The sequence below is a fragment of the Marseilla massiliensis genome, assembly GCF_016899955.1.
GTDB classification, from domain to species: Bacteria; Bacteroidota; Bacteroidia; order Bacteroidales; family Bacteroidaceae; genus Prevotella; species Prevotella intestinigallinarum.
In genome coordinates, this window is sequence record NZ_JACJJL010000005.1 from 115,344 (window position 1) to 197,029 (window position 81,686).

General features: G+C 57.9%; 60 protein-coding genes and 2 pseudogenes. 43 read left to right on the top strand and 19 right to left on the bottom strand.

The window, feature by feature from the left end; genetic code table 11:
* Positions 1-189 precede the first annotated feature (189 nt).
* Entirely contained in the window at positions 190-2,433 is a 2,244-nt protein-coding gene (locus H6B30_RS04410; RefSeq protein ID WP_205108315.1) for an inorganic phosphate transporter, read from the bottom strand.
* Positions 2,434-2,920: 487 nt separating this feature from the next.
* Between H6B30_RS04410 and H6B30_RS04415 the strand changes: the two genes are divergently transcribed.
* The 15 genes from H6B30_RS04415 to H6B30_RS04485 all read left to right on the top strand — a co-directional run bounded on the left by H6B30_RS04415 (position 2,921) and on the right by H6B30_RS04485 (position 25,327).
* Positions 2,921-6,928 carry a two-component regulator propeller domain-containing protein gene (locus H6B30_RS04415; RefSeq protein ID WP_205108317.1) on the top strand — a complete coding sequence of 1,336 codons (4,008 nt, stop codon included), beginning with the start codon at positions 2,921-2,923 and terminating at the stop codon, positions 6,926-6,928.
* Between the two features lie 249 nt (positions 6,929-7,177).
* The gene (locus H6B30_RS04420) at positions 7,178-8,068 is read left to right on the top strand and encodes a serine O-acetyltransferase (protein WP_205108319.1); all 891 of its coding nucleotides are present in this window, start codon (positions 7,178-7,180) and stop codon (positions 8,066-8,068) included.
* 123 nt (positions 8,069-8,191) lie between these two features.
* Entirely contained in the window at positions 8,192-9,730 is a 1,539-nt protein-coding gene (locus H6B30_RS04425) for a THUMP domain-containing class I SAM-dependent RNA methyltransferase (RefSeq protein ID WP_205108321.1), read from the top strand.
* Position 9,731: 1 nt separating this feature from the next.
* Positions 9,732-11,897: a S9 family peptidase gene (locus tag H6B30_RS04430; RefSeq protein ID WP_205108422.1), complete on the top strand. Its 2,166-nt coding sequence runs from the start codon at positions 9,732-9,734 to the stop codon at positions 11,895-11,897.
* 839 nt (positions 11,898-12,736) lie between these two features.
* Entirely contained in the window at positions 12,737-13,777 is a 1,041-nt protein-coding gene (locus H6B30_RS04435; RefSeq protein ID WP_205108323.1) for an HNH endonuclease signature motif containing protein, read from the top strand.
* Positions 13,778-13,849: 72 nt separating this feature from the next.
* Complete coding sequence (purD, locus tag H6B30_RS04440; RefSeq protein WP_205108325.1) at positions 13,850-15,118, top strand: phosphoribosylamine--glycine ligase; 1,269 nt, start codon at positions 13,850-13,852, stop codon at positions 15,116-15,118.
* 23 nt (positions 15,119-15,141) lie between these two features.
* Positions 15,142-16,080, top strand: a complete 939-nt coding sequence (locus H6B30_RS04445; RefSeq protein ID WP_205108327.1) for a hypothetical protein — start codon at positions 15,142-15,144, stop codon at positions 16,078-16,080.
* Positions 16,056-16,511 (top strand): YqaA family protein, encoded by a 456-nt coding sequence (locus tag H6B30_RS04450; protein ID WP_205108329.1) that lies wholly within the window; start codon positions 16,056-16,058, stop codon positions 16,509-16,511. The genes H6B30_RS04445 and H6B30_RS04450 overlap by 25 nt, the downstream gene beginning before the upstream one ends.
* A 7-nt stretch (positions 16,512-16,518) precedes the next feature.
* The gene (locus tag H6B30_RS04455) at positions 16,519-17,352 is read left to right on the top strand and encodes a metal ABC transporter solute-binding protein, Zn/Mn family (protein ID WP_205108331.1); all 834 of its coding nucleotides are present in this window, start codon (positions 16,519-16,521) and stop codon (positions 17,350-17,352) included.
* The gene (locus H6B30_RS04460) at positions 17,340-17,975 is read left to right on the top strand and encodes a metal ABC transporter ATP-binding protein (RefSeq protein ID WP_205108333.1); all 636 of its coding nucleotides are present in this window, start codon (positions 17,340-17,342) and stop codon (positions 17,973-17,975) included. Before H6B30_RS04455 ends, H6B30_RS04460 begins: the two co-directional genes overlap by 13 nt.
* A 105-nt stretch (positions 17,976-18,080) precedes the next feature.
* Complete coding sequence (locus H6B30_RS04465; protein WP_205108335.1) at positions 18,081-18,275, top strand: hypothetical protein; 195 nt, start codon at positions 18,081-18,083, stop codon at positions 18,273-18,275.
* The gene (locus tag H6B30_RS04470) at positions 18,272-21,646 is read left to right on the top strand and encodes a glycosyltransferase family 117 protein (RefSeq protein WP_205108337.1); all 3,375 of its coding nucleotides are present in this window, start codon (positions 18,272-18,274) and stop codon (positions 21,644-21,646) included. Before H6B30_RS04465 ends, H6B30_RS04470 begins: the two co-directional genes overlap by 4 nt.
* A gap of 5 nt (positions 21,647-21,651) precedes the next feature.
* A complete protein-coding gene (locus H6B30_RS04475) occupies positions 21,652-22,263 on the top strand; it encodes a polysaccharide deacetylase family protein (protein ID WP_205108339.1) in 612 nt (203 codons plus the stop codon).
* On the top strand, positions 22,241-23,287 hold the full coding sequence (gene queG / locus H6B30_RS04480) for a tRNA epoxyqueuosine(34) reductase QueG (RefSeq protein ID WP_205108341.1): 1,047 nt from the start codon (positions 22,241-22,243) through the stop codon (positions 23,285-23,287). Before H6B30_RS04475 ends, queG begins: the two co-directional genes overlap by 23 nt.
* 726 nt (positions 23,288-24,013) lie before the next feature.
* Complete coding sequence (locus tag H6B30_RS04485; protein ID WP_239483582.1) at positions 24,014-25,327, top strand: pectinesterase family protein; 1,314 nt, start codon at positions 24,014-24,016, stop codon at positions 25,325-25,327.
* Positions 25,328-25,430: 103 nt separating this feature from the next.
* Here H6B30_RS04485 and H6B30_RS04490 read toward each other — a convergent pair whose 3' ends face one another.
* Both H6B30_RS04490 and H6B30_RS04495 read right to left on the bottom strand, forming a co-directional pair.
* Entirely contained in the window at positions 25,431-25,856 is a 426-nt protein-coding gene (locus H6B30_RS04490; protein ID WP_205108343.1) for a Fur family transcriptional regulator, read from the bottom strand.
* A gap of 28 nt (positions 25,857-25,884) precedes the next feature.
* Positions 25,885-26,235 (bottom strand): hypothetical protein, encoded by a 351-nt coding sequence (locus H6B30_RS04495; RefSeq protein ID WP_205108345.1) that lies wholly within the window; start codon positions 26,233-26,235, stop codon positions 25,885-25,887.
* Positions 26,236-26,346: 111 nt separating this feature from the next.
* On the opposite strand from H6B30_RS04495, the gene H6B30_RS04500 reads away from it, so the two are divergent.
* The 10 genes from H6B30_RS04500 (at position 26,347) to H6B30_RS04545 (ending at position 40,474) form a co-directional block, all read left to right on the top strand.
* Complete coding sequence (locus tag H6B30_RS04500; protein ID WP_205108347.1) at positions 26,347-27,090, top strand: hypothetical protein; 744 nt, start codon at positions 26,347-26,349, stop codon at positions 27,088-27,090.
* 110 nt (positions 27,091-27,200) lie between these two features.
* A complete protein-coding gene (locus tag H6B30_RS04505) occupies positions 27,201-28,538 on the top strand; it encodes an acetylxylan esterase (RefSeq protein ID WP_205108349.1) in 1,338 nt (445 codons plus the stop codon).
* Between the two features lie 305 nt (positions 28,539-28,843).
* Positions 28,844-29,776: a fimbrillin family protein gene (locus tag H6B30_RS04510; RefSeq protein WP_205108351.1), complete on the top strand. Its 933-nt coding sequence runs from the start codon at positions 28,844-28,846 to the stop codon at positions 29,774-29,776.
* Between the two features lie 121 nt (positions 29,777-29,897).
* Positions 29,898-33,479 (top strand): leucine-rich repeat protein, encoded by a 3,582-nt coding sequence (locus H6B30_RS04515; RefSeq protein ID WP_205108353.1) that lies wholly within the window; start codon positions 29,898-29,900, stop codon positions 33,477-33,479.
* A 108-nt stretch (positions 33,480-33,587) separates the two neighbouring features.
* Positions 33,588-34,490, top strand: coding sequence for a fimbrillin family protein (locus tag H6B30_RS04520; RefSeq protein WP_205108355.1), 903 nt, complete (start codon positions 33,588-33,590; stop codon positions 34,488-34,490).
* Positions 34,491-34,599: 109 nt separating this feature from the next.
* Entirely contained in the window at positions 34,600-35,631 is a 1,032-nt protein-coding gene (locus H6B30_RS04525) for a hypothetical protein (RefSeq protein WP_205108357.1), read from the top strand.
* Positions 35,631-36,614 (top strand): hypothetical protein, encoded by a 984-nt coding sequence (locus H6B30_RS04530; RefSeq protein ID WP_205108359.1) that lies wholly within the window; start codon positions 35,631-35,633, stop codon positions 36,612-36,614. The genes H6B30_RS04525 and H6B30_RS04530 overlap by 1 nt, the downstream gene beginning before the upstream one ends.
* A 290-nt stretch (positions 36,615-36,904) precedes the next feature.
* Positions 36,905-38,815, top strand: a complete 1,911-nt coding sequence (locus H6B30_RS04535; protein ID WP_205108361.1) for a leucine-rich repeat protein — start codon at positions 36,905-36,907, stop codon at positions 38,813-38,815.
* Between the two features lie 91 nt (positions 38,816-38,906).
* The gene (locus H6B30_RS04540) at positions 38,907-39,470 is read left to right on the top strand and encodes a hypothetical protein (RefSeq protein WP_205108363.1); all 564 of its coding nucleotides are present in this window, start codon (positions 38,907-38,909) and stop codon (positions 39,468-39,470) included.
* Positions 39,471-39,487: 17 nt separating this feature from the next.
* On the top strand, positions 39,488-40,474 hold the full coding sequence (locus H6B30_RS04545; RefSeq protein WP_205108364.1) for a protein kinase family protein: 987 nt from the start codon (positions 39,488-39,490) through the stop codon (positions 40,472-40,474).
* A gap of 48 nt (positions 40,475-40,522) precedes the next feature.
* Here the strand turns inward: H6B30_RS04545 and H6B30_RS04550 are convergent, their stop codons facing one another.
* Complete coding sequence (locus tag H6B30_RS04550; protein ID WP_439116957.1) at positions 40,523-42,568, bottom strand: beta-galactosidase; 2,046 nt, start codon at positions 42,566-42,568, stop codon at positions 40,523-40,525.
* A gap of 218 nt (positions 42,569-42,786) precedes the next feature.
* Between H6B30_RS04550 and H6B30_RS04555 the strand changes: the two genes are divergently transcribed.
* The gene (locus tag H6B30_RS04555; RefSeq protein WP_205108366.1) at positions 42,787-43,428 is read left to right on the top strand and encodes a DUF4450 domain-containing protein; all 642 of its coding nucleotides are present in this window, start codon (positions 42,787-42,789) and stop codon (positions 43,426-43,428) included.
* Between the two features lie 23 nt (positions 43,429-43,451).
* A complete protein-coding gene (locus tag H6B30_RS04560) occupies positions 43,452-44,879 on the top strand; it encodes a rhamnogalacturonidase (RefSeq protein WP_239483594.1) in 1,428 nt (475 codons plus the stop codon).
* A gap of 153 nt (positions 44,880-45,032) precedes the next feature.
* On the opposite strand, the gene H6B30_RS04565 is transcribed toward H6B30_RS04560, so the two are convergent.
* The 3 genes from H6B30_RS04565 to mnmA form a co-directional block, all read right to left on the bottom strand.
* Positions 45,033-45,350 carry a heavy metal-binding domain-containing protein gene (locus H6B30_RS04565; protein WP_205108370.1) on the bottom strand — a complete coding sequence of 106 codons (318 nt, stop codon included), beginning with the start codon at positions 45,348-45,350 and terminating at the stop codon, positions 45,033-45,035.
* Between the two features lie 149 nt (positions 45,351-45,499).
* The gene (locus tag H6B30_RS04570; protein ID WP_239483584.1) at positions 45,500-47,776 is read right to left on the bottom strand and encodes an alpha-L-rhamnosidase-related protein; all 2,277 of its coding nucleotides are present in this window, start codon (positions 47,774-47,776) and stop codon (positions 45,500-45,502) included.
* A 26-nt stretch (positions 47,777-47,802) separates the two neighbouring features.
* On the bottom strand, positions 47,803-48,876 hold the full coding sequence (mnmA, locus tag H6B30_RS04575) for a tRNA 2-thiouridine(34) synthase MnmA (protein WP_205108372.1): 1,074 nt from the start codon (positions 48,874-48,876) through the stop codon (positions 47,803-47,805).
* An 836-nt stretch (positions 48,877-49,712) separates the two neighbouring features.
* Here mnmA and H6B30_RS04580 point away from each other — a divergent pair.
* The 3 genes from H6B30_RS04580 (at position 49,713) to H6B30_RS04590 (ending at position 52,394) form a co-directional block, all read left to right on the top strand.
* Positions 49,713-51,083 (top strand): MATE family efflux transporter, encoded by a 1,371-nt coding sequence (locus H6B30_RS04580; protein ID WP_205108374.1) that lies wholly within the window; start codon positions 49,713-49,715, stop codon positions 51,081-51,083.
* A gap of 139 nt (positions 51,084-51,222) precedes the next feature.
* On the top strand, positions 51,223-52,185 hold the full coding sequence (locus H6B30_RS04585) for an SPFH domain-containing protein (protein ID WP_239483586.1): 963 nt from the start codon (positions 51,223-51,225) through the stop codon (positions 52,183-52,185).
* Positions 52,186-52,196: 11 nt separating this feature from the next.
* Positions 52,197-52,394: a type II toxin-antitoxin system antitoxin gene (locus tag H6B30_RS04590; RefSeq protein WP_205108376.1), complete on the top strand. Its 198-nt coding sequence runs from the start codon at positions 52,197-52,199 to the stop codon at positions 52,392-52,394.
* A gap of 106 nt (positions 52,395-52,500) precedes the next feature.
* On the opposite strand, the gene rsgA is transcribed toward H6B30_RS04590, so the two are convergent.
* From rsgA to H6B30_RS04610, 4 genes are all read right to left on the bottom strand, one after another.
* Positions 52,501-53,433, bottom strand: a complete 933-nt coding sequence (gene rsgA, locus H6B30_RS04595; protein WP_205108378.1) for a ribosome small subunit-dependent GTPase A — start codon at positions 53,431-53,433, stop codon at positions 52,501-52,503.
* Positions 53,434-53,631: 198 nt separating this feature from the next.
* Complete coding sequence (frr, locus tag H6B30_RS04600) at positions 53,632-54,192, bottom strand: ribosome recycling factor (RefSeq protein WP_205108380.1); 561 nt, start codon at positions 54,190-54,192, stop codon at positions 53,632-53,634.
* A 161-nt stretch (positions 54,193-54,353) separates the two neighbouring features.
* Complete coding sequence (locus H6B30_RS04605; RefSeq protein WP_205108382.1) at positions 54,354-54,605, bottom strand: hypothetical protein; 252 nt, start codon at positions 54,603-54,605, stop codon at positions 54,354-54,356.
* 139 nt (positions 54,606-54,744) lie between these two features.
* The gene (locus tag H6B30_RS04610) at positions 54,745-54,888 is read right to left on the bottom strand and encodes a hypothetical protein (protein ID WP_205108384.1); all 144 of its coding nucleotides are present in this window, start codon (positions 54,886-54,888) and stop codon (positions 54,745-54,747) included.
* A gap of 106 nt (positions 54,889-54,994) precedes the next feature.
* Here H6B30_RS04610 and cysK point away from each other — a divergent pair, with 106 nt between their 5' ends.
* The 4 genes from cysK to H6B30_RS04630 all read left to right on the top strand — a co-directional run bounded on the left by cysK (position 54,995) and on the right by H6B30_RS04630 (position 59,277).
* Positions 54,995-55,942, top strand: coding sequence for a cysteine synthase A (cysK, locus tag H6B30_RS04615; RefSeq protein ID WP_205108386.1), 948 nt, complete (start codon positions 54,995-54,997; stop codon positions 55,940-55,942).
* A 128-nt stretch (positions 55,943-56,070) separates the two neighbouring features.
* A complete protein-coding gene (gene phoB / locus H6B30_RS04620; protein ID WP_205108431.1) occupies positions 56,071-56,763 on the top strand; it encodes a two-component system response regulator PhoB in 693 nt (230 codons plus the stop codon).
* A gap of 43 nt (positions 56,764-56,806) precedes the next feature.
* Positions 56,807-58,231: a sensor histidine kinase gene (locus H6B30_RS04625; protein WP_338088941.1), complete on the top strand. Its 1,425-nt coding sequence runs from the start codon at positions 56,807-56,809 to the stop codon at positions 58,229-58,231.
* A 173-nt stretch (positions 58,232-58,404) separates the two neighbouring features.
* Positions 58,405-59,277 (top strand): AraC family transcriptional regulator, encoded by an 873-nt coding sequence (locus tag H6B30_RS04630; protein WP_205108388.1) that lies wholly within the window; start codon positions 58,405-58,407, stop codon positions 59,275-59,277.
* Positions 59,278-59,843: 566 nt separating this feature from the next.
* Here the strand turns inward: H6B30_RS04630 and nhaD are convergent.
* Complete coding sequence (nhaD, locus tag H6B30_RS04635; RefSeq protein WP_205108390.1) at positions 59,844-61,184, bottom strand: sodium:proton antiporter NhaD; 1,341 nt, start codon at positions 61,182-61,184, stop codon at positions 59,844-59,846.
* A 556-nt stretch (positions 61,185-61,740) separates the two neighbouring features.
* On the opposite strand from nhaD, the gene H6B30_RS04640 reads away from it, so the two are divergent.
* The 3 genes from H6B30_RS04640 to rhaT all read left to right on the top strand — a co-directional run bounded on the left by H6B30_RS04640 (position 61,741) and on the right by rhaT (position 65,699).
* Positions 61,741-63,225 carry a rhamnulokinase gene (locus H6B30_RS04640; RefSeq protein ID WP_205108392.1) on the top strand — a complete coding sequence of 495 codons (1,485 nt, stop codon included), beginning with the start codon at positions 61,741-61,743 and terminating at the stop codon, positions 63,223-63,225.
* Positions 63,226-63,269: 44 nt separating this feature from the next.
* Positions 63,270-64,526 (top strand): L-rhamnose isomerase, encoded by a 1,257-nt coding sequence (locus H6B30_RS04645; protein WP_205108394.1) that lies wholly within the window; start codon positions 63,270-63,272, stop codon positions 64,524-64,526.
* 138 nt (positions 64,527-64,664) lie between these two features.
* Positions 64,665-65,699, top strand: a complete 1,035-nt coding sequence (gene rhaT, locus H6B30_RS04650; RefSeq protein WP_205108396.1) for an L-rhamnose/proton symporter RhaT — start codon at positions 64,665-64,667, stop codon at positions 65,697-65,699.
* 165 nt (positions 65,700-65,864) lie between these two features.
* Here rhaT and H6B30_RS04655 read toward each other — a convergent pair whose 3' ends face one another.
* A complete protein-coding gene (locus H6B30_RS04655) occupies positions 65,865-66,326 on the bottom strand; it encodes an Lrp/AsnC family transcriptional regulator (RefSeq protein ID WP_205108398.1) in 462 nt (153 codons plus the stop codon).
* 168 nt (positions 66,327-66,494) lie between these two features.
* Between H6B30_RS04655 and H6B30_RS04660 the strand changes: the two genes are divergently transcribed.
* Positions 66,495-67,784, top strand: coding sequence for an O-acetylhomoserine aminocarboxypropyltransferase/cysteine synthase family protein (locus H6B30_RS04660; protein ID WP_205108400.1), 1,290 nt, complete (start codon positions 66,495-66,497; stop codon positions 67,782-67,784).
* 142 nt (positions 67,785-67,926) lie between these two features.
* On the opposite strand, the gene rhaD is transcribed toward H6B30_RS04660, so the two are convergent.
* On the bottom strand, positions 67,927-68,736 hold the full coding sequence (rhaD, locus tag H6B30_RS04665) for a rhamnulose-1-phosphate aldolase (protein WP_205108402.1): 810 nt from the start codon (positions 68,734-68,736) through the stop codon (positions 67,927-67,929).
* 829 nt (positions 68,737-69,565) lie between these two features.
* Positions 69,566-71,356 (bottom strand): efflux RND transporter periplasmic adaptor subunit, encoded by a 1,791-nt coding sequence (locus H6B30_RS04670; protein WP_205108404.1) that lies wholly within the window; start codon positions 71,354-71,356, stop codon positions 69,566-69,568.
* 234 nt (positions 71,357-71,590) lie between these two features.
* On the opposite strand from H6B30_RS04670, the gene H6B30_RS04675 reads away from it, so the two are divergent.
* The 5 genes from H6B30_RS04675 (at position 71,591) to recA (ending at position 75,741) form a co-directional block, all read left to right on the top strand.
* Complete coding sequence (locus H6B30_RS04675; RefSeq protein ID WP_205108406.1) at positions 71,591-72,277, top strand: hypothetical protein; 687 nt, start codon at positions 71,591-71,593, stop codon at positions 72,275-72,277.
* Positions 72,265-72,465 carry a helix-turn-helix domain-containing protein gene (locus H6B30_RS04680; protein ID WP_205108408.1) on the top strand — a complete coding sequence of 67 codons (201 nt, stop codon included), beginning with the start codon at positions 72,265-72,267 and terminating at the stop codon, positions 72,463-72,465. The genes H6B30_RS04675 and H6B30_RS04680 overlap by 13 nt, the downstream gene beginning before the upstream one ends.
* 209 nt (positions 72,466-72,674) lie before the next feature.
* Positions 72,675-73,271 (top strand): DUF6621 family protein, encoded by a 597-nt coding sequence (locus H6B30_RS04685; protein ID WP_205108410.1) that lies wholly within the window; start codon positions 72,675-72,677, stop codon positions 73,269-73,271.
* A 42-nt stretch (positions 73,272-73,313) separates the two neighbouring features.
* Positions 73,314-74,540 (top strand): saccharopine dehydrogenase family protein, encoded by a 1,227-nt coding sequence (locus H6B30_RS04690; protein WP_205108412.1) that lies wholly within the window; start codon positions 73,314-73,316, stop codon positions 74,538-74,540.
* A gap of 172 nt (positions 74,541-74,712) precedes the next feature.
* Positions 74,713-75,741: a recombinase RecA gene (gene recA / locus H6B30_RS04695; protein ID WP_205108414.1), complete on the top strand. Its 1,029-nt coding sequence runs from the start codon at positions 74,713-74,715 to the stop codon at positions 75,739-75,741.
* A gap of 87 nt (positions 75,742-75,828) precedes the next feature.
* Here the strand turns inward: recA and H6B30_RS04700 are convergent.
* The 4 genes and pseudogenes from H6B30_RS04700 to H6B30_RS04715 form a co-directional block, all read right to left on the bottom strand.
* Positions 75,829-77,022, bottom strand: a pseudogene (locus tag H6B30_RS04700) (DUF418 domain-containing protein).
* Positions 77,023-78,305: 1,283 nt separating this feature from the next.
* Entirely contained in the window at positions 78,306-79,910 is a 1,605-nt protein-coding gene (locus H6B30_RS04705; protein WP_205108435.1) for a glycoside hydrolase family 43 protein, read from the bottom strand.
* 310 nt (positions 79,911-80,220) lie between these two features.
* Positions 80,221-80,376: pseudogene (locus H6B30_RS04710) on the bottom strand (alpha-N-arabinofuranosidase); the annotation flags it as partial.
* 92 nt (positions 80,377-80,468) lie between these two features.
* Positions 80,469-81,578, bottom strand: coding sequence for an endo-1,4-beta-xylanase (locus tag H6B30_RS04715; protein WP_205108415.1), 1,110 nt, complete (start codon positions 81,576-81,578; stop codon positions 80,469-80,471).
* Positions 81,579-81,686 lie beyond the last annotated feature (108 nt).

Here is an 81,686-nt window from a genome sequence, read left to right on the forward strand (position 1 = left end):
GCACGTCTTGCAACACCGCCAGGCCCGTGGCGGAATGAGCCGCTTGGCGCCCCGCCACCCAGACATGGGCATAGCCAGCCGGCATGTCCCGCGGCAGGCGCCTGTCGTTGGCACCAAACAGAATCCGCCGCGCCGGGGCCTGCTTCAGACCCTTGCGCGGCGGACTCACGGCCAAGCCACGGAGAGGCATCAGTTGCCGTAGAACCGGTTGGCAGCCCTAAGCTGATGGCGCATGATGCTCAGGAACTCCTGGCTCTCCTGCAGTATGTTGAGATATACAAGCGAAATCTTGAGGTTGCTCACATCGTGGTCGCTTTGCATGCGGTCGTAATGGTGCTTGCGTATTACCGAGAGCTCGTCCTTGAGCTTGTCGGCCTCCGACAGCACGTCGTCATACTCGTTGAACCTTGTGGTGGAGAGCATGGCCTCGGTTCGCTCCATCAGTTCGGATATCTTATCCCTGACAGGTCGGTACTCGTCGACATAAACCTGTGGCATCGGGTTGAAGTTGTTGTCTACATGCTCCTTTATCGGTTCGAGCATGCGCTTGAGGCAATAGATGAACTGAGAGTCGCTGTTGACGCCCAGGTGGTACCACGTGTTGCGCTCGGCGGCTATCTCCATGGGCACCCTGCGCAGCGCCAGCAGTTCCTTGCGCCTGAATTTCTTGAGCTGCTCCTGCTCGCTCTTGAGCTCGCGCTGGCTCTTCGAGAGCACGTGGTGGTTTTCGTTTGCCAAGCCGTCTATTATCTTGTTGAACTGCTCGAGGGCGAAACGGTTGACAAAACTCTGCGTGCGCGACACGTGCTTTGTCAGCAAGTCCCAAACAATTTCGGGGTCGCGGGTGCGCATCATCAGCCTGAACACGTCGTCCTTGCCCTCTTCCTTGGCCTTCTTGCCATACTGTATGTTGCTGCGCACAAGCAGGAACACCACCAGGGCCATGAAGAGGAACATGGCCACGAAGCCGCCGTAATACATCACCAGGCACACCAGCGCACAGGCACCGAAGGCCACGCCGGCCGTGATGAACCATCCGCCGATGACCGATATCACGCCAGTGACGCGGAACACGGCGCTCTCGCGCGTCCATGCGCGGTCGGCAAGGCTCGAGCCCATGGCCACCATAAACGTGACGTAGGTGGTTGACAGCGGCAGCTTGTAATTGGTGCCGAAGGTGATGAGCATCGAGGCGAGCACCAGGTTTACGGCCGCACGCACCATGTCGAACGCAGCGCCGTCGGCCAGTATGGCGTCTTCCTTGCGGAAGCGCGAGTCAATCCAGTTGGAAACAGACTTCGGCACGTACTTGCCGAGGAATCCACCGGCGTCCTGGGTGGCGCGCACAATGCTGCGGGCTGCCTTCGACGACCCGAACATCTCGTCGCCCTCGTCCTGGCGCGACAGGTCGACGCTGGTCTTTATCACGTTTTGCGCCTTCTTCGACGTGGTCATGGCAACAATCATCACCAGGCCGGCAATAAGCAGATAGAGCAACGGTGTCTTGGCCGACGACATGAGCGAGGTCATGAAGAATGCGCTGTCGTCGCCGTTGCCGTTGGCCACAAAGTCTTGGTAAGAGTCGAGGCCGGCAAGCGGGACGCCTATGAAGTTGACGAGGTCGTTGCCCGCAAAGGCCATGGCCAGGGCAAAAGTGCCCATGAGCACAACAAACTTGAACACATTGATGCGCAGCAGGTGGAACACCTCCATGACGATGGTCGAACCGACAAACGTCCAGAGCAGCAGCATGTTGGTGTTGTCAACAATCCATGCCTTGGCGTCGTCGGCCATCAGAGGCGACTTGGCCAGGCCCTGTATGAATATGAAATAAGCCAGGCAAGTGAACGCTATGCCGCCGAAGATGGCCACCGTGTAACGCAGGTGCTTGGTATAGTTGAACGTGAAAATGACGCGCGAAATCCACTGTACGATGATTCCGAACACGAAAGCAATGGCCACGCTTACGAAAATGGCTATGATGACGCTCAGTGCCTTGTTGCTGTTCAGCAAATCGTCGAAGCCCAACGAGGGGTCGGCGTGCATCTTCAAGATGGCCAGCACAAACGTTCCGCCCAACAGCTCGAACACAAGCGACACCGTTGTCGAGGTGGGCAGGCCCAACGTGTTGAACATGTCGAGCACAATGACATCCGTCACCATCACGGCGAGGAATATCGTCATAACCTCATGAAAATTGTAATTTACAGGGTGCATGATGCCATGCCTTGCCACGTCCATCATCCCCGCACTCATCACCGCGCCCACAAGCACGCCCATAGAGGCTATGAATATGACGGTCTTAAACTTTGCCACCTTGGCTCCGATGGCAGAATTGAGGAAGTTGACAGCATCGTTGCTGACTCCCACAAACAGGTCAAACACCGCCAGAATAAGCAGGAAGACCACGATAACCAAATAAATTGCTTCCATAAAACTTTATGTTTCGTTCAGAAAATCGCGGCAAAATTAAGTAATTTATTTTGCATTTTAGCTAAATGTATGTTTCATTTGTATTACAATATCCGTAATGCAGGCCATAAGGGCCGGCCCTGACGGCTACTCCGCCACTGCCGACCCCGCGCCTGCGGCCATGGCCCCCACGCAGTGGCGGCAGGAGCCACAGAGGTGGCTTTATGCGTGACATGGTGGTGGTACGCATGGCTAGGCAATGCCGATATGTGGATTACACATTATTATATATAGTGAAACGCCCTGCCACATCCAGCCCACAGACTTGGCGCCACGGCCTATGCGCCGAGCCTCAGGGGCGATGGCATGGCGCCACTGGAGGCTCGGCAGGCTTCAGCCAAACCAAGGCAATGCCTGCAAATGGATTATTTCAGGATGATGCCGACATCGATTTGCATCTTTTTTTGTACATTTGTAACGTAAAACAAACAAACGACAACAACCTGCCATGACGACAGACACCATGAGAAGAGCATTGCTCGCCCTTGCACTGGCAGCAACGGCAAACATGGCCATGGGCGCCGACCTGCAGCTGGCAAGCCGCAGCATATCGACCGCCGACGGGCTGCCGAGCAACAACATCAACTGCATAGCCCAAGACCCCGACGGCTATGTATGGCTGGGCACGTCGAACGGGCTGAGCCGTTTCGACGGCTACTCGGCTGTGAATTTCACGGGTCTGAGCCCCGTGCCGGGCGAACCCACCGACAGGCACATCGGCAGCATAACCGTAGATGGCCACAACCTGTGCGTGACCACGGCAAACTCGGCATGCGCCACATACAACCTTGAGGAGGCGCGATTCACGGCCTACACCATGGCAACGGGCAGGCGCTGGCGGCTCGGAACCCTGAAAGGCATGCCGATACTGGCAAAAAGCTGTTACGAAGGCGACTCGCTCATGGTCACCGAGGGGATGGTGACGCGCCTCGACGCCAACGGCAAAGTGGCATGCGCCTACCGGATGCCGCCGGCCCTGGGGCCGATGGGCCGCGTGGTGTTCTGTTTCGTGTGGGGAAAGCGCTTTGTCATAATGGCCGACAAATCGACATTCGCCCTCGACATGACGACGGGCAGGTTTGCCAAGCCCGACGAATTGCAGGTGGAGTCGCCCGTATACCAATGCAGCACACCCGGGTGCATATACGTGTCGAACGGCTCCGGCGACCTGTGGATGTTTGCCGAAGGCAAGCCCGTGCGCCGTTTCAGCCTGCTGAGCAACGCCCCTTTCGCCCAGGCAAGGCGCCACAGGTATTACGCTGCCGACGACGGCAAAGGCCATGTGTTCATCGCCACGTATGGCAACGGGCTCTTCGTGTTCGACAAGGCCACCGAGAACATGGGGCACTACAGCGCATCCGACAGGCACCCGGTGATATACTCCGACTTCCTGACATGCGCCACCACCGACCGCGACGGCAACATCTGGATAGGAAGCGAGGCCGCCGGGGCGGTGTGCTTGTCGGTAATGGAAGACGTGGCCGCAAGGTACATTTACCCGGAACCCGGCAACAACGACGAGACGGCAAACCACATATACGCCCTGCTATACGAAACCGACGGACGGCTGACGGCCTGCACCCGCAAGAATGAGCTGGTGAGCGTCGACTGCGACGGCGGCACCCCCGCGCTGAAGGCCGGCCGGCTGCCGGCGCCGGCGTTCGCCATGATGACCGACAGCCACGGCCGTCCATGGACAGGCACACGCGGGGCGGGCCTGTTCATAGGGCGGCGCCACTACCACACGGGCAGCAAAGACAGCCGCCTGCCTTGCGACGACATTTACGACTTGGCCGAGGCGCCTCGCAACCAATTCTGGATTGCCACCTGGAACGGCGGACTGCTGAGGGCAACCCTCGACGGGCAAGGAACCCTGAGATGGCAGGCCATGCTCGACGGCTCGCCCAACGAGAGACGGGTTAGATGCCTTGCTGACGACGGCCGCGGCACGATGTGGGCCGGCACCGACAACGGACTGTACGCAATCAGCTACGGTGGCCAAGGCAAAAAGCCCGTGACGGCCCATAGCTACAACCTGCAGAACCGCCGGCTGCGCGGCAACGAGGTCATAACCATGCTATACTCAAAGCACAGCGGGCTGTGGATAGGGGTTCACGGACACGGACTGGCACATTGCAGCGTGAAGAACGGCAGGCTGACGGCAACAAAATACTTTGACGCCGCCCACGGGCTGGCCGGCAACATAGTAAACTCTATAGCCGAAGACGCCCACGGCAACATCTGGGCAGCAACAGAAGAGGGCATCTCGTGTGTCAACCCTGCCACGCTGGCAGTGGCATCCTACAATTTTGCACCGACACTGATGGGCAACGTGTTCATCGAAAACAGTGCGGCCACCGACGGCAACGGACGGCTGTTCTTTGGCTCACGCCAGGGCATACTGGCCATAACGCCGCATAAAGACCCCACAAGGCAGACTTCTGCACGGTGCGCCCTGACCGACATCCGGATTAACGGTGTGTCGGCGCTGACCATGGACGGCAACGACAGGCCGCTCACCTCGGCCCTGACGCGCACACGTCACATCAGCCTCGGACACACGGAGAACTCGCTGACGCTGCTGTTCTCCGACTTTGAATACTCGAAACCGCATTCCACCCTTTACCAATACATGCTCGAAGGCATCGACGCCAACTGGAACGAACCGACAAGCCTGAACCGCGCCGACTACGGCAACCTGACGCCGGGGAGATACACTTTCAGGCTACGCAAATTCACCCCCGACGGCCACTCGCCCGAAACGTCACTGCTGATAACCATCCGCCAGCCATGGTACAACACATGGTGGGCCTGGCTGGCCTATGCCATGGCGGCCTCGGCTGTTGCCCTGGCACTGATTAGAGGGTGGCGGGCAAAGTCCAGGCTACGCCGCAAAATGGAAATAGAACGCAGCCTCAGCGAGTTCAGGCTTAACTTCTTCACCCACATAGCCCACGAGTTCCGCACGCCACTGGCCATCATCCAGGGGGCCATCGACAAGATACGCGACGCTGGCGACAACCATCCGCCACGCTCGGCCGTGGCTACTGCCATGCGCGGCACACGCAGGCTGTCGCGGCTTGTTGACCGCCTGATGGAGTTCCGAAAGATAAACGCCAACAGCCTGAGGCTGAGAGTGGAGACGGGCGACGTGATTGGGTTTGTGCGCGACGTGCTCAACGACTTCCTGCCCATGGCCCGCCAGAAAGGCATATCGCTCACCTTCACACCGTTTGCCCGCTCTTTCGAAATGCCTTTCGACCGCCACATGGTGGAGACAATAACCTACAACCTGCTCAGCAACGCCATAAAATACACCCCGCAAAAGGGCTCCGTCGAACTGACCGTGAAGCTGGGCGAGAACGAAAACAACATTACTATAGCCGTGGCCGACACCGGGCCGGGCATAGCAGCCGAGCAGCAGGAACACCTGTTCGAACCTTTCATGCACGGATATGTGTCGCAAGGAGGCATGGGCATAGGTCTTTTCCTTGCCAAAAACATGGCCCGTCTGCACCACGGAAGCCTCGACTACAGACGCGGCCCCAACGGACAAGGCTCTGTCTTCACCGTCGTCCTGCCAACAAGCCTTGATGCCTACACCCCCGACGAGGTGCGCCCGAAAGCCATCGACAATGAATATGGCCGTGAGTCGCGCCCAACCGGCACGCCCGTCGAGACGGTCTTTGCAATGAACGACGTACGGGTGGCAATTGTAGAAGACGACCCCGACATGATGGAACAGTTGCGCAACGAACTCGGCAACTATTTCAAGACAGACACATACATGGACGGGGCCGAGGCCGCCAAGGGCATAACGGCACAGCCTCCGGCACTGGTAGTATGCGACGTGATGCTGCCCGGCATGAGCGGATACGACGTTGTGAAGCACTTAAAAAGCCACCCCGCCACCCGCAGCCTGCCTGTGATCATGCTCACGGCGCTCGACGACGAGGAGCACCAGATAAAAGGCTACAAGGCGGGGGCCGACGACTACATGGTCAAACCGTGCAACCTGCGCGTGCTGCTGGCCAGGGCTGCACAATTGATAAGATGGCAGTCGGCAACCGTAGCGCAACAACAAGACGGTGGCACGGCAGCGCACAAGGGGCAGGGAGCCCTGCTCACGTCGCAGTCGGACAAGGTGTTCCGCGACCGCATCGACACAATCATCAGATGCCACCTCAAAGACCAGGCCTTCAACACCGACACCCTGGCCGAGATGATGCACGTTGGGCGGACCAAACTATATGGCAAGACAAAAGAGACTACGGGCATGTCGCCCGGCAAGTACATAATGAAGATACGCATGGAAACGGCAGCCACGCTGCTCGCCGATGGCAAGATGAACGTTAGCGAGGTGGGCATGGCGGTGGGAATAAGCGAGCCCTCTTACTTCTACCGATGCTTCAAGGGCTACCACGGGGTCGCCCCAAGCAAATACACAAAACGCTGAAAAGACCCCATGGCGCACATCCCAAAAGCCACAACGGCCAAGGCAGCCAAGGCCAGCCTGGCCGCCAAAAGCGCGGACGGGCGGCGGCCATGGCCTGCAAACCATCATGCCATCCGCCCATCAAACAACCGCAACGGGAGCAACATTGGCCGACAGCTGAAAAAAAGCAAAAAAACACGGTGCAATCCTTTGCTGTTTCCTCCCTTTAATGTATCTTTGCAAACCAATACGTATTGACACAACAAGAAGATGAGTAACACCGATTTCGCTCACATCCTTACACGGACGGTTGACGAATTGTCTGACCCCGCATCGCTAAAGGGCCTGTTCCACCAGCATCGCGAGGGCAACCCGTTGCCGTCGGGCAAGGTTCTCGAAGAGATAATAGACTTGTCACGTTCCATCATTTTCCCAGGATACTTCGGCAAGTCCTCCGTCAATACCCGCACAATACGCTATCATATAGGCGTCAACATAGAGCGTTTGCACAAGCTCCTCACCGACCAGATAATGGCCGGGCTGTGCTTCACATGCCCCAAGACGGGCGAACCATGCACCGGGGCTTGCGCCAACAAGGCCGAAACGATATCGCTGCAACTCGTGGGGAGGCTGCCGCAGATACGAAGCACGCTGGCCACCGACGTCGAGGCGGCCTACAACGGCGACCCGGCCGCCCAAAGCTACGGCGAGATCATATCGTGCTACCCTGTGATAAAGGCCCTTGTCAACTACCGCATAGCCCACGAGCTACACACCCTGGGGGTGCCGCTGATACCGAGGATAATATCGGAGATGGCACATTCAGAGACGGGCATCGACATACATCCGGCCGCACAGATAGGCCACCACTTCACCATCGACCACGGCACAGGCGTGGTCATAGGCGCAACGTGCATCATCGGCAACAACGTGAAGCTATACCAGGGCGTCACCCTCGGTGCAAAAAGCTTCCCGCTCGACGAAAACGGCAACCCGATAAAGGGGATTGCACGCCACCCAATACTCGAAGACGACGTGATAGTCTACTCTAACGCCACCGTGCTGGGCCGCATCACCATTGGGCGCGGATGCATCATAGGGGCCAACATTTGGGTAACCGAAGACATGAAACCTAACACCAAGAAATATAAAAAGGAATAACTTCACACAGGAGAACTACCATACCAACGGTATATGACAGCAGAACGACGGCAAGGTTTTTGCCCTCCGCCAACACGAACCGAGGCAACTGGTTCTCCGGCCAAAATCCAAACAAGACAACAAATGGAACAAGAATTCGAATTGATCGCCAAGACGTTCATGGGTCTGGAACCTGTTTTGGCGAAAGAACTGACAGAGCTCGGCGCTAACGATGTGCAGATAGGCAGGCGAATGGTGTCGTTCAAAGGCAACAAGGAACTCATGTACCGCGCCAACTTCCAGCTGCACACTGCCATAAGAATACTTAAGCCAATACGCCACTTCAAGGCAACGACGGCCGACGAGGTGTATGAAGAGACCAAGAAAATAGACTGGTCGCAATACCTTACACTCGAACAGACATTCTCGGTCGACTCGGTTGTGTTCTCAGAAGAGTTCCGCCACTCCAAGTTTGTGTCATATAAGGTGAAAGACGCCATAGTGGATCAGTTCCGCGAAAAGACCGGGAAGCGGCCCAACATCAGCGTGGCCAACCCCGACATACGCCTGAACATGCACATTGCCGAAGACAGGTGCACCCTCTCTCTCGACTCCAGCGGCGAGAGCCTGCACCGCCGCGGCTACCGGCAGGAGAACGTTGAGGCCCCGCTCAACGAGGTGTTGGCGGCGGGAATGATTCTCATGACCGGCTGGCACGGCGAGACCGACTTCATCGACCCCATGTGCGGCTCGGGCACACTGCTCATCGAGGCTGCCCTCATAGCCCGCAACATGGCCCCGGGTGTGTTCCGCAAGGAGTACGCCTTTGAGAAATGGGCAGACTTCGACCAAGACTTGTTTGACGAGATTTACAACGATGATTCTCAAGAACGCGAGTTCAAGCATCACATCTACGGCTACGACTCAGACATAAAAGCCGTCAACACGGCCCGCATGAACGTCAAGGCAGCGGGCCTGACAAGCGACATCACGGTTGAGGAGGCCGACTTCAAGGACTTCACCCAGCCTAAGGAAAAGAGCATCATAGTGACCAACCCGCCTTACGGCGAGCGTATATCAACGCCCGACCTGCTCGGCACGTACAAGATGATAGGCGAACGCCTGAAGCACCAGTTCGTTGACAACGACGCATGGATACTGAGCTACCGCGAAGAGTGCTTCGAGCAGATAGGCCTGAGGCCATCAATCAAGATACCGCTATACAACGGCTCGCTCGAATGCGAGTTCAGGAAGTACCAGACTTTCGAGGGCCGCATGAAGGAGTTCCGCACAGAAGGCGGAGCCGTACAGAGCGACGAGGAGCGCAAGCAGATGGCCGAGAAGGGCCGATTCAAGAAGAACAGGGAGTTCAAGAAGCGTTTCGACGAAGCCGAAGAGAACGAAGAGGGCGACATACGCTCATTCAAGTTCCACCGCATTGACTTCGACCGGTTTGACAAGCGCGACCGACGTGACGACCGACGTGACGACAGGCGCGACCGCGACGGGTGGAACCGTGACCGGCGCGACGACCGCCGTGGCTCCGACTGGGGCGGACGCAACCGCGACCGAGACTCGTGGGGCCGCGACGACCGCTTCAGGCAGGGACGCAACGACAGGAAACAAAATAAAGGAGGACGTGACTATGACCGAAAACGCAACCGCTACGACAACGATAGGTAAGATGGTGCGCCGCACCATACCGCTCGTTTTGGCACTGTTTTTAACACAAAACATGGCAGCTCAACTGAAGCAATTCACACTCGAAGACCTGAACTTCGGCGGCAACAACTACCACAACATGCGTCCAAAGAACATGTATCTGAGATGGTGGGGCGACAAGTTGATGTACCAAGACGCCGAGGAATGGGGCACGGTAGACATGAAGACGGGCAGCAAGACTGCCGTCGCCACGCTCGACAAGGTCGACGCGGCCATGGGCAACGGCAAGGTGGCCTCGGCCATGAACGTGGCATTCCCCTACCCCGACAGCCCTCTGGCACTGCTGAAAAACAGCAAGGAACGCGTGCTCTACGACTGGAAGGCCGGCAAGGTGGTGTGGAGGCAACCGTGCGAGGGCGAGCAATACAGCGACTGGACAGCCGAAACGCGCGCCGTGGCCTTCGTCAGGGACAACCAGCTATGCGTGACCGACGCCGAGGGCGCCACCCGCACGCTGACCACCGACGGCAGCCGCGACATCGTTTACGGCCAGGCCGTACACCGCAACGAGTTCGGCATCATGAAGGGCACGTTCTGGAGCCCCGACGGCAAGCGCCTCGCCTTCTACAGGATGGACCAGAGCATGGTGACCGACTACCCGCAGGTGAACACGTTTACGCGCATAGCCACCGAAGAGCCCGACAAGTATCCCATGGCCGGCATGACCAGCCACAAGGTCACGGTGGGCGTATACGACTTGTCGACGGGCAAGACCGTATACCTTGACGCAGGCGACCCGACCGACCGCTACTTCACTAACATAGCATGGAGCCCCGACTCAAAGACCGTATATATGATTGAGCTGAACCGCGACCAGACCGACATGGCGCTGCGGAGCTATGACGCCGCCAGCGGGAAAAGGAAGGCCACGCTCTACACCGAGCACGACGACAAGTACGTGCAGCCCATGACGCCTATAGCGTTCCTGCCGTGGGACGACACCAAGTTCCTGCTGCAGAGCCAGCGCGACGGCTACAACCACCTCTACCTGTTCGACACCGAGGGCCGCGAATTGCGCCAGGTGACGAGCGGCAAGTGGGTTGTGATAGACCTTGTAGGGTTCAACAAGGCCAAGAAAAGCGCCATCATACTCTCCAACGAAGCCTCGCCGATACAGAACAACCTGTATGCCGTAGACCTGAAGAGCGGCCGGCGCACCCTGCTCGACAACGGGCGGGGCATGCACGCGGCTTACTTCGGGCGCGGAGACAAGGGCGGAATACTGTCGGCATCGGGCAAATGGCTCTTCGACCACTACACAGAGCCCGACGTGCCGCGCGACATCTGTGTGACCAACACGGCAACGGCAGCAAGCAACCGCATATTCAGCGCCCCCGACCCATGGGCGGGTTATGCCGTGCCCGAATACTCGTGCGGCACGATAAAGGCTGCCGACGACTCTACCGACCTTTATTTCCGAATGGTGAAACCCATCGGCTTCGACCCCGCAAAGAAGTATCCTACCGTGGTCTACGTATATGGCGGGCCAAACGTACGCAATGTCGAGGCCGGATGGCACTACGCCAGCCGCTCCTGGGAGACGTACATGGCGCAGAAGGGATACCTGCTTTTCATACTCGACAACCGAGGCTCGTCTGACCGCGGGCGCGACTTCGAGCAGGCAACATTCCGCCACCTGGGGCAAGAAGAGATGAAAGACCAGATGCGGGGGGTGGCTTACCTCAAGTCGCTGGCCTACGTCGACACCACACGAATGGGCGTGCACGGATGGAGCTACGGCGGATTCATGACCACGTCGCTCATGACCACATATCCTGATGTGTTCAAGGTGGGCGTGGCCGGAGGCCCGGTCATCGACTGGAAATGGTATGAGGTGATGTACGGCGAGCGCTACATGGACACCCCGGAGGCCAATCCCGAGGGCTACGCCCAGACGAGCCTGCTCGCGAAGGCCAAGAACCTGAAAGGCAAGCTGCAGATAATCATAGGCATGAACGACCCCACCGTAGTTCCGCAGCACGCCCTGCAGTTCCTCAATGCCTGCGAGGAGGCCGGCACCCAGCCCGACTTCTTCGTCTATCCCGGCGAGGGCCACAACATGAGGGGGCACAAAAGCGTGCACCTGCACGAGCGCATAACGCAGTATTTCGAAGACTACCTGAAGTAAAGCATCGCAATACACATACAAAACAACCGGCCGAGGCCTGCAACAGAAACGCCACCTGTTGCAGGCCTCGGCCGCTTTTATGACTGAAAAAGCGAAGCCACGCCTGGGCCGGAGAGCTGTCAGTGGGAAACAGGCATAGTGGCATGTGGATGGCAAACATCATGCAACAATCCCGAATCGTCATTCAGAGGCCAAAGCAAATGGGGCATGCCGCGGTGCTGATTGGCATTCACTCTTGCCAGAGGCGTAACGGGCCACGCCGAGGCAAAGCACCCGCAAGATGCCTACAAGAGCACCAACGCGCTCGGAAAGCCGGGAATAAGCAACAAAAACACGCCAGGGTTGACTTACAACCGGCTTGGGATAATCAATGGAAACCTGCTTGCCAAAACAGCATCGAAGCGTGGCTCTGCATATAGAACAACGATACCAACCTTTTCAGGAACACTTTCCACTGATTGTGAAGCCGTGCAGCAGGGTATGTTAAATGAAGTAAACCATTTCAGCAAAACTGCATCGAGAGCGCGAAACAAGCCTATTGATGTTTCCCACTGATAATCAACACATTGCAAAACAATCTTATTGTAATTCCCAAACGTGCCGTTTGGGCCGGCAAAACGTGCCGTATTGCAACACAGAACAGGCCGTTTGATGCCGCAAAACGGCACATTCTGAAAAGCCGCCGGCCGGGAAACGCTTGTTGCGGCATATCAGCAAGCACTCAGGCATGGGCATTTTCAGTCAATAAGAACCACGCCACAGCACTTTTCACATATAACTTTTGGCTAATTGGGAACAAAGGACTAACTTTGCATGGAATAATCAAAAGACAACAATACATGACACCCAACTCCACTGTACGCCACCGCAGACTGGCCTCACTGGCGGCCATGATGCTCGGAGCGTGCGTAGCCCTCGCCCAAGGGCCCAACAACAGCGGCACTTATTACAAGCCGGCCGACGGCAAATCAGGCAAAAGCCTGAAGACGGCCATGGCCGAAGTGATTGTCGACCACAGCGCAATATCGTATTCGGGCCTGTGGAAATGCTTCTACACAACCGACCGGCGCAGCGACGGCAAGGTGTGGGACATGTACTCAAGCGCCACCAACTACACCATGGGCGGCCCGCAGCAGGGGGCAAACTACAAGAAAGAGGGCGACTCGTACAACCGCGAGCACTCTATGCCAAAGAGCTGGTTCAACGACGCCAGGCCCATGTACACCGACCTGGTGCACATCGTTCCCACCGACGGATACGTCAACAACCGCCGCGGCAACTACCCCTTCGGCGAGACCAACGGCGAGCAATATCAGTCGGCCGGAGGCTTCAGCAAGCTCGGACGCTCAACCACAAGCGGATATTCGGGCACGGTGTTTGAGCCGGCCGACGAGTATAAGGGCGACTTCGCGCGCATCTATTTCTACATGGTGACGTGCTACGAGAAGCGGGTAGCCACCTGGCAGAGCGACATGCTCGACGGAACAGCCTACCCGGCCCTCAGCCGCTGGGCACTCGACCTGCTGCTGCGATGGGCCAAGGAAGACCCCGTGAGCCAGAAAGAGACCGAGCGCAACGAGGCCGTATGGGAGTTGCAGGGCAACCGCAACCCCTTCGTAGACTACCCGGGGCTTGAGCAATACGTGTGGGGAGACAAGACCGCCGTGGCCTTCAGCTACGACCACTACGACAGCGACGGCCCGTCGGCCATCACCGAGGCCACCGGCGGCCGGCCGGCTACGGTGTGCGTCTATACCATCGGGGGCACAATGGTGCGCCGCGACGTCGACAAGGCCGGCGCCCTGCAGGGCCTTCCAAAGGGCATATACATAATAAGCAGCGGCAACAGGGGCGGCATGGTGAAATCAATAGTCAGGTAAGGCCGCACGAAGCCCCACCAACAACAGGTTCAAACACAAGACAACAATAATCCCAAAACAAGGACTGACACTATGAACATACTACTGTTAGGAAGCGGCGGGCGCGAGCACGCCCTCGCATGGAAGATAGCCCAAAGCCCCAAGGTCGACAAACTGTACATCGCCCCGGGCAATGCCGGAACCACGGGTTGCGGCGAGAACGTGGCCATAGGTGTGAACGAATTTGACAAGCTGAAAGACTTTGCCGTGGCAAATGCCGTCGACATGGTCGTTGTAGGGCCGGAAGACCCGCTCGTAAAGGGCATATACGATGACTTCAAGGCCGACCCCCGCACGGCGGCCATCCCCGTGATAGGCCCGTCGAAGGCCGGTGCCGTGCTCGAAGGCTCAAAGGATTTCGCCAAGGCTTTCATGCAGCGGCACAACATACCGACGGCCCGCTACCGCACGTTCGACGGCACCTCGCTCGACGAAGGGCTGGCCTTCCTTGAGAGCCTCAAGGCTCCCTACGTGCTTAAGGCCGACGGCCTTTGCGCCGGCAAGGGCGTGCTGATACTCCCCACGCTCGAAGAGGCCAGGCGCGAGCTTCGCGAGATGCTCGGCGGGATGTTCGGCGTGGCGTCTGCCCGCGTTGTCATCGAGGAGTTCCTCAGCGGCATCGAGTGTTCGGTGTTCGTGCTCACCGACGGCCGCCACTACAAGATACTGCCCGAGGCCAAGGACTACAAGCGCATTGGCGAGCACGACACGGGCCTGAACACCGGCGGAATGGGCAGCGTGAGCCCCGTGCCGTTTGCCACGAAAGAGTGGATGCAGAAGGTGGAAGACCGCATCATACGCCCCACTGTCGACGGGCTGGCCGCCGAGGGCATAGACTACAAAGGCTTCATATTCTTCGGGCTGATCAACGTCGACGGCGACCCGATGGTCATAGAATACAACTGCCGCATGGGCGACCCGGAGACAGAGACCGTCATGCTGCGCCTTAAGAGCGACATAGTAGACCTGTTTGAGGGCGTGGCAGCCGGCGACCTCGACAAGCGTGGCATCGAGTTTGACGGGCGTTCGGCCGTATGCGTGATGATGGTCAGCGGCGGTTACCCGCAGGAATACAAGAAAGGCTATCCCATAACCGGCATCGACCAGGTGGAAGGCAGCATTGTGTTCCACGCCGGCACAGCCATCAAAGACGGCTGTGTGGTGACAGCCGGCGGCCGCGTCATAGCCGTAAGCTCATACGGCGCCGACAAGGGCGAGGCCCTTCGCAAGTCGTTCACAGAGGCCGAAAAGATACACTTCACCGACAAGTACTTCCGCCGCGACATTGGCCAAGACCTGTAACAAAACACAGAAGGCAACAACCAATGGCAAGACGACTGCAGAATAACGTGTCGGAGAGCCGCATGACTCTGCCCGCCGCAGCCATCTACGCCACACTCGTGTGGATGGCCGGCGGGCTTGTTTCAGACGGGCTGTGGATGCAGTTCGGCTGTTTCGCCGCGTCGACCTACCTCATGGTAGAGCTTAACAACGCCAACGCACTCATCAGGGTGTACAGCCGCATGGTGTCATGCGCATTCATCGCCCTGTCGTGCGCCGCCGCCTTCCTGTTCACTTCGGCAGGCGGGGCGGCCATGGAACTGTTTGCCATCGCCGCATACGCAGCGCTGTTCCGCAGCTACCAGGACAGGCAGGCGGCCGGACTCACGTTCTATGCCTTCATGAGCATAAGCACCGGAAGCCTTTTCTACGCCGAGATGCTGTATTTCGCGCCGGTGCTCTGGCTGCTGATGGCGGCCTTTGTGCGCTCCGCCAGCCTGCGCACAGTGGCAGCATCGGTGCTGGGCCTGTGCCTGCCCTACTGGCTGGCAGCTGCCATTGCGCTCTATACAGGCCATCTGCCCATGCTTGCCGACCACCTCGGCCAACTGGCGGCCACAGGCCCGCTGTGCGATTTCAGCCTGCTATCCGCTAACCAAGTGGCCACAATGGCCTTCGTCATGGCAATGGCCGCAACCGGGATAATACACTACCGGCGGCAGAGCATCAACGACAAGATACGCACCAGGATGTTCTACAGCTGCTTCATCACAATGGACATAGCCTCGGCCGCACTTGCCATACTGCAGCCACAACACTACGAACTGGCCCTGCGCATGATGATAATAAACACAAGTCCGCTGATAGCACATTTCATAACGCTCACCAACACCAAGGTGACCAACGTGGCCTTCTGCGCCATCGTGGTCGCCATATTGGCCCTTACAGCCTTCAACCTATGGATGCCCTCAACGAACTTCTGATAAACTACGGCTATATAGGCATACTCATAGCCTCGTTCCTCGCCGCAAGCATACTGCCGTTCAGCAGCGAGGTGGTGATGGTGGGGTTGCTTGCCGCCGGGCTCGACCCCGCCGGGCTCATAGCCTATGGCACGGTGGGCAACGTGGCCGGCAGCATGTTCAACTACGGCCTGGGCCGACTGGGCAAGCCGGAATGGATAGAGCGATTCCTGCGGATAAAGAAAAGCGACCTCGAACGGGCCGAACGGTTCATGGCCGGGCGCGGCGCACTGATGGGATTCTTTGCTTTCGTGCCCGTCATAGGCGACGCCATAACCGTCATGCTGGGCCTGCTGAGGGCCAATGTCGGCGTGACGCTGCTGGCCGTGACGCTGGGCAAGCTGCTCAGATATGTGGCACTGGTATACGGTTCCGATTTCTTTATACACTGAACACAAGATGAAGAGAGTAATATACCTACTGCTTGGCTTGGCAATGCTTGCCGCATGCACAGATGGCACGCCGGAAAAGCCAACGATAACCGTGACTATCGAACCCCTGAGATACTTCGCCGAACAGATTGGCGGCGACAGGTTTGACGTCGTGACAATGGTGCCCAACGGCGCCAGCCCCGAGACTTACGAACCCACGGCACAGCAAATGGCCGCGCTGGCCAAAAGCGAGCTGTACATAAAAGCCGGCAACCTTGGCTTCGAGCGCACATGGATGAAACGCCTCGGAGCCAATGCACAGCACCTTATTGTGGTCGACTCGTCGGAAGGCATCGAACCGCTGCAAGTATCTAAAGGCAGCGCAGCCGACCCGCACACATGGACGTCGCCGGCCAACGCCCTGCGCATTGCCCACAACATCTGCAAGGCCATGAGCCGCATCGACTCGAAAGACTCAGCCTATTTCAGGGCCAACCTCGACTCGTTGACATGGAAAATCATCGACCTTGACGCCAAGATAAGCGCCAAGACCGACGAATGCACCAACCGCTCGTTCATAATCTACCATCCGGCACTCACCTATTTCGCCCGCGACTACCGTCTCGAGCAAATGGCAATCGAGGCCAACGGCCACGAGCCATCGGCAGCCTCGCTGGCAAAGCTTATCGACTCGGCCAGGAAAAAAGGCACCAGGATAATGTTCGTGCAAAAGGAGTTTGCCAACCGAAACACAGGTGTCGTGGCCAAGGAAACCAACGTCAAGACAATTGAGATAAACCCTCTGAGCTACGACTGGGAGGCCGAGCTACTGAAGATTGCCGACGCCCTATGCACGAAATAATATGCCTCAACGGCGTAACCGCAGGATATGAAGGCCGCGCACAGATAACAGGCATGTCCATGAGCGTTGCCGAGCGCGACTTTGTAGGCATCACCGGCCCCAACGGCAGCGGCAAGACAACGCTGCTGAGGGTCATCCTGGGCTTGCTGAAACCTATGTCCGGCAGCGTGGAATACTACAGAGGCGGCCACAAGGTGGCACACCTGAGGATGGGATACCTGCCGCAATACAACGCCATCGACCACGATTTCCCAATCTCCGTCTACGACACGGTGCTCTCGGGCCTGTGCGGCACCAAGCCCCTGTGGGGCCGATTCAAGCGCGAGCACCGCGACATGGCAGACAGGGCCATAAGCGCCATGGGCATAGACGACATAAGCCAACGGCCCATAAAGGCGCTCAGCGGAGGCCAACTGCAACGGGTGCTGCTGGCAAGGGCTATTGTGGCCAAACCCGAAGTGCTCGTGCTCGACGAACCCGACACCTACATCGACAGGCAGTTCAAAGACCAGATGCACAGCCTTCTGGCCGGAATCAACAGCGACTGCGCCATTGTCATGGTAAGCCACGACCGCGAATACATAACCTCGGCAGCCAGGCATGTAATCACTATGAACCGATAGCCGATGCTACGCTGCCCGAAGGCCGACACACCGGCACACAAGCAGCATGCCGAAAAAGTTTTCTTTACATGGCAGCCACGTCCCCACTGCCCAACAATGCCACCATTGACAAGCGACAAACAGGCCACAATTGCCGTTATGGCCCTTAGTCGCAAGCATGCCAACCACAATGTGCAACAAGCCAATAGGAAGAAAACCCATGAGTTAAAAAAGACAAAACACACACTATCTACTCATTTTTGTGCTAACTTTGCAGCTGTTAAAAACATGAACTTAGAACAACAACACATCAACCAATGAAACAATTCAGGCTTGTGGACAACATCCTCGGATGGCTGGCGTTTGCCATTGCCGCCGTAGTCTATTGCTCCACCATCGAACCGACAGCCAGTTTTTGGGACTGTCCTGAGTTTATAACAACAGGCTACAAACTTGAAATAGGACACCCGCCCGGAGCCCCGTTCTTCATGCTGACGGCCAATCTTTTTTCTCAGTTCGCCAGCGACCCGTCGCAAGTTGCACGCATGGTCAACATAATGAGCGCATTGCTGTCAGCCACAACAATCATGTTCCTGTTCTGGAGCATATCACACCTGACACGCAGGCTGCTCGTTGGCGGCAGCAACGAACTCACCACGGGCAAGCTGATTGCCATCGAAGCGTCTGCAATGGTTGGCGCCCTGATATACACTTTCAGCGACACTTTCTGGTTCAGCGCCGTCGAAGGCGAAGTTTACGCTTACTCTTCGGCATTCACCGCAGTTGTGTTCTGGCTCATACTCAAGTGGGATGAGCACGCCGACGAGCCCCACAGCGACCGCTGGCTGGTGCTCATTGCATACATGACAGGCCTGTCCATCGGTGTCCACCTGCTCAACCTGCTCTGCGTCCCGGCCATAGTGCTCGTATACTATTACCGCCGCTTCCCCAACCGCACGGGCAAAGCCGACCTGCGCGGCTCACTGGCTGCATTGGCAGTGTCCATAGTCATCCTCGCCGCAGTGCTCTACGGAGTGGTTCCCGGCATCGTCCAAGTGGGCGGATGGTTCGAGCTTTTCTTTGTCAACGTGCTTGGATGCCCGTTCAACACCGGAGAGATCATCTACATCTTCCTGCTCATAGCATGCATCATCTGGGCCATCTATGAGACTTACAGCGACCACAACGAGAAGCGAAGCAACATTGCCTTCCTGCTCGCAATTGCCATGCTCGGCATCCCGTTCTACGGCCACGGCATCAGCTCTGTGGTGATTGGCGTGATAATACTTGTTGTGCTGTGGTTCATCATACAGCGGAAGCGCAAAGGACAGCCGCTGGTTTCGTCGCGCATAAAGAACACTTCACTGCTCTGCATGCTCATGCTCATGATAGGCTATTCATCATACGCCGTGATTGTGATACGCTCTTCGGCCAACCCCCCGATGGACCAGAACTCGCCAGAAGACATATTCACGCTTGGCGAATACCTCGGACGCGAGCAGTACGGCGACCGTCCTCTGTTCTACGGGCGCGCCTACACATCGCAAGTGGCCCTCGAGCGCGACGGCAACTACTGCCGCCCGGTGATGAAGACAGGCGACCCTGTATACCAGCGGAAGGAGAAAGCCTCGAAGGACGAGAAAGACTCATACTTCGTGGTGCGCACCAAGGACTCTTACGAATACGCCCAGAACATGCTGTTCCCAAGGATGTACAGCGACGCCCACGCCGGTGCCTACGAGAGCTGGATGGGTGGTGTCGACGGCACCAACGTGCCCTACGACCGCTGCGGAGAAGAGATCATGGTCAAAGTGCCCACACAAATGGAGAACATACGCTTCTTCCTGTCTTACCAATGCAACTTCATGTACTGGCGTTACTTCATGTGGAACTTCGCCGGAAGGCAGAACGACCTGCAGGGCAACGGCGAACTGGAGCATGGCAACTGGATTACCGGCTTCTCGTGGTTTGACAACTGGCGCCTGGGCGACCAGAGCAAGCTGCCCGACGAGCTAAAGAACAACAAGGGGCACAACGTGTTCTACTGCCTGCCGTTGCTGCTGGGCATCATCGGTCTGTTCTGGCAGTCACTGCGCCGCGGGCACAAAGGCATCCGCCAATTCTGGGTTGTGTTCTTCCTCTTCTTCATGACGGGCCTCGCAATCGTGATATACCTCAACCAGACGCCGATGCAACCGCGTGAGCGCGACTATGCCTACGCTGGCTCGTTCTATGCGTTTGCAATATGGTGCGGCATGGGCGTAGCAGCCATAATAGACGAAATCAACCGCAGGCTCAAGGGCCACGAGACCGTGCTGGCAGCCATTGTGAGCGTTGTTTGCCTGCTTGTGCCTATACAAATGGCATCGCAGACATGGGACGACCACGACCGCAGCGGCCGATACACCTGCCGCGACTTCGGCCAGAACTACCTAATGTCGCTTCAGGAAAGCGGCAACCCGATAGTGTTCACCAACGGCGACAACGACACCTTCCCGCTGTGGTACAACCAAGACACCGAAGGAGTGCGCACAGATGCACGCGTATGCAACCTGAGCTACCTGCAGACAGACTGGTATATAGACCAGATGCGCCGCCCGGCCTACGACTCCCCATCGGTGCCGATAAGCTGGAGCCGACTCGAATATTGCAGCGGCACCAACGAGTATGTGCAGGTTGACCCGAGCCTGAAGGCTTCCATCAGGGAGCTTTACAAGACATATCCCGACGAAGCAAAGAAAATGTTCGGCGACAATCCGTTCGAACTGCGCAACATACTTACCTACTGGGTTCGCAACAAGATGAGCAACGAGCAGCGCGAAGTGGTGAAGCTGCTCACCGGAAGCGACAATGTGCACGTCATTCCCACCGATACCGTCTACATGACAATCGACAAGGAGGCGGTGAAGAAGAGCGGCATGATGATGGCAGCCGACAGCATACCCGACCGCATGGTCATCTCGCTCAAGGGGAAGAACGCCCTCTACAAGGGCAACCTGATGATGCTCGAGATGATTGACCGCTGCAACTGGACACGCCCCGTGTATGTTGCCACCACCGTGGGCCAGGAAAACTACATGAACCTCGGCGACAACTTTGTGCAGGAAGGCCTTGCCAACCGCATCACACCGTTCACCACCAACGCTCCCGGAGCCAAGAACTTCGACACGAAGCGCACGTATGACAACATGATGCACAAGTTCAAGTACGGCGGGCTGGACAAGCCGGGCCTCTATCTCGACGAGACCGTGATGCGCATGTGCTACACCCACCGCCGCCTCTTTGTCCAGCTGGCGATGAACCTTATGGGCGAGGGCGACAAGACCAAGGCTGCCGAGGTGCTGGCCTATGCCGACAAGATGATACCCGAGTACAATGTGCCAGTAGACTTCAACTCCGGCTCGCTCGACCAGGCACGCCTGTACATCGAGCTCGGGCAGAAAGCCAAGGGCATGGACATACTCAAGAAACTGTGGACGAAGTCTGAACAGTACCTCAAGTGGTATTGCAGCCTCGGCGGAATGAGGTTTGCCAGCGCCCAGCGCGACTGCATGCTCCACATATTCATATTGCAGCAGGCAGCCATGGACGGCGCTTCGGCCGACCGCGAATGGAGCGAGAAGAAGCTCAAGGAACTCGACGGATTAGTAAATATGTACCGCAGCAAGGGCGGAACATTCCAAGGCCAATAATCGAGATGTTCATAGAGCAACCTTCAATATGGCTCCGCTGGCTGTACCCAAGGGCTACATGGAGAATGGACCGTCATGAGAAGTCGGTTTACCTGACTTTCGACGACGGCCCCATTCCCGAAGCCACACCGTTCATACTCGACACTCTGGCAAACTTCGGAGTGCACGCCACGTTCTTCATGGTGGGCGACAACGTGCGCAAGCACCCCGACCTTTACCGCAAGGTGGTGGCTGCCGGCCACAGGATTGGCAACCACACGTTCAACCACATGGGTGGATTCCGCCACACGGTGGCCACATACAACGCCAACGCACAGAAGGCCGACGAGCTCCTGCACACCAATCTATTCCGCCCGCCGCACGGCTGGATGCGCCCCGACCAGTATTTCTGGCTTGGCCGCCGCTACCGCATCGTGATGTGGGACTTGGTCACCCGCGACTACTCAAAGTGGATGACGGCAGAAGAAGTGCTCAACAATGTGAAGCGTTACACACGCAACGGGTCAATCATAACGTTCCACGACTCGCTACGAAGCATCGACAAGCTGCACTACGCACTGCCTGAAGCCATAAAGTGGCTCAAAGAACAAGGATATGAATTCAAGACTTTCGACTGAACAACAGCTCAGCAGCAGCATCAAAGCCGAGGCGCTAAGCCTCGGCTTTTTTGCTTGCGGCATAGCCAGGGCTACGCCTGTCGACGCCGAAACCGCCTCGGCCTTCCGCTCATGGATTGGCAACGGGTGCCATGCCGGCATGGAATATATGGCCCGCCACACCGACATAAGGCTCAACCCCGACCTGTTGTTGCCCGGGGCAAAAAGCGTGGTGTGCGTTGCCATGGCCTATGCCCCACAGCGCACCATGCCCGCCGACGAATACCAGATAGCCGCCTACGCCTATGGCAAAGACTACCACGACGCTGTGAAAGCAAGGCTCAGGGCGCTTGCCGCCCACATGGAACAGGCCGCGGCCATGGCCGAGCCACAACCGGGCGGCGCAACCGGCGGTGGCGTGGCTGTGACAAGGGTGTGCTGCGACACGGCCCCCGTGCTCGAACGCTACTGGGCCATGCAGGCCGGACTGGGCTGGACGGGGCGCAACCACCAGCTCATCATACCCGGGGCGGGCAGCATGTTCTTCCTCGGCGAGGTGTTCACCACCTTGGCCCTGCAGCCCGATGCCCCCATAGCCGGACATTGCGGCTCGTGCCACGCATGCACCAAGGCATGCCCCACCCACGCCCTGCGACCCGACGGCACGCTCGACGCCCGCCGGTGCCTGTCGTACCAGACCATTGAAAACCGGGGCCCAATACCGCCCGGCATAGCTTCCGCCATGGGCAACAGCATATACGGCTGCGACAGGTGCCAGGCCGCATGCCCCCACAACGCAAGTGCGCCAAAGGCAACTGCCGCCGAACTGCAGCCTGACGACGAGCTGATGGCAATGCGCAAAGCCGACTGGCACGCGCTGACGCCCGACAGATACCGGCGCCTGTTCAAAGGAAGCGCCGTGAAACGCTGCAAATACGAGGGGCTGATGCGCAACATCAAGGCTGCAGCTGGCGGGGACGATGCCAGCGGCCAAGGCGAATCCAAAGCCCACGGCGCCAACGAACAAGGCCCGACGGGCACGTGACAAAACATGGTGACATGCAGAAAATATCTTTACGCCACCGATGACTCGGCGCCAAACGTGCCGTTCTGCCGTGCGGAACGGCACGTTTGGCCAATCAATACGGCCCGTTTCAGACTGCAAAACGGCACATAGCCCAAACCACCGCTGCCCGGGCCGAGAGCCAAGGCCAATGACGGCATTGACAAAAACCATACATTTTCATCAACAGAAGCCACATCCACGGCAAGCCTGACCATACATGGCGTGGTGCAGGCGAACACCCGCCAAAGCCCAAACTGCCGCCAGGTGGCAAAACAAATAGGCGCCATTGGCAGACAGATTGACCTGAGCCATTGTCAAAGGCCAACAGGGCCAAGCCGAAACAAGGCAGCCGGCACGAGGAATGATAGTCGATCAGGGTGCCTGAAAAGCATTATACAAATATAAGGGATGGCATTCGCCGGGCAAAAGGCTGACTGTGGTGCAAGCCCCCTCGCGGCGGCAACGTAAGCACCGCGCCGGGCCGGCATGACGGCAAGCGGCCCAAAGCCATGAGCAAAAAAAACGCCACAGCCAGCCTGGCTTTGGCAAATAAGCCCACCGGGGACGCAGTTATTCCGGCAATATTTGGTAACTTTGCAATCGCAAACCAACTGGCGGCCCACACGCCAACCGGCCGATGGCGCCCCGAAAGCCATGGACAGCCATAACCACAGACACATTACCATTAACTAAAATTATATATCAATGAAGACAACACCATCAACACGAAGGGCAGCCATGGCAGCCGTGGCAGCCCTGATCAACACCGCCACGCTGGCCGCAGCCAGCGCCAACGGGGTGTTCAACGCCGTTGTGGCAACCGACGGAACGGGCCAGTATGCCACCATACAGCAGGCCATCGACGACGCCCCTGCCGGACGCACGTCGCCATGGCTCATATTCGTGAAAGCCGGGTCGTATGAAGGCTCGATGAAAATACCTGCGAACAAGCCGTTCATCCACCTGATAGGCCAGGGAAAAGAGCTCACCACAATACACCGTAGCCTCAACGTGGGCGGGCGCCCGGAAGACGGCAAGACGGCCGGCGAAACAGCCTACTGGGCCAGTTCGGTGCGCAACCCGCAGGCAAGCGTATACAAGGCTGAAGGCAGCGTGGTGACAGTAGAGGCTTCCGACTTCTACACCACAGGCATATCCTACGTAAACGACTACGGCGTAGAAGCCCAGAAAGGGCCGCAGGCACTGGCCATGAAGTCGCGCGGCGACCGCGCCGCTTTCTTCGACTGCGCCTTCCGCTCATTCCAAGACACATGGATGACAACACAAGAGGACGCCTACCGCCACTATGTGAAGGACTGCTACATTGAGGGCGCCGTAGACTATTTCTATGGAGGAGGCAACGTGCTGCTCGAAAACTGCACCCTATACAACGTCAGGCGCGGCTCGGTGATAGTGGCGCCAAGCCACGACAAGGCACCGTGGGGATATGTATTCCGAAACTGCACCGTGGACGGCAACGCCGAGGCACGCCGCGACGCCAAGACCAAGCTGGGGCGGCCGTGGCACAACTCGCCCAAGGCTGTGTTCATACACACCACCATGAACATTCCCATAGCCCCCGAAGGATGGACAGACATGGGGGCCATACCTGCTCTGTTTGCCGAATACGACAGCCGCGACGCGCAGGGCAACCCCGTCGACCTGAGCCGGCGCAAGAGCACATACAAGGGGCGTGGCGACAACCCGCCTACGGGCAGTTGTCCTACAACGGTGACAAAAGCCGAGGCCGACCGCATGACCTACGACAACATAATACCCGGAAAAGACAACTGGAACCCAAAGGCCATGATGGAGCGCCTGCCCGAACCGGAAGGAGCTAAAGCCGACGGGGGCACCATAACGTGGCAGCCTGTAGACGGGGCCATAGGCTATCTGGTGATGTCGGGCGACAGGGTGATAGGCATCACTGCCGACACTAAGCTGCAAACCGGCAAGACAGACGGAGCTGCCAACCTGCGCATACGCGCCGTCAACAAGTATGGCACGCCGGGCAAATGACCAGCCTTGCCTGACGATGCGCGCCGAACGGGCAGTGCCGTGCGGCGCGCAACCGTTTCGCCTGCGGCTCGCCATGCCGGCACGGAAGCCTGGCAGCGGCCTGTCAGCGGTGCTTGCGGGCACACTCGGGGCAGATGCCCTTGATCATGTAGTTGACCGAAACGGCCTCATATCCACCCGGCAGCTCCACCTGCGGCACGGCAATGTCTTCCAGGCAGAACGTCTGCCTGCACCGTTCGCAATAGAAGTGAGCGTGCAAATCGTCGTCGGCATCGTCGCTGTGGCTCCGGCAGAACTCGTAGCGCACGCCGTCGCCGCCATCCTCGAGCACGTGCACGAGATGGTGCTCCTTGAAAACAGACAGTGCCCTGAATATTCCCGACTTGTCGATAGACAGTATCTTGTACTCAAGCTCAGTCAACGACATTGGCCTCTCGGCGCTTGTCAGCTCGCGGAGCACTACAATGCGGTTTGACGTGGGCTTTATGCCGTGGCCCTGCAATATCTCTTCTATCTTACTTACATCCATACTCTCTGGTAATGCTTTACGCCGTGGCTCACAGCCTGCCCGTCTCGCGGAAGCGCTCGTAACACTTGTCCTTGATGCGCTTCTCTACCTCGGCAGACGACTTGGCGCCCGCTGTGACCGACTTTATCCATACGCACAACACAAACACCGCCACCACCACGGCCGCGCAAGCCAGCCATCGCAGCAGCTCGTGCTCTATCGGCGCCATGTCCATGAACACCACACCGACCAGCAGCGGAATGCCAAACAGCAGGAAATCGGCACCGGTAGTCATCTTGTAACTATCGGACAGCTGCCTGTATTCCTCATCCTCGCGCAACAGGCGGTAGCTTTGCTCGCGCCAAAGCGCCTCGAAACGCTCACGGCTTCTGTCTTCCATAATTTAATGTACTAATATGTTGCAAAATTAACCACGATGCCGCAAACATCAAAATAAAACGGCTTCCGATCGGCTTTGTTTACATATTTTTTGCTATTTTTGTAACCGAATATGGACAAAATAGACAAATACAAAGTGGTGGCAGCCTTGGTGCGCAGCTTCTTCGAAGCGTTCTCGTCGGGCATCGTCGACTGCCACATAAAGACAGAAGCCGACAGGTTCCGCCCGCTATCGGTGAAAAAAGCCATGCTCAACCACTATGAGGCTGTGGGCGAGGTGTTCAACGACACCCTGTTTTACCCCCTCTCTTGCATCAACTACACCATGGACGAGATTGAGGGCGAGCTCCGCAAGGCCGACATGCGCCACGCCACAATGACCGACCTGGTGAAGCTGGCCTGCCGCTCAGACGCCGTCTACGCCGCCATGGTGGCCGAATACAAGCGCAACTTCATGGCCCTGCTGGGCGGACGGGTGCCGGCCATTGCCGACCACCTGCGACTGTACACACGCGGCGAGGGCGCCGGCAGCGTAGACACCGACACGGCCATCTCGCTGACGGTGCGCACGGTGATGCTCGCCTACGCCAGGGGCATACGCCAAGCCGGCACGGGCAAGGCATCGCTACACCAGGCCACGGTGTTCAGGCTGTTGCTCGAGGCAATGACGGTGCTGCTGCACGACAGGCAGATGTCGCTCACAGGAATCGACGAGACAGACGGCCTCGACGCAATATTCGTAAAGGCGTGCCGCTCTGAACACAACTTCCACGTACTTACCCGCGAAATGGACCGCACATACGGAGAGCTGGTTGAAAGCGAAGGCATCATATCGCAAGACGACAAGGCCAACTGAAGGCCACTCACCAAACCACAACAGCAGGGAGGGAACTCCATGCGGCAATATGTGACAAGTAGTTGCATGGCTACTAAAAACTTACTGACAGACCAGAAAAAATTAAGACTATGACTACCATAAACAACTATCGCAAACAGCCAACCCACCACCGGGGAGGGTTGGGGATGGGCCTTATGCTCGTCTTTTTCTTCATCTTTTCGCTTGCTGCCTCTGCCCAGTTCTCAAAGCCCAGGCGCCAATACGTGGAATACTTGGTAACGGCCAGCCATCCCGACCGAAACTACAAGACCGGCGAGCACGCCTCGCTAACCATCGAAGCCTACAAAGGCGGCAATGCGCTCGAAGGCGTAACGGTATACTACCGATGCGGCGACGAGATGTTTCTGCCCTCTGCCGAAGACTCGGTGACGTTCAGCAAGGGCAAGGCCGTAATACACGTCGGCACACGCCGCCAACCGGGTTTCATGGCCTGCAGCCTCAGGTTCTCGGTTTACGGCAGTGAATACAAAGACTTGGTCAAGGTGGCGTTCAGCCCCGAGAGCATAGAGCCGTTCACTGTAATGCCCAAAGACTTCGACAGTTTCTGGCAGAAGACGCTTGAAAATGCAAAGTCTGCTGACCTGCAACCGGTGATAACGCCGCTGCCCGGGCGCTCGACCGACCGCGTGGAGGTGGCTTTGGTAAAACTGACCGTAGGGCCCGACGGCCGCAACATGTACGGATACCTTACCAAACCCAAAGACGGCAAGAAGCACCCGGTATTGTTCTGCCCGCCGGGCGCAGGCGCCAAGAAGATAGAACCGACCACTTACTATAGCGAACAGGGCTACATCTACCTAAACATCTGCATCCACAGCGGGTGCAACCCCGAACTGAGCGACGACCTGTATGCCACCGCACGCAAGGTGGCCGACAAGTATGAACGCAACGGCATTGCCGACAAAGAGTCGTTCTATTACCGCAGTGTGTACGCCGGATGCTCGCGGTGCATCGACTTCCTTTGCTCGCTGCCCGAGTGGGACGGCAAGAACGTCGGCGTCACCGGAGGCAGCCAGGGAGGTGCCCTCACCATCGTAACGGCAGCGCTCAACCCAAAGGTTACTTTCTGCGCCCCGTTCTACCCCGCCCTGTGCGACCTGACCGGATTCTGCCACGGGCGGGCCGGAGGCTGGCCCAAGTATTTCCAGAAAGGCAAAGAAGCCGATGGGGCCGAAAAAACACTACAGTATTATGATGTGGTAAACTTCGCACGAAAACTCAAATGCCCGGTTTTTTTCTCCTTCGGGTACAACGATGACACATGCTCACCAACATCGACATACGGCACTTTCAACGAAATAAAGGCGCCAAAAAAACTTGCCGTCACACCGACAAGCGGCCACTGGAGGTTTCCCGAAACCAACGACGAGGCCATGGAATGGATGGGGCAACAGGCCAAACAGTAAACATTTTCATACCTAAAACAGCATGACAAAGCCGAACATGACCAGCAACGCATTGGCAAAAACCAACGACAATGGTCATTTCGGCTTTTTTATAATCCCAGCCATCAGCCATTTCTCGTCACAAGCGTCATTATCTTAAAAAGTTTTCATTATGAACCATTATGGACTTGACAATCATTGCAATTTACATTATCTTTGCACTTGACAAGCAATAGTTAGCGGATCAATGGCCATAATACTCCAAACAAATACCTTGTCTGAAGCGAATGTATTCTATCAATAACAAATTAAAGCATGGTATAATTATGAAAACGAAAGATATTATTAAGCTATTGTTAGCTTCTTCCATTGCATGTGCATGCTCATCAGGAGGCGACGACAATGTGTCCGATGGCCAGGAGCCTACCCCTCCGACCACTCACACGAAGCTACCGATAAACATCAGCACCGAACTCATGGAGCCCAACGGCACCCGTGTGACCGACTACAGCTTTGAATCAGGAGACAAGATAGGCCTCTTCGTGGTAAACCGGACGTCTGACGGTTCTGCCGCGCAACTGAAACCTACCGGCAACCATGTCGACAACATGCCGTTCACTTACAACGGGACGTGGACTCCGGCAACCCCCATCTACTGGCTTGACGACAAGACCCACGCCGATTTCTACCTTTACTATCCCTACACACCAAGCCTGCCTAACGTAGAGAACATGCCGTTCAAGGTGAATTCAGACCAAAGCACAGAGGGCGCATACAAGGCAAGCGACCTGCTTGCCGGCTCATCAAAGGACATTGCCCCGACAGACAAAGCCATCACCATATTGGCAAAGCACCTGCTTAGCCAGATGATAGTGAAGATTGTGCCGGGCAACGGGTTCACCGCCGAGTCGCTGGCGGCAGCAAACGTAAGCGTAAGGATAAACAATGTGAAGACCAACGCCACCGTCAACATAGCCAAGGCCACCGTGAGTGCAAGCGGGGCCACGTCGAACATCACACCGCTCAAGACCGCCCAATTCACTTACAAGGCGCTCATCGTTCCGCAAAGCGTGCCCGACGGCAACCTCATATCGGTGACCGTAGACGGAAGGGAGTTCAACCTGCCAAAGGCTTTCACGTTCATCAGCGGCAAACTACACCGGTTCACCGTCACCCTGAGCAAGACCAGCAACGGCATCAACGTAAGCATCGGCCAATGGGAAGACGACGGCACTGACAACGGAGGTACTGCAGAATAGGCCCGAAGCCGCCACCGGCGTACACCGCAGGCGCGGCAACAAGGCATACGCAGGCAGGCATTGCTTTGCCGGCCCTGCCATTCGAAATATCATTTCTGGTAACAACTAAATGAACATCATCATGAACAGTACTAACAAAACATACGACATAAGGCATTCAGCCAGTGCCCTTCCGCCACGGAAGGGCACCGGTGCCGGCCTGACAGCATGCCTGTTGCGCCAAGGCCTGATTGGGACAGGCTTCTTGCTCGCACTGTTGCTTACGTCATGCTCCGACGACTTGTTCACCGGAACGGCTGCCGACGAGGCGGCAGGACGCATAAACCTCTCGGGCGAGATAGACCAACTGGCCGTCACCCGGGTAAACGACAACGGCTTCTGCGACGGCGACGTGATGGGCGTATATATCGTTGACTACGACGGAAACACCCCCGGCACACTGCAGGTGAGCGGCAACCGAGGCGACAACGTGCGCCACACGTTCGACGAGGCCGCCTATAAGTGGTCGTCGGCCTACGACCTTTACTGGAAAGACAAGCACACCCACATTGATGTCTACGGCTATTATCCGTTCGGTTCTCCCGAAAGCATCGATGCCTATCCGTTCATAGTGCAGCGCGACCAGAGCACCACGACCGACGAGAATGGCATGGGAGGCTATGAGGCCAGCGACTTCCTTTGGGGCAAGGCAGCCGATGTGGCACCGACAAACAGCGTAATCCGCCTGCCCATGCAGCACCGCATGGCCAACGCCCGCGTCACCCTCGTTGAGGGTAGCGGCTTCGCATCGGGCGAATGGGGGCAGACCGAGAAGATTGTCTTGGCCACCAACCTCATCCGCGAGGCTGCAATCAACCTCTCGACAGGCGAGGTCACACCCACAGGCAAGGTTGAACAGACCGCAACCATGCCCAGCCGCAGGGGCGACGAATGGCGCGCCATAGTGGTGCCACAGACCGTGCAAGGCGGCCAGACGCTATTCAGCATCACCATAGGGGGCGTGCCCTACAAGTTCAAGAAAGACGAGGCGTTCACCTATGTGGCCGGAAAGATGAACAACTTTGCCATCCGCGTAGACAAGAAATCCGCGTCGGGGCAGTATGCCCTCACCCTTATCAGCGAGAGCATCACACCATGGGAGAACGACTTAGTGAGCCATGATGCCAACGCCCGCGAGTATATCGTCATCAACTCCACGGCAGGCCATCTCAAAGACTCAATCGTTGCTGCCAACAAAGACTACACCCAGGTGAAGAACTTGAAGCTGACCGGCCGCATCAACACGAAGGATTTTGAGTTTATGCGCGACTCAATGGACAACCTGCAGTCGCTGAACATGAAGGAGGTTCGTGTGAGTGGACTTATGGGGCGCAAGCCTTGGGAAAAAGGAGATGCAGCTAATGACTTCGACGAAAAAGACGATATAATAACAGGAAGCGCTTTCAACGAAAAGAAATCGCTTCTCCGAGTCGTGCTCCCCGATACCCTGAAAGGAATAGGCGAATGCGCTTTCAGAAACTGCGTCAACCTTACTGGGTCAATCATCATACCAGAAGGAGTGACCGAGATTGGCCCGAGCGCTTTCCTTTGGTGCAATTCTCTGACCGGCACTCTGTCCTTGCCAAGCACACTCGAATATATAGGAGGAGGTGGCGCGGTTGACATTGGAGGCGCATTCAACGGATGCAACTTCACGTGTGAACTAAAACTGCCCAATAAACTGAAGTATATCGGACATCAGGTCTTTACCGGCAATACCGGTTATTACGGCAACCTCATACTTCCGGAAAACCTTGAATTCATAGGCGATGCCGCTTTTGCAGGGTGCAAGAACCTGACGGGCGACTTGAAAATACCACAGGGTGTGACTTTCATATCACAGGGAGCGTTTGAAAATACCGGGCTGAACGGCACCCTGCAGCTACATGATGGAATAACGGGAATACTAACAAATGCCTTTGCCTACACGCAACTGAAAGGTGAGTTGATACTCCCCAAGAATCTGACGACACTGGGTGAAGGGGCATTTAACGGGTGTGATTTCTCTGGCGAACTAAAGCTCCCGAAAGACATTGCGTCCATAGGCAACAACGCATTTGCAGGCAACTGGCGAATGATGGGAATAATAGAATTCCCCGAAGGGCTGCAAACCATTGGCGCAGGAGCCTTTGCCAACTGCCGAAGCATTGAAGGGCTGGTATTCCCCGAAAGCCTCGAAAACATACGCTATGAAGCTACCTGGGGCGACAACGGTGGGGCTTTTGCCAATTGTTTCGGCATAGGCAGCATCGTATGCAAAGGCTCTGTGCCCGCAAATGTACAGGAAGGCGCATTCAACGGCGTGGCCAAGGACAACTTCACGCTCGAAGTGCCTGAATCGTCCATTGCCCAATACCAAGTAGCAACGGGCTGGAAAGACTTCAAGCGCATTGCCGCCCACCACGAACTGGTGTGCCGCCCGTCGGTGGCCTGTGCCCTTAACACAGAGCATAAGCAGACGCTTGTGGTGGATGCCGAGGGAGAATGGGAGGTAGCGAGCAAGCCCGACTGGTGCGAACTGTCGCAGACAAGCGGCGGAAACAAGGCCGAGGTGACGCTGACCATAAAGGCCATGGCCAAGGGTTCGGCCGACCGCACAGGCGAGATTGTGTTCCGTCTGAAGGGCAAAGACTACACCCACAAGTGCACCGTGACGCAGTATGACTACCAGTATGGCGAAGACGAGTGGCTCACGCTGCAGAAAGCCAAGCGCGGCAACAACGGCGGCATAAACATAGTGATACTCGGCGACGGCTACGACGGCAAGAACATATCCGACGGCGACTACCTTGCCAACATCAAGCAAGAGGTGGAATACTTCTTCGGCATAGAGCCTTACACCACCTACCGCGACTATTTCAACGTCTACACCGCATTCCCGCTCTCCACGGAAACGGGCGTAGGAACAATCAACACCATACGCTACAACCGCTTCAACACCACCTTCACGGGCGGAGTGGGCCTCAGGGCCGACTACGACGAGATATTCAAGTATGCGCTCAACGCCCCCACGGTGACAAAGGAGAACCTCAACCAGACGCTCATAATCATAGTGCCAAACAGCACCGACTACGGCGGCATCTGCCAGATGTGGGAAGACGGCTCGGCCATAGCCTTCTGTCCGCAGAGCACCTACGGCTATCCGCTCGACTCGCGCGGCGTGATACAGCATGAGGCCGGCGGCCACGGCTTCGCCAAGCTGGGCGACGAGTACATCTACCACAACGAGTTCATCGACTTCTGCCAATGCACCTGCTGCGGCCACGTTAGCGAGTTCAACTGGGCCAAGGGCCTCGGCTGGTACGACAACCTGTCGCTCACGGGCAAGATGCACGAGGTGCCATGGAGCCACCTCATCTTCGACGACCGCTACAGCGACATTGTCGACATCTTCGAGGGCGGCTTCATGCACAACCGCGGAGTGTTCCGCTCGGAGCAAAACTCATGCATGAACAACGACATACCGTACTACAGCACCATCAGCCGCGAGAGCATAGTGAAGCGCATCAAGCGTTATGCCGGCGAGACTTACTCGTTTGAGGAGTTTGTGGCCAACGACAAGCGCGACGCAGGCAACGTGACCCGCAGTGCCGACGTGCCCTCGAGCACTGTACGCAGCTTCCAGATGCCGCCCAGGATACACAAAGGCAGCCCGCTGAAGTGACACCCCAAGCGACATGAAACGAAATAAAGACAACAACCAACCGCCCCGCCCAACGTGCAGCGCCCCGTCAGGGGGCACTGCCGCAGGGGCACTAAAACCGATAGGAAGATGAAACGACATACATTTATCTGCGCAAGCCTGGCACTGGCAATGGCCGTGCCAATGGCTTGCTCACAAGACGACAACGCCGGAACAGGGCCCGCCAGCCCTGCCGACGCCAAGCACACCCCGATGACGTTCAGCGTGGCCCATCCGGCTGACAAGACGCGGGCCACCGACGCGGGGTTTGAGACGGGCGACACCATAGGGCTGTTTGTGGCTGCTGCCGACGCCCCGCTGGAGATAGGCGGCAACCTCGTGAACAACGAACCGCTGACGCTCGCCGCCGGCACATGGACGCCACGGCGCTCTCTCTACTGGGATGACGGCACCTACAACGCCTACGCCTACTATCCGTACACCACGCCGGTGAGCTCCATCGACAACATGCCCTTCAGCGTGAGCCGCAACCAGGGCGCCATGGAAACCGACGGGATGGACGGCTACGAGGCCAGCGACCTGCTCTATGCACGCACTTCTGGCGTGAGCGCATCGGCCTCGCCGATAAGGCTCACGTTCCGCCACATCATGAGCAAGATAACCGTCAGGCTCATAAAAGGCGAAGACTTTGAGGGCGAGATGCCCACCGATGCCAAGGTATACGTGCACAACACCGTGCCAACGGCCACCATCGACCTGGGCGTGGGGGTGGCCACCCGCGATGTATACGGCAAGCGCGCCACCATCACCGCCAAGCAACAGGGTGCCTACACCTATTCGGCCATCATCGTGCCACAGCGCATCGACAACCGCACTCCGCTCATAGAGGTGATAATGAAAGGCGTGTCTTACATCTTCGAGAGCAAGTTCCAGTTCAAGCCCGGCACCGAGCACCTTGTCAACCTGGTCATATCCGACAACCCGGACAAGGTGAAGATAGAGGTTGGAGGCGAGATACAAGATTGGCAATGACTATTAACCGATGAATAATGACAGATTACGAATCTGAGTAAATGACATGAGTGATGGCAGGCCGCGTGTGAGCGGCCTGCCATGGTCGCACCGAAGAATCCAGGCAACAATGACAAAAGCACTGATCATATTATCGACATTGACTCTCATACTCGGGGGCGTGGCGTTGGCTTTGAGGCTGACACCCGCCCCCGTTCTGTCTGGCGGCCACGGCATGGCGGGCTACGGCGTGCATGAAGGGCGCCAGCTGGTGGTCATGGCCGACGGCAGCGGCAACAGCCATTTCGCCGTATGCGACGCCGCCGGCAACCACCTGTTCAACATACCGCTGCGCGACTGCACGCTCGACGTGAGGTTCAGGGGCGGCCGGCTGCGCTTCCGCGAGAACGCCACCGGGCGCGAGGGCTACATAGACAGGCTGGGACAGGTGTGTTTTGAAGCCGGCGGCAAGGCCGAGCCGACGCCCGACGAACGCGCGGGCAGGACTGCCGAACCAACAGAGACGGCTCAAGGCCAACAGGCAACAGCCGGCGACGGCCCCACCAACAGCAGCCAAGAACAAAGCGACCAGGCCTCCGACCTCAGGCGCATGGCCCGCAGCAACCCGTTTTACGCCGAGGCCGCCAAGGTGCTGTCGGGCAAGTTCACCGAAGAAGACGCAGGCCGCAGGAGCATGATATTGAGATACTGCGAGCACCTGCGCACGGCATACACCACCAAAGACATCGACTTCATCAAACAAGTGTTCAGCGACCGGGCGCTCATCATCGTGGGCAACGTGGTCAGGACGGGGCCCGACGACACCAAGGCCGCCCTGCCGCGGCAACGCACCGAATACTTCATACGCACAAAAAAAGAATATATCAGCAGGCTGAAGCGAGCTTTCGATGCCTCGCGGACCATCGACGTGCGCTTTTCGGCCTTCAGGATAATGCGCCACCCCACCGTCGACGGAATATACGGCGTGAGCCTCAGGCAGGGCTACCGCAGCGACCACTATTCCGACGACGGCTACCTCTTCTTGCTTTGGGACTTCAGAAACCCGTCGATGCCGCTCATCCACGTGCGCACATGGCAGCCGGCGGCATCGGTTGAAGCCCCCGACGACGTAATGGACATAACCGACTTCAACCTCAACTAATGGCAAACAGAACCCTCAAGATGCGCATTGCAGCCTTGGCGCTGCTATTCATCGCGGCACAGGCGGCACGGCTGTCTGTGGCCGAAGCACAAGACTTCGCGGTCAAACAGTTCCGACAGCTGCCCAACGACGTGAGCGCTTTCATCGACCCCGTGCGCGACCTCAACGACGAGCCATGCGCCCTCATCAAGGTGGCTGCACCCGAGGAGTTTGCCTTCTCGTCGCCGCTGGGCATAGTGGTGCGCCGCGACGAGGTGGGCGAGATATGGCTCTACATGCCGCGCGGGTCGAAAATGCTCACCATAAAGCACCCGCGATGGGGCGTGCTGCGCGACTACAGGTTTCCCCAACCTCTCGAAAGCCACGTCACCTACGAGCTGACGCTCGACCTTCCGCGCCAAGACGACACGCTGCGGACAGACACCATAATACTCACCCAGACCATAGTAGACACCGTGACCATTGGCCGCCGCAAGCCCAGGCTGCCCCTGGCGGCAAGCGCCCTGCTCACGGCGTCATTCCACGACAACGGCCCCTCGTGGGGCATCATGGCCGTGGCAATGCGACGCCACGGTGCGTTTGTGCATGCGCAGACCGACTTTCGGCACACAGGCCCCACCAACGCCGAATGCAACGAGGAGGGCCTGATAGGCAACAGCGGCGTCATGCCCTATTACACCGGGGCCACGCGCCACTCGAGCTATGCCGTCACGGCAGGGCCCATCCACCGCCTGTGGCCGGGCATCAACCTGTTTTACGGCGCCGGCTACGGCCGCACGGCCACGGCATGGCAACTGGCCGAGAGCGAGGGCGGCGGGTATGCCCTCAATAGCGGACTGACCCACAGCGGCGTGGCTGCCGAGGCGGGTGTCATGGTGAGCCTTGGGCGCATCTGCCTTTCGGCTTCTGCCATTACCATTGCCGGCAAAGCATGGCAGGGTAGCGTAGGCATAGGCATACGTCTGTATAAAAGCCACAAATGAGCCGCCACGCCGCCGACGGGGCGCAAGCGCCGCGTTGCGGCACACCGGGTGTAAAGAAAAAACGGCCAACGGCGCCCGGCGTGCAACAGCCTCTGGCCCAGCCGATTGCACAACGGGCCGGATGGCACTGCAAAAAGAGCCGTTTCGCAGCCCCGAAAGGGCCGTTTGGCCATGCAACGGGGGCCGTTTGGCAGGACAATGGCCACACAGGGCCGCAACGGCAACGGCCGTGTAAGAATATTTCACGGCAACGGCAGCATTCTGCCACAAATATTTAACAACAACCGAATATGGACAAAAAGACAATGACCATGCTGATGATGGCTGCCGCTACGGCTTGCGCCTGCACCAGCGACGACATGCCGGGCAGCTTCGAACCGAGCCTGAGCGTGGGCGAAGCCACCGGCGTGATGCACACTGAAGCCACGCTGCACGGCGCGGTGGGGCTGAGGGGCAACACCGCCATGCCCAGGCTGAACTTCGCACTGGCCACTGGCGGCGGTGCCGACAGCATAATAAGCGACATCACTCTCGACGGCAACGAGGCCAGCCGGAGAATAACCGGACTGACACCCGGCACGACATACCGCTACAGGCTGCAAGCCACCAACGGCAGGGTGACGCTGACAAGCAGCACCATGAGCTTCACCACCGTTCCCAGCAGCGTGCCGGCCGTGGGCGAGGCCACCGACATCACGCGCACCGAAGCCACCCTGCACGGCCAGGCATCACCCCTCGACAACGGCAGCCTGCCCGAGCTGGAATTCCTCATTGGCACGGGAGGCAAGATGGCGGCGGCAAGGCAGCCTTTGACCCTGGGGGCCGACAACGTGACGACAAGGCTCGACAGCCTGACGCCGGGCACGGCCTACAGCTACTGCCTCAAAGCCTTCGACGGCCACAACAACACCTACAGCGACACCATGACATTTGTCACCCTGCCAAACAACAAGCCGTCAGTGACGCAACCCAAGCTGTACAGCCAAGGGCCGACAAGCATGATTGCCAGCTACAGCGTCACCGACAATGGCGGCGAACCGCTCACGGCCACGGGCTTCTGCGTGACCAACACCGCAACGGGAGGCCAAAGGCGCATCGAGGCCGACGGCGACATCAACGCCGACACCACATTCACCCTGCACATCAGCGGACTGCAACAGAACACCGAATATGAAATCAGGGCCTACGCGGCCAACACCGTGGGCGAAAGCCAAGGCCCGGAGTTAGAGATAACCACCGGCAACGCCGTCACGCTGACCGTAGCGGGCTCGCTTGAATACACCCTGGGCGAAGACATTTACTCATTTACCACCCTGTCGATAAAGGGGCCGCTCAACGGCGACGACCTGAAATGCCTGCGCAAAATGCTGGGCATAGGCGCCGACGGCAAACCCACCCGGGGGCAACTGGCACGGCTCAACATGGCCGAGGCGCACATAGTGGAAGGCGGAGGGGCCTACGACAACTCTCACTTCACCCGCAACGGTGTTGTGGGCCAGGGGCTTTTCGCCCTCTGCACCGGGCTGGTTGAACTGAAACTGCCCGACGATGCCACTGTCATCGAGAAGGATGCGCTGAAGGGATGCACCGGACTGAAGCAACTGCAAATACCGTCGGCCACGACAGACGTCACCCCGTCTGACGGATGCACCGCGCTGTCGGCCATCAGTGTGCCGCCGAACAACAGTGCCTACACTGCCGACAACGGAGTGCTGCTGTCTGCCGACGGCAGTCAGATAGTATGGTTCCCGATGGGCAAGACAGGCGACTACGCCCTGCCGGCCACCGTAACGTCGATAGGCGACTATGCCTTCCAGGGATGCTCCATAACCCGCTTCACACTGCCCGACGGGCTCAAGGAAATCGGACAGGCGGCATTTTTCGGCAGCATGGTCGAAGAAGTGACCATGCCCGACAAGCTGAGGCTCATACCCACGGCCACCTTCCAGCAGTGCAGCCGCCTGCGCATACTGCGACTGGGAAGCATGACCGAACTGATATCCGACTATGCCTTCGACGGCTGCCCGCTGCAGCACATTTACTTGGACGCCCAATACCCGCCAGTGTGCAACGACAAGGCGTTTGCCACATCATACGCCGAACTGCTGCAGTCGTGCACGCTACACGTGCCGGCGGGGCGCTCAGGCTTCTACAAGGCCGACAGGAACTGGGGCAAATTCAAGCACATCACCGAGAAATAACAACCAGAATAAAAACATAACAGACAACAGCCAAGGCGGCCGCCAACCAACAGTCATGAAGCGGCCACAGGCAAAACAAGACACAACGACTATGACAACTCCTGAAATAGAAGAACTGAAAATCCTGCTCGAACAAGACTTCGGCAAGACACTGAGTACAACAACCGACTTCGAGGTGTTCTCCTTGTACATACAGAAGAAGACCAACGAAAGGGTGTCGCCATCAACGCTCAAACGCCTTTGGGGCTACGTAAGCGACAAGCACAAGCCCCGCATAGAGACATTAGACCACCTGTCGATGTGCCTGGGCCACAAGAACTATGCAAAGTTCATACAGTGGCTCAAGACAAGCACGCGCTACAACTCGTCGTTCTTTGCCGCCGAGCAACTGGCAAGCAACGAAATCCAGAAGGGGTGCACGGTGGAAATAGGGTGGTCGCCCAACCGCATTGTCACGCTGAGCTATCTCGGCGAGAGCCAATACGAAGTGGTCAGCTCGGCAAACAGCAAGATGCAGAAGGGCGACAGGTTCACTACCGGGTGCTTCATCAAGCAGCAACCGCTCTACCTGCCGTTCATAGAGCGCAATGGCAAACGCACGGCGCCATTCGTGGCCGGGCGCAACGGCGGACTGACCATCATCAACATGAAATAGGAAAGCAGCTACATGACATGAACCAACGGCCGACAACAAACACTGAACACGAAGCCGCCGACGCCTCGTCGGGATATACCGAGGACATAAACGACGAGATGGCCGCGGCTAACACCGGCAGCATGGACAAAAGCTTCAGCAACATACGCGAGCGCTATGTGTCGGCGTCGGGCCACACGCGGCTGCTCACCGCCACACGCTATGGCAAGGTTTACATGCTGAAGTGCCTGAAGCCCGACTACCTGTACACGCCGGTCTACCGCCAGGCGCTGGCCAAGGAGTTTGAGATAGGGCTGCTGCTCGACCACCCGAACATCTGCCGCACCATCGACATGGAGTATATCGAGGGGCTGGGACAGACCATAGTGATGGACTACATCGACGGCGACACGCTGCAGCAGCTCATCAACAACGGCACGCTCACTGCCGAAATGGCCCACAAGGCCATACGCCAACTGGCTTCGGCGCTCGACTATATGCACAGCAAACAGATTGTGCACCGCGACCTTAAGCCGGCCAACATCATGGTGACCCACCATGGCAGCAACATAAAGCTGATTGATTTCGGGCTGGCCGACAGCGACTCGTTCAACGTGCTCAAGCTGCCCGCCGGCACGTCGGGCTACATAGCGCCCGAGCTTCTCTTGCCGGGCGCAACGGCAGACGAGCGCGCCGACATTTACTCGCTGGGCATGGTGATGCGCGACATGACCGAGGCCACCGGTGACAAGCAGCTGATGCGCATGGCCAACGCTTGCACCCGGCACAACGCCGACGAACGCCCCACGCAGCTGTCAAGCCTGCTCGGCAAGCAGAAGCCACGGCCATGGCAGCATGTGGCCTTAGTGGTGATGGCCCTGACGGCGCTGGCCCTGGCGGCATACATAGCCAAAGAACTGGCCGTACGCTACGGCGCTGAAAGCGGCAACAGCATACAGGCGCCTGCGCAAGGCACCGCCGGAGACGGCAACAGGGCCATCGACTACAGCCAATGGCCCCGCTGACGGGCGCCGGCGGCATGGCCGCCGGCGCCGAAAAGTGACACCCCTGTCCTACTGCCCAAGCTTGAACACAAGCACACCGGCCGTGGGCAGGTCTTCGCTGCCTATCAGTATGCGGCTCCCCCGGGGCACCGTGAAATGGTAAACGCTGTCTGAGTAGTTTAACACTATGCCGAACCCGTTGCGGTATTCGAGCGTGATGCCGTAAGGCAATGACATCACCCCTATGCCAAGGCGGGCGTAGAGTTTGTCGAGAACACGCCGCTCCAGCAGCCCGTCTTCAGTGTCCACGCCCACGTAAGTGACCGTTCCATTGCCCAGGCGCCTGAAAGTCACGGCCGGTTTCCCCGCATAAAACTCGTCTTTATAAGTAGCCCAGACCTCGCTGTCGGCCCCCGGCGACAGCACATCGCCCCACGTGCACCACCTGTAGTCGGCGCCGTCCATGGCCACTATGCCGGGTTCTGCCGGCAACAGCAGGTCGTAGAACTCGAGCTTGTTGCCCGTCAACGGCTCTATCATCGAACCGAAAGGCAGCTCAGGAAACCTTCCGTTGCGGTCTTTGTTGCCCGTGCGGCAGGTCAGCACCAGGTTGCCGCCGTTCTCAACGTATTCCTTCCAGCGCCCCACGAGCACGCTGTCAACAAGCTCATAGGCCGGGGCTATCACCACCGGGTAGCTGCCGAGGTCCTTGTCTTCGCCAATGAAGTCGACCGGAGCGCCGTAGGCCTTGAGCGAACGGTAGTAATGGCCGAGGTGGCGGAACGTATCCCACGCCCGGTTTTGCTTCTGGCGGTCAATGCTCCAGTAGTTTTCTGGGTTCCACATTATTGCCGTCGTGCGCTTTAGATATTCGTCAGGCTTGCTGTCGAAGGGGCGGGCTTCCTTCCGTAGCATCCTTATCTCACCCATGAATTGCTCATATTCACGGCCTCTGGGGGTAAGCGTCACACCGTCTGTGCCCACTATGCCATAGTGATACTGCTCCATTCCAAACAAGGGCTGGCGGTAACGGTAGGTGCAAATGAAGTCGGCACCGCCCGCAAACACGCTCCACAGCCACAGGCGTACGGCCCCGGGCATCGACTGCGGGTTTACCGCGCCCCAGTTGACCTGACCGGGTTGCAGCTCCATCACGCCGTAGGTGTCGCCCAGCGGCCTGAAATAGTCGTTTGCCATGGCTATCCTCAACGGATTGCCCACGCGGTATCCGCGGCGCCCTATGCCCTCGTTGTCGCCATAAACCATATACCTTGTGTAGCTCACAAAGTCAAGTTCCTTGCTGCCACCTATTATGCCACGGTCGTAATCAGGTATGTAATTGGTGGTAATCCACTGGTTGCGCGCATGCTTTCTTATCAACCGGCACTGCTCATCCATAAAATCGTTGGTCACCTTTGCGGCATAACGCCTGTAATCGAGTATCTGGTGAGGGTTCATAAACTGCTGCCTTGTCTTCGGGAGCGTTATCTCTTCGAATGAGGAATACACCTCGCTCCAAAACGAAGTGCCCCATGCCCTGTTCAAGGCAGCTATGTCTCCGCCGTACTTGTCGCGCAGATAGTCGCGGAAGCCGGCCTCGGCGGCATCGCCATAATCATACTGCACGTTGGGCTCATTGTCGAGTTGCCACCCCACTATGCGCGAGTCTGCACCATAGTGGCTGGCCAACGCCTCTATCATCCTGGCCGCAAGCCTGCGGTATACGGGCGAAGCAAACGAGGCATGTTGCCGCGCCCCATGGTCGAGCACGGTGCCATCCTCTTCCCGAACGAGTATTTCGGGGTACTTGCGGCTCAGCCACACGGGCGGGGTGGCGGTCGATGTGCACATGACAACCTTCATTCCGTACTTCGCCGCAAGCGCCACGGCACGGTCGAGCCATGCAAAGTCGTAGACACCCTCGCGCGGTTCTATCTGCGCCCAGGCAAATTCGCCGAAGTGAGTAAACTCAAAGCCCAGCTCGTGCATGCGCTTGAGGTCGCGCTCCCACTGACTCTCATCCCAGTGCTCCGGGTAATAGTAGGCGCCGGTCAGCGTCAGGTCTTTATCCTGGAACCACTGCGATTTGGCCTCGGCTGAGCCCAACGAGAGCATAAAACTCAACAGTCCGGCAATCAATCGTTTATTCATCATAATCAGTCGTTAATGGTTTTGCATCGATGCAAAGCTAAAAATAAAATCCGCAAAAGCGCGTCATGCCCCGTCAAGTTAACATTATTTTCATGACAAAACTCAAATATTACATGCTGCATACGCCATAAAACCATTACTTTTGCATCACGACAGCCATAATGAACAACTTTAACAACAACATGAAAGGAATGACAATAGCCGTAGCCTGTGCAGCGCTCAGCATCTCGATGCACGCCTACGGGCAGCCACCGAGGGTCTTTGCGCCGGCCGAGGGGGCCGGTGGCGTGCTCATTGGTGTGGCCGGAGGCGGCACAGACCAATGGGTGTGCCCCGACGGCGACAATGCTTTTGACGGACAAATAGCCGTAAGGCACATGCAGACGGATGACAAACGGAGCCTTGCTATAGAGGTTACAAACCTCTCGCTCCCCGACAGCACGCGCCTCATCTGGGTGATTGGAGGGTTCGACGCCCCCGCCCCGGCCGCGCACATCGAGCCTGAACACTGCGCCGACAACGTGTTCAGCGTGGAAGGAAACCAAGTGGCCATATACCACGGAGAGGTGATGCACCTTCGATTCTCGAAGGCATTGGTACCCCCCGGCTCCGACGTGAGACTGTGTGACGGCAGGAAACAGGACAGCCCCACGGCCACATTCAACTCCGGGAAGAAAACCGACGCACCCGTACTGGGCGGTTCTGTGACCATGGAACGCGGCAAGCCGGTATACATAAGCATCGGGCGACCACGCCAAAAGGAAAGTTACACATACTCGGAACTGCCAAGACTGTTTGGCCGGAAAAACAACACTGCACGATGAAAAAGCTCGCAACAATCATCTTAATGGCCATCGCCGCACTGGCAACGACGCCATCGCTGGCCGACACTTACAACGTCAGGGACTTCGGCGCCACTGGCGACGGGGTGCACATCGACTCTGAAGCCATCAACAAAGCCATAAGGGCAGCCGCCGGGAAAGGCGGAGGCACGGTCTATGTGCCCGCCGGTCGCTACGCATGCTACTCAATCAGGATGGCAAGCCACGTTGAACTGCACCTCGAACAGGGTGCTGCCATCATTGCGGAGTTTCCCACCGACTCTGCCGGATACGACCCGCCAGAGCCCAATCCGCACAGCAAATACCAGGACTTCGGCCACAGCCACTGGCAGAACTCATTGATATGGGGCATAGGACTCAACGACATCACCATCAGCGGGCCGGGCTACATCATAGGCAAAGGGCTGACCCGAGAAGGCGACCGGCGCCCGGGCATAGGCAACAAAGCCATCGCCCTGAAGGAGTGCAGCAACGTTGTGCTCCGCGACCTGGGCATGGTTCAATGCGGACACTTTGCGTTGCTGGCCACTGGGGTGGACAACCTGACCATCAGCAACGTTAAAGTAGACACCAACCGCGACGGCTTCGACATTGACTGCTGCAAGAATGTGCGCATCAACTCGTGCAGCGTCAACTCGCCATGGGACGATGCCATCGTGCTGAAAGCATCGTTTGCGCTGGGCTACTTCAAGGACACTGAGAACGTGACCATATCCGACTGCTTCGTTAGCGGGTACGACCGGTACACCATGGCAGACGCCTCGTGGCAGCTCGACGAGCCCCAAGCACCCGACCACGGAGGGCGGACAGGGCGCATAAAGATTGGAACAGAATCGAGCGGTGGCTTCAAGAACATTGCCATAACCAACTGCCTGTTCGAACACTGCCGCGGCCTGGCCATCGAAAGTGTTGACGGCGGTGATGTAGAAGACGTGGTGATAAGCAACATAACCATGCGCGACATTGTGAACGCGGGCATATTCTTGAGGCTGGGGGCGCGGATGCGGAGCCCCGAAGGCACACCGGTAGGAAGCATGAAGCGCATACACATAAGCCACGTCAATGCCTTTGGGGTTGACTCGCGCTACTCTTCCATCATCAGCGGCGTGCCGGGCCACAAGATTGAAGACGTGAGCCTGAGCGACATCTCGCTGCATTACAAAGGGGGATTCAAGCCTGAAGACGCCTCAAACCCGGTGCCGGAACAGGAAAAAGCCTACCCCGAACCATGGATGTTCGGCACTGTTCCGGCCAAGGGATTCTATGTGCGACATGCAGAAGGGATAAGGTTTGACAACATAAGTTTCCATTTCGAGAAACCCGACTCACGCCCGCTGTTCGTCACCGACGACGCCGACGGACTGACATTCTGCGGGATTAGCGAAGACGGCAAGCCCGCGATGGCGGCAGGCAACAGCCCCACCGCCAGATAAGCCCCGGCAGACAGGGATGCAAGCAACCACTCTGACTACTGCCGGTAAGGCCATGGGCCGCGGCGACGCCAGCCACACAACAGACAGCCGGCTACGCCACGGCCCACGGCCATGCACCAGGCAGAGACTGCCCGAGGCACAGGCAGAGGCCTGTCAGATTCTTACCGCCGTGCCACTGCACGACACCATGATCATCGAGTTGCCCTCGCCTATGGTTTCATAGTCTATGTCTATGCCAACGATGGCGTTGGCCCCGATGTTGCGGGCGCGCTCCTCCATCTCGCGCAACGACGTGTCCTTGGCTTCACGCAACACCTTCTCGTAGCTGCCGGAGCGCCCTCCGAAGAAGTCGCGCATGCCCGCAAGAAAGTCTTTGAACACGTTTGCACCAATGATTGTCTCTCCCGTGACCACTCCCAAGTATTCCCTTACAGGCTGGCCTTCAATGACTGATGTTGTTGTAAGTAACATATTTTCCAATAATTAAGTATGTACGAATGAGCATGAAAAACGCCACAGCCACCGCCAATCAGCGCCATCTACTGACCACAGCCGCAGTTAGTGCCGACGGCAAGCCAGCAGTGGCGGCATGCAACGGCACAATAGGCAGTGGCGCGTGGTCAGTTAGCGCTTACGCCGATGTCGTGGCTGCCCGGCGAAAGCTCCACCACCCAAAACTCTCCCGAACGCCTTGCCCTCACGGCCCTGCCGTCAACAGTAGGCCGCTTGCCCAGCCTTGGCACCCACACCTCGGCCGTGGTATTGGCCGGAACGCCTACGTGAAGGCTGAAACTGCTGCCGGGCTCGTTTTCAAACGCCACTGCCACATCGCCGCGTATGGTCGGCACGGTAATCGATGCACTCTTCAGAGATGCCGGCTGCGGCTTTATGCGGAAGCGCCCGAATCCCGGCTCCAACGGCTCTACGCCCATCAGCTTGCGCACTATGACGTTGGCCGGAGCCGCTCCCCACGGATGGTTCCAGTCTTGGTTGGGCTTATACACATTGTCCCAGGCCTCGGTGGTGATTGTCGACCCTATGCGCAGCATGTTGTACCAGCTGCGACGGGCTGTCGACGTGAGCAGGCTCAGGGCGTAGCCGGCCTCGCCCGCGTCGTATAGCGCATCGAGCAGGAACTGAGCGCCATAGACGCTGCAGCCCATGCGGCGGCTCTTTATGAAGTCGACCACGCCCTTGCGGTCGCCGTCGGCCACCAAACCGAAGTCAAGCGCAAACATGTTTGAATGCAGCGACTTGTGGTCCGTGCCTACGCCGTCGCGGAAAAGCCCGTCGGCCTTGTCGCGGAGCAGGGCGCTGAAAGCCCCGGCCACCCTTTCGGCCTCGGCCTCATAGCTGCGGGCGTCGCTGTCTTTGCCCAGCACGCCGGCTATTTTCGCCATCAGCACGAGGGCCTCGTAATGGTATGCGTTGACCACAGCGTTGTAGTCGGTGAACACAAACCCGTCGGCCTCGCCGCCGTCTTCCTTCTCCACCCCGGCTGCCCCGGTCTGCGGCCAGTCTACAATATCCTTAATCCTTTCGCCCTTGAAGTGTATCGACTCATACACTTCGCGTGTGGCCTTGCCCGTGCGCGTGCTTATCAGTCCGTTGCCTTCGCGCAGCGCGAGCAGCGTCTTTGCCTGCAGGTCGGTGTATGCCGAAGCCAGCAGACGGCTGTCGCCGGTGTACATATAGTCGTTCCAGGCCATGATTACCGACTGCAATATCCACTCCGTGGGCCACGTAGGGTTGTATATAAGGTGGCGCACGCTGTGGCGGGCGATGGAGTATTCGCGGTCGACGGCATAGTGGCTGAGCTGGTTGATGATGGCGTCGGCCTCGTAGGGTATGCGCTCCCTGTCGCCGTCGACGTATGTTCCGCAGAACGACGTGGCCCTGACGGTGTGCTTGCATAGCTGCCACACGCGGTTGAGCACGCTGTCTGACGACTCAAAGCTCGACGCGAAGGCGTCAAAGGGATAGCTGGCCACATGGCGCACCAAGGCCTTCACCTCGACGTCGCCGCCTATGCCCTCGACCTCGCAATAACGGAACGGGAACACCTCGCCTATGTATGCCGGCATCAGTATGGGGTCGACACGGCTCTCGTTGCGCCTTGGCGTGGTGTTGCGCCGGTCTTTGCGCAGCTTGACGCGGTAGGTGTGCGTGCCCCTGAGCAGCGGCAGCACATACCTGGCATAGCGTTGCGACCCTTCGGGCTTGCGGTTGACGCGCCCTTCCAGTTGCTGTTCGCCGAGGTGTATGGTCAGTGTGTCGCCTTCGGCCCTGGCCGTGACCGTGAGCGACAGCTGCCCGAAGGCATCGTCGGCGAAGTCGGCCATCAGCATGCCGGGCGTAATGCTGCGCACCGCCGCCGGCTCTTCGTCGGTCAGTGTGAGCGGGTATCGCGACGGCTGCCCGTCGAGCGAGGCGGCTGTGCGAAACGCCTTGACTGCCGACGTGGCCTCGCGCCCGTTGCTGTCCCACGTGCGCACCCGCCAGTAATATGTGGTCGAAGGCTTCAGGTCGGGCCCGCCGTAGTCCATGGCCCATGCCCCGCGCCCGGCCCTGCGGCCGCTCGTCCATACCACCCCCGGCTGTCGGCCGCCCAAGTCGGGGCTTGTGCCAACGGTCACCTCGCAGGCCACGACACAGGCCCCCGGCTCCGGCGAGCTGTAAGCCCACGTGAGCCGCGGTCGCGGCGTGCGCACCTCGGCCACCTGCCACGGCTCGATGGCCGAGCCCACCTCGCCGAGGGTGAGCGTCGATGGGCGCCCGCCGATAAACACTCTGTCCGTATGCTCAATGAGGTCTGTCATGAGATGCACCGGCTTCTGGGCCGTTGCCAACGATGGCAGTGCCATTGCCACAGCCACCAACCAACGTGATACTATCATCCTTTCCATTGTTTTGTTTGTCGTTGTCAGCATGTTATCTCGCCCGAGCCGTAGCAGCGGTGGTGGCTTTCGTCGTAAACCACGCAGAACTGGCCGGGCGCCACGCCTTGGATAAGCTCCTCGGCGTGGACGGTGAAGCAGCCCGGCGCGGTCTGCTCGAGCGTTGCCGGGTGGTATTCGGGGGTGTGGCGAATCTTGAACGTCACCCTTTGCGGCAGCTCGCCTACGGTGAGGAAGTGGAAGTCGCGCACGGAGAAGTCGCGCTTGTAGGCCGTCAGCGGCTCGAATCCGTGGCTCACGTAGAGCACGTTGGCAGCCACGTCTTTCTTCACCGCATACCACGGGCCGCCGCCGAAGCCCAGTCCGTGGCGCTGGCCTATGGTGTGGAACCACAGCCCGCGGTGCCGCCCTATCTTCTTGCCCGTCTCGAGCTCAACCACGTCGCCGGGGTTTTCGCCCAGATACCGGCGTATGTATTCATTGTAGTTCACCTTGCCCAGGAAGCAGATGCCCTGCGAATCCTTGCGCCGGGCGTTCACAAGATGCTCGCGCTCGGCTATCTGCCGCACCTCGCCTTTCATGTAGTGCCCTATCGGGAAGAGCGCCTTGCGCAGCTGCCAGTCGTAAATCTGGGCCAGGAAGTCGGTCTGGTCTTTCACCGGGTCGGGGCTCGTGGTGAGCCATTTCAGCCCGTCGATGATTTCGGTGCAGGCATAATGGCCCGTGGCTATGAGGTCGTAGTCGTGGCCCCGCTTCTCGTCGAAGGCGCCAAACTTTATCAGCCGGTTGCACATCACGTCGGGGTTGGGCGTCAGCCCGGCGCGCACCTTGTCCATGGTGTAGCTCGTCACCTTGTCCCAGTATTCGCGGTGGCAGTCAACCACCTCGAGCCTGCACCCGTATCGGGCCGCCACGGCAGTGGCCATCTCCAAGTCTTCTTCCGACGAACAGTCCCACTCTGACTCTTCCTCGGGCCCTATCTTGATGTAGAAGCAGTCGGGGTGCAGCCCCATTCGGGCCAGTTCGTAAACCACGACCGAGCTGTCTACTCCGCCGGACAGCAAAACGGCTATTCTCTTGTCTGTCAGATTTGTCTCCATACCGTATGCAAAGATAGTGCAAACAAAATACAATGCAAAATAAAACGGTGACAAAACGCCATTTTATATATATGCCCCGACGAGTGGGCCACGTGCCCGCCGGGCAAGACTGCGGCCCGCACAGCCATGCCTTAAGCCTGCGGCCGGGCAACAGCACCGGCCCTGCAGCCCATCCGGACGGCACCGCCCGGCAACAGTTTTTGTAAAACAATCGCAACGCCCTGCCCACGCCACGCAACAGCCTGGCTGGCAGCACATTGCAGCCAGGCCTATGCAGCGGCGCCAAACGGGCCGTTTCAGACTCCAGAATGGGCCGTATTGGCAGGCAGGACGGCACGTTTTGCACTGCCATACGGCCGCAATGGGGCTGCGAAGGGGCTGGTGTAAACAATAATTACCATGCCCGGCCCGCACCCGCCACGCCGCGCCGGGCGTGCAGCAAGGCTGTGGCAAACGGTTGGAAGGGCTTTGCCCAAATGTGCTTTACAGGTCGCCGGATGCAGTTGCCTGCCCTCATACCATGACTATGCAAGCCATTTCAAGCCCCTGCCGCCACCCTGCCTGCGGCCTTGCGTGGGCGCAACAAGCCGCGCCCAAGGCAAGGACTAAGGCCTGGCGGCACGGCGACGGCAGGTGGCCGTTTGGGCTCTGGCCTACAATTTTGGTTAAATAATTTTGGTATATCGGAATAATAGCCGTAACTTTGCACCGCAATTACGGGACAAAGAGTTTTGTAATCCTCATCGGAGGGCATCAGAGCCGGATAAGATGACTGGGTAAAACCAATCAGCTTAGCCGGCTTTTTTAGGCTCGGCACACAAACAACAAACTGCGATATGGAAAGACTTGAGAAAGACTCTATCGACCTCAGCAAGGTCAACGTGTTCAAACTGTTCTATAAATACTTCATCCCAACGCTGCTCGGCATGCTCGGCATGTCGGCAGTGACGGCCATCGACGGCATCTGCGTGGGCCACGGCGTGGGCAGCGACGGCATTGCCGCCATCAACATCTACGTGCCTGTGTTCACCATAGCCACCGGCCTCGGCCTCATGATAGGCGCCGGCTGCTCGGTGGTGGCGTCGATACACCTGTCGAGGGGCAAGGTCAAGGCGGCGCGGCTCAACGTGACCCAGGCCATGGCCATAGCCACGGTGGCCACGCTGGTGCCCACGGTAGCCATCATGTCGATGCCCGAGCAGACGGCGCTGGCCCTTGGCTCGTCGGCCCACTTGCTGCCGCTGGTTGTCGACTACCTTCTATGGTTCACCCCGGCACTGGTGTTCCAGGCCTGGGAAGCCATCGCGCTGTTCATCATAAGGCTCGACGGCTCGCCCAAATATGCCATGTCGTGCAGCCTCGTCACGGCCGTGGCCAACGCCGTTCTCGACGTGATTTTCATCTTCCCGCTGGGATGGGGAGTGATGGGGGCGGCCTTCGCCACGGCCATAAGCCTGGCCCTGGGCGGACTGATGGCCATGGGCTACCTGCTCTTCGGCGCACGCACACTGCGCCTGCTGAGCCCCAAGCTGAGCCGCCGCAGCCTGATGTACTCGCTGCGCAACGTGGGCTACCAGTGCCACATAGGCTCGCCGGGCCTCGTGGGCGAGCTCACCCTGGCCGTGCTTACGTTTGTTGGCAACTTTGTTTTCATGCGCCATCTGGGCGACGACGGCGTGGGGGCCTTCGGCATTGCGTGCTATTACACCCCCTTCATATTCATGGTGGGCAACGCCACGGCACAGTCGGCACAGCCCATAATAAGCTATAACTTCGGCATGGGGCTGTGGACGCGCGTCAGGCAGACGCTGCGGGTGGCCATAGCAACCGCCGTGGCATGCGGATTGGTGGTGACAGGCGTGTTTGCCGCGGCACCGCAGTTGCTCACCGGACTGTTCATCAGCCTCGACACCAACGCCGCCCGCATTGCCGTAGGCGGCCTGCCGCTCTTCGCCATGGCCTTTGTGTTCTACGTGGTCAACCTGACTTGCATAGGCTACTTCCAGAGTGTGGAGCGCGTAAAGCCCGCCATGACGTTTGCACTGCTGCGCGGCTTTGTCTATCTCGTGCCGTCGTTCCTCATCCTGCCGGGCATCATGGGCAACGCGGGCATATGGCTCTCGCTGGCCATGTCGGAGATGCTGACCACACTGTCGATAGCCGTCTTCATGGCCACAAGGCACAGGCGGTCGCCTGTCAGGGCCTGACCACCGGCGGAAACGGCAACGCCCAGTGGCCCTTGGGGGTTAAATATACTTAAAACTCGGCGCCATGGCTATGCAATACGGCAGGTTTTCGCTATCTTTGTGATATCAATATAATATTAAAACACCAAAAACAAAGCGTATGAGTAACAAGGAAAGAAAATTCAGCGGACTGATAGCAAACGGCTTTCTGATGCTAACGGTCAACTTGCTCGTAATTGCCGGCTGCATTGCCATGGCCGTGTTGACAACCGACACCGACGGCAACCCCGACGGGGTATGCATCTCGCTGGCTGTGATATTGACCATCGCGGCCCTTTTCAACTTCAAGGGCATCATGCAACTTGAGCCTAACGAGGCCATGGTGATAATGTTTTTCGGCAAGTACAAGGGCACGTTCACCGACACGGGATACTACTGGGTGAACCCTTTCCTGACCAAGAAAAGACTGTCGATGCGCGCCCGCAACCTCGACTCGGAGCCCATCAAGGTCAACGACAAGGCCGGCAACCCTATAATGATTGGGCTGATGCTGGTGTGGAAACTGAAGGATACGTATAAGGCAATGTTCGAGATTGACGCGCAAACCGTGGCGCAGACCGGCGGCAACACGTCGATAGGGGCCGCTGCCGTGGCCGGGGTTATGAAGGCGTTTGAGAACTTTGTCAAGATTCAGAGCGACGCCGCCCTGCGCCAGGTGGCCGGTCTCTATGCCTACGACGACAACGGCAACGAGACTGAGGCGCTGACTCTGCGCGAGGGAGGCGACGAGATAAACCAGCAACTGGAAGACAAACTGAACGAGAGACTGAGCATGGCAGGCATTGAAATAGTGGAAGCGCGCATCAACTACCTGGCCTACGCGCCTGAGATTGCGGCCGTGATGCTGCGCCGCCAGCAGGCCGAGGCCATCATATCGGCACGCGAGAAGATTGTGGAGGGGGCTGTGTCGATGGTGAAGATGGCCCTCGACAAACTGTCTGACGAACAGGTTGTCGAGCTCGACGACGACAAGAAGGCTGCCATGGTGAGCAACCTCATGGTGGTGCTATGTGCCGACGAGCCGGCACAGCCGGTGATGAACACCGGCACCCTGAACCATTAAAGACGAGAGGAATGGCCGAAAAGAAAGACAGCAAGACAAAAAACTTCGTGCTAAGGATTGACGGCGACTCGATGAAAGCCATCGAAGCATGGGCTGCCGACGAGTTCCGCTCTGTCAACGGACAGCTGCAATGGATTATCGCTGAAGCGCTGCGCAAAGCCGGCCGCCTGCCTAAGAAAGGGCACAAAGAACCCCAAGCAGACAACTGACGGGGCTTATGGCCATGACAGAGCGCAGACATGGGCATGGCCGCAACACGCCACGGCTTGCAGAAGCCGGCTGCGGCCACCGGCCGCAACACGCATACCGCGGGGCTCAGAAGGCCTCGCGGTATTTGCTTTCGTCCTTGTCTTCAAGCATGCTCAGGTATGACTGGTACCTGCTCTGGGCTATATAATGCTCTTCTACGGCCCGGAGCACGGCGCAACCGGGCTCGTGGGTGTGGGTGCAGTTGCTGAAACGGCAGTCTTTTGAGAACATGAATATCTCCTTGAAATAGCCCGTGAGCTCGGCAGGCTCGATGTCGAACGTGCCAAACCCCTTTATCCCGGGGGTGTCGATGAGGTAGCCCCCACCCGGCAACTCGAGCATCTCGCTGAACGTCGTGGTGTGGATGCCTTGGTTGTGGGCATCGCTTATCTCGGCCGTACGCAGGTTGACGCCCGGCAGTATGCGGTTGATGAGCGTCGACTTGCCCACCCCGCTGTTGCCGCTGAGCACCGATATGCGCCCGGCAAGCATCCGCGCGAGCTCTCCGACGCCCTGTCCGGTCTCGGCGGATATGGCGCGGCACTCATAGCCGATGTTCTCGTACAGCCCGATCATCATCTCCTGGTAATGCAACTCCTCGGCAGTGAGCAGGTCGGTCTTGTTGAACACGAGCACCACGGGCACGCGGTAAGCCTCGGCCGAAGCCAGAAAGCGGTCGATGAATGTGGTCGACGTCTGCGGGTAATTCACCGTCACGACAAGCAGGGCCATGTCGACGTTGGCCGCAATGATGTGGCTTTGCTTCGAGAGATTGGACGACTTGCGTATGATGTAATTGCGGCGGTCGGCTATCTCGGTGATAAACGCGGTGCCCTCGGCGTTGACCGCAATCTCCACACGGTCGCCCACAGCCACGGGATTGGTGCTGCGTATGCCCTTGAGTCGGAAGTTGCCCTTTATCTTGCTGTTCACAAGGCGGCCGTCATCGGTCTTCACCGTATACCAGCTGCCGGTGTTCTTTACTACTAAACCAAACATCTTATAATGGTAAAAAGGTAAAAAGGCAATAAAGCTGAAGGCTGCCCGCGGGGCGATGGCGGCCCTGCGGCCCAACCGCAACAGGCGTAGCGGCAGGAGCCGACGGCAAAAAGAAAAGGCAAAGCACATCAAAGCCGCACACAGTACGGCAGAAATGCAACTTCACCTTCCTACTTTATATACCTTGATAACACTCTTTCAGACTGTCATTATCTCCTTGTCCTTTGCGGCGAGCAGGTCGTCCACGCGCTTGATCATCTTGTCGTGGATTTTCTGGAGCTCGGCCTCGGCATCCTTCTCGTTGTCCTCCGAAAGGCCGTCCTTGATAGCTTTCTTCAACTTGTCCTTCACCTCGGCACGCACGTTGCGTATCTGCACCTTGGTGCCCTCGCCCATTTTGTTGCACTGCTTGGCCAGTTCCCGGCGGCGTTCCTCCGTGGGCTGCGGTATGCCCAGGCGTATTACCTCGCCATTGTTCTCGGGGGTGATTCCCACTTCAGAGTCCATTATGGCCTTCTCGATGGCCTTTATCTGCTTCTTGTCCCACGGGCGGATGGCTATTGTGCGCGCATCGGGGGTGGAAACATTGGCCACTTGGTTCAAAGGAACCATCGAACCGTAGGAGTCTACCTTTATGCCGTCGAGTATTGCCACGTTGGCGCGGCCGGCGCGCACGCGCGACAGCTGCTCCTCAAGGTACATCGCAGCCATCTCCATCTTCTCTTCGGCAGAACTCAATGTTGCTTTTACGTCTATCATAAATATTGGGTTAAATTTTGTTCTGAGATACAAATTTAGGCGTTTTTGCCCAATCCGGCAAGCAATTAATTTTTTTTTTGATTTCAACCCGCTCAAAATGCCGGGCCATGACGCGGCGAATGGCCCGGCAGAGCCAAGCCCACATCGTGTCAACGGCTTTCTCACGGCAGCCACGACCCTTGTTTTTCAGCCTCGGATTTGCTGCGAACAATCTTTACAACAAGCCTCGCGAGAATCGCGTCGGCGCAGCCGTCATGCCACAAGGCGGCAAATGCGCGATTCTCGGGCGAGATATTGCAACCGCCTGCAAGAAAGCCACTTAACAGCGGCCGAAGGCAAAAACCGGAGGCAAACACGCGGAAAAAGACACCGGAAACCACCCGAAACGGCATCTTTTGCACAACAGACGCCACCCAAAACCACCTTTACAGCTTGCCGAAACGGGCCGAACGGCATCGCAATACGGCCCATTTGGCATTGCGGCAACTGCCGTTCGGCCACTCAACATGGCCGGGAGGAACAGATAAAAACTATTTAAAACACTTAACATAACTATCTGGCCACCAACATGAAGGCGTATTTCTGACAAAATAACGCGACAAACAGCACAGCAAGGCCCGCCATCAGGGCATGCAGTCCGGCAAGGCCCTCCACGAAAAAGCCATGGCCTACATTGCCGTTCGGAATATTTTTCATAACTTTGCATTGAACGAACGGCGGCTGTCGGCAACCAAACCCCTCGATGAAACGCCGCCGGTTTATTCACCAAACATAATATAACTCAAACTAAACAAACAAAGACATGACAGAAACAACCAACAAACTGACTGAACTCATCGGCAAGACCCCGTTGCTAAGGCTGAGCAGATTCTCGGCCGCATGCGGGCTGGCCAAACCCATATCAGCCAAAGTGGAATTCTTCAACCCCGGCGGAAGCGTCAAAGACCGCATAGCGCTGGCCATGATTGACGACGCCGAGAGGAGCGGACTGCTCACGCCCGGGGCAACCATAGTGGAGCCCACAAGCGGAAACACCGGCGTGGGCCTTGCCCTGGTGGCCGCCACCCGCGGCTACCACCTGGTGCTTACCATGCCCGACACCATGAGCGTTGAGCGCCAGCGGCTGGCACGGGCCTACGGGGCCGAGGTGGTGCTGACCCCCGGAGCCGAAGGAATGGGCGGTGCAATACGCCGCGCCGAAGAGCTGCGCAAGGCCACGCCCGGAGCAGTGACGCTCGGGCAGTTCACCAACCCGGCCAACCCTAAGTGCCACTATGAGACCACAGGCATGGAGATATGGCAACAGACCGATGGTGCCGTAGATGTGTTTGTGGCCGGAGTGGGCACCGGCGGAACGCTTAGCGGCACCGGACGGCGCCTGAAGGAGCTAAAGCCAAGCGTGCGCGTGGTGGCCGTAGAGCCGTCGGCATCGCCCGTGCTTAGCGGAGGCAAGCCCGGCCCGCACAAGATACAGGGCATCGGGGCCGGGTTCGTGCCCGACACTTACGACGCAAGCATCGCCGACGAGGTGATGACGGTAGACAACGATGACGCCATACGCACGGCACGGCTGCTGGCACGCACCGAGGGCCTGCTCGTGGGAATATCGTCGGGGGCGGCCGCTTGGGCGGCTGTCACGGCAGCAAAGCGGGCCGGGAACGAAGGCAAGGAGGTGGTGACGCTGCTGCCCGACACGGGCGAACGCTACCTGTCGACCGTGCTATTCGACTTCGACGGATATCCTCTCTAATCAAACATCGACCAAGGCGGCGCAGCGGCAATTATCCCACTGCACCGCCTTTGTAACCGAAATGTAACCAATTCGATGCGGCATTGTAGAAAATAATGCCTACTTTTGCAAAAAGATTTGATATGGCTATGGCAAAAAAGAACCATCGGATACTCGTCGTAGACGACGAACAAGACCTGTGTGAGATACTTAAATTCAATCTCGAAACCGAGGGCTACGAAGTGGAAACAGCCGGTTCGGCCGAAGAGGCGCTGACTCTCGACCTCACTTCCTTCGACCTGTTGTTGCTCGATGTGATGATGGGCGAGATGTCGGGCTTCGCTCTCGCCAGGAAACTGAAGTCTGAAGAATCTACCAAAGACATACCTATTATATTCCTTACAGCACGCGACACAGAAAACGACACGGTGACGGGATTCAACCTCGGAGCCGACGACTACATCTCAAAACCGTTCTCCATACGCGAAGTGCTGGTCAGGGTGAGGGCCGTGCTGCGCCGCACTGCCGACAGCCAAGGCCAGTCGCAGCCTTCGGTATTGAAGTACCAGGGGCTGGAACTCAACCTCGACAACAAGACGGTGAGCATAGACGGCGAGCAAGTGCCGTTCACCAAGACCGAGTTTGAGCTGCTCAGGACACTGCTCGAAGAGAAAGGCCGCGTGTTCTCAAGGCAGGAACTGATAAACAGGATATGGCCGCAAGACGTGCTGGTGCTCGACCGCACAGTCGACGTAAACATCACAAGGCTGCGCAAGAAGATAGGCCGCTTCTCCAAATGTATCATAACCCGCCTCGGCTTCGGATACTTCTTCGACGCCTGAAGCGCCAAGGCCGGCATGCAGGCGGCCGCCACAACCACAACGAATGATGAACAACCTCACCGTAGGCAAGCGGCTCTTCTGGAGCGTGCTGTCGCTTTTCACAATCTTTGCAGTGCTGTTCATAGCCTTCCATCAGGTGCGCGAGAACGAATACAAGATAAACACGCTCAACCTGAAGCTGCAAGACTACAACGTGCGGATGCACGAGACGCTGCACAACACCGGCATGCTCGACGACAGGAAACTGGAGCAATACGTCAGCAGGCACGACGTGCCGGGGCTGCGTGTCACCATGATGACGCGCAGCGGGCGGGTGTTCTTCGACAGCAGCACGAAGGACTACAACAACATGGAAAACCACATCAACCGGCCGGAAGTGCGCGACGCCATCAAAAACGGCTCAGGTTACGACATCAACCGGAAAAGTTCAATAAAGGAGGGCGACTACTTCTACTCTGCAACATACTTCAAGGAAGACGGCTACATCATACGCTCGGCGCTGCCATACGACAACGACCTGACCGACTCACTGCAGGCAGACATGCACTATATATGGTTTACGGTCATCATGGTTGCGCTGCTCACCTTCGTGCTATACCGCTTCATAAGCCGGCTCGACGACAACATCACCAAGCTGAGGATATTCGCCAGGAGAGCCGACCACAACGAAAGCCTCGACACTGAAGACCTTATCGAGTTCCCGGCCGACGAGTTGGGAGAGATATCTGAGCACATCATAAAGATATACAAGCGCCTGCAGCACACCAAGGAGGAGCAAAACGTGCTAAAAAGGCAGCTCACCCAGAACATAGCCCACGAGCTGAAGACGCCCGTGGCGAGCATACAGGGATACTTGGAGACCATCATCGGAAACCCGGAAATGAACGAAGACACCAAGAAACAGTTCCTCGACCGATGCTATGCGCAAAGCCAGAGGCTGGCAAGCCTGCTCACTGACATCTCGACGCTGAACAGACTGGACGACGCCCCCGAACTAATGCCGTTTGAAGACGTCGACATCGCCAAGACCGTAACACAGATAATGAAAGAGACGGCGCTTGAGATGGAACACCGACGCATGGCATTCGACAACCGCCTGCCGGCCACGCTGGTGGTGCACGGCAACCCTTCGATGATATACAGCATATTCCGCAACCTCACCGACAACGCCATATCGTATGCCGGCGAAGGCACCACCATAACGCTGACAGCGCGCGAAGACATGGACAGATGGCACTTCACGTTCAGCGACAACGGCGTGGGCGTGCCATACGAGCACCTGGGGCGCCTGTTCGAGCGGTTCTACCGGGTGGACAAAGGGCGCAGCCGCAAGCTCGGGGGAACGGGACTCGGGCTGGCAATAGTGAAAAACGCGGTCATCCTGCACGGCGGAACAATATCGGCAGCCAACAACATTGAAGGCGGGCTAAGGTTTGAATTTACCATCAAGAAGACAAATAAATCTTAATTTATAGGGCTTCCCTTTGGTTATATTTCGTCTTTCCATTAACTTTGTAGGCACGGACGTACCGACGGGAAAACGGCAACGACCATCTACAAATCAGATCTACCTCACAATACTGCCGGCCTTGTTGGCATGACGGCCAAGCACTGCCGGCCGGCGGAAAGACTTCAACAATTATGCAAAAGAGCAAATATCTCGTAGCCAACGAAAACGACCTGCGATGGGGCCTCACCATAAGCACCGTGGGATATGAAGAGATTGGCCCGGGCGACCCATACCCCACGAAGGGCCATGCTGACGGATATTACTTCGATGTAGAAAAGGGACGCACGCTCAACGAGTACCAACTGCTTTACGTCATGGAGGGTGAAGGCACCTTCTGCAGTTCACACCTCAACACAACAAAGATAAGGGAAGGCGACCTCTTCCTGCTTTTCCCCGGCGAATGGCACACATACAGCCCATGCCGCGAGGTGGGTTGGAAGAGCTATTGGATAGGCTTCAGCGGCAGAAACATGGACGACCGAGTGGAAGCCGGCTTCCTGAGCAGGGAGAAACCCATCTACCACGTTGGCTTTTCAAGCGAAATCGTAAGGCTGTACAAGTCGGCTTACGATGCAGCCAAAAAGGAAGAAGCGCATGCACAGCAGTTGCTGGCCGGCATTGTCAACCATCTCATCGGCATGATGTATGCGCTTGAACGCAACATTGTGCTGGGAAAGAACAGCAACCACGTCAACATGATCAACAGAGCGCGCCTGCGCATACGCGAAGCCTTGGAAAGCAGCCTCACCATACAGCAGATAGCAGAAGAGCTTGGGTGCAGCTACTCTAACTTCAGGAAGCTGTTCAAGGAGTACACGGGGCTTAGCCCGGCAACCTACCAGCAGGACTTGAAATTGCAAAGAGCCAAGGAACTGCTCAGCACTACCAACCTAAGCGTAAAGGAAATAGCCTACAGGCTCAACTTCGACTCGCCGGATTACTTCTCGGCAAAATTCAAGATAAAGACCGGCCGCAAGCCCAGCGACTTCCGACAGAAGGAATGACACGCCTGCGCCGTGCCGCCAGCCAAGGCCCGAACGGGCGCCGCCGCGCCTCGGCGGACTGTTAGGCAGGCTGCACAACCCGGCCGGCAAGAAACCAAACCTCACATCACCATGTCGCAACCATGCCGTGCCTTCACGCACAAATGACATGAGCCCGGACACAACGGCGCACGGCATGAATGTCAAGACATGAAACACAGCCATCGTGCGGCCTGCCTTCTTGCAGGCCGCACGATGGCAAACGCACCACAGCAAGTTTACAATCACGGCACACTACAGCCGCCAATGCCACGACCGGCCGATGGCGACAGAGGCCGCCCCCACCGCCACCACCTGGCAGGGTAGCCCCCACCGCAGGCCAGCGACGCATGGCCTGCACCCCGAAAGGCACAAAAACAACGGCCGCACACAGAGTTGCATCCGTGTGCGGCCGCCCCTTTCACACTGCGGGCCAACATTCCACAAGCGGCAAGCAAAAGGCCGGGAAGGGAGGAAAGCCAAACGGCGACACCCCTTTCCGGCCGGAATCATTCACCATGCAGAACGCCGGGCCATGCCGACACACATCAGAACAGGAACGTGCGCTCCAGCCAATAGGCCACGATACCTGCCAAGTAGCCGACGAAGGCCACAAGCGTGATGCGCTTCATATACCAAACGAAGGTAATCTTCTCCAAGCCCATGACCACCACCCCGGCAGCAGAGCCGATGATAAGCATCGAACCGCCCACACCGGCACAGTAGGCCAGCAACTGCCAGAAGATGCCGTTCTGGGCCATGTCGCCCACCTCGGCCATAGGATACATGCCCATGCACCCGGCCACAAGCGGCACATTGTCAATGATGCTCGACATTACGCCGATGATGCCGGTCACGAGATAGTGGTTGCCGTCGAACGTTGTGTTGAGCCACTCGCCCGCCATGGCCAGCACACCTATCACCTCAAGGCAAGCCACAGCCATGAGTATGCCGAGGAAGAAAAGTATTGTGCCCATGTCGATGCGCGACAGTATGTGCAGAATACGCTTCTGGGCGCTCTCGTCGGCACCGTCGCCGAGCCTGCGGTAAAACACCTCTGTCACCGTCCAAAGCACACCGAGCACAAGCAGGATGCCCACAAAAGGAGGAAGGTGGGTTATAGACTTGAATATCGGGACAAAGATAAGGCCGCCCACACCGATGAAGAACACAGCCTTGCGCTGCCCCTCGGAGAAATCGCCCTGAACGGCAACAGACTCGCCCATGCCGCCGGCCGAGAGCTCGCCCTTGAGCGACAGCGAGAGGAAATAGGCCGGCACGACCATCGACACCACCGACGGCAAGAACAGTTCCTTTATCACTCCGCCGGCCGTTATCAGGCTCTTGTTCCACAGCATTATGGTCGTAACGTCGCCAATGGGCGAGAATGCACCGCCCGCATTGGCGGCAATGATTACAAGCGAGGCGTAGATGATGCGGTCGCTGTGGTCGGCCACCAGCTTGCGCAGTATCATTACCATCACTATGGCAGTGGTCATGTTGTCGAGAATGGCCGAAAGGAAGAACGTGATGAAAGCAATGCGCCACAGCAGAGCCCGCTTGCTCTTGGAGGCGATGATGCCCCTGACGAAGTTGAATCCCCCATTCTGGTCGACCACCTCAACGATGGTCATTGCACCCATCAGGAAAAACAGCGTGGTGGCAGTGCTGCCAAGGTGGCGCTCCATCACCTCGCTGACGGCCGAAGCTACATTCTCGCCCACCGCCCCCGACACGTAACTGCCTGGGTCGATCATGAATAACGTCCAGCAAGCCACAAACATCAGCAGCGCCACCGCTGCCTTGTTAACCTTGGTGAAGCTCTCGAGGGCTATGCACAAGTAGCCAAACACGAAAACCACCACAATAGCAATAGTCAATGTTGTCATTTTAGGTACTTATTTATTAGTTTGATTTTTTCCGCCGCAAAGTTAGCAATAATATTCTATTTGTAATCTCGATATGTCAAAAACAAATGCGTAATCGTTTTCATAGACAGCCACCCAAGCATGCCGTCACTGCGCGCCTACACCTCGCGGCAGGCATCACTGAGCGAGCCAGCGCCCGCCACGGGAGCAGCCACTGCCCGACATTATTTATTGACATACACCCGTGCGGCCCGGCACCAGCGGCAGGCAATGCCCCAAAACGGCCCATGCGACCAAGCCATACGGCCCGTTTCGTGAGACAAAACGACCGGTTTTGACAAGCCAAACGGCCCGCATTGCAATGCACTGAGACACAAGTTGTTGGCCAACGCGGCACCGACGTGAACATTATTTTACAAAAACAGATGCCGCGCACGGCCCCGCAGGGTATGGCAACCGGCCTCGGCTTGTCAAAACTTTCAGCAAGAAAATCATTTTACCATGCCAATTTTTACGAGATATTCGCTAACTTTGCAATCGTAGAATTTTCAATACAACCACTGCCAAATAACAAATAATGGAAGACAAAAAGTATTTCTTTGCTGTCGACTTGGGTGCAACAAGCGGCAGGACAATCATCGGAACCCTGACCGAAGGGAAGATTGAACTTGAAGAACTCACTCGTTTCGACAACAATCTCATAGAGACCGGAGGCCACTTCTACTGGGACATCTATGCCCTTTACTTCGAAATAATCAAAGGGCTCAAGCTCGCCGCACAGCGCGAGCTGCCCATCCGCTCCATCGGCATCGACACATGGGGCGTCGACTTCGTTTGCGTGGGCAAAGACGGCGCCCTTCTACGCAACCCGCTCTCTTACCGCGACCCCCACACGTTCGGCATGATGGAAGACTACTTTGAGCGTGCCATAGACAAAGCCAAGGTTTACGACATCACCGGCATACAGTTCATGAACTTCAACTCGCTCTTCCAACTGTACGCCATGCGCAAGAACAACGACTCGGCACTGGCCGGAGCCGAAAAGATACTCTTCGTTCCCGACGCCCTCAGCTACATGCTCACGGGCAAGATGGTGTGCGAATACACCATAGCCTCGACAAGCCAGATGCTCGACCCGCGCACAAAGCAGCTCGACGAGCAGCTGCTCGCGAGCGTGGGCCTGTCGCGCGACAACTTCGGGCGCATGGTCAACCCGGCCACCGAGATAGGCGTGCTCACCAAAGAGGTGCAGCAGCTCACCGGACTGGGAGCCATACCGGTGATTGCCGTGGCCGGCCACGACACGGGAAGCGCCGTGGCTGCAGTGCCCGCCAAGGACGAGAAATTCGCCTACCTGAGCAGCGGCACGTGGAGCCTGATGGGCATCGAGACCCGCAACGCCATCATCAACGACCTCAGCTATGAGCGCAACTTCACCAACGAGGGCGGCATCGACGGCACCACACGCTTCTTGAAGAACATCTGCGGGATGTGGCTCTACGAGCGCTGCCGCAAGGAATGGACCGACGCACCGAAGTCGCACACCGAGCTCATAGCAGCCGCCATGGAGCAACCCGCCTTCCAGAGCATCATCAACCCCGACGACCCGATGTTCGCCAACCCCGCCTCGATGGTGGAAGCCATCAAGGACTACTGCCGCCAGACAGGCCAGCACGTGCCCGAAGGCTACGCCGAGATATGCCGCTGCATATTCGAGTCGCTTGCCCTGCGCTACCGCCAGGTGTTCAACTACCTGCGCGAGATGGCGTCGTTCCCCATCGAAGTGCTCCACATAATAGGCGGAGGGTCGCTCAACGCATACCTCAACCAGTTCACGGCCAACTCGCTCGGCATCGAGGTGCTGGCCGGCCCGCAAGAAGGAACGGCCATCGGCAACATCATGCTGCAGGCCAAGGCCTCGGGCGACGTGGGCGACATATGGGACATGAGGCGCATCATCGCGGCAAGCATAGAGCTAAAGCGCTTTGAGCCGACAGACAAAGACCAGTGGGACAACGCCTACGGACGCTTCCTGAAAATAGTGGAAAGCAAACAGGCATGACATTAAACAAACAACAAAATAAACAAAACCAAACCTAAAGCGAAATGAAATCAGAATTAGTACAGAAGGCTTACGAGATAGCCAAAGAGCGCTATGCAGCCATGGGTGTAGACACAGAGAAAGTGTTGGAGCAGATGCAAGACTTCCACCTCAGCCTCCACTGCTGGCAGGCTGACGACGTGAAGGGATTCGAAGTGCAGGCCGGAGAACTGACCGGAGGCATTCAGGCCACCGGCAACTACCCCGGAGCAGCACGCAACATCGACGAACTGCGCGCCGACATCGTCAAGGCCAAGTCATACATCCCCGGCACACACCGCCTGAACCTGCACGAAATCTACGGCGACTTCAAAGGGAAGGTTGTCGACCGCGACGAGGTTACACCCGAATACTTTGAGAGTTGGATTGAGTGGGCTAAGGAAAACAACATGAAGCTCGACTTCAACTCAACGTCGTTCTCTCACCCCAAGAGCGGAAACCTGTCGCTGGCCAACCCCGACGAGGGCATACGCAACTTCTGGATTGAGCACACCAAGCGTTGCCGCGAGATATCCGAGGCCATGGGCAAGGCCCAGGGCGACCCCTGTATCATGAACCTGTGGGTGCATGACGGCAGCAAGGACCAGACCGTCAACAAGTATCTGTACCGCAGCCTGCTCAAAGACTCGCTCGACAAGATATTCGCCACCAAGTACGACAACATGAAAGACTGCATCGAGTCGAAGGTGTTCGGCATCGGACTCGAGAGCTTCACCGTTGGCTCCAACGACTTCTACACAGCCTACGCAGCCCAGAACAACAAGCTCATCACCCTCGACACGGGTCACTTCCACCCGACGGAGAGCGTTGCCGACAAGGTTTCGGCCATGCTCCTCTACGTTCCTGAGCTGATGCTCCACGTGAGCCGCCCGATACGCTGGGACTCAGACCACGTCACAATCATGGACGACCCGACGCTGGACCTGTTCCAGGAGATTGTGCGCGCAGGCGCCCTCGACCGCGTTCACTACGGCCTCGACTACTTCGACGCGTCAATCAACCGCATCGGTGCCTACGTCATCGGCAGCCGCGCCGCCCAGAAGTGCATGCTCCGCGCACTGCTCGAGCCTCTGGCAACACTGCGCAAGTATGAGGCCGAGGGCAAGGGCTTCGAGCGCTTGGCACTGCTCGAGGAAGAGAAGGCCATGCCTTGGCAGGCTGTCTACGATGAGTTCTGCCTGCGCAACAACGTTCCCGTGGGCGAAGAATTCATCGCCGACGTCGAGAAATACGAGGCCGAGGTCACCTCTAAGCGTGCATAACACATAGTGTAAGAACACAGAAGCCCCTCTCCTGTCTCCCCCGTGGGGAGAAGCTGCCGCCCGCCCGGCGACGCGGCAGCCATGCACTCTCCCCACAGGGGAGAGACGGAGAGGGGCTTTTTCATATCTTAGCAAACAATGGACATCATCATAGGACTGCTCATCATAGCCGTAGGCGCATTCTGCCAGTCGAGCTGCTACGTGCCGATAAACAAGATAAAAGACTGGAGTTGGGAGAGTTACTGGATCATACAGGGTGTGTTTGCATGGCTCGTGCTGCCTCTGCTGGGCGCCCTGCTGGCCGTTCCGGCAGGCCACAGCCTGTTTGAACTGTTCACAGCCGAGGCCTCGTTCAATATATGGATGACCATCCTCTTCGGAGTGCTATGGGGTGTTGGCGGCCTCACCTTCGGCCTCTCGATGCGCTACCTCGGCGTGGCCCTCGGCCAGTCGATAGCCCTCGGCACTTGCGCCGGGCTGGGAACAATCATGGGCCCGGTGCTTCTCAACATGTTCTTCCCCGAACTCAATGCCCTGAGCTCGCTCACCTTCTCGGTTATACTCGGCGTGGTGGTGACGCTGGCCGGCATCGCCATCATAGGCGTGGCAGGCTCGATGAAAGCCTCGTCGCTCTCTGAAGAGGAGAAAAAGGCCGCGGTAAAGGACTTCAACTTCCCCAAAGGGCTCGCCATTGCGCTGCTCGCCGGATTCATGAGCGGATGCTTCAACGTGGGCCTGGAGTTCGGCAAAGGCATCAACTTCGGCGACCTCACGCCCGACATCTACAAGACCCTGCCGGCAACGATGCTCGTAACGCTCGGCGGTTTCGTCACCAACGCCATCTACTGTTTCTACCAGAACAGCAAGAACAAGACGTGGGGCGACTACAGGAAAGCCGGCGTCTGGGGCAACAACCTTCTGTTTTGCGCCCTGGCCGGGGCTTTGTGGTACAGCCAGTTCTTCGGACTGTCGCTCGGCAAGGGCTTCCTCACCGAGTCGCCCACGCTCATGACGCTCTCGTTCTGCATCCTCATGGCCCTCAACGTGGTGTTCAGCAACGTGTGGGGCATCATACTCAAGGAGTGGAAAGGATGCTCGCAGAAGACCATCGCCGTGCTCATCGTAGGCATCATCGTGCTAATCATATCATCATTCCTGCCGCAACTGATTTAGGCGGCGGGCGCCGTCGCCGCATGGCGGCAACCATAGCCCGATGCCAACAAAGCCACGCAGGCCAACGGCATCGGCCCCAACAACCTATACTATTCCAAGCCCCTCCAGACGTTTGCAACCCAAACGCCGGGAGGGGCCTTTACGTACAAGCGGCAGCGCTGCCGGTCAGATACTGACGCCATAGTCGTGCTTCACCTCGTCCATCACGAAAACGCTTTCCAGCGAGGCCATGTGCTCGATGGTGCCGAGCACGTTGAGCACAAACTCCCGGTAGCACTCCATGTCTGTGGCATGTATCTTAAGCAGGTAGTCGAAGCTGCCCGAGATGTTGTAACACTCGGTCACCTGGGGCGTATCGCGTATGACGCGGGCAAAGTCGCGGGCAATCTCACGGTTCAGGCGGCTCATCTTGACGTGGCAGAACACCACGAAGCCACGCCCGAGCTTGTCGGCGTCGAGCACAGCGATGTATTTGCGGATATACCCTTTGGCCTCGAGTCGCTTCTGGCGCTCAAACACCGGGGTGGGCGAAAGGTTTACGCGGGCTGCCAGCTCCTTGGTGGTCAGGCGGGCGTTCTGCTGCAATGTGCGCAGAATCTGCAAGTCGGTCTTGTCTAATGTGTCCATGATCAAAGAATAAAATTCTGCCAATGGCATCAGCCCCATGTGCTTGCTGCGCAAATGTTCTGTTTGAAAGGGCAAATATAGTGATATTTTCCGTATTTCAGCAAGCTCTTTGCTGATTTATTCCAAATAACTAACTTTGCACAGACAAAACCATCAAAGCAGAACAGAATGAAACATACAGACTTGCACTTCGAGACGCTCCAGCTGCACGCTGGGCAGGAACAGGCCGACGCCACCACCGGTTCGCGCGCTGTGCCAATCTACCAGACAGCCTCATACGTGTTCGACGACTGCCGCCATGCGGCCGACCGCTTCGCCCTTCGCGCCCCGGGCAACATCTACGGGCGCCTTACCAACGACACACAGCGGGTGCTTGAAGAGCGCATGGCGGCACTCGAAGGCGGCGTGGCGGCACTTGCGGTGGCCTCGGGAGCCGCGGCGGTGACCTATTCGCTGCAGAACATACTGTTGCCGGGCGACCACCTGGTGATTGCCCGCAACCTTTACGGGGGCACGTTCAACCTCATTGCCCACACGCTGGCGGCTATGGGCATTGGCCACACGGCCGTAGACGTCAACGACACGGCCGCCCTCTGCGCTGCCATCAGGCCTGAGACGAAGGCTGTATTTGCCGAAACGCTGGGCAACCCAAACTCGGAAGTGACCGACATTGAGGGCGTTGCCGCCGTTGCCCACAGCCATGGCGTGCCGCTGATTGTAGACAACACCTTTGCAACGCCATACTTGCTAAGGCCCCTGGAGCACGGGGCCGACATCGTGGTGCACTCGGCCACCAAGTTCATAGGCGGCCACGGCACCACGCTCGGCGGGATAATAGTAGACGGCGGCAGCTTCGACTGGGCCGCCAACGCCAGCCGTTACCCCTCGCTGGCGCTGCCCGAACCGAGCTACCACGGCGCGGTGTTTGCCGACGTGGCCGGCAAGGCGGCCTTTGCAACGCGCATACGGGCTGTCTTGCTGCGCGACACGGGGGCCTGCCTGTCGCCTTTCAACGCCTTCCTGCTGCTGCAAGGGCTCGAGACTCTGTCGCTCCGGGTGGAGCGCCACGTGGCCAACGCCATCAGGGTGGCTGAGTTTCTGAGCCGGCACCCGAAGGTTGGGCGCGTCAACCACCCCTCGCTGGCGTCGCACCCCGGCCATCAGCTTTACAAGCGGTACTTCCCCAACGGCGGCGGAAGCATATTCACGTTTGAGATAAAGGGCGGGCGCGAAGAGGCATGGCGGTTCATCGACTCGCTGAAAATATTCTCGCTGCTGGCCAACGTGGCCGACATGAAGAGCCTGGCCATCCACCCCGCCACGACAACCCACTCGCAGCTGACGGACGAAGAGCTGGCCGAGCAACACATAACGCAGACCACAGTGAGGCTGTCGGTGGGCACTGAGCACATAGACGACATCATAGGCGACCTCAGCCAGGCCCTCGACAGGGTGTGACACTACCCACGCGCGCCGGCGGCAATCACCCCGACGGGCATTGCAAAAACAAAAAGAGCCCCGTAACTTCACAGTCACGGGACTCTGTTAGCTATAAAAAGTAAGTAATAACGAATTTAATATGTAGTCAGTAGTTGTTTGCTTATTTAGGCAGGTTGAACGCCCTTGTCATCTCGGCCATCTGCTCGTCGGTCATGCCGTCGGGCTCGAAGCCCATGCACTTAGCGTCGATGTAAATCTTGGCGCTCTTTGAGAGCACGTCAATCTGGTCGAAAGCGTCCATCACGTCGAGGCCCTTGGCAAACACGCCGTGCTTCTCCCACAGCACCACGTCGTAGTCTTCGAGCTCCTTCAGCGTGGCGTCGGCCAGGTCGTTGGAGCCGGGCAGCTGGTAGGGCACCACGCCCAGGCCCAGCGGGCAGAAAGCCTTGGTCTCGGGAATCATGCTCCACAGTATGCGCGTAAGCACGTCCTTGCCCAGGAATTTCTTGTTGTGGCTCATGGCAACGAGCTCTATCGGGTGTGTGTGGACAGTGGCTTTGTATGCTGAACCCGACTCTATCAGGTGGTTATGAACCGTAAGGTGGGAGGGCAGTTCGCTGGTTGGCATCACGGCATTGTCGGCTATGATGACATAGCTTGCGCAGTCGTCGAGAATGCGTATCACGCTTCCGTTGTCCATAGGCCAGCGCGCGAGGTCGCGCATGCGCTTGCCTGTGCCCTTGCAATAGAAGTAGCATCCCTTGAGCGCAGGCAGCGTAACGCCAATCTGCTTCACTTCGCTTATAGCCGGCATGCGGCGTATCTCGTCGTCAACAAGTTCGGTAATGTTTACAGTGATATTGCCTCCGTTACGCTCAGCCCAACCGTTTTGCCAGAGATAACCGGCAACCTCAGCTATCTTGTCAATCTCCTTCTTCAAAGCAGACCGACCGTCCAATATACTATTCATGTTTAAATCTGTATTAAATATTAACTGTTGCAAAAATACGACTTATTGGTTTACTTAAACATAGTTATTTGATTTTTAGGCTGAAAGTATTGATTTTACGGTTGATTCAAATCAACCAGGCGGTTTGCCGCCCGCCCTGCCGGCCCATGCCTGCTACGGTTGCGGCAGGCATGCCGTGGGCCGCACGCGGCCGCAACAGCAACCGTGGCTCCAACAGCCGCGCTACATTGGCTCGCAGCCTCCGCCCGGACGGGCGCGCCCCCGGGGCCTGTTGCGGGCCGGCAAGCCGACTTCGCAACCGCCAGACGCCCAACGGCTTACAGCCGCCGAGGCGGTCAGTGGACGCCATCTGTGCCTGCAACAAATGCGCCGCCGCGCCTGACCCGCAGCAAAACGGCCCGTATTGGCTTGCGATACGGGCCGTTTTGCGAGGCCGGACGGGCCGTTTGGCAAGCCAATACGGCAGGTTTTGGAAAATGCCGGCGGCCACCCCCGGGCTATGCCGGCAAGCCATGGCCGCGCAGACAAGCACGGCTGACTGGCAGAGGGCGCTGTCGGCGGAGCCGAAGCCACAGTGACAGGCTGCCATAATCACCGGCCCCGACGGGCAGCCACACCACCCCACGCCCGGCCGGAGCGCGGCCCGGCGGCAATCAACGCCGCCGCCCGGCAACCAAAAACCCTGCACCGGCGGTTCGCCAACCACGGTGCAGGGAGCTGGTTATGAAAATAAATGAAAAGAGTTCCACGGCATCGATCATTCAAGGAAAAGAAAGGCATCGGCCTGTTTCGCGGTAAATGGGCCGCCATACGCCTGCCACACGCGCCCCTACCGGCAGCCTCCGCCAAGAGCCTTGTACAGCGTCACCACGCTCTCCATGCGCGAGTAGCGGTCGGCCAGGGCGTCGAGCTGGGCCTGGAGCAGCGACTGCCGCGCCACGACCACCTGCAGGTAGTTGGCCGAACCGTGCCTCATGGTGGCCTCGGTGTCGCTCACGGCCTGGCGCAAGGCGCCAATCTGCCGCTCCTGCAGCTCAACCTTGCGGTTCAGCGTCTGCCAGGCCGCCATGGCATTGTTCACCTCGGTGCCCGCGTCGAGCAGGCTCTGGCGAAACGCAACGACAGCTTCCTCCTGCTGGGCCTTGGCCACCTGCAGGCCGGCCTTGAGCCGGCCCTGGCTGAACAGCGGCTGAACCAGCGAGCCAACAGCCTGCAGCAGCCACGCTCCGGGGTTGGCAATGGCCGCCCCGCCGCTGTTGGTCCAGCCCGCACTGCCGCTGAGCGTCACAGTGGGATAGAAGTCGGCGCGCGCCTTGTTGGTAGAATAGAAAGCCTGTTTCAGCCGGGCCTCGGCCTGCCTCACGTCGGGCCTGGCGGCCAGCGTGGCAATGTCGACACCTCCGGCCAGCGCATCGGGCAGGCGCTGCGAGTCGATGTCGCTCCGGGCTATGGGCCCCGGGGCTCGCCCGACCAGAGCCGACAGCGAGTTTTCAAGCTCGAAGGCCTGCTGCAACAGCGACTCGAGCTTGGCCTCGGCAGCCAGCTTGCTGGCCTCGGCCACTATCACGTCGCCGGCCTTCAGCCCGGCCGTGACCACATAGTCCTTGCCGTCGTTGAGTGGCTCGACGGCCACCTCGGTCGACTTGGCCTTGCCGTCGACAACGCGGTATACAAACTTCTTGTCCTGTATCTCGTAGGTTGCCTCCTGCGGTATGACTATAGCGCTGTCACGCTCGAACGGCACCACCAGCGTGCCGCTGCCGCCGTTGCGCAGCAGGGTCGACGGATTCCGGAACGTGGCACGCAGCGTCACCGACCCCTTCTCAGAGTCCACGTTGCCGCTGATGGCATCGACGGTGCCCTGCCCTTCATATTCCGTGCCGTCGCTCATGCGCAGACCGACCTTGGGCAGCGTGGACATGGCCCGCTCGAGCGAGCCGTGGTCGGCTATGAGGCGCTGCATCTCGGCCTCTGTCACAGAGAAGTAGGCATACCCGCGGCTGTTGTCCGACACCACCGTGAGCGGCTCTTCTACCGACAAACTGACAAGCGCCCCGACACGATAAGGCATCATCCCGGCAACACCGTCGACAGGACTCTTCACCTCTGTGTACGACAAGTCGTTGCGGGCCGATGCAAGCGCGGCCTTGGCTTCGTCGCGGGCAGCCTCGGCCGAGGCAAGGTCGTTGCGGGCCTGGGCCACGTCGAAGTCGCTCACCACGCCCTCGGCGTGCAGCTGCTCCTTGCTCTTGAGCGTCAGGCGGGCATTGGCCTCGGCTGCGACGGCACTGGCCACGGCAGCCTCGGCGGTCTGAAGGGCGGCTCGATATGGCGCCTGGTCGATGACAAACATCACCTCGCCACGCCTGACGCGCTCGCCCTCGCCCACCCGTATCTCGGTTATCGTACCGCTAACCTGCGGGCGCACCTCAACGCTCTGCACGCCCTTGAGCGTGGCACTGTACTCTTTTTCCATCACACAACGCCCGGGGCTTACCACAAGGGTCTTGTAACCGCCCGAAGATGTCTCATGTTTTTTCTCCTTGCACGACTGCACCAGCAACAGGAAACAGGCGCAAACGCATGCCGGCAATGGCAGTCTAGGTAGTTTCTTAAACATAATCAGAAAAGCTATAAAACATTAATCGGAGGCAAAGATATGGAAAGTGAAGCTCTTCGTCTATATCCAAAATGAAACAAAAATTGCCGTTTTATAATCAAAAGATTAGTTCTTTGTATTTAACTGGACAATGTTTGACAATTCTGAAACATTGCATACCTTTGCCAAGGAAACAACCGCACCGGGCCCGACGCGGCCAAAACCGCATCGCCGGAGCGCACAAAAACAACCCATATGACGCTCAACGAATTTGCAAAGACATTCAAAGCCGAATGCCACACCGACCTCGGGGCACTGATGTGGCACCCCACCATGGAGTCGATAAGGGCGGCCGGGCAACGCAAAGTGGACATACACTTCGTGATGTTGATGACGCGCAGCATGGTGACCATGCGCATTGGCGACCGCAACCACGTGGTGACGCCTCACTGCTACGTAGACACTGTGGGGTGCCTCGACAGCGTTGAGATGGTTGACGCCAGTGCCGACGCCGACGGATATGTGCTCCTCACCACCGAAAGGTTTGTCAAGTACGTGTTCCGAAACAGGTCCCCGTTCGAGCCGGAATACCTCGAATACCAACGCAGCAACCACGTTACACTGATTGAAGCCCGTGCGGCCATGATGTTGGCCGACGCCTTCGGCAGCCTTGAGCGCACCATTTACGACTGTGACAACATACACCGCGACGCGCTGATAACATGCAGGTCGGCAGCACTGTTCATGGAAATATCCAACCACTTTGCCCGCCTGGTGTGCCCGGGGCTGTGGCAGGCATGCGTGTCGAGCCGCAAGCTGCACATCTTCAAGTCGCTCATGGAACTGCTGAAGAGCAGCGCCCGCTGCCACCACAGCGTGGAGTTCTATGCCTCAAAGCTTTGCATCACGCCCCAATACCTCGCCGCGTGGTGTTCGAACTGACCGGCAAGCCGGCCTCGGCCACCGTAAGCTCAGCCGTGGTTGCCGAAATCAAGTACCTGTTGGCAGACTCGTCGCTGTCCATGAAAGACATAGTGGCGGCAATGTCGTTCTCCGACCAGGCTGTGTTCACAAAGTTCTTCAAGCGCCACACCGGCCAGACGCCAAAGCAATACCGCAACGGGGCATAGGCCGCCACTGCCTCGGCACACATCGCCGACGGCAGCCCCAACAACCAATCACACCATGCCGGAAACGCCATACACAACGCCCTACCCCACATCAGCAAGGCTTTGCTTTTCCTGCTTTTGCCTTATTACATGTGCACCATATTCATAATTACACAAAAACAGGAAAAGATTTGTTTGGCCAATATGCAGAAATATAGTAAATTTGCACTATGAACTTCGACACAAACCAACCAAGCTGGAGCGAGAACGTTATACTTGTCGACGGCGACTACGCCGACAAGGTGGCCTTCAACCTCATTGTCAATTTCGAGCGGATGATAGGACGCCGCATTCCCAAGGCCGATACGGCCCGGTGGATAGACTGCATAGCCCTCGACGGAGGGCTGCGCGAAGGAGCCAACAGCGTTCAGGTGGTGTTTGTCCACGACCGCGCGAAGGCCGCGATGGACAACTTCACCCCGGGCAACTATGCCTCCGAGCTCGACGGCAAGGCCTTCGGCGACCACCTGGGCGAGTTTCTCATAAGCTCGGTAGAGGCCGACGGCCCTGAAAAAGTGGCCGACCTGTTTGCAGAATCGGCCGGCATACTGGCCACGGCGGGCGGCGTCAGGCGCGTCATGCTTATCCCCAACGCCGAGGAATACTACGACAGCGTGCGCAACGCCCTGCGCCATGCCGACGACGAGAAGCGCATCACGGTGTTCGCCATGGAGCCCATGGCCGGCGGAAACTTCCGCCAAGAGATACTCGGATACTCGCTCATGAACGCCCTGGGCATAAGGGCCGACGAACTGAACAACTGCTGAACACAAACGAAAGACAACAAGAAAACAATCATAACAACAACTATGGGAAAAGTATTAATGATTGGCGCCGGCGGCGTCGCCACCGTTGCGGCATTCAAGATAGCACAGAATGCCGATGTGTTTACCGACTTCATGATTGCAAGCCGGAGGAAAGAAAAGTGTGACAGGATTGTCGAGGCCATCGGCAACCCCGCCATCAAGACGGCACAGGTGGATGCCGACGACGTGGAGCAGCTCAAGGCGCTCATGAACAGCTACAAACCCGACATCGTGGTCAACCTTGCACTGCCCTACCAAGACCTGACCATCATGGAGGCATGCCTCGCCTGCGGATGCAACTACCTCGACACGGCCAACTACGAGCCGCGCGACAAGGCCCACTTCGAGTATTCATGGCAGTGGGCTTACAAGGAGCGCTTCGAGCAGGCTGGCCTCACCGCCATACTCGGATGCGGCTTCGACCCGGGCGTGAGCGGCATATTCACGGCATACGCAGCCAAGCACCACTTCGACGAGATACAGTATCTGGACATCGTCGACTGCAATGCCGGCAACCACCACAAGGCATTCGCCACCAACTTCAACCCCGAGATAAACATCCGCGAGATAACACAGAAGGGCCTGTACTACAAAGACGGGCAATGGATCGAGACCGAACCGCTGGCCGTACACAAGCCGCTGACCTACCCGAACATTGGCCCGCGCGAGAGCTACCTGCTGCATCACGAGGAGCTGGAGAGCCTTGTAAAGAACTACCCAACCATAAAGCAGGCCCGCTTCTGGATGACCTTCGGGCAGCAATACCTCACATATCTCGACGTGATACAGAACATTGGCATGTCGCGCATAGACGAAGTGGAATACGAAGCACCGCTGGCCGACGGCTCGGGCAAGACGGTAAAGGTGAACATCGTGCCGCTGCAGTTCCTCAAGGCAGTGCTGCCCAACCCGCAGGACCTCGGCGCCAACTACGACGGCGAGACGAGCATAGGCTGCCGCATACGCGGAATGAAAGACGGAAAGGAACTCACCTATTATATATACAACAACTGCAAGCACCAGGAAGCCTACAACGAGACGGGCATGCAGGGCGTGAGCTACACCACCGGCGTGCCGGCAATGATTGGCGCAATGATGTTCCTCAAGGGCCTGTGGCGCAAGCCCGGCGTGTGGAACGTCGAGGAGTTCGACCCAGATCCGTTCATGGAGCAGCTGGGCAAGCAGGGCCTGCCGTGGCACGAAGTGTTCGGCGGCGACCTCGAGCTGTGACTTCGGGCGGTGGCCGGCATGCGGCCCGGGACTGCACGCGCGCCAAACGCCAGCCGCATGACTACGGGCATGCGGAACGGGCATGACATGGCTGCAACCAGCGGCAAGGCAATCCACTGCGCAATCACAACGTTACATACAGTTAACAACAACACAATAAGTCATAATTATAATGGCAAAAGAAAAAGAACCAACATCCAACCAGTCGGCCATCGAGGACAAGCTGAAAGCCCTCCAGGCCGCAATGGCAAAGATAGAGAAAGACTTCGGCAAAGGCTCGATAATGAAGCTTGGCGATGAACAGATAGACAATGTGGAGGTGATACCCACAGGCAGCATAGGCCTCAACGCCGCCCTCGGCGTTGGCGGATATCCCCGCGGAAGGATAATAGAGATATACGGCCCCGAGTCGTCGGGCAAAACCACACTGGCCATCCACGCCATCGCCGAGGCCCAGAAGGCTGGCGGCATAGCCGCCTTCATCGATGCAGAGCACGCCTTCGACCGTTTCTACGCCGAAAAGCTCGGAGTTGACGTCAACAACCTGTGGATATCGCAGCCCGACAACGGCGAGCAGGCGCTCGAGATTGCCGACCAGCTGATACGCTCGTCGGCCGTCGACATACTCGTGGTCGACTCTGTGGCCGCCCTGACGCCAAAGAAAGAGATTGAAGGCGACATGGGCGACAACGTGGTGGGGCTCCAGGCCAGGCTCATGAGCCAGGCCCTGCGCAAGCTGACAAGCACCATCAGCAAGACCAACACTACGTGCATCTTCATCAACCAGCTGAGAGAGAAAATCGGCGTGATGTTCGGCAACCCCGAGACCACCACCGGCGGCAATGCCCTGAAGTTCTACGCGAGTGTGCGTCTCGACATCCGCAAGGTGACAAGCATAAAGGACGGCGACACCATCATAGGCAACCAGGTGCGCGTAAAGGTGGTGAAGAACAAGGTGGCGCCCCCGTTCCGCAAGGCAGAATTTGAGATTACGTTCGGCGAGGGCATATCAAAGATTGGCGAGATAGTAGACCTTGGCGTTGAGTACGGCATCATACAGAAGAGCGGCAGCTGGTTTTCTTACAACGGATCCAAGCTGGCCCAGGGCCGTGATGCCACAAAGGCACTGCTCAAAGACAACCCCGAGCTATGCGAAGAGCTTGAAGGCCTCATCATGCAGGCCATTGCCGACAAGGAGTAGGCAACCAAACTCAACACACAAAGCAAAAGGCGGACAGGCTGACCTGTCCGCCTTTTGCTTTGCATAACCACCTGCCGCGGAGGCTGCCTAACGCGCCTGACTGCGCCCGTCGTCGCCGCAGAGCCACGTCCACTTGTGCCACAAGCCCTCAAGTGGCCCCTGCCTGTGGGCCGACAGCCACCACTTGCACACCCACACCTGGGCCGCAAACACCACGATGCCCACAAGAAGGCTCAACGCATAGCCGCAATGGGGGGCCAGATAAAGTCCGAAAGGGAAGTAAAGGGCTGCCCCTACAACCGACTGGCTGATATAGTTGGTGAGGCTCATCCGGCCGTAATAACGCAGGCCGCCAACGGCCCTGGCAAACCCACGGTTGCGGAAGAGTATGGCAAACGAAGCCACAAGCACAAAGGCGAAAGCCAGTTTCTGCCACATGTCGAACGCCGTGCCCACGGTTTGCCGCACCATCGGCTCACCGCCCATGGCCAAGTCGCGCAACGAATACAGCGGGGCGAAGGCCAGCGCCGACACCACGAGCAGCCCGACCCAGCGCCTCAGGTTGGTGTCGGTGGCTGCAAACATCTGCTTGCGGCCAAAGTAGAAGCCCAGCAGGAACAAACCTGCGGTCTGGCTGAAGCGCCCCGCATTGACAGCCCACAGCAGACTGGCTTTCTGGCCAAGCCCGATGTTGGTGGCAATGAAACTGGCAAAGTCGCCGGTCTTGGTCACCTCTGCCACCGCGGCATACATGGCGTCGACCCCGAGGTCGGGCAGACGGTGGGCCGAATCGATGAGCCAAGCCACATAATGCCCCCACTCCACTGGCTGAAGCAGGAAGAACACCGCTGCCACGAGTACGCCGCGGTCGCTCCAGTTGCGCACAACGAAAAGCACTATGCCCACAACGGCAAAGAGCAGGAGCACATCGCCGGCCGGGAAGAAGGCGGCGTTGAGCGTGGCGAAACCGGCCAACAGCACCAGGCGTCACAGGAAGCGGTAGCCAAAGTCGAGCCCCCGCCTCCTTGCATTGCTGCTTTGCAGATAGAAGGTGAAACCGAACAGGAGGGCGAAAATGGCATAGGCCTTGCCCGCAAAAAGCGAAAACACCACACTGAACACCCCGCTATCGAGAGCATCGAGCCAAGCGGGGCCACTCTCGGGATATACGGGAAAGATGAAATGCTCGAGATTATGAACCATGATTATGGCCATGACGGCAAACCCACGCAGCGCGTCAACCATCTCGATACGAGAATTCTGTTTTGCTGATTGTTCCATTATTTACAGTCTTACGTTTATCTGACCATCATCAGGCGGCATGGGCCGCAACCAGCCCCGCCCCATGTTACGCCACAGGCCCTTGCCACAGGCAAGCCTGCGGCAAGGGCACGGGCCACAGCCGGGGCCGACTTGCCACAGCACCCGGCCAAAAGCCAACACACCACCATGCCTATACCGTATGTTGCATTTATCATTTTGCCATACGCTTCCGGCCATCACCGAACTGCACGGCCGGCACGCCAATAAGCCAACAGGCGGCGGGGTGCCCCATGCCACCATGCCGCCCCATGCCGGCCGCGCCCTGACTTGCAGCGCCGCGAGCGCCATGCTGCAGCCTAAGGTTAAGTCCGCCCAATCCGTTGCCAGGCAAAGCTGAATGCAAAGTTAGCCATTTTTGCAATAAATTCATTACAGAATTCACATTTGTAGCGGCCAAGACAAAGAATTTAACCAAGGCTGGGCATCAAGCCACGAGGCTGTTTCGGGTTTTCGCGGCTCATCGTGCCGGCCGGCTTCACAGCCCCCGGCATAAAGCCCCGGACAAAGGCTGGCCCGCAAGCCTGCGCACGTGGCACGGCGGGTGAAGCTGAGCTTGGCACAAACAACCGCACCAAACAGTAGCCGGATGCCGACAATGAAAAACCGCCACGGCCCCACCCCGCCGGCACATAGGCCGCATGGCATTTCAACACAGGCCGCATTGCATCGCGATACGGGCCGTTTCAGGCTGCAATACGGGCCGTTTGGAAGGCCCGGACAGCCCGTTTTGCAATCCGCTATGACACAGGCTGTTAACCAAGGTGCAGGCAAACAACAGTGAAAGCACGGCCGGAGCGGCCTGCCAGCCCATACAGGCCTTTACGGCATAATGCCAAAACCGGTAGGCATTCAGCCAAATGCATGCTCCGCCATCGGCGCTTTACCAAACAGATGGCGCCCTCATTGTGCCGGCGCGCTGCCTGGCGCAGCGTTACGACCCAGCCCGTAAAGCCCATGGCCAGGCAGTATGCCAACCGGCACGACAACGGGAAGGAAACGTCGTGTGGCTCTGTGCACTGACAGGGATAAAGCACATGGACATTTACAACAAACGCAGCCATTGCACAAGAAGCAAAAGAAAAGTGACAGGAAACAGCCCGACTGCATCGTGCTCTGTCTCCTGTCACCTGCGTAGAATGCAATAAATAGAGAATCAGGTGGTGGCATACGCCGCCGTGGCCACATTCAACCAAAGGCCGGGCAGGCCCATGCCTCGATGCCACCCGTGGCTTACCACCCGATTACCACATGCCCGACATGGCCCTGCGCCAACCGTCAAAGTCGGTCGCCCCGTCGTTTTCAGCCTTGTGGTAAACAAACTTGTTTATGTCAACATATCCGCCCGCGGCCTTCGTTGCATAGTTGAATATGGCGTAGCGGGTGCCCATGAACAGGCGGGTGAAGTCAAACCTCATGGTAAACTCTCCGCAAACGGAAGTCCAGCGCCTGCCGTCGGTGCTATAATAGAACACAGCCTTGTCGCGCCCGAGGTTGAAGTCGCCGTCTATGCGCAGAAACACCCTTTTGCCCTTCAGCCTCACGCGGGCCACCTCTTGGTCGTCGACGCCCGTCACCTTGTGCTCCTTGCTGGTCATGTTCACCAGCGTGTGCCTCACCGTAAGCCACGCCGCCTTGCCTTCGCGCTCAACGCCTATCAGCCCGGAATGGCCGTTGAAGGCCGCCAGCCCGGCCCTGTCGCCATCTTTCATGTTCGATATGTCCATCTCGATGTATGCGCTGCACATTGGCCCTTCCATGCGCTGCGATACCGTGTTTGGCGCAGTATAGATGCTGCCGGCCACACGGCTCGTCTTCAGTCTGAGCCATCCCGGCCTTTCCGTCAACGACCATGCCCCGGCAACCGGGTTGTGATTCCACTGCCAGTTTATATTCAACCTGCCGCTGTCGAAGCCGTCGCTCACCACCAGCGGAACATCAGGATACCCCTGCACAGGCCTGGCCATGCATAGCGGCACACGGCCGTCGGCATCGCCCAGCATGGGCCAGCCGTCAACCCAGCGGCAGGGCATCAGCGTGGGCACACGCCCTATGGCCCCGCGGTCTTGGAAGATGAAGCCGTACCAGTTGCCACGGGCATCGTCGACGATGGTGCCCTGGCCCACATAAGGGAAGCCTGCAAAGTTGTCTTCCAGTATCACCTTCTTCTCATACGGCCCCGTTATCTTGTCGGCACGGTAGCACAGCTGCCGGCGGGGCTTGTCCTTGGGCCACGAAATCATCAGCAGATAATACTTCCCGGCGTGCTTTATCACGCGGCTGCCCTCCAACAGGCCGTTCTCTTCGGCGTCGCGCTGAATCACGGTGGTGTCTGTACCGCCCTGCCTAAGGCCCTTCAAGTCGGGCGTGAGCTCATTGAGCCGCCCCTGTCCGCTGAACACGTAAACCCTGCCGTCGTCGTCGAAGAAGAGCGACGAGTCGTGGAAGTGGGGCAGACGCGAGTTTAGCGTCCAGCCCTTTGCCGGGTCGTCGGTCTTGTAGACATACGAGCGGTAGGGCTCATCGTTGGGCGAGAACAACGCATAGAAAGTGCCGTTGTGGTAGCGGAGCGACGTTGCCCACTGCCCGCGCCCGTAGACAGTGCCCCCAACCATATCATACTTCGGTGTATCGTTGAGCGTGTCGAAAAGATAAGACACCGTTTCCCAACCGACAAGGTCTTTCGACCGCATCACCGGGCCGCCCGGCATCAGGTGCATGGTGGTGCTGACGAGATAGAAATCGTCGCCAACACGTATCACATCGGGGTCGGGCACATCGGCCCACACCACCGGGTTCCTGAACGTTTCACCCTGTGCCCCGGCTCCTATGGCCGCAAGCACAGACATTAATAAGTAGCTGTTCAAAATTAACCGACACAATAGACCTTGCAGGGATTCTCTATATCTTTGCCACCATCTTGTGTGCTCTTTCGGGCCGCATGCCAAAGTCTCATCAGTCGCGTAGCCCGCTACGCTCTCTCTTCGGACTTTGGCATGCATCTCCGAAATAGCGCACAATTTGATGGCAATTAATTTTGAACACCTACTTAACAGCAATATCTTTTTCATAAACTACTAATGTTTTTCTGTTAATGACATATAAACCATACTGCCGACAGGCGCCCGCCATAGCCCAACCAGTAGCCGGCTATTGGCAATGGTAATCGCGCATGTCGAAATGGTCGCCATTGTCGTTTTCGGGAATGCCCGACTCCCTGTCGTGCGACGGGTAGATGTACAGCTTGCCATTAAACACATGGGCGGAAGGGTCGGCCATGTAGTCACCCGGGAAAATGTATCTTGATGCTTTCATATCTTTGTTTATTAATCGGTTTGTCATTAAGGATGTCCGCCGACGGGGCGCAAGCCATTGGGGGCGAAGACTGCCGCCGGCGCGCCAAGCCATCAGTCGCGGCCCTCCCAAAGCTCAATGATCTTACTTACCACGGGCTTCTCTGCGTAATTCCTGTCGAAGAACAGCGAGTAGTTTGTGCGCCCGTGCACGGGGAAGTCGTTGAGCCATGAATCGCGGTCGCTAATGCCCCACAGGGTGATGCGGCTCATCTGGTGGCGGTGGCGGCGGTATATGCTGAAGAGTTCGAGGTAGCGTTGCTCAAACTTGCGGTATATGCTGTCGGGCAATGCCTCTGGATATGGATTGAGCCGCTTATGGTATTCAAAGTCCTGCTCTATGCGGGCCCCGCTGAACCCTTTGGGAGAAGGCAGCACATTGAGGTCGAGCTCTGTCACCATAACCTTCACGCCGCAGGCGGCGAAAGAGTCGATGCTGGCCTCATAGGCTGAAAGGTCGGGGTAGTCGAGGCCGTTGTGGCTCTGCATGCCCACGGCATCAATGCGGACGCCCTTCGACTTGAGCCGTCTGACCAACCGGCATACGGCATCGCGCTTTGCGGGGTTGGATAGCGAATAGTCGTTGTAATACAACTCTGCGCCCGGGTCGGCCTCGTGGGCTGCACGGAAGGCAATCTCGATGAAATCCTCGCCAATGATGCTATAGAACGGCGACTTGCGGAACGAACCGTCGTCCTCTATGGCCTCGTTAACCACATCCCAGCCGCGCACCTTGCCCTTGAAGTGGCCAACCACCTTCTTTATGTGTCGCCGCATGCGCCCTACGAGCACGTCGCGGGTTACTGTCCGCCCGGCCTTGTCCTTGAAAAACCATCTCGGAACTTGCGAATGCCACACAAGGCAGTGGCCTGTCAGCGTCTGGTTGTTGTCGCGGGCAAAAGCGACAAGGCTGTCGGCCGCGTCAAAATAAAACTTGCCCTCACGGGGTTGTAAGTTCTCTGACTTCATGCAGTTCTCGGCCACAACACTGTTAAAGTGCTTCCGCACAATGGCGGTAGCCTCAGGCACACCGCCCGACGACTGCCACTTGTTCAAGGCAACGCCTATCAGCATGTCTTTGCCAATGACATCTTTCAGGCCTTGGGCATGCAATGAAGCTGCCTGCAATAGCGCGGCAAGAGCCGCAATCATAAGTCTTTTCATCAACGGTTATGAGATATAATGATTAATAATTTAACGTGAGTTCGATGAATTATAACTATTTGTAAATTTGGTGATTAGCGAAAATTGTTGTAACTTTATAGTGTTCAA

Bases quoted from the DNA above. Each gene is read 5' to 3' on its own strand.
- H6B30_RS04410 (WP_205108315.1), bottom strand. From the start codon at position 2,433: ATGGAAGCAATTTATTTGGTTATCGTGGTCTTCCTGCTTATTCTGGCG.
- H6B30_RS04415 (WP_205108317.1), top strand. From the start codon at position 2,921: ATGACGACAGACACCATGAGAAGAGCATTGCTCGCCCTTGCACTGGCA.
- H6B30_RS04420 (WP_205108319.1), top strand. From the start codon at position 7,178: ATGAGTAACACCGATTTCGCTCACATCCTTACACGGACGGTTGACGAA.
- H6B30_RS04425 (WP_205108321.1), top strand. From the start codon at position 8,192: ATGGAACAAGAATTCGAATTGATCGCCAAGACGTTCATGGGTCTGGAA.
- H6B30_RS04430 (WP_205108422.1), top strand. From the start codon at position 9,732: ATGGTGCGCCGCACCATACCGCTCGTTTTGGCACTGTTTTTAACACAA.
- H6B30_RS04435 (WP_205108323.1), top strand. From the start codon at position 12,737: ATGACACCCAACTCCACTGTACGCCACCGCAGACTGGCCTCACTGGCG.
- purD (WP_205108325.1), top strand. From the start codon at position 13,850: ATGAACATACTACTGTTAGGAAGCGGCGGGCGCGAGCACGCCCTCGCA.
- H6B30_RS04445 (WP_205108327.1), top strand. From the start codon at position 15,142: ATGGCAAGACGACTGCAGAATAACGTGTCGGAGAGCCGCATGACTCTG.
- H6B30_RS04450 (WP_205108329.1), top strand. From the start codon at position 16,056: ATGGATGCCCTCAACGAACTTCTGATAAACTACGGCTATATAGGCATA.
- H6B30_RS04455 (WP_205108331.1), top strand. From the start codon at position 16,519: ATGAAGAGAGTAATATACCTACTGCTTGGCTTGGCAATGCTTGCCGCA.
- H6B30_RS04460 (WP_205108333.1), top strand. From the start codon at position 17,340: ATGCACGAAATAATATGCCTCAACGGCGTAACCGCAGGATATGAAGGC.
- H6B30_RS04470 (WP_205108337.1), top strand. From the start codon at position 18,272: ATGAAACAATTCAGGCTTGTGGACAACATCCTCGGATGGCTGGCGTTT.
- H6B30_RS04475 (WP_205108339.1), top strand. From the start codon at position 21,652: ATGTTCATAGAGCAACCTTCAATATGGCTCCGCTGGCTGTACCCAAGG.
- queG (WP_205108341.1), top strand. From the start codon at position 22,241: ATGAATTCAAGACTTTCGACTGAACAACAGCTCAGCAGCAGCATCAAA.
- H6B30_RS04485 (WP_239483582.1), top strand. From the start codon at position 24,014: ATGAAGACAACACCATCAACACGAAGGGCAGCCATGGCAGCCGTGGCA.
- H6B30_RS04490 (WP_205108343.1), bottom strand. From the start codon at position 25,856: ATGGATGTAAGTAAGATAGAAGAGATATTGCAGGGCCACGGCATAAAG.
- H6B30_RS04495 (WP_205108345.1), bottom strand. From the start codon at position 26,235: ATGGAAGACAGAAGCCGTGAGCGTTTCGAGGCGCTTTGGCGCGAGCAA.
- H6B30_RS04500 (WP_205108347.1), top strand. From the start codon at position 26,347: ATGGACAAAATAGACAAATACAAAGTGGTGGCAGCCTTGGTGCGCAGC.
- H6B30_RS04505 (WP_205108349.1), top strand. From the start codon at position 27,201: ATGACTACCATAAACAACTATCGCAAACAGCCAACCCACCACCGGGGA.
- H6B30_RS04510 (WP_205108351.1), top strand. From the start codon at position 28,844: ATGAAAACGAAAGATATTATTAAGCTATTGTTAGCTTCTTCCATTGCA.
- H6B30_RS04515 (WP_205108353.1), top strand. From the start codon at position 29,898: ATGAACAGTACTAACAAAACATACGACATAAGGCATTCAGCCAGTGCC.
- H6B30_RS04520 (WP_205108355.1), top strand. From the start codon at position 33,588: ATGAAACGACATACATTTATCTGCGCAAGCCTGGCACTGGCAATGGCC.
- H6B30_RS04525 (WP_205108357.1), top strand. From the start codon at position 34,600: ATGACAAAAGCACTGATCATATTATCGACATTGACTCTCATACTCGGG.
- H6B30_RS04530 (WP_205108359.1), top strand. From the start codon at position 35,631: ATGGCAAACAGAACCCTCAAGATGCGCATTGCAGCCTTGGCGCTGCTA.
- H6B30_RS04535 (WP_205108361.1), top strand. From the start codon at position 36,905: ATGGACAAAAAGACAATGACCATGCTGATGATGGCTGCCGCTACGGCT.
- H6B30_RS04540 (WP_205108363.1), top strand. From the start codon at position 38,907: ATGACAACTCCTGAAATAGAAGAACTGAAAATCCTGCTCGAACAAGAC.
- H6B30_RS04545 (WP_205108364.1), top strand. From the start codon at position 39,488: ATGAACCAACGGCCGACAACAAACACTGAACACGAAGCCGCCGACGCC.
- H6B30_RS04550 (WP_439116957.1), bottom strand. From the start codon at position 42,568: ATGCTCTCGTTGGGCTCAGCCGAGGCCAAATCGCAGTGGTTCCAGGAT.
- H6B30_RS04555 (WP_205108366.1), top strand. From the start codon at position 42,787: ATGAAAGGAATGACAATAGCCGTAGCCTGTGCAGCGCTCAGCATCTCG.
- H6B30_RS04560 (WP_239483594.1), top strand. From the start codon at position 43,452: ATGGCCATCGCCGCACTGGCAACGACGCCATCGCTGGCCGACACTTAC.
- H6B30_RS04565 (WP_205108370.1), bottom strand. From the start codon at position 45,350: ATGTTACTTACAACAACATCAGTCATTGAAGGCCAGCCTGTAAGGGAA.
- H6B30_RS04570 (WP_239483584.1), bottom strand. From the start codon at position 47,776: ATGATAGTATCACGTTGGTTGGTGGCTGTGGCAATGGCACTGCCATCG.
- mnmA (WP_205108372.1), bottom strand. From the start codon at position 48,876: ATGGAGACAAATCTGACAGACAAGAGAATAGCCGTTTTGCTGTCCGGC.
- H6B30_RS04580 (WP_205108374.1), top strand. From the start codon at position 49,713: ATGGAAAGACTTGAGAAAGACTCTATCGACCTCAGCAAGGTCAACGTG.
- H6B30_RS04585 (WP_239483586.1), top strand. From the start codon at position 51,223: ATGAGTAACAAGGAAAGAAAATTCAGCGGACTGATAGCAAACGGCTTT.
- H6B30_RS04590 (WP_205108376.1), top strand. From the start codon at position 52,197: ATGGCCGAAAAGAAAGACAGCAAGACAAAAAACTTCGTGCTAAGGATT.
- rsgA (WP_205108378.1), bottom strand. From the start codon at position 53,433: ATGTTTGGTTTAGTAGTAAAGAACACCGGCAGCTGGTATACGGTGAAG.
- frr (WP_205108380.1), bottom strand. From the start codon at position 54,192: ATGATAGACGTAAAAGCAACATTGAGTTCTGCCGAAGAGAAGATGGAG.
- H6B30_RS04610 (WP_205108384.1), bottom strand. From the start codon at position 54,888: ATGAAAAATATTCCGAACGGCAATGTAGGCCATGGCTTTTTCGTGGAG.
- cysK (WP_205108386.1), top strand. From the start codon at position 54,995: ATGACAGAAACAACCAACAAACTGACTGAACTCATCGGCAAGACCCCG.
- phoB (WP_205108431.1), top strand. From the start codon at position 56,071: ATGGCAAAAAAGAACCATCGGATACTCGTCGTAGACGACGAACAAGAC.
- H6B30_RS04625 (WP_338088941.1), top strand. From the start codon at position 56,807: ATGATGAACAACCTCACCGTAGGCAAGCGGCTCTTCTGGAGCGTGCTG.
- H6B30_RS04630 (WP_205108388.1), top strand. From the start codon at position 58,405: ATGCAAAAGAGCAAATATCTCGTAGCCAACGAAAACGACCTGCGATGG.
- nhaD (WP_205108390.1), bottom strand. From the start codon at position 61,184: ATGACAACATTGACTATTGCTATTGTGGTGGTTTTCGTGTTTGGCTAC.
- H6B30_RS04640 (WP_205108392.1), top strand. From the start codon at position 61,741: ATGGAAGACAAAAAGTATTTCTTTGCTGTCGACTTGGGTGCAACAAGC.
- H6B30_RS04645 (WP_205108394.1), top strand. From the start codon at position 63,270: ATGAAATCAGAATTAGTACAGAAGGCTTACGAGATAGCCAAAGAGCGC.
- rhaT (WP_205108396.1), top strand. From the start codon at position 64,665: ATGGACATCATCATAGGACTGCTCATCATAGCCGTAGGCGCATTCTGC.
- H6B30_RS04655 (WP_205108398.1), bottom strand. From the start codon at position 66,326: ATGGACACATTAGACAAGACCGACTTGCAGATTCTGCGCACATTGCAG.
- H6B30_RS04660 (WP_205108400.1), top strand. From the start codon at position 66,495: ATGAAACATACAGACTTGCACTTCGAGACGCTCCAGCTGCACGCTGGG.
- rhaD (WP_205108402.1), bottom strand. From the start codon at position 68,736: ATGAATAGTATATTGGACGGTCGGTCTGCTTTGAAGAAGGAGATTGAC.
- H6B30_RS04670 (WP_205108404.1), bottom strand. From the start codon at position 71,356: ATGTTTAAGAAACTACCTAGACTGCCATTGCCGGCATGCGTTTGCGCC.
- H6B30_RS04675 (WP_205108406.1), top strand. From the start codon at position 71,591: ATGACGCTCAACGAATTTGCAAAGACATTCAAAGCCGAATGCCACACC.
- H6B30_RS04685 (WP_205108410.1), top strand. From the start codon at position 72,675: ATGAACTTCGACACAAACCAACCAAGCTGGAGCGAGAACGTTATACTT.
- H6B30_RS04690 (WP_205108412.1), top strand. From the start codon at position 73,314: ATGGGAAAAGTATTAATGATTGGCGCCGGCGGCGTCGCCACCGTTGCG.
- recA (WP_205108414.1), top strand. From the start codon at position 74,713: ATGGCAAAAGAAAAAGAACCAACATCCAACCAGTCGGCCATCGAGGAC.
- H6B30_RS04705 (WP_205108435.1), bottom strand. From the start codon at position 79,910: ATGTCTGTGCTTGCGGCCATAGGAGCCGGGGCACAGGGTGAAACGTTC.
- H6B30_RS04715 (WP_205108415.1), bottom strand. From the start codon at position 81,578: ATGAAAAGACTTATGATTGCGGCTCTTGCCGCGCTATTGCAGGCAGCT.